Raw genomic sequence first — 115,343 nt, 5'->3', positions numbered from 1 at the left:
CTACGAGATAATCCATAACTACCTGGTCAAAGTCGTCGCCGCCAAGACGGTTGTCGCCGCTTGTAGCTTTTACTTCGAAGAAGCCGTCGCCCAGCTCAAGGATGGATACGTCGAACGTACCGCCGCCAAGGTCATAGACAAGGATCGTCTGGTCTTCGGATTTCTCCAGACCGTAAGCAAGCGCCGCTGCGGTTGGCTCGTTGACGATACGCAGAACTTCCAGACCGGCAATTTTGCCCGCATCCTTGGTAGCTTGACGCTGGCTGTCGTTGAAATACGCAGGAACCGTGATAACCGCTTGGGTCACCGGTTGTCCCAGATAAGCTTCAGCATCGGATTTCAGCTTTTGCAGAATCATGGCAGAGATCTCTTGTGCCGAGTAGTCTTTGCCGTCAATGCTTTCTTTGTGGTTCGTGCCCATGTGGCGCTTAATTGAAGCGATGGTGCGGTCAGGGTTCGTAATCGCCTGGCGTTTGGCAGTTTCGCCTACAATTCGTTCGCCGTCCTTCTTGAAGCCGACAACCGATGGGGTTGTGCGTGCGCCTTCCGGATTCGGAATAACGACAGCTTCGCCGCCTTCCATTACGGCAACGCAAGAGTTGGTGGTTCCTAAGTCAATACCGATAACTTTACTCACTGTAAGTGCCCCCTCAACATGATATGGAGCTATGGCTCCAGTTGGATTTTGGATTAAGTATTTGTTCGCTTTCCTCTAACATCCGGCATATATAGACAGGACTACATGCTTACTTTGACCATGGCGGGACGAAGCACCTTATCCTTCAGGAGATAGCCCTTCTGGACCTCTTCCGTCACGATGCCTTCCTCGTGCTCCTCGCTCTCCACCTGCATGATGGCCTGATGATATTCAGGGTTGAAAGGCTGTCCTACTGTTTCCATAGCTGCAAGTCCTTCAGACTTCAATACCCCTTCCAGCTGTTGGAAAATCATACTCACGCCTTTGTTAAATGCTTCGAATTCCGGAGTAGCCGGAGCTGTGGCAATGGCACGTTCGAAGTTGTCGAGCACCGGAAGCAGTTCACCTACAAGCTTGGAGGTGGCATACTGCGCCAGTTCCTCTTTTTCCTTCTGGGTGCGGCGGCGGAAGTTGTCAAAATCAGCCTGTACACGCAGCGCCCGCCCTTGATATTCATCTGCCAGCTCCTGCAGGCGTTTGGCCTCTTCACCTTTGCCTGAAGCCTCCCCGATGGCCTCTTCTGAAGCTGCTGCACCATCCTCGCGGACTGCTTCAGCCTCATCGGCCGCCTGATTCTCATGTATTGCCTGATCTTTAATTTCATTGGAATCCTGAATCTCTTCCTCTTTCAAGTTGTCTTCACCTCCTTAATATCCGTCACGAAAACATTTACGCTCTGTTCACTTATACCAGTGTGCCAGCATCGCTGTCAAATCCCGGGACAGAATCCCCAGTATGCCCATTACGCGTGCATATTCCATCCGGGTCGGACCCAGGATGCCGATGCTTCCAAGCGCCTTGCCGTCCAGCGAATATGTGGCTGTAATCAGACTGCAGTTGGCAAAAGCCTCATGCTTATTCTCCATGCCGATACGCACCTGCATGCCGGTTCCTCCGGATGCGGGAGCAAGCATTTTGAGCAAAGTCGGTGTTTCTTCCAGCAAATCGAGAATATCCTTCACCTTGTCGACGTCCTTGAACTCCGGCTGGGTAAGCATATTGGTCGCTCCGCTGAGATAGATGCGCTGTTCATGGTCGCTCTCCAGTGCTGTATCCAGCACCTTCATTAACTCTTCGTAGTGGGCGATATGGCGCTGCATCTCCTCCCCAAGCTCGGAATAGAGCTGGCTCTTCAGCTTGTAGAGCGGTACATTCACCAGCTTGCTGTTCAGCAGATTAACCACTTTCTCCATCTCGGACAGAGAAATCTCCGGCGGAATACTCACCGTCTTATTCTCTACCTGGCCGGTACTGGTAACAATAATCGCCACAGCGGTTCTGTCATCCAGCGGCAGCAGCTGGAAATGGCGCAATGAAGTATGAAAAACCTCCGGCCCCAAAAGGATGGAAGTGTAATTCGTCATATTGGAAAGAATCATCGCCGCATGCTGGATAACCTGCTCCGTTGCATTAAGCTTCTCGGCAAAAAAGGCACGGATCGTGTCCAATTCAGCCGATTCAGCGGAATTCCACGGGACCAGGTGATCTACATAGTAGCGGTAGCCCTTATGGGAAGGAATTCGGCCTGCTGAAGTATGCGGCTGTTCCAGATAGCCCAAATCCTCCAAGTCGGCCATTTCGTTGCGGATCGTTGCAGGACTGTAGCCCACATCTCCCCGTTTGGAAATGCTTCGCGAACCAACCGGCTCGGCAGAAGTAATGTAATCATCTACGATGGCATTCAATATCATTTTCTGGCGTTCGGTTAACATGCAAATTTCCCTCCTGTCGGCTGCGGCTTCCCATTTCGTTAGCACTCTGGTTAGATGAGTGCTAACCGCTAATACAAAAATACCAAACTGACCTTGACATTGTCAAGTCAGTTCAGTATCTTGGCTGCGCCCATTTCAGCCTAACCGGGCTTCCCGTGTTGTACGGCAGACCAGCCTCATTACTTTGCGGTGCAGAAAAGGAAAAAGGGTGAATACAATATCCATCGTACGGCGCAGCGGCATCGGATTGACAAGCGCTTTATTCTTCTCTATTCCTTTAAAAGCAAGACCGGCAAAATGTTCAGGAGTCATCAGCTTTTGCTTTTTTACCTGGGCAAGGACCTTCTTCTTATCCATATGCACCGCCTCGCCGCTGTCAAAAATCGGAGTGTCGACAAACGCCGGACACAAGCAGCTAACGTTAACCCCATAGGCCTCAGCCTCATAATGCAGAGAGGTCGTCAGCCCCACCACCGCATGCTTCGCGGCCGAATAAGCACCGCTGCCCGGAGCCGGTCCCAGTCCCGCCGCAGATGCTGTATTCGCTATACTGCCGAAACCTTGCTCCTTCATTAAAGGATAAGCTGCCTGCACACCATGGATTACTCCCCACAGATTGACATCCAGAATCCTTTGCCAGTCCTGCTGCGTCATATCGCCGATCTCGCCGTACATCGCAATCCCCGCATTGTTGAACATATAATCCAAACGCCCAAAATCCCGGTACACGCTATTGACCAGTTCCCCCACTGCCGAACCATCCGCGACATTCACCTGAACAAAGCGGCACGCTCCGCCCAAGCCCTCAAGCTCAGCCACCGTCTTCTCCCCTTCCTCTGCATTCAGATCAGCAATGACAATGTACACCCTTCTTTTAAGGAGTTCCTTGCACAAAGCCTTGCCAATTCCCGAAGCGCCTCCGGTAACAATTCCAACCCGCTGAATCTGAGCCATTCATTATCTCCCCTATTCTTATGTAAGGTGGTAAATCTTCGTATCACATTGGAACAAAATAGTACGTTCGTTCTAATCAAGTCAGGCAGAAGGGAATCGGCTTCTCTTTACCCTTTCCTGCAAATCCCATGCACAAAAATAGTCACACTGCGCTGAAACAGCGCCTCCAGCGGCTCATTCTCCATTGTATACAGATATTGACACAGCCCGCCCAGTAAAGTTCCGAACAAGAACCCTGTGGACTCCAGTTCTTCTTCTCTAAGATCGAATTCTCCGGTTTCCATTCCCTGCTTGAAAATTTCATAATATGCCTGCATGGGTGTTGAAGCCAGCCCTCTCAGCTTTGTCACTGTCTCCGGTGAAGTGGCCGGATTGCTGCCCAACTCCTGGCCGGCCTGCAGCAGCGGCGTTTTGTAGTTGTTGTGAACGAAGGAAGCCATGGCATGCAGCTTCTCCACAGCCGTGCCATAATTGACGGATACTGCCTCCCAGCGCTCTTTCCAGGAACGCATCGTTTCCAGTGCCAGATAGACAAAAAGCTTCTCTTTATTCTCAAAATGATAATAAATGTGCCCTTTGCTGCAGCCGGATTCCCTGGAAATATCAGCGATTGAGGTTCCGGCAAAACCCTTTTGCGCAAAAAGCCGTGCCGCCTTATCTGCGATGAGTGACCTTGTTTCTTCACTGTCATAATGCCTTTTATTCATAGCCGTACCATCCTTGATGGAATTGAACGAACGTCCTAATTAATAGGATACAGCGGCGTTACATTTTTTTCAAGATAAATCCATATTTCCGGATGGATAACGCAACCAATCCCGCGCGTCTTCGTCTGTTCTTTTAGGGGGGATGTACAATGAAGTCACCAAGACAATGGTTCTTGGCTGCATTCAGTCTGATGATAACCGCGCTTATGCTGTCTGGCTGCATGCCTGGTGGGGTGGCGGGCGGGATGCCGGAGAAAGCAGGTCCATATAAGTGCTATTACGGGGACGTTGATTATGCCTCTGTCCTCCGGTGGAACGGCATTACCTATATGGACAATAGCGATGGAGACATCAGCGGGTTGAAAGCAGGGGATAAGATCGGCAAAATCCGCTACCGCAAAGCAGACCATACTTGTCCGCGTGATCCCATGCTGGATGGAGACGCCACGTTGCTGGAAGTGGGTACGCAGCTCTACGAGGTGAAGGGCTACAAAACAGCAGCCCGGCTGATGGCAGGGGACAGGCTGTATGAGGCTACCGACAATCCCTCTGCCCAAACCATTAACGATCTGCTTGATATTGAAGGCAAAATCAAAACAGTACGTTTTGTCAGCGGTATGGACGGGAGTCCTCTGAAGGATTTTACACCGGAAGCTTCTGCCGTATTCATCCGGGAATATCCCAAGCTGAAATATGTTCCATTTAACCAGTTGGCCAAGGAAACCAAACAGTGGGTCGGAGATAAATACTGGCTGGAAATCGAAATGAACGACGGTTCGAGCCGAAGAGTGGTCTACAATGCGATGTTTGCAGCTTTTCATCCTTCCGGCTATGCCACACCTGAGCTGGCCCGGCTGGTGGAAGCGCAGCGCAAGCTGATTTATAGAAAGTAACTCATTATTTCCTAATCAACAAGCAGAAACGGTGAATCCGGCTGATTTCCACCAATTTGGGTGAATCCGCTGAATTCGCGTATACTTGCCCCCAACTTTAATCACATCTTACCTGCAAGAAAGGAAATCATCCCTTCATACTCAACCAAAAAACCACTCTTACGTACAGAGCTTACGCCCTGCTGAAAAGTGGTTGCTGTATTTACTATAAAATAATCCCGCAGGCCTGATGCCCGCTCCGGTTCTTAATCCAGCTTCTTCAGCACGGCGATCTCATCGCAGGCATGCTGTTTCTTACAGTTCACGCAATCAGTCCAGACCTTCTCAGGGAAAATCTCCTTCTCCACGACGGTAAAGCCGTTTCTAAGGAAGAAATCCACTGCATAGGTCAATGCCATGATCTTGGGAATCTTCTGGCGTCTGGCCTCTTCCGTCAACTGCTCCAGAATCATCGAGCCTACGCCTTTGCCTTTGCCCTCATCATGCAATCCAATGGAACGCACCTCTACGAGATCAGCGCCCAATCGGAACAGCGATCCGCAGCCGATGAATTTGCCGTCCAATTCCGCAATCACGAACTGGTCGATCTGGCGGGTCAGTGCTTGCCTGGAACGGGGAAGCATAATACCGCGCTGGGCGTACTCCTCTATCATTAAATACAGCGGCTCCACATCCTCCACTGTAGCATTTCTGCATATCACTTTATGATCTCCCGATGGAGCTGGCTGGCGGATCTCATCCGTTTTGACAAGCACTTTGATTCACCCCTTGTTGTTAATATGAATAAATATACAACACGGTGAATTACAATTCAAGGGGTATTTTAAAATTAAACTTCCGTCAAAACTCCGACAAATTCCCCGAACACATCATTCCCGAACAGGATGCCTTGCTTGCTTAGACGGTAGGTATCCCCATCCTGCTCAATCAGGCCGGCGGCCAGCATTTTCTTCAGCGATCCCGCAAAAATATCCAGCAAAGACTTCCCGAACTGCGCCCGGAACGCCTGATCCGACACACCCTCGCGCATCCGCAGCCCGACCATCATGAAGTCCTCCATCGCCTCCTGTTCGGTTATCTGGAAGGTGTCCAGACGCGGCAGCCCGCTGTGCGAAGCTTCGATATACGGGTTAACCCCCTTAATATTCATATGACGCTGCCGCTTCACATAGCCATGCGCCCCCGCGCCGAGGCCGTAATAATCCTCATTGCGCCAGTACGTAATATTGTGACGGCTCTCCATCCCCGGCTTGGCAAAATTGCTGATCTCGTATTGCCCATAGCCCGCAGCCTCCATCGTGGACATCAGCAGGAGATACATTTCGAGTTCATCCTCTTCACTCGGCAGCGGGAGCTTGTTCTTGTTGAACAGGGTGTGGAACAGCGTATTTTCCTCAACCTTAAGGCTATAGATGGAATAGTGCGGCAGATTAAGCTCCAGCGCTTTGCCGATGCTCTCTCTCAGCATATCTACGGTCTGGTTCGGCAGACCGAACATCAGATCCACCGACAGATTATGCAGACCGACACTGCGCGCGTTCTCCAGGCTGCGGTAGACATCATCCACGTTATGGATGCGTCCGATGCCGCTCAGCAGCTCATTCTGGAATGCCTGCACGCCGAAGCTGACCCGGTTGACGCCGCCCTCCTTCATAACTGCGAGCTTATCCTTATCTGTGGTGCCGGGATTGGCCTCCATAGAGAACTCTATATTCTCATCCCACTGAGGGAAATGTGTTCGGACCGATTTCAGAAAATAGGCCATTTCATCCGGCTTAAGCACCGTAGGTGTTCCCCCGCCGACAAAAATCGTCTTGATCACACCAGGCGGTGTGTGCTTCACCGTCAATTCCATCTCCCGGTCCAGCGCACGCAAGTAATCCATGACAGGCTGGTCCTTGAGGACGTAGGAGTTGAAATCACAATAGAAGCATTTATTCGTGCAGAAAGGAATATGAATGTATACGGCCTCAGGGGGACGGCCATTAATAGGGTTTGTCATAGCTGTCTCCTTTGTTCTATAGAAATTGAACTTTAGATTTACATATTGGGTTGGGCCATTTAGTTAGCCAGAAAAGGGAAGCCGTGAGGCTTCCCTTCAGTAGTCCTTGCCCTATCCACATTGTTCAGCAAAAAAGAAACTTGCCTCGCGGCTATTCATCAATCTTAAGCACCGCCATGAAGGCTTCCTGCGGCACCTCAACGCTGCCGACCTGCTTCATGCGCTTCTTGCCTTCCTTCTGCTTCTCCAGCAGCTTCCGCTTACGTGAGATATCGCCGCCGTAGCATTTGGCCAGCACGTTCTTGCGCATCGCCTTCACCGTCTCGCGGGCAACGACCTTGGTGCCGACAGAAGCCTGGATCGGCACCTCGAACATTTGCCGCGGAATGATTCCGCGCAGCTTCTCGCAGATAATGCGGCCGCGGTTATAGGCGCGGTCACGGTGGACGATGAAGGACAATGCATCGACCTGTTCTCCGTTCAGGAGAATGTCCATCTTCACCAGATTGGACTGGCGGTAGCCGGATATTTCATAGTCAAAGGATGCATAGCCCTTCGTTCCCGATTTCAACTGGTCAAAAAAGTCATACACGATTTCCGACAGCGGGATCTGATAAGTGATCGTTACCCGGTTGGAATCGAGATACTCCATATTGACGAATTCGCCGCGTTTGTTCTGGCACAGCTCCATTACAGTACCCACGTAGTCGTTCGGGACAATAATCCCGGCTTTGACGTATGGCTCTTCCACATAATCAATGGTTCCGATCTCCGGATAGTGTGACGGATTGTCAATCTGGAGCGTTTCGCCATTGGTCAGCTTGATGCGGTAAATAACGCTTGGTGCGGTAGTGATCAGCGGCAGATTGAATTCACGTTCAATACGCTCCTGAATGATCTCCATGTGCAGCAGTCCCAGAAAGCCGCAGCGGAAGCCAAAACCCAGCGCGCTTGAGCTTTCAGGTTCAAAGCTGAGCGAAGCATCGTTCAGCTGCAGCTTCTCCAGCGCTTCGCGCAGATCGTTGTAATCTGAGGTTTCGATCGGATACAGCCCGCAGTACACCATCGGGTTAATCTTGCGGTAGCCCGGCAGCGGCTCCGGTGTCGGATTCTTGGCATCCGTTACCGTATCCCCAACCCGTGTGTCGCCGACATGCTTGATGCCGGCGACGATGAAGCCGACATCACCGATGTTCAGCTCATCCACGATGCTCATGCGCGGCATAAATGCGCCCACCTCAATAACTTCAAATACCTTATCAGTAGCCATCATCTTAATCTTCGAACCGGCACGGATCTTGCCGTCTATGACGCGGACATAGACAATAACCCCTTTGTAAGGATCATAGTGGGAGTCAAAAATCAGCGCCTTCAGCGGAGCATCGGAGGTGCCGGCAGGTGCCGGAACCTGCTTGACCACCTGTTCCAGAATCTCCTTAATTCCGATGCCTGCTTTGGCAGAAGCCAGCACAGCTTCGCTGGCATCCAGTCCGATCACATCCTCAATCTCCTGCTTCACCCGCTCGGGATCGGCGCTCGGCAGATCAATTTTGTTGATCACCGGAAGAATTTCCAGATTGTTATCCAAGGCCAGATATACGTTAGCCAGTGTCTGCGCTTCGATCCCCTGTGCCGCATCCACTACGAGCAGTGCGCCTTCACAGGCGGCAAGGCTGCGGGAAACCTCATAGGTAAAATCGACGTGCCCCGGTGTATCAATCAGGTTCAGCAAGTACTCCTGACCGTCGTCAGCACGATAAGTCAGGCGCACAGCCTGAAGCTTGATGGTGATGCCGCGTTCGCGCTCCAGGTCCATCTGGTCAAGCACCTGCTCTTGCATTTCGCGCGAAGTAAGCGCACCAGTGTATTCCAAAATGCGGTCGGCCAGTGTCGATTTGCCATGGTCTATATGTGCAATAATCGAGAAATTGCGGATTTGTTGTTGTCTTTTCTGAACGTCAGTCATTCCTTACCCCCACAGACAGCCTAATGTTAATCCACTTATTATAACAGTACGCGCTTCACCCATCAATCCCGCCGGCCCCGGACACTCAAAGAAAAGGTACGGAGCACAGAAAAAAAGCGGACTTGCCGCCTCCAGGGGAGACGAAGCCGCCAACTGTTTTCCGATAATCACGCATACTGACCGACAATCTTCGATAAAATGAGCTATATCATGGACTGCATTACGCGGCCCAACCTGCACAGAATGGTGGGCAGCTTATTCTGCAGCCGAGTCGAACAGCGAAACCACCCAGCGGATACTCTTCTGCGAGGCCTCTTGCAGCAGCCCTGCTGTTTTGTCAGCCAGCTTGTCCACTGTTGGCTTTTGCTCATCGGGGATAAGAATCTGCTCCGGGCTCATCCTGCTGTAGTCGGGAACCTCCTGCTGCGGCAAATCCCCGCCCTTAGAAGGTCCCGCAGTGGCTTGCGGCTGCACAGGGACTACTGTATATGCGCCAGTTACAGGATCTACAGACACGGGAACATATACATAAGCCTGCCCGCTTTGTGCCGTACCGGCCGGGAGGCCGGTGCGGGTACCTGCCGCTTTCCCGGTTGGCGCGGTTTGGGCTGTCCCGGTTGTACCGCCCCAGTCCGGCAAAACGGTAGAAGCCCTGGAGCTTCCGCTGCCACTGCCGCCGAACTGCATGCCTATCAATATGCCGATGCCGGCCCACAAGCCGATCATAACCAGATTTTTACCGAACCGCGACATTTCATACTCCTCCTTACCTTTGTACGATCAGTTACTTTGCTTCACAGTGTCTGCACTAGAATCAGGCGCAGCCGCTTTTTCCGCATCATGGCTGTTCCAGTAGACATCCGCAATGGCATCGGCCAGGATATCCGCTGTCCGTTTTAGCTCATCCTCTGAATTGTCGATCCCTCCCACTTCAATTAATACACTGTTAGGGGAAAGAGTCTGGTTGTATTCTCCGTTGTTGCCGTTGCCGGAAGATTTCCCCCAAATGCCGCGGGAAACACCGGGATAGCTTTTTTCCAGAAGCTGATGGATTTTATTGGCGAACGCCTCATTCTTCTTCCAATTTTTATTCGCATGGCCGAGGATAAAATACACCTGGGCGTAACTTTTTCCGTTAATGACGGCTGTAGTTTTGCCATGCCGCTGTGAATCACGGTGAATATCAATCATTTCAGTCATTTCCTGATTGGCGCTCATCGCTGCCTTGACAGTCATGCGCGAATATTTATAGGAAAAGTTCCAATTATAATCCGGCACTGTCGTCGCGTAATCCTGTTGCGCATGCACCGTACCAATTCCGCGCTGCTCCAGTCTTTTGGCAATATATGAGCCTACCAGCATTACATTTTTGGAAGGAACAGCTGAACTTGGGTTGTCACTCTCTACGCCCAGCAGCGGGTTATAGGCCTCCCGGGGGTGGGAATGATAGATTAAAATCCGTTTGACCGAAGCATCCTGGCCGCTGCTGCCGGGTGTAGCTGAACTGCCGTTACCGCTTGTCGGCCCTGGTGCTTCAGTAGGCTCAGGCTGCAGATCAGTCTCTTCTCCGCCAGGCTCGTCCACACCATCGCCATGTGCAGGTTCCGTCCCGTCCCCGGTACCATGGGCTTCTGAATCTCCGGCGGCCAGTTCATCCGTTCCGGGATGGTAGTCCGCAGGAGCATCTTTAGCACCGCCCGACCCCAGCCGGAGCAGAAAAGGATCATCTGCGGCCAGCCCCGGAACCTCGCGGGAGAGCAGGCTCTTCGGGTCCCCAGGGTCCACACTGGTCAGCATCCGGAAGACGAAGGACGTTACGTTTGAGCCTGAAAATGCGGACGGCTCTTCACTTTTCGGCAGATGCGGAACCTCCATCCCCAGCAGCTCCATAAAAAACCCGCTTGATAAAGAAGCCGCCAAACCTTTCATTGAGGGAATGGGCGAAGAGTTCAGCTTCTGTCCGGCCAATCCGCCGGCTCCAAGCAGCATAAAAAATACAAGTGAACCTCCGGCCAGCAGCAGCATCGTTCTCCCCAGCGACAGAACATCCAGCAGCTTGCTCCGCAGCCGGCCGATATTCCATAGCTGAAACCATTTTCTGTTCATTATTGTTATGTCCTCCTCCAGCCCTCTGTAATCTCTTATACTCCCAATCTATGAGCGGAGGAGGAATGCTAGAACCTGAAATGAGAGAACTATAAAAAGAACCGGGCTCTCTCTATCTCTCTATGTGATGGCGTGTGTTGTCTAACACTTAATAGAAGCAACTAACAAAAACAACCTCAGAAAGCAGGAGAAAGCAGAGCCATTTCATAGAAGCTGATTCAGGTACTTTGCGGGGAACCCCAATATATACTTTCTGAAATGTAAAAAAAGCCTGCCTCAACCTGCGGATATGCAGACTGGAGCAGACGGATTGAAACGGCGGACTGTGGCGGGAGGGACAGCTGACTAGGTTAGGCAAACCGGGCGGGCACGGCTGAACCGGAAGGTTGGTCAGTGGGTATACGCCCCTACATTGCCGGGATCAACAGCCTCATGCAGTGCAGCGTTCAATCCGCTGGCTACGATGTTGGCGATTTCTTCAATAAACTCATCAATTTCCTTTGGTGTCACAATGAGGTCATGTCCAAGCGGCTCAAGCACCTCTTTGACCAGAGACAGCCGTTCTTGCTCAGAGATGTCGTCCAGCATGCCCATAATTTCTTTGGTTTGAGTGGCCCCGGCTCCAGCCTGCCCAAAATGCCTGCTCATCATCTCCAGCACATTGTTCACAATGGTTGAAGCATAGCAGACGGTAGGAACGCCGATAGCGATGCAGGGGATACCCAGTATCTCCTTAGTCAGCCCCCGGCGTTTATTGCCAATTCCTGATCCGGGATGGATGCCGATGTCGGCGATTTGAATCGTCGTATTGATCCGCTCCAGTGAGCGGGATGCCAGCGCATCTATGGCGATAATCGCATCCGGCTTGGTCCGGTCGATGATCCCCTGAACCACTTCACTGGATTCAATACCGGTGAGACCCAGCACGCCCGGAGCAATCGCGCTTACATTGCGGTAACCCGGGGAGACCTGATCGGGAACCAACTCATAGAACTGGCGGGTAATCAGCGAATTCTCCACAACAAGCGGTCCCAGTGAATCGGGAGTCACGTTCCAGTTACCTAGACCAACAATCAGAACAGAAGAGTTGCGGTCAATGCCGATTCTGTCCATGAAATGCTCAAATTCACGGGCAAACACCACGGACACCTTCTGCTGCAGTCCGGTATCACCGCCGCGCAGTCCGGGAACCTCCAGGGTTACGTAATTTCCGATGGCACGCCCAATGGCCTGAGATCCCGCATTATTAGCCACGGCAAGGCGGGTAACCTTGATGCCATCCGCCTCTTCCACCTCTTCGTTCACACCGGGAATCGGCGTTTTTTGCGGTCCCTGGGCCATTTCCTTTGCTTCCAGCGCCAAATCTGTGCGTACCGAATACAGCTGAAGATCCAGTTCCATTATAAGTTCAGCCTCCTTTTGCATATTGGTGATAGTGTGCGGGAGAAAGCCATGGTTTATACAGCCGGAAAGGTTAAATTTCAAAGCTTTAGTCTTGCATTTTGTGAGAGGTCATGCTAAACTATTTTAAGTTGTGAATCATTTGATGATTTCGAATGTCTTTCAGGAGGTGAATGCAATGCCAAATATCAAATCCGCGGTAAAACGCGTCAAGACGACCGAAAAACGCCGTGCACTGAACGCTTCCCAGAAATCCGCGCTTCGTACAGCTGTGAAAACTGCTGATGTAGCTCTGACTGGTACAGAAGTGGAAACTGCTCAAGCTGCTTTCCAAGCTGCTTCCAAAAAGCTGGACAAGGCTGTAACCAAAGGCCTGGTTCATAAAAATGCGGCTGCCCGCAAAAAATCCCGCTTGGCGAAGAAATTGAACGCTCTTAAGGCTCAAGCCTAAGCCAAGGGCGACATTAATAATGCGCACTTTAAGAACCTGACCGCTATGCTGCATACGGTTAGGTTTTTTTGTGCGCATTTTTCTTTACTATACCCAACAAACCAGCCGCCAGAACTCAACAACGGCATTTCTGCCGTTCTTTGGCTGCAAACCAGCCTGTGGCGCTCCAACAACAGCAATTCTGCCGTTGTTTCGCTGCAACCGTCCTTCGGACAATTCAAACCAAAATGCCAGCCCACAGCGCATTTTGGCGCTGCGGACAGGCTACTTGCTGTTGCTGCTAGGCTCCCAAACGCAGCATGAACATCTCCAGGCCCAGCACCTTGTCGATGGCGCCGGTCTTCATCTGGTAATCCAGATCGGCCAGGAAGCTGAGGATCTGCCTCAGGCGCTGGCTCTCGAACTTGCGGGCCTGTTCACCCGCCAGCTTGACGGCATACGGATGCAGCCCCAGCTGGGAAGCGATCTGGCCTTGCGAGTAGCTCTGGGCAGATAAATCCTTAACCTGCAAAATAATCCGGAACTGCCTGGCAATCAGCGCGGCAATCTTGATCGGCTCTTCCCGCTGCTTCAGCAGCTCATAGAGCGTATTGAGCGCCTTGTCGAGGCGCAGATTAGCGATATCCTCCACCAGTGTGAATACATTCTGTTCCGTCCCGCGGTGCACCAGACTCTCTATGGCTGCGGCATCCACTATTCCGCCCTTGCCGGCGAACAGGCACAGTTTGTCCATCTCTGCCGACAGCCCCTGCAGCCCTGTTCCCGCATTCGCTACAAGAACCGCAGCGGCTCCCGGTGCCGGCTCGCAGCCCCGGTCACGCACGCCCTTTTCGACCCAGCGCAGCAGCTCTTCTGCTCCCAGCGGATTGAATGCGAGCACCGTTCCTGCGGTTTTGACCGTCTTAACAATTTTTTTGCGTTCATCCAGCTTGTCATTGTTGACCATGAAGACGATCACGCTGAACTCCGCCGGATGCTGCATATAATCGCTGAGAACCTCCACACGGTGTTCTATCTTGGCATTGTCCTTTCCTGCAGTGAACAGAGAAGCATCGCGCACCAGCAGCAGCTTCCGCTCCACCATGAACGGCACAGTCTCCGCTTCCTCCACAACCGCCTGAACCGGCGTTTCAGAAAGATCAAAGGGAATGACAGCAAAATCCCGGTCCTCTTTGGCAATCAGGTGCTCCTCCAGAAAGGCTGCAAATTCATTCATCCGGAACTTCTCGCTCCCGTACAGCACATAGAGTGGCGAAATTTTCCCTTGTCTGATGTCTTTGGCCGCCGCTTTGGCATCCATCCCGCCACTTCCTTTTCTTTTCAAGTCTCTGATTATTGTAACAAAAAGCGTGAAGCATACAAAGTCTTATATCTGCGCAAAAACGGAGCAACTTCGGCAGCCATGGCCTAAGTTGCTCCGTTTCCGCGGCGCATCTATATAAACGACGGAAGGAAAAGCCCTAGAAACTTTCCGACCGGCGGTCATACCGATGGTTCTCACGATCCCTGTATCTCCTGTCCTCTTACCATAGCATATTCCAAGGCCATAGAAAAAGTTCCACTCTGCGATTATTTTGCAGACGGTGCCGGGTCTGGTGTGGCCGCAGGTGCTGTAGTTTCAGTAGGAGAAACCGTCTGCGAAGCAGAAGGAACCTCGGTCGCAGCCGAATCCGGCACAGTGTAGGTCTTCGTAATTTCACTGCCGTTTTGGGTCGTCACATAGGTGAACTCACGGCTGTCCTCCGACCACTCACCGGAGACCCATTCCCCCTCCAGGGGGAGGGAGGTCAGCGCCTTCCTGTCGTCTCTGGAAGCACCCGCTGGTACTGAATAGATTACAAGCTGCTGTCCCGCAAGCTCGGCGTCAAACCGTCCATCCGGCGATGTTGATGGTGAAGCCGCAACCATTGCGGGCATCATGTTCATAATCCCCAATTCTGATGGGGAAGGCTGGGTATCCTTGCCGGATTCCGAATCACCGGCCTCCATTTTGCCCTTCTTGGGCGCGCTGTCCTGTGCATCGGTATCTCCGTTGGTATCAGGACTGCTAATTACATAATTCCGCGCCGCAGGTGTTGTTGCAGCAGGTGTTGCAGCAGCCTTGTCAGGCTTTTGCGTCTGTCCCTTCAAGGCGTCCGGTTTCTTGGTTGTATCAGGCGCCACAGCCGGAGCATCCTCAGTCGGTGCCGTTGATGGAGCGACCATATCCTCAGCCCCGCCGGAAGAATTATTGCCGCTGGCTGAAAACATGTTGTCCTGCGCTGGGTTATCCTGACCTGCGGAGCCTGTCGCACCATCCGCACTGCCCTCCTGCCCCGCCTCCTGGGAAGGTTCAGTGGACGCTATACTTTTTTGCAAAGAAGAGCTTGTATCTGCACTCTGATTGAGCGCCTGGTCGACATCCGCCGCCGGCATACTCTCAGGCATGTTAAAAATAGCAATCAGCAGGATAATTGCCGCCGCTACTGCGCCAATGCCTGTCCGTGCCGCCAATGAAGAGCCCTTGGAGATTTTGCCATGGCTGCTTTTGCGAGAGAGCGGAACGACATTGGATTCATCGGTGCCCGTCATGACCGGCTCCTGAACGCCGCGGTCCAGCTCATCGAGCCGTGGCATGATCGAGTCAACCAGACTGAAAGGGGGCTTCACGTCCGGCAACTGCTCCAGCTGCCGGGAGAGCGTGCTCAGACGGTCATAGACATCCGCGCACGAAGGACAATTGTCGATATGACGGAACATTTCAATCATTTCTTCTTGGCTCAAATCATGATCCAGATAGCGGTGCATCCATTCCATCACCTCCGCGCATTTCATCCTGATACACCACCTTTCTGATACTCTTGAAGTCTATTCTGCAGTTGCTGCCTAGCCCGGAACAAGTACGATTTCACCGTGTTCAGAGGCAGATCCAGCGAGTCTGCAATTTCGTTGTAAGAAAAATCCTGCAAATACCGCAGAACGATTACTGTCCGGTGATGCTCCGGAAGCTGGTCAATCGCCTCACGTATATCCTCCGCCAGGTAACCGGACAACACTTCACGTTCCACATCATGTTTATCCGGAAACACCATTTCATGTTCATCAATAGAAACTGTAGGTTTTGTTCTTCTGAACTTGTCAATGCATATGTTGGTCACAATCCGCTGTACCCATGTTTTGAACTGGGCTTTTTCCTCATAGGATCCGATTTTGGTATACACGCGGATAAGCGCCTCCTGTGAAGCATCCAAAGCATCCTGTTCATTATGAAGAATGTAGAAGGCCGTCTTATATACATGTCCTTCAATTTCTCGCAATAGGGTGATTAGAGCGTCGCGATCGCCCGCTTGAGCGGCTCTGATGAGTCCCTGCTCCACCACGAAGGTTCCCCCTCTCTATGCAATCTTACTGACGCGCAAGACTGCGAAATTGTTGCAAGCCTGTAATCATTATTTTTGTTAATCCATAATCCTTACTAAGCATACAGGGGAAGCTCGAATCATTCAAATACTCTTTTAGTGAAGATTGTTACAATAATGAAATCAGAAAACACGCAAAACAGCCGATTGCACCTTTTTTAGGTGAAAACCGGCTGTTATGTAAGCAATCGCTTTGAATTTTTTTACAGCTAAGCTGGATTTTAAGCGCCTTGAATTTCCTTGAACTTCGCCACATATTTGGCAGCCAGTTCAGTGATCTGGTCGTAGCGTCCTTCCTTGGCCGGAGCGGTCAGATTGCCGCCGATGCCTACAGCGATACAGCCGTTAGCGATCCATTTCTCCATATTGTTCAGATCCACACCGCCGGTAGGCATAATATTCACATGCGGCATCGGCCCTTTGACGGCCTTCACATAATCCGGCCCGAAGGCGCTGCCCGGGAACAGCTTCAGCACATCCACGCCCAGCTTCAGTGCTTCTTTCATTTCATTTAATGTCATGCAGCCCGGCATATAAGGGATACCGTAGAGATTGCACATTTTAGCGGTTTCTTCTTCAAAAGAAGGGCTGACTACAAATTCCGAACCGGCCAGAATGGCGATTCTTGCGGTAAGCGGATCAAGCACTGTACCTGCGCCGATTACCGCACGGCTTCCGTATTCGGCTACAAGGCGTTTGATCGCCACGTCGGCTTCCGGAGTTGTAAAGGTAACTTCAATGTTGTTCAGTCCGCCTTCAATGCAGGCAGCGGACATTTTGACAGCATCATCAGCATTGTCGGCACGGATTACAGCTACTACACCAACGGATGTTATGTTCTGCAATACTTTTATTTTCTTCATCACAAACTCCCTTTCTTGGTCAATCCCCGAAATAAGAATATTTATTTAGATAAACTATTTTATCTATTTTACTAACCACAAGCCAAAACCTTCTAAGAAAATAGTAATAATAATGTCCCCCGGCGTCAATATATATTTATGTAAACCGGCCGTAAAGTCTTCACAAAAACAAAAATATCCTTGTAAAATAAGACTTTTACCCTTTCCAGCGATTTCATAACGTTAATTTATTTCACTGAAATGAGGGATGTCTTATTGTAGAAAACCGATTTATGTGATAATTTCAAGTTACTAATCATAATTCATTTATACAGGGGTTGCATGTTTACCCTGAGGAGGAACTATTCATGAGCAAACAGCTGGATGCAGTTACGTTCGGGGAACCGATGGCGATGTTTTATGCCAATGAGGCGGGCCCGCTGCACGAGGTGACTTCTTTTTCCAAAGCTCTGGCCGGGGCGGAGAGCAATGTGGCAACCGGATTATCCCGCCTGGGGCACAAGACCGGATATGTAACCAAGCTTGGCGAAGATAACTTCGGCCAATTTATCGTCGATGCGCTGAACAAAGAACAGATTAACACCGACAGCATCACTTATACCAAGGAATTCCCAACCGGTATGCTGATTAAATCCAAGGTGCTTACCGGAGATCCCAAGGTTGAATATTTCCGCAAAAATTCTGCTGCCTCCAAGCTGAGCTTGGCCGATTTCGATGAGTCCTATTTCGCTTCCGCCGGGCATCTGCATGTGACCAGTATTTCTGCTGCACTGTCCAAGACCTGCCATGAATTCTCCCTGCATGCTATGGAATTTATGAAGAAGAGCGGCAAAACCGTCTCTCTCGATCCGAATCTGCGCCCGGTACTCTGGCCGGATACAGAAACCATGGTGAACACCATCAACGATCTGGCAACACGCTGCGACTGGTTCCTGCCGGGCCTCAGCGAAGGCAAAACCCTTACCGGCCTGGATACTCCTGAAGAAATTGCCGGCTATTATCTGGAACGCGGGGTATCCCTGGTGGTTATCAAGCTTGGACCTGAAGGCGCTTATTACAAAACCTCCTCCGGGGAGGAAGGGTATGTCGACGGATTCAAGGTGGAGACTGTAGTCGATACTGTAGGAGCTGGAGACGGATTCGCAGTCGGCGTAATCAGCGCGATGCTGGAGAAGCTAACTGTAGCGGAAGCCGTGAAACGCGGCAACGCCATCGGCGCACTCGCCGTGATGTCCCCTGGGGATATGGATGGACTGCCTGACCGGGATGGCCTGGAAAAGTTTATGAGGGCCAGCGTGTAGGCAAACGCAAACCTTTCCTCCCTCATAGTTTGTGTGCGCAGATAAAAGCCCTTCACAGTCTTAGTCAGGCTGTAAAGGGCTTTTTTGCTATAGTGAACACTGTGAACCTTTGAAAAAACCGATCTACTTGGTCCCCGGCGGAGCCTGGACGGATTGTCCCTGCTGCAGCGCAGGCGGAAACCGGTAGGTAATCGGCACAGCAGATTCCTGAGCCTCAATCAAGGAGAGCATGATTTTGGCAGCTTGCATCCCCATCTCATAGGCAGGCTGACGGATCGTTGTGATCGCCGGATTGTAGATCCGGGCAAACTCTGCATCATCAATCCCGATCACGGACAACTGGCCGGGAATCGTTATGGAATGGCGGTTCGCATATTTAAGGATTTCCCCCAGCACCAGATCATTAGCTGCAAGCAGCGCCGTCGGCGGCTGCGGCAGGCTCAGCAGCTCGTCCAGCGCGGAAGCAATCGCCTCTCTGGGCACACTTTGCACGTACCGGTCATTCATTGCGAGGCCTGCTTCCTCCATAGCCTTTTTGTAGCCGCTCATCCGCTCCTTGCGGGGGGTAATCGCATGTTCGCCGAGGGGCAGCGACAAAATAGCAATCGCTTCATGACCCTTCCCCGTCAGCTCTTTGATGGCCGTTTTGACGGCCATTTCGTTATCGAGCAGCAGACTCTGGGTAGTGATTCCCTCCACCAGCCGGTCCATAAAGACAAGGGGATACTCCGCTTCGACCAGACGGGTATAAGGAGACGGATTATCCCCTGTCGGAAAAATAATCAGCCCGTCCACCTGGCGGGCTACAAGCGCCTCCACATGGGTGTTCTCCTTGTCCGCATTCTCGTCGCTATTGCAGATAATCACCTGTATGCCATGGCGCTGCAGCTCATTCTCAATCGCCCGGATGCACTGGATCGACAGCGAATAATCGATATTCGCCACGATAATACCAACCATATGCGTGCGGTTCTGCTTGAGGCTGCGTGCGAGACCGTTCGGCTGATAATTCAACTCTTCAATGACCTCAGCGATACGGTTTTTGGTCGCTTCACTCATATATTTGAACCGTTTATTCAGAAATTGCGAGACTGTGCTTTTTGACACTCCCGCCTTTTGGGCGACATCTTCAATCGTCAGCTTCTTCATATTTCCCGCTCCACTCTATATAGAAAACACCGGCTTTCCCAAACCGCTCGGCAAAAGCGAATACGCAGAAAAGCCATACTTTCTGAACTCATCAAAAAGTATAGCTTTTTTTTAGTAAATTATCTAGTAATCATTATTAAAAGTTGCAGATGGGGCTATTGATTAGACATTGCAGACGGATCTATCTTCTCACCGTATTCATCGTACCACCAGTCGTAGAACCATTGCCGGCCGGTTAACATATTAATCTCCACCGAACGCTGCTCCCCCTTTACTTCATAATGTGCCACGAAATAATCCGCTTTCGTATCTGTACTGATTTCGCCGTAATGAGTCTTAACAGGCCGTTCGTTCTTCACCGTAGTAATGTCCCCAGTGAGTACCTGAAAATTGCCTGTTGCAATATCATACAGCTTATTTTGCTGCGTATATCCGCCTTTTCCATCCTCAGTATAATCAACAAGGAGTAATTCCTCCCTGTCCTGGTCAATAGCCATGAAGGATTTGTACAAACCATAAGCTGAGTCAACCGTCAGGAGCTCTCTGGGAACAACTACTTCTCCCACTGCAGCCTTTCTTAGATCAATTGCGGCAAGCTTGGCTGGGTTAGCCCCCCGCCCCACTCCCAACGTATAAGCGTTGTGGGAAAACAGAAGATAATCTCCGGCCCCATAGATGTATCCTAAATCAAAATAGGTCTGTGCCCCTCCTGCATACAGAGGGAATGTATATATTCTTTTGGCCGAATTGGCCGACAACTCGGAATGGCCCTTAGGGGTCAAATACAGTGTGTAGGGTTCTGTATTGTGCGTATATTTCGGTTTGAGGTAATCCACCCTTGGCGGAGGCGGTGACCATACGATGCCTACGGATGTTTCTACAGCAAAAGCACGCTCCTTGCTTCTGTCCAGCGGCAGAGGCATGTAGTACTTCAACCCGTCAATCTCAAACTCAGCAGAGCCAACGGGCGGGTTATACGTCTGTGAAGACGCCGTAGGCTGAACCGCCGCTCCAGTAGTAGTGCTCCAGAGCGAAGGAAGCTTCCCGGCGTAGTCCCCTTTGCCCCACTCACCCAGAGGCCATATCAGAACACCGAACAGCAGGAGAGCGGCCAGGCAGGTGAGGCCGAGGCTTTTGCCGGAACGGAATTTAGACTTAGACGCCCCATTGCTGTCCGCAGCTGCTTCGATCCGGGCCATCAGCTCTGAAGTAAATCCATCCTCCGCAAAAGGACTTCGGCCAGCTTTGGCATACCATTCCTTTTCTCCGGTCATTATCAGGTTCTCTTCCTCTTTATGTCCTGTTGTCATAGGTCTTCCTCCTTCATCGCTGTTCTTACCTTGGCCCTGGCCCGGGCCAGCCGGGATTTGACTGTCCCCTGTGCAACGCCGAGCAGGGCAGACATCTCTGCTACAGACAGCTCCTGCCGGATATCCAGCACCAGCACCTCCCGGTGCTTATCCGGCAGCGCCATGATAATCTCCCAGATGCGGCTGACATACTGGTTGCCGATCGCTTCCTTTTCTGCGGAAGGTGCTAATCCGGGCCCTTGCCGGTCGCCAAGCGGAGTGAATCTGCGCCAAAAGCTGTTCCGCCTGAAGCTGAATGCCGTATTGCGTGTAATTGTCAGCAGCCAGGTTTTTAACGTAGATTGACCGCGGTATTTGCTGATTCCCTTGTAAGCCTTCAGGAACACCTCCTGGCTGATATCATTCGCCTGCTCCCGGCTGCGGGTCAGAAAAAAAGCATAATGCCACACATCGGACCCGTAAGTCTCCATCATCTCCCGCAGCGTCATGACCGGCGCATAGGCCACGGCATAGGGCAGTTCTTTGCTCTGCATCTCTCTCACCTCTCAACCAATAAGACTCTTCAGGCTGCAAATGGTTCCCTCGAATTTCAGAGAAAATCCACGAAATTCCTGCGCTGTGGCGTTTGTTCAGGGCGCTCCCGGAGGAATCGGCCAACCGGTCAACGAACGGGGAAGCACCTTATCCGCTTGCCAGGGGCAGTTAATGTCCTTCGCCCGTGCCGTTGCCCATGATCCGGCCATCTTCGTTCTCGACGAAGCTTCGTGAATAAAGGAATGTTCTCCACATAGAAGGTCAACTTCTGTTTCGGAATACGCATATTTTTCAGGCCTGAAGGGATGAATAAAGGCGATGAATACAGCAGTATGGACTCAGAAGCTGGGCCTAGGCAATTTCATTGAACATATGAGGAGGATAAACATATGGAGCAGCCCCCACAAGAGGTTTTTGGTAATTGGCAGCATGCTTATGAAGAAGATGCCCATGGCATTGCGGTCTATCGCCCAACCGCCAATAATTCTGGCTCGTCCCAAGAGCGTGAAAGATTAGAGATCCATCAGGACGGAACCTTCTCCAGAATAATTCCCGGCCGGAGTGAAGTTCCAGATGTTATAAAGGGCGAATGGGAGCAAAAAAAGGATAAGCTGATCCATGTCTCCTATGAATCTCCCGGCCTAGCGCCGCAACAGCTGGAAATCATAGAAAGCAAACCGGATATTCTCAAGGTGCGCAAACTCTGAGCTGTACCCGGGCACAAATAATAACGAATATAAACCAGTAATTCACAAATCCGGGTCCCCCTCTAGCGAGCAGAAGGGGATTCTTTGCAATTCAGGCACACTAACTCTCCTTTGCCCGTGCCATCAACCAAAATCCACTGCTGCTATATATATTGCCTGGCTATGTCATTCTGCAGCTCTCGTTCCCGGCTCCAGCTTATGACGTACCGCGATCCCTTCCCGCCGGACTTCCATCTGAATTTCCCCTTGCAGATCGGTCCGGTACACAGCAGTGCTGCTGTCAGCCAGGCGCCTAAGCACATCGCCATTCGGATGCCCATACAGATTATTGACGCCTGCGGAAATTACGGCTGCGCCGGGGCTCCAGAATCCCAGCCATTCTGCCCCCGTTGCGGTTTTGCTGCCGTGATGGGCCACTTTCAGTACATCAATTGGACCACCTTTTATAGCTCCAGCCTTCTTGCCGTCCAGCAGGATTGCATCCTCCGCCGCCTTGTCCATATCCCCTGTAAAAAGAAAGCTCCGGCCGTTCATCTTCAGCCGGAAGGCCACCGACTTGTGGTTCTGGTCCTCCACCTCCGGGAGCTTGGCCTCCCCTGCCTTGCGCGGGTCCGGCCACAGGAACATCAGCTCCGTCATATCATCCGGAGCAAGCGCCTGTCCCTGCTGCACCGGATACAGCCGGACATCTGCCGCAAGTGCTGTGTTCATCAGCTTGCTGTATGTGCCTCCCTTAGCGAGTGTTCCATTGAACAGCAGCGCCGACACAGGCATCCCCTCCAGGACTGCCTGAAGTCCCCCGGCATGGTCCTGGTCCCCATGGGTCAGGATGATGGCGTCCAGGCGGTGTATGCCCCGCTGCTTCAATACCGGCAGCAGGGTCTTAGCTCCGACCTCAAACGGACTGCGGCGGACGCGCCACGCTTCCTTGTGGCCAAAGCTGACTGTGCCGCCGCCATCAACCAGAATATGGGCTCCGCCGGGGGTGGTAATCAGAATACTGTCACCCTGCCCCACATCCAGGTAGCTGATGGCTCCGGCACCTCCAAGCTGCTCCGAGTGATACCCCCTGTACAGCAGCAGTGCTAATCCAACTGCACATAAGAGAACTGACGGCCCGCTCCAGCGCATGGACTCCGGCATTTGCAAGGGATTAGGCTTCAGGTTTCCTCCGGCTCCACTCCATACCCCAGCTGCCCGGACGCTTCTCCCTCTGCTGTCTTGAGGATCCAGCTCCGTCAACGGTTTGGTCTCATCCTCCATGACCTGCGGGGCCAGCCGGGCCTCGATACGCCGCTTCATGGCATAGAGTAGTCCATAGAGCAGGCCATAATAGCTGCAGATCCACAGCAAGGAGGGTGAACTCCAGATCAGCACACCGCCCGAAAACCCGTTCATCCACCCCACCGCGCTAAATGTAGCATCATTCAGAAGTTCCGCAGCATGTGCAAGCACACCTGCAGCAGTCTGCCAGAAGCGGCCAAGCAGCAGTGCAGCCGTCCCGAGCGGCAGTACCAGAAAGGTAATAAAAGGAACAAACAGCAAATTGGCGGCAAAGGAGAGCAGAGAAAACTGGTTGAAATAATAGAGGGTCAGTGGAAAAGACACAAGCTGCGCCACCAGTGTGACTGAAGCCGTACTGCTCAGCCAGCGGGGCAGCCTGCACAGCAGCGGATTCACCAGGGGAACATACACCATAAGTCCTGCCGTCACCAGAAAAGACAGCTGGAAGCTTACGCTGAGCAGCAGATACGGATTCCAGAGCAGCATCATCAGCGCTGCGGCCGCGAGAATGTTCATTCCATCCTTCAGCATGCCAAGCCGCGCAGCGAGCAGGGCAATCATACTCATAATTCCTGCCCGCACAATGGACGGTCCGGCACCGGACAGCAGCACATAGACAGGTATCAATACTATCGTCACGGTTAGTGCTGTTTCTCTGGTGAGGCGGAAGCGTTTGAGCAGAAATAAAATCACGCCGACATACACCGCCACATGCATCCCGGAGATCGCCAGAATATGCGTCAGCCCCAGCTGTGAGAACTGCTTGAACGTTTCTTCATCCAGATCGTCCTGCAAGCCAAGGACAAGACCCTTCATGTACCCCGCATGCGGCTCATGAAATAGACCGTCCATCTCGGCTCCTAGCGCGGTTCGCACCGCATCATTCCAGCGCAGAATGCTGGAGGGACCCCAGGAATCCGGCGGAACAGCCTGTACGCTTGCCGTCCCCTCCCCCTTGAGCAGCCAGTGAATTCTCTGCGTCAGCAGATATGCACGGTAATCAAACCCGCCGAAGTTCCGAGCTTCCCCCGGCTGCTTCAGTTCACCCTGTACGGCCACCCGGTCTCCCCTCTTCCATCCGCCGGCATCAGCGATTTCCGACTCAACCTGGAGCGTGATTTGTACAGCGATGAGTTCTCCCGCAACTTCTTCCCGGCCCAGCTCCATTAGCTGATCTTTCGGCCCATCGGCTTGCGTGCCCGCATCTTGCCGCTGCCTCTCTCCTTGTTTCCGGGTATCTCCCAGCTTCCCGGCAGCGCCCTGCTTGTTATCCTCCGTGCCAGTTGCAGGCATTGCCGAATCCGCACCTTTCCCGGCACTTCCCCGCTTGTTCTCCTCTGCGCCAGTTGCAGGCATTGCTGAACCTGTACCTGTTCCGCCCAGCCCCATCCGCGACAGCTTCACAGTAAAATCCACCCGGTCCCCATCCCGTTCCACAGGAGAGACAATTTCCCCTTCTGCAGTTACATAAGTTTCGTTCAGCTCTGCCATGGATTGCCCAAATGCCAGCGGGAGCAGGCTGACATTTCTTCCTTCGTTCCATTCCCAGTACAGGGTGGCAGCAACGAGTGACAGCCCCAGCACAACTGAGATTTTCCAGCCGCTTCTCCCGCGGACAGCACAGATTGCAAGCAGCAGCAGACAACCCGCTGTATAAAGCAGCAGCTTATATCCGGAGAACAGACAGCCTGCAGCACTCCCGATGATCCAGCACACCGTAAAGCTTAACAGCGGCCTTTTTTTCATATATGTATAACCCTCCTTACTATTTTTGAGCCAGATGAGTTGAACTGGTGAATGAAAGCTTGGGGAACACAATGAAGCTCATAAGGAACCATAGCTAGGTGGAAAAAGTAAATCTAATTCGCTGAAACCCTAGCTGCAGAAGGTTTTAGTTGGATTTTGTACACCTCACTCATGCCAAATCATCCCATACAGCCGCTTTTAGCCGAATTAGTGGTACTTTTTCCCACATAAGCTATTCCATAAGCCGAATGAACTGAATTAGTGATACTTCTTCCCACTAAGATTGATCGTTCTGTTCAATCTATGTAGCTGCAGCAAGCTGCACAGCACTCCGCTACCACTGATTCCGCCGATCTTACACAGATTCTTATAGGGCGAAGTGCGAATACAGCAAAAAGAACCCCTGCATACGCAAAAATCGCGTGCACAGAGGTTCTTCCCCTGAAGCTTGAAGCTTATTCGATCAGCTAACATCGCCTGCTTGCTATTCCGATACGGTGATCATCGTTTCCTTCGGTGGTTCATAGTTCTCCAACTGACGGAAAATAATGCCTTTGGAGGCCAGCATGGCCTCTACTTTCTCCATGTCCTTGCGGTAAGGACGCAGATAGACGATCTCGACAATCCCGCTGTTGGCCAGCATATTGGCGCAGGTCCAGCAGGGTTCATCGGTGACATAGACGGTGCTGCCCTCCCGGTCGCTCCGGTCCGTGAACAGCAGCAGGTTCTGCTCGGCGTGAATGGTGCGGATGCAGCGCTGCTTCTTCACCATCGTCTCCACACCGTTAACGACTTCGCGTTCATACTGCTCCGAAACCATGCATCCCGCCTCGGAACAATCCGGCACCCCCATAGGTGCGCCATTATACGCTGTGCCCAGAAGCTTTTTGCCCTGTACGAGGACCGCGCCAACATGGCGGCGGGGGCAGCGCGAGCGTGTGGAGACCATGCAGGCAATATCCATGAAATAAGTATCCCAATTCTTACGGTAGGCTACAGTCATCAGCAATCTCCACTTTCTCTTCAATAGTTGTTCATTATTGTAGCATATTGCAGCAAGCTTTCACTAGGACATCCGATACGAAAAAAACCGGCGCTAAACCTGCTTATGATGCTGATCCATTAGCATTCTCACAAATGGATAGCTACCCTCCGGGTGCTGGTCCGTCCAGCTTAAAAACTCACCAGCGGCTCCAGCTTCTCCAGCATCTTCGGCCCGATCCCCTTCACCTCACCCAAATCCGACAAGCTGCGAAAAGCCCCCTTGCTGCTGCGGTAATCTATAATGGCCTGCGCCTTCTTCCCGCCAATGCCCGGGAGATTCATCAGCGCCGCAGCATCCGCTGTGTTGACGTTGATTCTGCCTTCTGCAGAAGCCTGGCTAGTGGAAGCTGTACTACCAGAAGCTGTGCTGCCAGAAGCTGTGCTGCCAGAAGCTGTGCTACTGGAAGCTGCGTTACTGGAAGCTGTGCTACTCGAGACGGTAGCAGTAGCGTCTCTGGCCTCCGCAGTGGACTGTGCGGTATTGCCTGCTGCGGTTGCCACCGCTTCGCCACCCCAGGCGGCCCCAGCAGCGTTTCCGTTCACAGTCCCGCCCGCAGACCCTGCCTCTGCTGGTCCGGAGGATCCTTTCAAATCAGCTCCTGCCTCCCCCGCGCCAACTGCAGCTCCCTTGTCCACGGCAGCTTCTTTCGGCTTCAATGCCTCCTCTCCTTTAACCCCGGCGGTTACTGCTGTATTCGGCTTGTCCGCCACCCCCAGCGCCTGTGCCATACTGACGTTCAACGACTCCCAGCCAGCAATTCCGTTATTCTCTTCCCGGTCGGCTGCCCAGATCAACCCGCCGCCAAGCAGGGCAGCAGCCATCATAGATGCTATCCTTCTTACATTCATGAACCTGTCCTCCTATAACATACTGGAATTTTATACAAACTTATGATTGAAACCTGTCATTTGTCCAAGACCCCGGTGCATACATTTAACGAAGAGTATTCCTGCAAGGCTACAGCCATACCAGAAAGGAGGGTACCCTAGATGAAGGTGGGATTTATCGGAACAGGCAGCATGGGCAGTCTGCTCATTGACGCCTTTCTGTCTTCGGGTGCACTTGAGCCACGTGATGTGCTGGCCAGCAACCGCAGTCCGAACAGGCTTCTACAGCTTCAACAGCGCCATCCTGGCATCTCCATCGGCAGCAACCGGGAGACTGCACACGGAAGCGATATTGTCTTCATCTGTGTAAAACCGCTGGAATTTAAGCCGCTTACGGATGAAATCGCCTCTTCCTTACGCAGCGAGCAGATTGTCGTTTCTATCACCAGCCCAGTAATGCTCTACCATCTGGAATCCGCTCTGCCATCCAAAATAGCCAAAGTCATCCCCAGTATCACCCACCGTGTGAAAAGCGGGACATCGCTTTGCATATTCGGCAGCAGGCTTAATAAAAAAGACAGGCTCTTGCTGCAAAGGCTGCTGTCTTTCATAGGTGTTCCACTGGAAATTGAGGAGGCACATACCCGGATTGCCTCTGATTTCTCCAGCTGCGGTCCCGCATTTATCAGTTTTTTTCTTGAGCGGTGGATTGAAGCCGCAGTAGAAGCTACGGGCATTGATCAAGAGCTGATCACCAGGCTGGCCGGTGAAATGCTGCTGGGCACAGGCAAACTGCTGACCCAAGGAGAATTGACGCCCCAGGAGCTTCAGGAGCGTGTCGCCGTCCGCGGCGGCATTACAGCGGAAGCGCTGGGCCACCTCCGTACCAGTCTGGAGGGGGTTTTTGAACGTCTGATCCTCACCACACATGACAAATATGATGAGGATGTCGAGAAGCTAAACGCATTATTCGGCCGTCATGACATCGTTCAGACTCCGCTGGACCGCTAAAATCCCCTTAAAAAAAGGAGGAGGATGAAGTAAAACGCCCTAAACCAAGAAAGCCCGCAGCACGGATGACTCCGTTGCTGCGGGCAAAAATGCGTTCTTCGCTTAACCCACTACAATATTGACCAGCTTGCCGGGAACCGCAATGATTTTGCGTACGGTTTTGCCCTCGACGGCTGCCTTCACATTCGGAAGCGACAGCGCATGGTTCTGCATATCTTCCTGACCCATATCCTGCGGAATCAGCGCGCGCTGTACAATTTTACCATTCACCTGAACGACGATTTCCACTTCGGCATCCACTGTCCAGGCTTCATCATAAGCCGGCCAAGCCACATAACTGATACTGCCTTCGTGACCCAGCAGCTGCCACAGCTCCTCCGCAATATGCGGTGCGAGCGGCGACAGCATCTGCACGAAATGCTCTGCCGCTTCGGTGGACAAGGTCTCCTGCTTATAAGCATCATTGATGAAGATCATCAGCTGGCTGATCGCCGTATTGAAGCGCAGCTGCTCGAAGTCCTCAGTAACCTTCTTGAGCGTCTTGTGCCAGGTCCGTTTGAACTCGTCGGTGCCGCCGCCTGGGGTAATCTTCGCGCTGATGCTGCCGTCCTCATTCACGAACAGGCGCCATACGCGGGAGAGGAAGCGGTGGATGCCTTCTACACCTTTTTCATTCCATGGCTTCGTTGCTTCCAATGGCCCCATGAACATCTCATAGACACGCAGCGTATCCGCGCCATAAGCTTCCACAATCTCGTCCGGGTTAATGACATTGCCACGGGATTTACTCATTTTCTCATTGTTATTGCCCAGGATCATGCCCTGGTTCACCAGCTTGTGGAACGGTTCCTTTGTATCCACTACACCGATATCATACAGCACCTTGTGCCAAAAACGGGCATAGAGCAAATGCAATACCGCATGCTCCGCTCCGCCGATGTACAGGTCAACAGGCAGCCATTCCTTTTGCAGCTCCGGCGAACACAGCTCCTTGTCGTTCCGGGGATCAATATAACGCAGGTAATACCAGCAGCTGCCGGCCCATTGCGGCATTGTGTTCGTCTCGCGGCGGGCTTTCATGCCGGTCTCCGGATCAATCGTTTCAACCCACTCCGTCACATTAGCCAGCGGGGATTCTCCCGTGCCTGAAGGCCGGATCGAATCTACTTCCGGCAGCAGCAGCGGGAGCTGATCTACAGGGACCGTCTTCATCGTGCCGTCTTCCAGGTGCAGAATCGGAATCGGCTCGCCCCAGTAGCGCTGGCGGCTGAACAGCCAGTCGCGCAGGCGGTAGGTTACTTTCCCTTTGCCGCTGCCCTTTTCTTCGAGCCAGGCGATCATCTTCGCAATGGCTTCTTTGTTGTCCAGACCATTCAGGAAGCCGGAATTCACATGCGGGCCGTCGCCGCTGTAAGCTTCCTCCTCAACATTGCCGCCCTGCACCACTTCAAGAATATTCAGGCCAAACTGCTTGGCGAATTCCCAGTCGCGGGAGTCATGTCCCGGCACCGCCATAATGGCTCCCGTTCCATAACCGGCAAGTACATAATCCGCGATCCAGATCGGCACCTGAGCGCCGTTCACCGGATTAACCGCGTAGGCACCTGTGAAGACACCGGATTTCTCCTTCGCCAGATCCGTACGCTCAAGGTCACTTTTACGTGAAGCCTTATCGCGGTATTCTGCCACGGCAGCCTTCTGCTCTTCAGTAGTGATGAGATCTACCAGCTTATGCTCGGGTGCCAGCACACAGTAGCTTGCGCCGAACAAGGTGTCTGGGCGGGTGGTGAATACCTCCAGGCTGGCATCATGGCCTTCAATCGCGAAAATCACTTCAGCACCGGTCGATTTGCCGATCCAGTTGCGCTGCATATCCTTGATGCTTTCTTCCCAGTCCAGCTCTTCCAGATCCTCCAGCAGGCGTTCCGCGTATTCTGTAATTTTCAGAATCCACTGGCGCATGGGTCTGCGGACCACGGGATGGCCGCCGCGCTCGCTTTTGCCGTCGATAACCTCTTCATTCGCCAGCACCGTCCCCAGGGCTTCACACCAGTTGACCGACACTTCTGCCACATAGGCCAGTCCGCGGTTATACAGCTGAATAAAAATCCACTGTGTCCATTTGTAGTACTCCGGATCGGTTGTGCTGATCTCGCGGTCCCAGTCATAGGAGAAGCCCAGCGATTTGATCTGGCGGCGGAAATTATCGATGTTCTTAAAAGTAATCTCGCGCGGGTGCTGCCCGGTATCCATCGCATACTGCTCAGCCGGAAGTCCGAAGGCATCCCAGCCCATCGGGTGCAGTACGTTGTAGCCGCGCATCCGCTTGTAGCGGGAGACGATATCCGTCGCCGTGTAGCCCTCCGGGTGTCCTACATGCAGCCCTGCACCCGATGGATACGGGAACATATCCAGTGCGTAGAATTTCGGTTTGCCTGCATCTTCACCTGTCTTAAAAGTCTTGTTCTCGTCCCAGAACTTCTGCCATTTAGGCTCGATGGTTTGGGCGCGGTAGCCTTGGGCTGTGTTTGTTGTGTTGTTATCACTCATCTTATGCTCCTCCTTGGAGTGTTGCTTACTTAGTTAAAACTGCTTTTCTCAAAAGAATTCAGGGTATTAGCTGCACTACAAAAAAGTTTTGGGCTTCCGCCCGCTGTTATACTCGGATTTCTGATTTTACACTAGGCGGTTGAAATCCGAGTATAAAGGCGGCCACTGACGTTGCTCCAGCTCCAAAATTTTTCTCCGTTCCGTTTCCCCTATACCTTTTAATATCCATCCGTTTTGCCTGCCGGGCAGCAAAGTCCAAGAATCAGCTCAGGACTCGCTGTTCCGCTGGGTGATGTCTGCCTTCGATCTTCTCAGGCAGACTTGTTGTTTACCGGGGCATAGCCCAACTCCGCAAAAAAACCTCCCATCCCTAGCGTATAATCGCTAGGGACGAGAGGTTTGAATTCCCGTGGTACCACCCTAGTTAGCGGCTGGATATGCTTTACCTGCCACTCACTTTGACACCCTGTAACGGGGGTGAGACGACGACGGTTCACGCACTGGCTTCCACCGTTTGCTTGCGGGGCCTGCGGCTCGCGCCGTTACTCGGAGGTGAGTTCATTCTTCTCCGTTAACCGGCTCGCACCTTGCGCCGGCTCTCTGCAATAACGGTCTCACGAATTAATACTCCTCTTCAACGCACTATTATTAAATCAGTAATATTCACCACATTATATACAAAAGAAGCATGCGCAGTCAATGCTTTCCCCTTCACAGACGGCAGCAGAGCAGAGAAATCTATGCCAATTTCACCGGGTTGGCTTTAATCTTACACCGGCTTTCGCTTAATATAATAAGCCATGATGTGCTGAATTACGACTTTTCCGGCAGCAAAAACCGGCACAGCAAGGATCAGCCCAATCATTCCGGCTACCTCTCCACCCACCAGCAGCGCAAAAATAATCAGCAGCGGATGCAGATGCAGCCTGCGGCCCACTACCTGCGGCGAAATGACATTGCTCTCCAGCATCTGGCACAGGGTGTTTACGACGGCAACCAGCAGCACCAGGCGCAGCGATAGGGTGGTAGCCATCACAATCGCGGGTGCCGCCCCCAGAAACGGTCCCATATACGGAACGATATTGAACACCGCCACCACACAGGCGAACAGCAGCGCATAGGGCATACCGATAATCGCATAGCCGATGTAGGCCAGCACCCCGATGATGATGCAGACCAGAAACTGTCCGCGGATATAGTTGCCCAGTGCGTCATCGATATCCCTCAGCATCTTGACAATCGATTTCCGGCGCGAGCGCGGCAGACAGGAGACCACGGTCCGTTCGAAGACATCAAAATCCTTCAAAATATAGAACACCAGAAAAGGCACGATAAAGGCGTCAAACAACACACCTATTGTTGAGCCAATGTTATCAAGAAAATGGGAGATCCCTCCGGCCAGGCGGTTTTCCAACTGAAAAAACCAATTGGTCATGCCCATCTCGACTCCGGGTGGAATCAGCCTGGTATTCATTTTTCGCATCAGGCCCTGAGCATGCAGCGTCATCTCCGGCAAATGCTCGTTCAATTCTTCAAGCTGCTCGATGAACATTGGAATCAGATTGATGACAATAACTGCCAATGAGGTCAGGAATACCGCATAGATCAGCAGCACGGCCACACTCCGCGGCATTTTGCGTCCGGCAAGCATACTGACCACCGGGTTGAGCACATACGAAATAATCATAGCGGCCAGAAACGGCGCAAGGATGGCTTTTAGAAATTGGAATACTCCCTGCAGCATTGGACGAAGCAGCCATACAAAATATAAAATGATCAGGGCGAGCAGGACGCCGATCATCCAGCGGAACCATTTACTGTGGGACCATTGCTCCATGAGTGTACACTCCCTAGCGGTAATTCTGGACTGGCTTCGTAGATAAGTATATGTATGCCAGCAGCAAAATAACCGTGTTTTGGATACCCTCATATTTTTCCACGCAAAAAACGCCCAAAGTTCTCCGGCAACGTGCTGCTGCAAAGAACTTAGGGCGCATTAGGCAATATGTAATTCTGTTCCTGAGCAGTGGTCACTGACCTCAGGAAGATGCATGGATCTGCGGATAATCCTGGGCAATTTCTTCCCCGGAGAACAGATCGTCAAGCGAGCTGAGTGTACCGTCTTCTTCCACCTGATACACCGACATTTTCTCGCCGTTGACTGTCAGTTCGATGAAGCAGCCCCAGCAATAGAACTGGTGTGAACCAATCTTGCCGATATCCTTGGAGTTGCAGTTTGGACACTTCATATAATACATTCCACCTATCCGTTAACAATATTAATGGCTTTTTGAAGCCGTTCTTCGCTCATCGCGGGAACCAGCACCGAATTCTCCCCAATGGACATTCCTTCAGAACAAGGCAGCCATTTGCGGCCTTCGATCAAATCAGTTACTAACCCGTCACTGATTTCCAGCGCTACTATTGTGTTTCCCAACTTCTGGTCAAAATAAACATCGGACACCCGGCCAAGAATCGTTCCGGATGCCGTGAGCACCTGAAGATCCTTCAATTTCTTTTTTCCCAGAAGAAATGTATAGGGTATATGGTCAGTGTCGGCCTTTACAATCGACTCTTTACTGCGGATCATGACAGCATCCTCGCCATAAGCGACAATATCTTCCCATGCCACAACTTTCACATGACTGGAGAAAAAAGCTTTGCTTTCCAGTTCAATACCCGTAATATTCCAATTTGAATCCAGTAATATGTCGACAATTTTGCCGATTTCGTTACCTTCTTCAACCTCGTATACAGCCAAGCCGATCATCTCTTGAAGTTTCATGGCTGTTAATGTCCCCTCACTTTGAGTGTACTTACGGTTTCCCACACAGTTGAAGAACACTCAAACCCAAAAACGGCAACAAGGCTGCAAAACAGCCTAGTCTTACTTACGCAGCCGTTTCAGGATGGTTTCAACTTTTTGGGCCACGTACTCCATTTCTTCATTAGTATTACCCAAACCTGTGCTGAAACGAATCGCGGAATTCAAAAGTTCATCCGGAAGCTTCATCGCCTGAAGCACATGCGAGATTTCCAGGGAGCCTGAAGTACAGGCCGAACCGCTCGCGGCTGCTATCCCCTCCATATCCAGATTCATCAACAGCACATCGGTGCTTACTCCAGGAAAGCTCAAATTTAGGATCCCCGGCAAAAAATGCTGCTTGTCCCCGTTGATGACGTAGCTCTCAGGGCCGATCCGGCGGTCCAATTCCTGCAGCAGCACTGTCCTCAGCGTTAAGGCCTTCTCCCGCCGCTGCTCCAGACCCGTGACCGCAAGCTCTACGGCCTTGGCAAATCCGGCAGCACCCGCAAGGCTTTCGGTCCCTGCCCGTCTGCCGCGCTCCTGCAGTCCGCCATGCTGTCTTGGCTGCAAAGGAGCGCCGCGCCGGACGTAGAGACCGCCGATCCCTTGGGGGCCGTTGATTTTGTGGGCGGTGAAGCTCATATAATCCACTGGAAGCCCCTGAAGAGTAATCGGCAGCAGGCCAAGCACCTGTACAGCATCGACATGGAACAAGATGCCGCGCTCTCTGGCTAATCTGCCAATCTCTTCTATAGGTTCTACAGTTCCTACCTCATTATTCGCGAACATCACACTGATCAGCACCGTGTCTTCCCGCAGCGCCGCTTCCACATCGGCAGCAGATACACGCCCTTCCGTATTGACCGGCAGATAAGTAACCGAAAAGCCCTGCTTCTCCAGCGCTGCGCAGGTGTGCAGGACCGCATGATGCTCTACAGCCGTCGTAATGATATGTTTCCCTTTATAGGCTGAAGCTGCCGCCGCACCAAAAAGGGCGAGATTATCGCTTTCGGTGCCGCCGCTGGTGAACACCCATTCATCTGGCGCACAGCCTAAAAAGCCCGCAATAGTGTCGCGCGCGCTATTGATAATCTTTTTGGCAGAACGCCCGTATGTATGCACACTGGACGCATTGCCAAACTGCTCAAGCAGCATATTGTACATGACCTTCGCCACCTCCGGATGCACCGGGGTTGAGGCGGCGTGGTCCAAATAGATCGGTTTCATGACGATGGTTCTCCGCTTCTTCTTTATTCAGGATTTTCATACAGGACTACTCGATTATAACGCTGAAGCTGTTCTTTTACCACCTGTCAATAAACACAATATTGTAACAAGTAGACATGGGCTGCCGGGAGCGATATCCAAAAAAACTGTTGCGAACATACGCCTATCCTGAAGCAGCCCTTCGGTGCGAATCCGGTGGCCTATTTATCCGTGGCTGCCAGTTGCCCCAATCTGGTTGGGAGCTGTTCCTCAGAAATAACCTCAATGCCATTTCGTCTAAGCAGCGCGGAGGTCACACCCTGACCCGGAATTTTCTGCCCGGCAAATGTGCCATTGTAGATCATGGAGCTCCCGCAGGAAGGGCTGTTTTCTTTGAGGACTACGATCGTCGCTCCTGCGTTCCGTACCTGCTCCAGCGCTTTATAGGCACCTTGGATATACATTTCGGAGACATCGTTACCCAGCCGGTCCATCACCCTCGCAGTTCCGTCAAGCACGGCTCCCCCATCACCGCCAACAATTTCCGCCGGCTCTCTCGGAGTGGAGAACCCGCCAAGAAGCTCGGGGCACACCGCTATCGCCCGGTTATTATCCAGCAGCTCGTGAATGGTTTCATCCAAACAATCCGTACTGTTGTATCTTACTTTCATACCTGCCAGGCAGGAGCTTACGATGATCATGGAATTTCTCTCCTTCGCATTTATTCCATAACTTCATTTATAATAGAACAATATAACCTTCAGAGACACAAGGGGGTACTGCAAAATGTGCGGAAGATATACCATTACCGTGAGCATGGAAGAATTGATGCTGTGGTATTTGATTGAGGACACCACGATTGTCCATTATGCGCCAAAATACAACGCGGCCCCGATGCAGTCTATCCCGGCGGTCATTCATGACGGCAAACAGAACAGGCTCGGTGAGCTGCGCTGGGGGCTTGTGCCCTCCTGGGCCAAAGAGGACAAAATCGGCAGCAAAATGATCAATGCACGCAGTGAATCGCTTCAGGACAAGCCTGCCTTCAGAAACCTGATCAGCACGCGCCGCTGCATCATCCCTGCTGACGGATTCTATGAATGGAAACAGCAGAACGGAAGGAAGCAGCCGATGCGGATTACGCTGAAGAGCGGGGAGCTTTTTTCCATGGCCGGCCTGTACGACATATGGATGGATGCCAGCGGCAGCAAGCTCAGCACCTGCACCATTATCACCACCGGGGCCAACAGTCTGATGGCGGATATCCATGACCGGATGCCGGTGATTCTCAGCCGCGAAGCGGAGTCGGAGTGGCTTGACCGCAATAATCGTCAGGTTCCGGACCTGATGAAGCTGCTGCGGCCCTATGCCGCAGAGCAAATGCGCGCGTATCCCGTGTCGGCGGCTGTAGGCAATGTACGCAATCACTATAAGGAATTAGTTGACGAGGCGGAAGAAAGCGCAGGCTAGAAAGTGGACATTTTTAATAATCAATGGTTTCTTACCTGTATGGACAAATGAACAAGCGTAGCAATGTGTCATGCATATATTAACCTAAGTCCAATAAAGGGGAGCTGAAGAAAATGTCATTTTGTCCAAATTGTCCGACCCAAACTGTTGTTGACCCGCCTGAAAAAGTTTATGAAAACTACTACCATCCTCAGATTGTTCAAGTGATTCACCCGGTTGAGATCATAAGACAACATCATTGTGTGCCAGTTCCTCAACACTGCTATGAGTACACTGTTAAAGATGTAATGTGTCATGTGTCAGGAATTAAAAAACGTAAAAGAAGAAAATAGTCGCTGCTTATTGCTTCCTTCATGAGCCTTCGTTAATTCGGAGGCTTTTTCTTTAATCCCAAAATCTTTGAAATATAGGCATATGCCGTGACCCCTATAGGTTAAAGTCCATAGACTGTTGTCGAGATATCATTTGAGGAGGCAATCCATGGATACAAACTATCAACAACTCGCCTGGAACTGTATGAATAAGTATGTTGGCATAACTACTACGGACGGTCAGAATTATGATGGGTTCATTGCTCATGTTGACCAGGATTACGTTACGCTGGCTGTACCCTCGAACGAAATGATTGGTCAAATGAACGGAATGCCCGCCAATGCATCTACTTACAGACAATTTGGTTACTATCCGGGTTTCTACCCACGCCGCCGCTTTTATCCAAGACGTATACCCTTTGGGGCCCTTGCCGCTTTGTATTTGCTTCCATTTTTCATTTGATGAGGGAGGGGCTACGAGAAACAAGGTTAAGCCGCACGGGAATTTGGATTGAGACTGAACCTAAGTGGAAAAAGTAAAACTAATCAGCTGAAATCCTGGCTACAGCAGGTTTTAGTGGGATTTTGTACACCTAATTCAAGCAACTTCCTCCCATTGGCTGCTTTCAGCCGAATTAGTGGTACTTTTTCCCACATAGGATGTTCCATAAGCTAAATGAGCTCGATTAGCGGACCTTTTTCCCACTAACGATGAATGCCCTCTTCATGGATTGACAGATCTGCAGGTGTATGGTTTAAAACAAACTCAAAATCAGCCCCGGGAATCATGTTGTGACTCTCCGGGGCTGGCTTTGAATGGGCTATCAATAACTAAACGAACCGTTGCGGGTAAATTGCGGGTAACGCTTTGTGAAAAAGCTTAATATTCCCTTGAACAGTGCGGGTTTTCTGATATCCGTTAAATATAGAACATATAATTATCCGCATGACTCTCTTCCTTAAAGTTGATCAGGTCGGATAAGGTGGTGGAATCCAGGACATCGGCGATGCTGTCGCGGATGCGCAGCCAGAGGTCGCGCTTCGCCGGGTCGTCCTCTTCGGTGAAATCCACAGGCGAAATCGGTCCTTCCAGCACGCGGATGATGTCTCCGGCGGTGATTGTACCGGCTTCACGCGACAAAATATAGCCGCCGTAGGCTCCGCGGATACTCTTCACCAGTCCTGCGTTGCGCAGCGGGGCGATCAGCTGCTCCAGGTAATGCTCGGACAGCCCGTTTTTCTCGGCAATACTCTTAAGGGATGTGGGACCTTCGCCAAATTTCAGGGCAAGCTCCATCATAATGGTTAATCCATAACGTCCTTTTGTTGATATCTTCAAAGGTGCACCTCTTTCGGTTTAGTTGCTGGTATCGCTGGCTTGACATGAGAAATGTCATATCAACGTATTCCGATGTTTGCTCTCAGCTTATGTTATCATATCCTGGGGTACATTTGGAGCGCAAACTGTAACTTTTTGCAAGAATGTTCGCCTGTGGTGGACAAATTGTCAAATTTTCCGCCTGATCCGGTACAATTTGCTGCTGCTATATGCAGTGAGGGGTAGACAGGTATGTTATAATACACAATGAGCCGGGTGTTCTGCAAGGATACCGGTATTTTTTGCATAGAAAATGGTGATTTCGATGACAAAGGCAAATCAGGATACACGTGTCGTTGTCGGCATGTCGGGAGGGGTCGATTCCTCCGTTACAGCGCTGCTGCTTAAGCAGCAAGGTTATGACGTCATCGGCATCTTCATGAAGAACTGGGACGATACTGACGAGTTCGGCGTGTGCACAGCCGAGACCGACGCCGAGGATGTCCGCCGCGTATGCGAGCAGATAGATATTCCTTACTATACCGTTAATTTCGAGAAGGAATACTTTGATAAAGTCTTTTCCTATTTCCTCGATGAATATAAGGCCGGACGGACGCCCAATCCGGATGTGATGTGCAACCGCGAGATCAAGTTCGGGGAATTCCTGAATAAGGCGCTCCAGCTTGGCGCAGATTATGTTGCCACCGGCCACTATGCAAGGGTCATTGAAGAAGACGGCGTTTTCAAGCTGCTGCGCGGGGTGGACAGCAATAAGGATCAGACCTATTTCCTCAATGCGCTGAACCAGTACCAGCTCTCCAAGGCCATGTTCCCGATCGGGCATCTGCCGAAGCCTGAAGTGCGCCGGATCGCTGAAGAGGCCGGACTGTATACCGCCAAGAAAAAGGACAGCACCGGCGTCTGCTTCATCGGTGAGCGCAACTTCCGGGAATTCCTGAGCCAGTACCTGCCGGCACAATCCGGTGACATGGTGGATATCGCCACCGGCGAAGTCAAAGGACGGCATGAGGGCCTCATGTACTATACGCTGGGCCAGCGCCAGGGCCTTGGCATCGGCGGCTCCGGCACCGGTGAGCCTTGGTTCGTGGCCGAGAAGGATCTGAACCGCAACATTCTCTATGTGGTTCAAGGGGACAAGCATCCAAGTCTGTACTCCACCAGTCTGACCGCCTCGGGCGTGAACTGGATCGAAGAAGGCCTGCTTGGGTCTGCCCCGCTGAAATGCACCGCAAAATTCCGCTACCGCCAGCCGGATCAGGGCGTAACCTTGACTGCGCAGGAAGACGGAATGGTGCATGTAGCCTTTGATGTGCCGCAAAAGGCGATTACCCCAGGCCAGGCCGTTGTATTCTATCTGGGCGAACAATGCCTGGGCGGCGGAACTATCGAGGCTGCCGAGAAAGTTGTCCCGCTGCCGCAGCTGTAAATTTCATTTTACAGCAGCTTACGATAGGAAATAAACCAAAGAACCTTCAGACCCACAGGAGCAGTGGAGTTGAAGGTTCTTTTTTACCTTCTTGCTTGAAGATGTAAGGCCTCCTAGGTCAAGCCTGTATCAGACTTCCCGCTAAATTAAGGCTGAAGTCCCCATACCAACACACCATTCAAATACAAAGGCACCCGGCTCCAGTCGGTGTAGGCGGTTTTGGCAGGATCGTAAGAATAATCTCCTGTCTCATTGTAATTGCTCCAGTCCGTTTTGTTGATGCGCAGCTGGATCTCCCCGGTGTTCGCACCTGGTGCCAGGCTGCCGGCGGCCGGGCTGAATGAAATTTCCGCGTAATAATCCGCTCCTGCGGCAGCGGGAACGAGCTTCACGAAGCTGCCCAGCACATTGCCGCTGCCCAGTGTGGCATAATCCACATTGAACTGCTGCGCCTTGTCCCCGTCAACGGTGTAATAATAACGGAGCTTGAGCTTGCTGAGTTCTACCGCTGTGGTTCCATTATTAACTATCCGCAGTTGTGGGCGCAGCTGGGAGTCGCCGGGATTTGTATCTGTTGTGCGGTATTGAACCACTAAATCACCCACAGCCGGTGTCGGCACCGCTGTTGGCTTGGCAGAGACTTCCGGTGAATCCGGGCTGGTCCCTGCTTGGTTGGCGGCACTTACGACATAATAGTAGGTCGTGTCATTGACCACATTGGTATCGCTGTAGGTCGCCTGCGTGACATTCCCTAATGCAGTGTATGGCCCGCCGCTGGTTGTTGCCCGTTTAACTGTATAGCTGTCTGCACCTTTTACCTTGTTCCAGCTTAGCGCAACGGCCTTATCTCCGCCAGCGGCGGATGGTTTGGAAGGCGCTTTTGGGGCAGCGGGTTCTTCGGTGCGGGTGTTGATCAGGCGGTCATATTCAGCATATGCCGTTGCCATATCCACCTGCGACCAGAAACGGTGGTACGTAAATTCAGGTGCTCCCTTGTCCCAGGTTTGGGTGGCTTGGTTATAAGAGCTGTTGTATTTTCCTTGCAGATAACTCCACTTCGGATCATTTTTGATCGCCGGGAGCACATCGGTATAGCTTGCGTAAACTCCGTTGCCGCCTTTTGCCGGATCTGAAGGCACCGTCGCGCTGCCCGGGATGGCATTTCCTTGACCGAAGGTGCCGGTCCAGCCTGCCGGGAAATACACTTCTTTGGTGAAGTAGCGGGAATAATCCGCACGTTTCTCTACTGTGGTGATACCCACCCCGTCATTATAGCCCCATGCCGTATCCAGCAGTGATTTCGCCAGCTGCGAGGCCGTTCCGCCAAGCGCAGTATAGCTGCCGTGCTCTGCCTTGTTCCCTGCGGCAAAAAACGTGAGCGCTTTAATATAGCTGCCCAGCACGCCTGTATCCTGGCCCGGATTCTTGGTAACAGCCTTCAGCTTGCTGTTGCCGCTGTACGAACTGAAGCCGGTCCACGTATTAGGCTGTCCCTGCCACTCCACGTTGCCTGGAATCCAGAACTCGCCGGGTGCGGATACCGTTGCCACCTCAGGATCATCTCCGCCCAGAATCCGTTCTCCTTGCTTGTTCAGATAATAGCCTTCGGCGTCCGCAAGCGGACGGCTGCCGGCAAAGGCATAATCGGTGGACCAGTCCATCCAGTTCTCGATCACACGTTTGGCCATTTGGAAATTAGCCGAGGTGGTGTCCCCGCCCGAGGCCAGAATGTAATACAGCTCAGCTACCCGTTCCACACTCCATGCCTGCATGCCGAACCAATTGTTGGACGGCGGGTCATTGTAGACAGGAGCTTCATCGTAGGCCATGCCATAAAACGTGCTTGTACCGGCTGGATAAGCGCTGTATGACCCGTTATAGCTGTTCGTGGCTCCGCCTGCTATAGCGCCTTCGGAGGACTGCAGCCAGTTGTAGAATTCCAGCTGGCGGGTTAAGGATTTACTCCAATCCTGTCCTGCTGTTGCGGAAGCCGGAACCAGACCGCCGGCCGGATCAGAAAGAGCGTAGGCTGCGACTACGTTCTGGTAGCCTTGATGCGCATGGCTGGCGCCAATTCTCCAGGCCCAGTTCCCGCTTGCGCCGAGTCCGCCGCCCCATGCAGTATACCAGGCCATCAGATAATGGCTGGCATCCTTACCCGTTCCGGCTTCCGGTGTGCCGTCTGCGGCACTGCCGATCTTTTGAAAATATTTGTCATACATGCCGTACCGCAGATAATCGCCCATTTTCTTGGCTTTGTTCAGATATACAGTATTGTTATAGCCAAGCTCTTTGGCCCAGTACATAGCTTGTACAGCACGCGCGTCAGCATCAGTAGCATTCGTATATCTCCACTGTGCCGCAGGGGCATTGCTTTCTTTGGTGAACAGGCTCATGAAGCCTTCATTGGTTTTGCCGAATGATTTGTCATCCTGTGAAGGATGCGGTACAGCCTCCCAGACAGATTCCTGGGTGCCCCGCTGGAAAGTATTCACATAAGCAGCCGTATGCGCGGGATTCAGCAGGTTTCCGAAACCGTACCAGTTGTCGACGTCCACCAGCCAGTGCATCAGATAGGTCTGATTGTTGCCGTAAGCGGACTTCAGCTCGGCATCCAGCGGGTCTTTTCCGGGACTGTATTTGCCGTTCAGCGGGCTTGGATACTGATCCGGCTGTCCGAACTCGGAGGCGCAGGTCGCCGGACTGTTCGGGTTGTAATAGCTCATTGTCGGCTGCTCCTGCACACCATCCCCTTCATTCACCGGGATAATGTACTTCTCCATGTTGTCCCAGGCGGACTCCAGCTTGCTCCAGTCTCCCGTATGATAGCCATACAGCACTTCCAGCCACATCCAATAGCTGTATGCCTCCGAGGTAGTCATATGTCCATAATTAGGCGCTTCACTGAGCAGGGTCTCCACCGAATGATACGGAATGCCTTCAGCCGAGAAATACCCGTTCGCCGGGTCTTTCAGCTGGCTGTACATTTGCAGAAACCTTGTCTGTTCGACTGAAGCGGCCTGTGCCGTTGCGGGTCTGAAATTAAAGATACCGGTTATAAGGGTGAGCGTCAGGACTGCAGCCATGGCTAAGGAAATAGGTTTTTTGATTGAACTTAGCTTCTTCATTTCGGCATGCTTCCTCTCTGGAATAAATTATGGTTCCAAGCCCCAAACCAATATTCCCTCACGGTGAAGGGTGACTTTGTCCCAATCTGCGAAGGCCTGCTGAGTTCCGCTGTAGGAATAGTCATTGCTCTCATTGTAAGACGTCCAATCTGTCTTGTTGATGCGCACCTGGATTTCTCCCGTATCCGCGCCCGGAGCAAGATTTCCGGCACCTGGGGTAAAAGAAATCTCCACATAAGCATCCGCCAGTGCGGCCGGTGCAGCCAGCTTCACAAAGCTTCCGCTCAGATTCCCGCTGCCAAGGACCGCGTAGTCGCAATGGAATTCCTGCGGCTTGTCTCCGTCCACGGTGTAATAGTAACGGAGCTTCAATCCGCTGAGCGCTACCGCTTCTTTTCCCGTATTCACAATCCGGAACTGGCTGCGGATCTGCGCGTCGCCGGGGCTTGGATCATTGGTGCGGTACTGCACACGCAAATCTCCTTTGGCAGGTGGCGAAGTCTCACGCGGCCGGGCAGCAGCCTGCGCAGAAGCGGTACTTTCCCCCACACTGTTGGAAGCGGTTACAACATAATAATAGTCCACTCCGTTCACCAGCCCGCTGTCGCTATAGGTCGTTCCTGTTACCGTCCCAATGACGGTATAAGGTCCCCCGCTTACCAGCGAGCGTTTGATCGTATAGTTTGCCGCACCGCTGACAGCATTCCAGGTCAAGGAAACGCTGGCATTCCCGGCGGTTGCCTGCAGTCCGGACGGATGGCCCGGCACCTGGGGTTCACCAGGATTGCCGCCGGAAGGGAGCTCCCCATACACCTTGACGCCTGCATCGAACACCGGAATGTACGGATTCTTCACAGGAGAGGATGCACCGGAAGCCACGCCCTTGAAGGAGAAATCATTCGTGTTATCCCAGAACGCTGTGTTCAGCGGAGCACTGATCCGGAATTGAATCTCCTTACGGTAGGCGGATTGCCCGCCGGGATAAATTGGTGTCCCGGTAAAGTCAATTTTCGTGTAATAAATATGGTTGGCTTCGTCAAAGGGAAGCAGCTGCGAGACGGTTCCGCCCTGATTATAGCCTCCCGCCTTGACCGATATATCCTCCGGCCCGTACCCGGCGGCGACAGCTTCACTAAGGTTCACGTAGTAATTAAAGGACATCTGGCTGCTGGAACGTGCCGGCCAGCCCGAGCGGTTATTGAGCAATGCGCGGACCTCCACGAAATTGCTGCCGCTCGCATTCACCGAAGTCTCGGTGAACATCTCATCCTCACGCGTTTCAGCCGGAGGAAAATTCTCCAGCGGCTGCTGGCCCTGCCCGTGCAAGAGCATCATTTTGGCCAAAGCACCTGTAAAGGCTGAGTTATAATCGGTTGCAACCTCGTTGGAGACATAATCGTTGATCGTATCCGTATAGGTGTCGGTCTTGGAAGGTCCTCCGACCAGCGCACCATACAGAATATGGCGGTGGTTGGCAGGGGTTGTCTGGCTGTCGCTCCAGGAACCATGTGAGGTCCGGTGATGCGGATGCTGCGGCGCATTGCTTCCGAAGCCGATAACATAACTGCTGCTCCGCGGATTATCCCCCAGCATATACGTGATCTGCCGTTCGGCAAATGTCCGGGCTGTATTCTGCTTCACCGGGTCGCTTACCCAGTCTGCATAGACAAAAGCCAGAAAGGCCTGATTGGCTGCATAGCGCAGTGCCCCCCACTGGTCCAAATGCGCAAGTCCCCCGGGAGTATAGGCAACCCTGTCGGTTGTCCCGTTCACTCCGGTGGTCCAAAACTGCATATTCCGTTCAGTGGATTGAATAAATTTGGGATCGCCTGTGATGCGCGACAGCAGCAGTTGGGCACCGTAATGCTTGTCATCCCAGGATTGTGTCCATTGATAGCCCCATTGCCCGGACTGATTGGTGCCCCACGAATTGCTGGCGGCTACGGCTTTGTCCAGATAAGTCTGGTCGCCGGTCGCCATATACAGCCAGATTCCGCCCCAGCTTAATTCGTCGGCATAGCCGCTCCATGATTTGTAATACTGCGCCGCATCCGTGATACTCTCGGAGTATACCCCCCGGTACGTATCGGCAAAATTATATAATTGCTTGGCATGGAGCAGCAGCTTGTCCGCATATGCGGCATCCGAATCCCTGAAAATGATTGCCGCCGATGCCAGCGCAGCAGCCGTTTCCGCCGCCAGATCAGAACCGGGATGAGACGCGTCAATTTTGTACGAAGGGCGGGCCATCGGCATAACCTCTGCGGCTCCCCACCAGTTGTGATCGGCTGTTCCGCCTCCAACCTGTCCCCAAAGCTCATTGGGAGCAGTATGCGCTTTCATAAAATAGTCTGTGGCCCAGCGTATATTATCCAGAATCTCATCCAGCTGCCCTGATTGCACATAACCATCCTTATACTCATACACCGACCAAGCCAGCATCGTCGCCGTGTATGCCATAGGTAACCCAAATTTGACGTGGTCTCCCGCATCATACCAGCCCCCGGTCAGATCATGGCCGACATCCGCACCATCCTGCAGCCCGGAATCGCCCCTCCATTCCACTCGGTTGTTATCCGGCAGATTGCCGGATCGTTGGGCTTCATAGAAATAGATAGATTTCTGCAGTGCCTCTGCATAATTGTATCCGCTTCCCTCCGCTTTGCTGACTGATGGGTGAAATGCTGCTCCTGAGATCATTGTGCACGTTAACATTAGTGATAAAGATAAAATAAGACCTTGCTTCCGTTTCCTTGGATTCATACAAGCCCAGCTCCCTTCTCCTTCTGGTCTTCCTGCTTCCATTCCAGCTCCGTCGACTTCATCAGCACCGATAACCTCCCCAGGTTCCAGGTTTGGACATCTTATGCCGCCTAATCCATCCTCCACCTCCCATAGGATGTCAGGAAAGGCTCATCCCATCTACACATATACCATATACAGGGAAATAATTCTATATATTTACATCATAAATATATGAGATACAGGTCTTTTTGTAAAATAATTTCCATTTTGATCACATATATAGCTCCATCTGTCTCTCACTCCACAAAAAAACCGTCCTTCTGCGGGAGGCCTACTGCCTCATTTTGCAAAAGAACGGTTCTCTTCAAAATGTTTTGTTGTTTTTTGAGTGCTACTGTCCACGCCGCAGACCCTGATTATGGCGGATTTTAGCCTCATTCCCCTGCTCGGTAGCCTGATAGAAAACCCTCCGGCTAATCGCCTTCGGCAAATATTCCTGCTTCACATAATGGCCGGGAAAGTTATGGGGATACTGGTATCCCTCATGGCCAAGCGCCGCCGAGCCTTTGTAGTGTGTATCGCGCAGATGCAGCGGCACCTCGGCTGATTTCAGCTCCTCAATACTGTCCATCGCCCTGGAAATCGCCATAACCACGGCGTTCGACTTCGGACTCTCGACCGCGAACAGGATCGCCTGGGCGATGTTCAGCTTGGCCTCCGGCCAGCCATTGTTGCGGTAGGCCTCCAGTGCGCTGACCGCCTGCACCATCGCCTGCGGATTGGCCAGGCCGATATCTTCGCTGCTGGCCGCAATCAGGCGGCGGATGAAGGTCATCGGGTCCATGCCGAGCTTCTCTACGGCATAGAGAAACCAGAACAGGGCGGCATCGCTGGAGCCGCGGATGCTTTTGTGAAAAGCCGACAGAACGTCATACTGGGTCGACTCGTCGGCTTTGACAATCGGGCGGCGGATCGACTCTTCCGCCACTGCAAGCGTAATATGCACGCTGCCGTCAGGCTCCGGCGCTGTGGTCATCGCCGCCAGCTCCAAGGCGTTCAGCGCCCGCCGGATATCGCCGTTCGCCATATCCGCTATGTGCTGCAGTGCTTCCTCATCGGCCTGCAGCTGCATGAATCCGAGCCCCCGCTTCTCATCGGCAAGTGCTCTCCGCATCGCAACCAGGCTGTGTTCACTGGTCAGCGATTCCAGCTGAAACAGCGTGGAGCGGCTCATAAGCGCCCCGTTCACATAATGGAACGGATTCTCGGTGGTCGCGCCGATAAAAATAATCGTGCCCTTCTCCACAGCAGGCAGCAGCGCATCCTGGCGGGAGCTGTTGAAACGGTGCACTTCGTCCAGGAACAGAATCGTCTTCGAGCCGTACAGCGATTTATTGCTTTGGGCCCGCTCAATCACCTCACGCACATCCTTGACCGAGGCTTCCACTGCATTCAGCCGCACAAACTCGCCCTGCGTGTGATGGGAAATGATGTGGGCCAAGGTCGTTTTTCCGCAGCCGGGAGGGCCATAGAGCAGGATGGAGGACACCTGGTCGGCTTCAATCGCGCGGCGCAGCAGCTTGCCTGGACCGATAATATGCTCCTGGCCGATATATTCATCGAGATTCTCCGGCCGCATCCGGTCTGCCAGCAGACGTCCGCCCGCCGTATCCTCACCGAAAGAAAATAAATCCATGATTCCACTTCCTTGCTGTAATCTTGTAATCTAAACCAAACATTACTGCTCTCTATCATACCACACAGCGGCAGCAATCAAGAGACGCATAAAAAAGAGCATGACCTCGCCCTCCCGGCGGGTGCCATGCTCTTTGTTCAAAGTTTAGACTAGCGGTTCATCGCCAGCCGCATTTTTGAGATGATTTTGCGGATGCTTTCCTCAGATAAATGGTATCTCTTCTGCAGCTCGTTCACCGAGCAGCCGCTGCTGTGACTGCAGAAAATCTCCTCGTTGCGGTTGGCAATCTCTTGCCGGGTGCCGCTGTTTTCGCCCCATTTTACCCGTTGCTCTGTTTTCTTAGGGATGTAGAGCAGCTCACCCTGAATGTATCCCTGTAGCTCTTCGAGCAGGCCCGGGGGGAGCACATCCTTCCCATTTACATAACTCACGTAACGTTTCCTCCTTCAACAGGTGTGTTCCCTTAAGTCCGGTCATTGCGCTGTTCATCAGCAACATGTCACCTGCCTCCTTTCTTCTCCTCAAATTTGGTAAAACCGTAATTTCATTATATAAAAACCTGTGGTTAGCGTCTACATTCAAAGTAATTCACGGCAGCGGCCCCCTTCAGTCCAGCAACCAGCTCCGTGTCTGTGTCCATAAATGATAAGGAGGCCTCGCGGCCTCCTCATATGCAGGCTCCCGTACTAGACGGAAACCACCTCGTATTCTGAAATCATTGCAATCAGCCTCCTTCCAGAAGTAATCTTGCCCGGCCGGACACTTATTATTAAGCCATAGGCCAGCCACAGTTACAAGTTCAAGAATAGTTATAATCGTTTTCCACCACTGCACAAAAGAATATTTTGACGAAACTATAAAAAATAAGTCGATAAATGTCGAAATAAATAATAATTTATCTATTTATTTTGAGATATGGGGGAAATTACTATGCCAGCTGTCCGGAGTGCCCTAGCACGTTTTTTTCACATCAAGAAACTCAGAACTGAGTTGATGCTGTTCATTATTACCGCCATTGTGCTTCCTTCTCTTGCCTTGGCTGTCATCTCCTCGGAAACCTCCAAAACAGAGCTGCGCTCCAAAATGGAAGACACCACAAACTCCAGCATCCATATCCTCGATAAAACGCTGACCCAGCTGATTCAGCTGGAAAGTGCAAGTGTCAATGAGCTGGCTGACCAAATCTCCGCAGAAGACGTCACAAGCGGTTCCGCCCGGGTCCGCAAGCTGATTGACAAATTCAAAGCAGAGCATCCCGAAATTGACATTGTTGCCCTGGGCAACAGTGACGGCAAATTTATGCTGTCCCCCACATCCGATCCGAAGGATTATGATCCCAGGGTACGGGACTGGTACATCGACGCACTAAAAGCTCCTGAGTCCGCATCTGTGATTGACCCGATTTTTTCCAAAGTGGCGGGATCTTTTATTCTGCCGATCTCGCGGGCCCTTTCGGACGGCAAGGGTGCCGTTACCATCAGTCTCAGCATGAACGGCCTGATGGAGCTGGCCAAGACGGTAAGTCTCGGTTCGAGCGGCTACGTATATATCCTGGACAGCACGAACAAGGTAATTTATCATCCTTCGATGGAGGTTGCCACGCCCGTTACCGGAGCTTTGCTGGAGGCCCTGAGTGCTGCCCCCATGGGCAAGGTTTCCTATAAAGACAATAAGGCCGGTTCGCAAATGGACGGCTACTATGTGACTAATGAACTGTCCGGCTTCAAAGTGGTCGGAGTCCTGCCCGCAGACGAATACACCAAAGCGGTGTACCCTATTCTGTACAAATCGGCAATTGTACTGGCGGTTGCCTTAATTCTGGCAATTGCCGTTACCTTCTTCATTATCCGCCGGATCACTGCACCGCTGGAAGCGCTGAACCGTTCGGCCAAGCGGGTAAGTGAGGGCCAGCTGGATGAGTCTGTTACGACCCGCCGCAAGGATGAGATCGGCGAGCTTGCCGGAAATTATAACGCCATGGTCCAATCACTCCGCACCATGGTGCAGGATGTCGCCGAGACGTCCGGGCATCTGGCGGCAGCCAGTGAGCAGCTTACCGCCAGCACCGGAGAGAACAGCAAGGCTGTGGAATATGTCACCGAGCTGATAGAAGAGTCAACGCGGGGTGTAGAGACCCAGGCCTACGCATCCGCCGAAGTGGCTACAACGATGGATGAAATGTCCGAGGCGATCCACAAAATCGCCTCAGCCTCCCAGGCCATTGTCAGCGCTGCCCTGCTGACAGAGAAGGATGTCAACAACGGCAGTGCCAAGGTGCAGCATGTCGGGAACCAAATGCAGACGATCCAACGCTCGGTGAAGCAGTCCGGCAGCCTGATCGCCGAGCTGAACGGGCTTAGCGCCAAGGTTGCGGAGACCAGCACGGCCATTGCGTCCATCGCCAAGCAGACTAATCTGCTGTCGCTGAATGCGGGAATTGAAGCCGCACGGGCCGGGGAGCATGGCAGGGGATTTGCCGTTGTGGCCGGAGAAGTGCGCAAGCTGTCCGAGGCTTCCAAGGTGAGCGCGGGACAAATCCAGGAAACCATTTCCGAGATGGTCAGCCTGATCGCGAGCGTCTACGATGTGATGAGGCATCAAGTGACGGCAGATGTGGAGCAGGGGTTGGCTCTGGCACTCGAAGCCGGTGAGGCCTTCACCCAGATTGAGCAGTCTACCCGCCACGTAGGGGAGCAGATCCATGAGGTCTCGGCGATTACCGAGCAAATGTCGGCCAGCTCCGCTGAGGTAGCCGCCTCGGTACAGGAAATGGCCAACATTGCCAAGGCGGCCTTGGATTCCTTCCAGAGCGTTACGGCGGCAACGGAAGAGCAGCTTGCCTCCATGGAGGAGATCACCTCCTCTTCCGAAGCGCTGTCCGCGATGGCTTCCGATATGCAGCAGCAGGTGGAACGCTTCCAGTTCACGGCACAGCACGAAGGCCAGTAATCAGCTTCATACAGAACAAAACGGCTGCGCCGTCCTTGACTGGATAAGGTAGCCGTTTTGGGATTTCCGTTTAGCGTTGCCTGGAGAACCCTTTATGAATCCTTCGGCAATTCCAAGTGGAAAAAGGGGATCTAATTTGCTCGTGCACCATATCCGCCCAGGTTAAGTGGAAAAAGGGTAACTAATTGCTCGTGCACCCTCTGTTCCCGGATGGCTAAGTGGAAAAAAGATAACTAATTCAGCTCATTTCACTCCTGACGAAGGAATATAGCCCAATTAAGTTCCCTTTTTCCACTTAAACCTCACATTTGTTGATTTCAGGGAGAAATAAGTTCCTTTTTTTCAACTAGCATTGCTCATTTGCTTCTTCGCAGCGCTAGTTGGAAAAAAGGCTATCGCATCCGATTAATTTCTACCATTTGGGTGAATTCACTGAATTTTCGTCCACTTATCCACAAGAAAGGGAAATCATAATTTCCTAAATAATAAAAATAGACCGCCCTCCATAACCGGGGCGGTCTTTGTTTTGGATAAAGAGCATATTCGGTTAATGAGGAAGCTTACTCCGGCCAGCCCTGCACGGTCCCTTCTCCATTCTGCAAATATGGGGGAAGACCTTCTCCGTGCAGCATCCACAGCTCGTGGAGGGCCCGGGTACAGCCTACATACATCAGCTTCGCATCCCACGCTGCGCCGCCGTAATGGTCAGAATCGGCATCGGCGAGGATTACGGCGTCGAACTCCAGCCCCTTGGACAGATAAACCGGAAGCACGGATAGCCCTCCCCGGTATTCAGTCATGCTGCCGTCAATCAGATGAATATCTTCGAACCGTCCAGCAAGCTCTGTATACAGCTCAGCGGCTTCCCGCAGGCTGCGGGTTAATACGGCCACTGTGCGATATTCCCGGCCCGACAGCGACGCGAGCGCTGTTCTAACGGCCTGAATCCGGCTGTCCCCGCCTGCAGCCGGCTCCGGGAGCGGCTGCCCGTAAGAAATCAGCCGAACGGGATTGCCGCTGCGGAAGACAGGTACGGCGAGCAGGCTGCTGCCGACTCCGGCAGACAGAATGCCGTTGGCGAATTCAATGATCTCCATCGTTGAGCGGTAGCTTCGCGTCAGCGCGTGGTAAGCCGTGTGCTCCGGGGCGAACAGGGTCTGCATTTCTTCCCAGGCATGTACCCCTTTATAGGCATGAATCCCCTGGGACAGATCGCCCAGGATAGTAAAGGAATGCCCTTTTACATACAGGTCCAGCACAGCAATCTGAAAAGGCGAGAAATCCTGGGCTTCATCAATCACGATATGATCAAAGCGGCTGCCGCCTTCATTGCCGTTCAGCAAATAATGAATATAGAGCAGCGGAGGCAGATCCTCTTCATGCAGGATGCCTTTTTTGAGGTCCTTGACTGTCGATGTCAACACTCCCTGCGGAATCCGCTCGGGGGCCTCTACCGGCCAATCCTCAGGTACCTTTACCGCGCGGAAAATTTGCTTGTAGATCGTCAGCGGATCATATTTCGGCCATTTGGCGCTGTAGGCCTTCTCGCGTGCCGCGCTTTTCTTCTTGCGGTCCTTCATTGCCGCAGCCGACGGGCTTTTCTTCAGCTCCATTTCGATCCAGCGGTGAATCCGCGCCATCACCCGCTCCTTGCGCTTGGCAGGCGGATACGGGGCGTATTCCTCATTATGCCAGCGCAGAATCATGGAGCGGCGCAGTACCGAGCCTTCCCATGGACTGAAATCACCTTCCGGCACTGCCCCGTTCTCCAGCAGGCCTATGGCCGATTCTATAATTCCCATCAGGGCAGTCGATCCCTTGAACCGGCCCGGCGTTTCTTCGGTGATCTCCGGCATGCCGCCTTCTCTTTCGAACCAATGGCTCATAGTTTCTGCAGCATTCTGCTCCGGCAGCACAACCCCAAGCACATCCGCAGCCCAGTCGGGGAAGGTGCTTTGGGCAATATTGCCGACGCCAAGCTCGGGCAGCACGTCCGAAATATAATCGAGGAACATCCGGTTCGGTGCGAAAATAATCATTTTCTCCGCCGACACCTGCTCCTTGTACTGATACAGCAGGAAGGCCAGACGATGCAGCGCGACCGTAGTTTTCCCGCTGCCTGCCACGCCCTGGATAATGAGAGCGGTGTTCTTCGCCGCCCGGATAATCTTGTCCTGCTCCTCCTGAATCGTCGAGACGATGTCACGAAGACGGTTGTCCTTGTTCTCTCCCAGCCGGTAAACGAGAAATTCATCGGATACAGCAGGCCCGTCACTGTCGCGGTTATAAGTATCTGCCACCCTCTCCAGGATCTGCTTTCGGATCACCACGTTGCGCTTCAAAAAGACCAGCCCTTCGATCAGCCCCTCCGGGGCTTCGTAGGAGGCCGGCTCCGTGCCGCCGGTAAACGAATAGAACAGGCTCGCGACCGGTGCCCGCCAGTCAATGACCAGCGGACGGTCACTTACCTGTTCCCGGTCTACACCGATTTTACCGATATAGAGCGCCTTGCGCCCATCCTCATCCTTGCCCTGAAAATCAAGCCGTCCAAAGTAAGGCTCCTGCCGCAGCTTGGCAAGATCTTTGCGCCGCTGTTCCCTTGAAGCCTCCAGTGCCTGCTCCGTATAATCGTGCCCTGTGTACACCGGAATGCCGCGCAGTCTCTCAAGAACCGTATCAATCTCCATAAGCGCGCTGTTCAGCCTGTCTTCTTCCTCTTGATAGGCACTTTGAAAGTTGTCCTCCAATTTCAGTTACCTCCTAAAAGTTATGCGGGTATACGCCTGCTGTTGCCAGACGCCCCCTGATTTGCCTCGTGCAAGACTGGCTTCAGTCACACAAAAAGGATATTTATCATATCACAACAGATTCTGGAATACCATACCTTTTCAGCCCACGCAGAAGCAGCTTCGATTTCTTCGGGAGATCATTGCGGGCGGAATGCCTATCCCATCAGAGCATGCAGCACAAAGTTGGCTATGAACAGTCCGGCAATGCCATACAATGCGGGCGGAACCTCCTTGCCTTTGCCCATGGCCAGTTTGACAATCGGATAGGTAATGAAGCCAAATGCCATACCGTCCACGATGCTGTAGGTGAACGGGATCATCACCATGATCAGGAATGCCGGAAACAGCTCGGTCAAATCGCTGAGGTCCATCTCACGCACGCTCTGCACCATCAGGCCGCCGATGACAATCAGAATCGGCGCGATGGCGCTGTCCGGCACGTAGGCCAGCAGCGGAATGAACAGGAACGTGGCCCCGAACAGCAGGCCGGTGACAAGCGAGGTTAGGCCGGAGCGCCCGCCTGCGGCGATTCCGGCTGTGGATTCGGCAGCCGCGACTACGGGGCTGCTGCCGAACAGTCCGGCAGCGATATTGGCTATGGACAGCGCCCGCAGGCTGCTTTTGAAGCGTTCCGGACGGCCTGCCATCAGCGTCTGGGACGAGATCAGACCGATATTTTCAAAAACCACAATCAACAGCAGCAGAAATACGGCAATCCAGAAGACCAGGCTGATGCCTCTGCCCCAATCCATGCCGGCAAACACATCGCTGTAACCCGCGAATACATGCCCGGAATCCGTCTTCTCCGGTGCATGCGCCGCACCCAGCAGGTAGGCCATCCCTGTGCCCGCCAGCATACTGATCAGCAACCCTCCGCGTGTGCCGCGGATGAACAGCACCAGCGCCAGAATCAAAGTCACACAGGAGGTAATGACTGCGGGATCACTGAAATGGCCGATGGCGACGAAGGTCGTCCGGTGGGCAATGACAATCCCGCTTTTTTGCAGTCCGATAAATGTCAGAAACAGGCCGATTCCGACCGTAATCGCATGCTGCAGATTATGCGGTATCGCGTCGCTCAAAATCCGGTACAGCGAGGTGAACGCCACAATGGCGAAGAGCACCCCTGTTACGACTACTACGGCAAGGGCTTCGCGCCAGTCCAGCTTCATGGAATGCACAAGCGTATACGTGAAAAAAGCATTAATCCCCATGCCCGGCACCACCACAATCGGTGTTTTGCCGCCAAAAGCCATCAGCAGACACCCGGCCACTGCCGTCAGCAGCGTTGCCACCATTCCGGCCCGCAGCGGCATCCCCGCATCATGCAGAATCGCAGCATTGACCATCACTATATATACAGAAGCAAAATAGGACAGGATGCCTGCCGAGAGCTCCCGTTTCCAGTTGTCGCCAGGCTCCAGGCCTACACGATTTCGCCATACTTTCGAATTCATATAAAAACCTCCACTGATAGTGAAATCACGGGTAAGACACTCTGTTCTCTATAAGCCGCACTAAAAGGGCGTAAACCGCCGGCTGGCGGCTGTACGCCCTTTGTTCATTTATATTTCCTGCTTATCTGATTCGTTTCATTTATTCGCTGAGTCCGCAGCCTCCAGGAGGTCGCGTACGGCAACGCTGACCATAATAAGTCCTACTACAGGCGGTACAAATGAATTACTGGCCGGCGGTTGCTTGGCCTTGCGTCTGTCCGGAGCATTGGCAGGGACAATCTGTTCTGTAACATCCTCACGCGGCTTAACCGGCTCTTCGGTGGAGAAGACCACCTTTACACCTTTCTTGATACCTTCCTTGCGCAGTCTCTGGCGGATAACACGGGCAATCGGGTCCATACTGGTCTTGGAAATGTCTGCGACCTGAAAGCGGGTAGGGTCCATTTTGTTAGCCGCACCCATGCTTGAGATCATCGGGATTCTCCGGGCCAGACACTCCTTGATGATATGAACTTTGTAGATGATAGTATCTGAAGCATCGATTACGTAATCCAGCTTGTACTTGAACAGCTCCTCGTACGTTTCCTCCGTATAGAACATGTTCAGCGCAATCGCTTCGCATTCCGGATTTATCAGCTTGATGCGCTCCACCATCAGATCTGTTTTGTTCTGGCCGATAGTGGTGGTCAGCGCATGAATCTGGCGGTTGATATTGGTGATATCCACCGAGTCCTTGTCAATCAGGATAATGCGGCCGATTCCGGTACGGGCCAGAGCTTCCACCGCCATGGCGCCCACACCGCCGATCCCGAGCACTGCTACGGTGCTGTTCTTCATTATCTCCAGACCTTCCGGTCCGATCGCCAGCTCCGTACGCGAGAACTGATGCAGCATGATATACAGCCTCCTAAAATTTATTTCTTTTCTTTTTCCGGCTTAGGCGCCAGCTTGATGTGCAGCTGCTCCAGCTGTATTGCATCGACCGGTGCCGGAGCGTCCATCAGCAGGTCGGTTGCACTTGCTGTTTTTGGGAAGGCGATTGCTTCCCGCAGGTTCGTGCGGCCGGCAAGCAGCATAATCAGGCGGTCAAAACCAAACGCGATTCCGCCATGCGGCGGAGTGCCGTATTCAAAGGCATCCAGCAGATACCCGAACTTCTCGTAGGCCACTTCCGTTGTGAACCCAAGCGCATCGAACATTTTTTCCTGTATTTCGCGTTTATATATACGCTGGGAACCGCCGCCCACCTCATAGCCGTTAAGCACAATATCATAGGCTTGTGCGCGGATGGCTCCAGGATCAGTGTCGAACAGGTGAAGGTCTTCGTCCATTGGACGGGTGAACGGATGATGTTCCGCCACATAACGTTTCTGGTCTTCGTCATAGCCGAGCAGCGGGAATTCGGTTACCCAGGCGAATTTGAAGACACTGTCATCGATCAAGCCGAGCTGGCGGCCGATCTTAAGGCGCAGCGCCCCAAGCACATCTGCCACTACCTTCTTAGTGTCAGCGGAGAAAAGCAAGAGGTCGCCTTCTTCGGCCCCGGTACGCTCCTTCACAGCCGCAATCTCTTCCTCAGTAAAGAATTTGACGATTGGACCTTTAAATTCTCCGTCTTTCACTTGAATCCAGGCCAGGCCTTTCGCACCGTAGCGTGCAGCGTAAGGTCCCAGGTCATCGATTTCCTTGCGGGTCCATGTGCCGCAGCCTTTGGCGTTCAGGCATTTCACCTCTCCGCCTTTCTCAATGACGGAGGCGAAGACCTTCACACCGCTGGAGGCCACGATGTCGTTCATTTCCACCAGTTCCAGACCAAAGCGCAGGTCCGGTTTATCCGAGCCGTATTTGCCCATGGCTTCGGCATAGGTCAGCCGCTGGAAGGGAACGGCCACATCGACACCAACGGTTTCCTTCAGCAGGCGCTGCATGAGGGTTTCCATCATAGACAGCAGTTCGTCCTGCGGCATGAACGAGGTCTCGATATCGAACTGGGTGAATTCCGGCTGGCGGTCAGCACGCAGGTCCTCGTCGCGGAAGCAGCGGGCCATCTGGTAATAACGCTCAATGCCGCCGACCATCAGCAGCTGCTTGTAAATCTGCGGCGACTGTGGGAGTCCGAAGAATTCACCTTCATGCACACGGCTTGGCACCAGATAATCGCGTGCGCCTTCCGGGGAGCTTTTGGTCAGGATTGGAGTTTCAATTTCGATAAAGCCTTCACTGTCCAGGAAGTCGCGGAATATCTTGGCCGCTTTGGAACGGAGCAGCATCGTCTTGTACATTTCAGGCCGGCGCAAGTCGAGGTAACGGTATTTCATACGCAGGGATTCATCGACTTCTACACCATCTTCAATGAAGAACGGAGGCGTCTTAGCTGCATTCAGCACTTCGATTTCTGTAATCTGCACTTCAATCTCACCGGTAGGCAGATTGCGGTTAATGGTTTCTTCGTCCCTTTTTACAACTTTCCCCGTAACGGACAACACATATTCACTGCGCACCTTGTCAGCAATCTGCAGGGCTTCACCGGAATAGTCCGGGTTGAACACGATTTGCACAATTCCGGTACGGTCGCGCAGGTCGATAAACAGCACGCCTCCCAGGTCGCGGCGGGTCTGGACCCACCCGTTCAGCGTTACCGTCTCGCCAATATGGCCCAGCGTCAATTGTCCACAGTTATGACTTCTACTCATAATTTATCCTACCCCTTTTTGGTTAAAATACATATTTTCTCATAAAAATTCTAATCCAGCGACGCGGCCAGGTCTTCCAGCTTTACAGTCCGCTGTTCGCCAGTTGCCATGGATTTCAGAGCAATCACGCCGCTGTTCAGTTCATCTTCACCCAGAATTGCCGTGTACCGTGCATTCATCCGGTCCGCCGATTTCATCTGTGCCTTCATCTTGCGGCCGAGGTAATCGCGTTCCGCAGCGTAGCCCAGACTGCGCAGCGTGAACAGCTGCTTCGTAATCTCCTTATCTGCAGCTTCACCAAGGGCAACAAAATACACATCCAACGGCTTGGCCGCCTCCAGCTCTACACCTTGATTCTCCAGAATCAGCAGAATCCGCTCCAGACCAATTCCGAAACCGATGCCCGGCTGATCGGGTCCGCCGATTTCTTCGACCAGTCCGTTGTACCGGCCGCCGCCGCCAACCGTGTCGATAGAGCCGATGCCTGCCGCTTTATATTCAAACGCTGTATGCGTGTAATAATCTAGTCCGCGTACAAGACGGGGGTTAATACTGTATTCTACACCCATGACATCCAAGTGGGCCTTGACCTGCTCAAAATGGGTGGTGCATTCCTCATCCAGACTGTCCAGAATGGACGGCGCACCGCCAAATTTGTCCTGATCCACCTTGCAGTCCAGCACACGCAGCGGATTGCGTTCCATTCTGCGCTGGCAGTCGCTGCACAAGGTATCTCTCATCGGCCGCAGAAAATTCAGCAGTTTCTCCCGGTAAGCTGCGCGGCTCGGCGCATTCCCTACGGAATTCAGCTCCACCTTGACATCCTTAAGACCCAGATCCTTGTAGAACTGATATCCCATCGATACCACTTCCGCATCAATGGCCGGATCTACCGCTCCAAAAGCTTCAATCCCGAACTGATGGAACTGGCGGTATCTTCCCGCCTGCGGGCGTTCATACCGGAACATCGGTCCGATATAATACAGCTTGCTGACATCGGGTTCACCATAAAGCTTGTTCTGAACGTAGGCGCGTACTACACCTGCTGTCCCTTCGGGACGAAGCGCCAAATCGCGGTCACCCTTGTCCTTGAAGGTATACATTTCGCCTTCCACGATATCTGTTGTTTCCCCAACGCCGCGTTCGAAGAGTCCTGTGTGCTCGAACATCGGTGTGCGGATCTCACGGTAGTTGAAACGCCGGCAGAGATCTCTCGCCTTGCTCTCCACGACCAGCCATTTCTCCACTGCACCCGGCAGCACATCCTGCGTGCCCGTAGGTTTCTCGAATCTTTCCTTTGCCACAGCCTATCCCTCCTGAAAATAACAAAAAATCCCTCGTCCCTGTTTATAACAAACAGGGACGAGGGATTATCATAACCAATAATTCACCCGTGGTACCACCCACATTCCGGATTCAGGCATACTGCCCTAAACCCGCTCTAAGCGGTTAACGCCCGCCTACGCGCTCCGGCTACTGACTGCGGCAATCCTGCGACTGCCTGCTTTCGCCGTGCGTTCTCGGGGAAGTCATTCATCCGTTCATTAACAGAATCCTTACAGCCTGGCAGAAACGGTTCACGCATCCTACTGGATGTGCAGCCGGTTCTGTGGGATTCCTCTCTGGGGTCATGGGTTACGGATTACTTGGTCCCGTCATCAAAACACTATAACATATCGTATACTGTTAGATTCTACTGAACCACTGCGCTAAAGTCAAGGCATGAAAATAAAATACAGCCGCAAACTTCATTCTCAAGCTGCCATTCAAAAAAAATGACCTGCAGCCGATTGCTGCAGGTCCATCATCATATATTATAAAAAAGGGGGTCATGCTTCTATTATAAACAGGCTATATTAAGGAATCATGTATGAATTATTACGGTTGCATTACAGAAAAGAAAGCGTTTTATTTCTTGGGACATTCCCCGGTTTGCTGCCCACAAATCACTTTACACTACAACCTTATTCTCTGTCCAGAAATTTAGTACAATTTTTAATATTTATAGTTGAAAAAGCTCCAAGAAAACCCTTCCAGGTTTACTTGGAGCTTAATTTTGATAGCCTCATTCATTATGCTTCAAAAATCTCCACAAAAGCCTGTTTGCCGCGCAGAACCTCAACAACTTCATTGCGCTTCGCTTCAGGGACTCTAAGGTCCATGACGTAATTTACATCGCTTAAATCCCTGTCATCCACATCCGTGGCACTGCGTACATCTCCGGCATGGCTCGTGTCGGTATTGTCGCCAAGATCATTGTCTACCCCGATGCCCGGTACAATGGCTGCGCCGGAAACTGTGCCTGTCGCACCTGCAACGCCATAAGCTCCACCCGTCATGGCTGAGTTGTTGTAAGGAACAAACGGCAGCAGAATATTACGGCTCCGGTGGTCGCCTTTATCTAAAGGATCTGTTAATTCGGATACTTCAATGCCTTCCACACCGTAAGGAATCAAAGCCGTCTTCGCACCTTCCGCTTCACTTTCGGTCCTGAAATACGCCTGAATTCTTGTAGTCATGGTCGTTCCCTCCTTATGAATGGTTAGATCATTGAATCCCTAAATTTCATGTATTACAACACCTGGAGCAGCCCGCGCACGAATGCGGGTGCTGTTCTAGCTACATTCTGTCTTCGTCATTCTATTACCCGCAATCACAGGCTTTCTAACGGCTGAAGAACAACTCCGGTATTATTTACAGGAAGCCGCCATCCCCGGGGTCTCAAGTGCGCGGCAGAAAGCTGCGGCTGTTCCCTTTTAACACTTGAAGCTCTTTATAGTCTTCGACATCCTTCGCCGCCGTCACCGCTTCGGAACAGCAGCCAACATTATATGCCGGAATGCTGCTCCAGCTCCGCGCTTTCACTGATTGTCTCATGCCCAGACTCCCTGCTATTCGTAAATACCCGCTCCCCATAGTTTACCCACCCCGTGGTGGCCCTATCCGCACAAATGCGGAGAAGGGGACCTTAACTTTCTGATCTCAGCTTATCTGAACGCAAAAAAAGTGCCTCTGCCGATCCCTCGCGGAACCTCGCATGACACTCTTGATCGCAAATATGATCTATAGATTGGTTAAGTCCGTGCTGAAGGCTGCGGGGATTAGCCACGGCTGTCCAGCAGTAGCGTTACCGGCCCCCAGTTGGTCAGGGACACATCCATCATCGCACCAAAAACACCGGTCTCCACCTGAAGCCCGCCGGCCCGCAATTCCTGATTAAAGTAATCGTACAGCCGCTCTGCCTCAGCCGGGGCTGCCGCAGCCATAAAGTTCGGCCGCCGTCCTTTGCGGCAGTCTCCATACAGCGTAAACTGTGACACGGATAATATCGCGCCTCCTGTATCGGTGACGCTAAAATTCATCTTGCCGGCTTCATCCTCAAAAATGCGGAGTCCGGCAATTTTATCAGCCAAATACTTGGCGTCCTGCTCTGTATCCTCATGGGTAACACCGACCAGCAGCATCAATCCTTTGCCAATCGCTCCCGTCACTGTATCCTCTACGCTTACCTTGGCTTCCTTGCAGCGCTGCACTACTACTCTCATTGCTTCTTTCAGCTCCTTGCCCTATTGCATAATGCGGTTAACGGTATATACATCCTTAACCCGCTTCACCCGATCGACCACAGATTGCAGATGATCGGTGTTGCGGATCAGAATCGTCATATGAATCATCGCCATTTTGTTCTTGTCGCTTCGTCCGGTGACAGCCGATATATTCGTCTTGCTCTCCGACACTGCCTGCAGCACCTCATTGAGCAGCCCGTTGCGGTCATGGCCGGTAATCTCAATGTCCACGCTGTAGTTAGCCTCCATGCTGCCTTCCCATTCCACTTCGATCACCCGTGCCGACTCCTCTCCATCACCATCTGTAGGAATATTCGGACAATCTTCACGATGGACAGAAACGCCGCGGCCGCGGGTCACATAGCCGACAATATCGTCGCCGGGCACCGGATTACAACATCGGGCAAAGCGGACAAGCAGATTATCGATGCCTTTTACACGGACCCCGTTGGTCGGCTGATTGCGCTTCTCCCCGCTGGACTTGATTTCCTTCATTTCGGTGGTAAGCTCCAGATGCCCTGCCGCTTCTTCCTGCTCTTTGCGCAGCTTCTCTGTAAGCTTGGATGCAATTTGCGCGGCGGTAATTCCGCCAAAGCCCACGGCCGAGAGCATATCTTCTACATCATTGAAAGCAAATTTCTTGGCCGCTTCCGACAATTTATCCTCTGTCAGCCAATCCGAAACCTCCACGTTCTGACGCTTCAGCTCACGTTCGATCGCTTCCCGGCCTTTTTCAACATTCTCCTCACGCTTCTCCTTCTTGAACCACTGCTTGATCTTGCTGCGGGCATGGGAAGATTGGGCAATCTTCAGCCAGTCCCGGCTTGGACCATAAGAGTTCTTCGAGGTCAGAATCTCCACAATATCCCCAGTCTTCAGCTTATGATCGAGCGGCACGATCCGCCCGTTCACCTTGGAACCGATCGTCCGGTTCCCTACCTCTGTATGAATCCGGAAGGCAAAATCAAGCGGTACAGAACCAGCCGGAAGCTCCACAACCTCGCCTTTGGGCGTAAAAACAAACACGAGATCGGAGAAAAAATCCATCTTCAGCGACTCTACAAATTCCTCGGCATCCTTGGCTTCATGCTGCAGCTCCAGAATCTCGCGGAAAAACGGCATCCGGTTCTCCGGATTGACGTTATTGCTGCTGCCTTCCTTGTAAGCCCAGTGAGCCGCAATCCCGAACTCGGCAGTCCGGTGCATCTCCCACGTGCGGATCTGCACTTCTGTAGGCTCTCCGCCCGGACCCACCACAGTGGTGTGCAGCGACTGGTACATGTTCGCTTTGGGCATGGCAATATAATCCTTGAAACGGCCAGGCATTGGCTTCCAAAGAGTATGAATAATCCCGAGTGTGGCATAACAATCCTTAATATTGTCGACGATAATGCGGATGGCAAGCAGATCATAAATTTCATTGAACTGCTTGTTCTTGGTGTTCATCTTGTTATAGACACTGTAAATATGCTTCGGACGCCCGGACAGATCCCCTTCGATCCCCATTTCGTCCAATTTGGCACGGATGCGGCCGATCACGCTGTCGATGAACTGTTCCCGTTCCGCCCGCTTCTTGTGGACCAGGTTGGCAATGCGGTAATACTGCTGCGGGTTCAAATAACGGAGGGCAATATCCTCCATCTCCCATTTGATTGCCGAAATCCCCAGCCGGTCTGCAATGGGACAAAAAATCTCCAGCGTTTCATAAGAAATACGGCGCTGGCTTTCTTCGGACTGATATTTAAGGGTACGCATATTGTGCAAGCGGTCCGCCAGCTTAATCACAATCACCCGGATATCCTGAGCCATAGCGATGAACATTTTGCGGTAGTTCTCGTTCTGCTGCTCTTCCTTGGAGCGGAAGCGAATGCGTTCCAGCTTGGTTAGACCGTCCACCAGCATCGCGCAGGTATCGCCAAATTTCTCGCGAATCTGCTCTAGGGAGACGGTGGTATCCTCTACGACATCATGCAGCAGCGCTGCAATAATGGAGATGACGTCCATTTGCATATTGACGACAATATCTGCGACCGCGAGCGGGTGCAGGATGTATGGCTCCCCCGATTTCCGAACCTGCCCGTGATGAGCCTGATCGGCAAATTCATAAGCTTCCCGGATGCGGAGAAGATCTTTTTCTTTTATATAGGCGCCGGCCTTTTCGGTTAATTGCTCTATGCCCATTCTCGTCGTATCCGTTTCCTTTCTATAATAAAATGAACCCGCAAGCATTGCAGAATTTGCAGGTTCCATATGTCCAAATCTGCGCTAGCGCATTTAAAGTTGTCTATAATTATGACGCTTGCGATGGATTACGTCAACACTTGCCATAGCATGGCACCGGGGTAAACGAATGTGTCAAGAATAGACAATTTCGTGGCACTTGAAAAATGTTGTTGTAAAAAGACGCCGTTCTATTTAATCTAGTAAAGGCGGTTTTTTGGAACCTCACCTAAAATAGAGACGAAAGAGAAGTGAACACCATTGCAACGCGAAATTCAAGTTAACGAAAAACTCCCCTGGGGCCCGGGCTTTCTGCTGAGTCTTCAGCATTTGTTCGCCATGTTCGGCAGCACGGTGCTTGTCCCTAACCTGTTCGGAGTAGACCCCGGTATGATTCTGCTGATGAACGGTATCGGCACACTGCTCTATATCCTGATCTGCCGCGGCAAAATTCCCGCATATCTCGGTTCAAGCTTTGCCTTTATCTCTCCGGTGCTCAGCGTGCTGGAAAAGCATCAGGGTGATCATCAGCATGGATATTCGCTTGCTCTGGGTGCTTTTATTGTAACTGGCGTGATCTTCATCCTTGTCGCATTGATTGTCCGTTATGCCGGAACCGGCTGGATTGATGTGGTTTTTCCACCGGCGGTTATGGGCGCTATCGTAGCGACCATCGGACTGGAGCTGGTGCCGGTTGCAGCCCGCATGTCGGGGCTGATCGCTCCTGAAGGCGCAACCGACTGGACGCCGGACGGCAAAGCGATCACCCTCTCCATGGTAACACTGGGCGTAACTGTTATTGGTGCAGTTCTCTTCCGCGGCTTTCCCAAAATCATTCATATCCTCATCGGTATCGTAACCGGTTATGTTCTGGCTTATATTATGCAGGTGGTGAATACAGATGCGATCTCCAGCGCGCATTTCTTTTCACACCCCACAATTATAACCCCTTCCTTCGACTGGCAAGTTATCTTCACCATTATTCCGGTATCGCTTGTAGTCATTGTTGAACACATCGGCCACTTGCTCGTTACGAGCAACATTGTCGGCAAAGACCTGACCAAAGATCCGGGACTGGACCGCTCGCTTATGGGCAATGGGATTTCCACCATTCTGTCCGGATTCTTCGGTTCTACACCCAATACCACTTATGGTGAAAATATCGGCGTTATGGCGCTGACCAAAGTATATTCGGTTTATGTAATCGGCGGTGCAGCAGTAATTGCGATCCTGCTCTCGTTCTCGGGAACCTTTTCCTCGATCATAGCCAATATTCCCCAGCCCGTTATGGGCGGTGTATCGCTCCTGCTGTTCGGTGTAATCGCCGCATCCGGTCTGCGCATCTTTGTCGAGCAAAAGGTTGATTTCTCCAAAGCGACCAACATGATCCTGGCTACTTTGGTTCTGGTGGTGGGCATCAGCGGGATCTCGCTCACCATTTACGGTGTCCAGCTTAAAGGTATGGCGCTCGCGACCATTGTCGGAATGGTTCTGTCCCTGCTCTTCAAATTAATCGAGGTTCTCGGCTTGTCCAACGAGCAGGACAGTGAGAAATCTGCACATTAACCATAAATATTTCAACAGGCTAATTTGATTTATAAGCTCCAATACAAAAAAGCGGACAGTTGTCAACAATCGACAGCTGTCCGCTTTTTATTTCCCGGGAAAAGGTACCCCGGTCGGCTTAGTCTTCGTAAGTAAGGAGCGAATGAACCTCGATACCGGAAAGCTTGTTCCGGCCGGCAAGCTGGCTCAATTCGATCAGGAAGGCCGCTCCGACCACTTTGCCGCCAAGCTGTTCCACCAGGCTGACCGAAGTAGCGATGGTGCCTCCCGTTGCCAGCAAATCATCGGCAATAAGTACGTTCTGTCCAGGCTTGACCGCATCCGTGTGGACAGCCAGTGTGTCCTTGCCGTATTCCAAATCATAACCTACCTCAATCGTATCATACGGCAGCTTGCCGCTTTTGCGGATCGGCACGAAGCCGACGCCCAGCGCATAAGCCAGGGGTGCGCCTACCACAAATCCGCGGGCCTCAGGTCCAGCAATCACATCGATCTGCAGATGCGCTACCAGAGCCTTCAGCTCATCAATCGCGCGGCGGTAAGCTTCGCCATCCTTCAGCAAAGTCGTAATATCTTTGAAGCTGATGCCCGGCTGCGGGAAATCCGGAATCACACGAATGTTGTCTTTAAAATCCATATTGTCATCTCCTAAAAGTTTGTGAGCGTTACCTCACTGAATTGGCTTCGAACAAACTCGCTTCGGAAGCGTACACTTAGTATTGTTAGCATAGCTTCTCAGCATCATCTTCGTACAAAACTAGCTTCGTAAGCTTATGCTTAGTTTGTGAGCGTTACCTCACTGAATTGGCTTCGAACAAACTTGCTTCGTATGCATATGCATTTATCCCACCCGGGATACATCCAGGCGGCGGGATAACATCCACTCCTGCAGCTCACTGCGGCTGCTCTCCATGAAATACTGCTCCATTTCCGCAGTCTTGCCCAGCCTCACAAAATGCTGTGAAGCTGTAAGGCTTTTAGCAGAGGGCTGAGGAATAAATGTAATCGTCCCCCGGCTGCGAGCTATAAATTCAAGTTCCTCGAACACGTCGAGCATTCTGGCCAGCATCCGCATCCCCATGGAAGACTGCCGGGTAAGCCGCAGCAGCAGCTCATGCTCAGGAACCGGAGCCGCTGCTAGAGCAGCTATTGATTTATAGAGCACTTTGAAATGGTCCCGTGTCGGCATCTGCAGCCGGTCGCGGCCATCCCGGATCGAATGCAGCAGGGCAATGTTATCCGCCTGCGGGAACGCAGCAAACAGCGCATCAAGCTGCTCCGGCGTTTCGGGCATATCGAGCAGACAGAGCAAAGATATCTGTGCATCTTCTGAATCCGCCGGTTGTTGCCGGACCGGGGATATTCCAGCGTCTTCATCATATACCCAAAGGGACATGCCTTGGAGAGCGCCCATAGGGGATGTACGGCTGTTCTGGAAAACCGCCGCTGTTCTGAGCGGCTTGACACCGCTATAGGGCTTGAGCAGCTCATGAAGCTGTGCGGCTTGCTTCACCGCATCCGCCGCGCCGCGCAGATCAAAGAGCTGCGGGTTCGGCACGGCCAAATCCTGCAGCATGAGCTGCGGCTTCCGCGAGCCGTTCCATTCATTGACCGACAGCTCTGCCAGAATATCAATCAGCGTTCCGCCCGGAAGCAGTTCAGCAAGCCCACCTTTGCCGAAGGCAACTACTTCAATCGTATGGCTGTCTTGTTGGAGGACAAGCTTCAAATGCTTGCCGTCCTGCCCCATTTTGCGGGTTTCTTTGACAGCTGCGCCACGGACAATGAATTTCGGTACCGGATTAGCCATTCCGAATGGAGCCAGCCTATCCAGTTCCAGCGCAGCCTGCAGCGACAAATCGGCTATGGCCGCCTCTTCGTCAGCCTCCGTCATTGGGAGAAAATGCTCCGGCGTCAATACCTTAGCGGCGTAGTCATTTAATGCCGCTGCAAACTGTTCCAGCATATCCTGATGCAGGCTCATGCCGGCAGCAGCCGGGTGGCCGCCGAAATGATCCATTAAATCTGCGCATGAGGATAATGCCTCATAGATATCCAGCCCCGGAATGGAACGGGCCGACCCTTTGCACATGCCTGTCTCCGGGTGAATATCCAGAATAATCACCGGCCGGTAATAACGCTCCAGCAGCTTCGAGGCTACGATACCTACTACCCCGACATTCCAGCCCTGATCGGCAAGCACAATGATATCCGGCAGCTTGTCCTGCTGAATCTGCAGCTCCAGCATGGCGGTAGCTTCAGTTACAATTCTATCGACGACCATCTGGCGTTCTTTGTTCAGCAAATCCAGCTCTCCGGCAAGCTCTTCAGCCTCATCTCGATTCTCTGTAGTCAGCAGAGTAACAGCCCGTCCGGCATGATCCAGACGGCCGCTGGCATTGATGCGCGGTGCCATGCCAAAAGCGATATTCACCGCACTTACGGTCTCCATCGTGATTCCGCTCACCCCAAGCAGGGCCCGGATACCAGGGAAGGGGGAGTTCCTCATGCTTGAGAGGCCTTTGCGCACAATACTCCGGTTCTCGTCCAGGAGCGGCATCAAGTCAGCAACCGTGCCAATGGCAGCGATTTCGTTCCACTCCAGCGGCACCTCATCCCCAAGCAGCGCCTGGGCCAGCTTGTATGCCACTCCGACTCCAGCCAATCCCTTGAACGGGTAAGGACAATCCAGCTGCTTGGGATTGATCAAGGCATACGCTTCAGGCAGAAGTTCCGGCGGTTCATGGTGATCTGTCACGATCACGTCCATCCCCAGCTCGCTTGCATAAGCAATCTGATGATACGCACTGATTCCGGTATCTACAGTGATGACAAGCGAAACGCCTTGCTGCTTCGCCCAATCCAGAGCATGGTTATGCAGCCCGTAGCCTTCATTTGACCGGTGTGGAATATAAATATCAAAAGAAGCGCCCAGGTAGCGCAGCAAATAGATCATCAGCGCAGTACTGGACACTCCGTCCGCATCATAATCGCCATATACCAGGATATGTTCTTCCTCCTGCAGCGCCTTTCTGATTCGGGGAACCGCTTCCGCCATCCCTTTAAGCAGGAAGGGGTCATGCCCTTCCTCGTCTCCGCCCTCCATGAACAGAAGCGCCTTGTCAGGTGTGTTCATGCCTCTCTTGACAAGCAGCGAAGACAAGAGCGGAGAAACCGAAAGGCTCTGGGCCAAATCCCGGACTTCTTCAGGATCGGCCTCCGGAGATTGCCATCTTGTTTTTGAATGGAGCAATTGTTTTCACCTTTCTCTCCCTAACGGGCTACTGAAGCAGCGTGGGGATTTCATTATCTACAAGCTCATGGTTGCTTTTGTAAGGATAACCCGGATCATACGGCACAACATCCATATGAACCTCACCTACATGGACAAAACGGTGCTGCAGAAGCTTTCTGGCACATTCAGCAATATCCTGGGCCTCCAAAATTGTGATGCGCGGATTCACACTGATTTTGACCTGCAGATTTACATAACGTCCTTGCTCCAGCGCCTGCAAATATTCCACCCGGATTACACCGTGTACACGCTGTACCGTTTCAATGAAACCTGCAGCCTCCTCGGAAGGAAGCTCCTGAAGCTTCTTGCCATATACAGAGGTTCCAATAAGCGAATAGCCTTTGCGGATAATGAGACATCCGGCCAACAGCGCTGCAATGGGGTCCATGTACAGAAGCGGATGCAAGTTGAACGACCCTCCGGCCATGGCCAGTGATATCCCGATAAATACAGTGATAGAAGTATATAGACTGAAGCGGTGGTTATCTGCATATGCGGCATGACTGCCATCGCCCAATTTTTTGAAATAACGGTACTGGTACTGAAAAACTGCCTCTTTCACAACAATAGAGATGAGAACGGTGACAAGCGCTGCCTGCCCTGGTGCTGACAGATGTCCTCTGGTCAGATCCCGAATTGCCGAGAAGGCAATTTGCAGTCCTCCCATCAAAATCAGCACGGAAAAAAGTATGGCAATAATCGGTCCCTTGTTATTCTGGGGGTTGCTTGGTTTTACCCTATTCTTCTTCTCTGTTTCCCTGCGCCAAGGAAGGGGAAGAATCTCTGCCAGCTTGGCAGCTGCATCCGATCCCGAATATAACGCATCGCCCATTAATGCCTTACTGTCTGAAAGATAACCAAAGGTTCCTTTGGCTGCAGCCAGTGCAAGATCACCGGCAACACCCGTCCAGACCATTTTATCACTTTGCGGTGATTGTTTGTCATTCATTACGAGGCCCTCCTTACCACTAGCAAGTATCTCATGATGACCGCTCCGCCTGACATTCCGCTCCAAAGATTTCGAAAAGCCGCGTCGTCTTTGACGCGGCTTTTCGGGTGTGACGGCTTTAGGCTTTAGCCGGATTGCTCTTCACGGTCTGCTTCTGGCGTTTCTTCAGCAGCAGCCAGAGCGGACTTGCGATAAAGATCGATGAGTAGGCTCCGAAGAGCAAACCGATAACCATAGCAAGCGAGAACATTTTGATCGATTCTCCACCCATGACAAGCAGGAAGAACGCGGCGATAAATACCGTAAACGCTGTGTACAGAGAGCGCATAAGCGTCTGGGCCACACTTTTGTTGACCAGTGCCTTAAGATCCTCATAGGTCTTCTGCTTGCCGAAACGCAGATTCTCGCGGATCCGGTCAAAGATAACGATGGTATCGTTGATGGAATAACCGATGATCGTCAGCACCGCGACAATGAAGGTCAGGTCAACCTCCAGGCGGAAGATCGAAAAGACGGCTACCACGATAAAAGCATCATGCACAAGGGCCACAATCGCGGCCAAGGCAAACCGCCATTCAAAGCGGATACTTACATAAATGATAATCCCGAGACAAGAGATTAGAACCGAATAGATGGCATTGCGTGCCAGCTCTTTGGCCATTTCCGTATCGACGGTGTTGATCTCGAAGGAAGCTTTGTCATCCAGCTTGGTTACCGCAGCTTTCAAAGCCTCATCCTGATTACTATCAAGCACTTCATCATAACGGATGTTCACCCGGTTCTCACCTAAGGTAATGTCCGGCTCATGGGAAATGCCCAGATCCTTCAGAGCCGGCTTAAGCTGCTCCAGCGTGATGTTCTTCGACAGCGAGACGTCCACATTGGAGCCTGCTTTGAAATCAACGCTGTAATTCAGACCCATGGTTGCCAGAAAGATCAGGCCGGCTACCGTAATGGCAATGGAGAAAATATAGAAAAATTTGCTCAGATGTACAAAATCAAGCTCTTTCTTAAAGCGCACGGATGTCACTCTCCTTTACCCCAAATTGCTTCGGCTTTTTCAGAGCGCCGGCTTTGACCAGCACGGTAAGCAGCCAATGGGCAAAATAAAGGTTCGTCACGATACTAAGCACAATTTCCACGATCAGGATCAGGGCAAAGCCCTTAACCGCGCCCGTACCAAAAGCGAACATTACGGCCGCTACGATAATGGTAGTTACATTCGCGTCCATAACTGTACGGAAAGAGGTTTTGTTCCCTGCTTTGACAGAAGACAAAATACTCTTGCCGTTGCGCATTTCTTCCCTTATCCGTTCATTGGTAATGATATTGGCATCGACCGCCATCCCTATACCGAGAATAAATGCGGCAATACCGGGGAGAGTCAAGGTGAAGTCGGCAACGACGAATACCGCAATCAGCAGCCAGGTATGAAGGATCAGCGCGAAGCTGGCCAGAAGACCCGGCAACCGGTACATGCCGATCATGAATATCAGAATAATTAATGAGCCTACAAGTCCTGCTTTGATAGTCTGGTCAAGGGACTGTTTACCCAGTGTTGCGCCTACGCTTTGGGAATATTTCTCTGTCAGCTTCAGCGGCAAAGCACCAAGGTTAATGGTATCAGCCAGTTCACGTGCTCCATCTATAGTATAATTACCAGAGATTGAAGCAGTGCCGTCTGTCAATACCGCTCTAACGATTGGTGGATTACCTAACAGCTGATCATCGAGATAGATAGCCATTTCTTTACCAAGCAACCGCTTGGTAATTTCCGCAAATTTCTTTTTATCTTTGATCTTGATGCTGATCTCAGGCTGATTCAAATTGTTGCGTTGAACCTCCGCCGCTCCCTCAACAAAGTCACTTCCTACAAGCTCAATCTTGCTGAAGGTACCTTGCGGATCCCCCTCAGCGGCACTGCGGAAGGTCAAAACTGCGGGTTCTTTCATCTTCTTGCGGACTTCGGCCTCATCGGTAACGCCCGCAATCTTCAGACGGATGCGGTCCGTTCCTTCTGTAGTGACCTCAGGCTCGCTTGTTCCGAGTGCGTTCGCCCGTTTTTCCAGGCTCTCTGCAGTCTTCTGCAGCGAAGCACGGGATAATTCTGCTCCCGCCTCCATTGGCTCGGCGTGATACAGAATCTCGAAGCCGCCCTTCAGATCAAGCCCTAGACGGACCTTGTCCAGCAGCCCGGGAGTAGTAAATGCCATGACCCCGGTTAATACGAGCACGGTAATAATAAAGCTCAACATTCTCTTCATGCTCTTGCTAGTTCCCCTTTCATTACTCAATATTCCTATTATAGCTACGTGCGAAATCACCGTCAATTCAAGCAGAAAGGACGTTACGGTTCTCACACAAAGAAACGGCCGGCTCTGCTCATGCGGCATGCCATCCGTTTTTCATAGGAAATGCTGAATGCTCTTCTCTTACTTTAACGCTTCCTGAACCTGTTTGCAAAAGTAAATCGTTCCTTTTTATACGTTCAAACCGCGATAAGCGGCAATAGTCAAATAGTTCATATAACTATTGGCCTTGAGTGAATAGATATCATTCACCAGCTTATGCAGGGCGGGTCTGCCTTCCTTGTCATAGTTGCGGCTGACGCAGTCCCAGATATCCTTGCCTGTTACATATTCATAGCCGAGGAGCCGAAATTCCTCCGCTTTGCTGCGGCACATGGCTTCGATTTCATCACTAAGCTGTTCATAACTCCATTCTTCCGATTCCACGTGTTGACACCTCCAAAGATACCTCGCTTATGCATGTTCACAAATAGTATTCGACCAGACTTCCCTAGTTTCCTTCTTCCGGCTGAAAAGTTGTCACCGATAAAGCTTGTCATGGAAAAGCCTATCATCCGCATATCAATGTAAGAGAGACTACTTGTGGGAAGAAGGAGTGCCCTTTGAGGAAACAGAGCTTTATTCAAGGAACCTTGATACTGCTGGCCGCAGGCATCATTAACCGGATGCTCGGCTTTATTCCGCGAATTATTTTACCGCGTGTGATCGGCGCCGAGGGTGTAGGCCTGTATCAGCTCGGTTATCCGTTTTTCATTGTGCTGATTACGATCATCACCGGGGGGATTCCGCTGGCCATTGCCAAAATGGTCGCTGAAGCCGAAGGAGAAGGACGCCCAGAGGAATCCCGGCGGATTCTGCACAGCGGACTGGCCCTTAGTCTCGGACTTGGTGTTTTTTTCACGCTGCTCGCATTATCCGGCGCTTCCTGGGTCTCCAATGTGATTCTGACCGACAGCCGGGTCTATTACACCTTCGTCAGCATGACACCGATGATTGCTATTGTTGCCGTTTCTGCGATCTACAGGGGGTATTTTCAGGGCAGACAGAACATGATTCCTTCGGCGCTGTCCTCAGTCCTGGAATCGGTTATCCGGATTGTTTTTATGCTATGGTTCTCCTGGCTTCTGCTTCCCAGAGGGGTTGCTTATGCGGCAGCAGGAGCCATGCTGGGTGTAACGGTTGGAGAGATTGCCGGCATGCTGGCGCTCTTGTGGCAATATTATTTTATCGTAAAAAGGGACAAGAAAGCAGAATTATCTCCCATAGCAACCACACCAGTCCCTGTGCCGGAACCCCCCGTAAAAACGGCCTCTCCCGCCAAAAATCATTCCATATTCAAGCGGCTGATCCGAATTTCTGTGCCTGTCACTGCCGGACGGCTGGTGGGTTCTTTCTCTTATCTGCTGGAATCCATTATCACGGCCCGCAGTCTTGCCCTCGCCGGTATTGCTACGGCAGCTGCTACCGCACAGTATGGGTCACTGCAGGGGATGGTAATTCCTTTGCTGCTGCTGCCGGGGGTGCTCAGCTCTTCGCTTGCGGTATCGCTCGTGCCTTCCCTGTCGGAAGCTTCGGCGCGCCGTGATCTGCCCACAATTCACAAAAGAATGCATCAGGCGCTGCGCCTGGCCATGGTAACCGGTGCCCCGTTTGCTGCGGTTATGTACATTTTTGCCGTACCGCTCTGTACGCTGATGTACGGCAATGCCGACACCGCCCCGATGCTGCGGATGATGGCCCCTTTTGCATTGTTTTTATATGTCCAAGCACCGCTGCAGGCTGCCTTGCAGGCCATGGAGCGTCCAGGTAGGGCACTGGTCAACACGCTGATTGGAGCGGTCGTCAAAATCGCGCTTATTCTCCTGCTGGCCTCACAGCCCCAGTATGGAATCTACGGTGCGATTATCGCGATTATCATCAACAGTATTCTGGTAACTCTGCTTCATGGGTTCAGCTTGGTCCGGCTGATCTCATTGTCACTCAGGCTCGCTGATCCGCTCAAAACACTTGCCGCGATGATTATTATGGCTGCCGGGATGTCTTATATCTATACCTCTGTGCCAATCGCCACTGCGCAGTGGGCCCAATTCTTGTTCGCTGCCGGCAGCGGGATGGCGCTCTATTTCGGAATCTGTCTGTTATCAGGCCTAATCTCCATTCGTGATCTGGACCGGGTGCCTTTTATCAAAAAATGGCGCTGAAGCTTCAACGCATATCCAGACGGTCTACATAAATTTCTCCCTTATGGTTAATGGAGCAGAGAAACACATCCCTGAAATCCGAGACGCCTTTTTGGCGAATCTGGGTTCTCAGCCAGAATCGCGTCTTGCCGATCATCTCCAGATTGTGGTCCTGAACCTTACCGTCCATGATAAGCGGAATCGGCAGGCCCTCATATCTGATTTTATGGCTCGGAAGCTTAACGCTGCCTGCGCTGTTCTCTTCGGAAGGCTTGGTCTTCTCTCTGACTTCGGCGGTTGAACTGCTGTTGCCGCTCTGATTGCTGGAGGATATTCCCTTGTTCTTTTCAATAACTGTAAGCTGGCCGCTGGTTTCTAAGATTGCAAACTCCACATCGGCGGGACTGTCGATATTTTGTCCGCGAAGCTGAAGCAGCAGATCATCAATATTATACCGCTGCTTGCGCATTTCCCCGCGATGCAGCTTGCCATTGGAGATCAGAATGCTGGGTTTGCCGTCGATCAGGAGCCGCAGCTTTCTGCTCTTCAGGCTGAACTGGGCCACCAGGACCTGAATCAGCACCAATGTTGCCATTGGCACCAACCCATCATAAATCGGCCGTTCAATATCTTCTATGGAAAATATGGCAATCTCGGCAATCATGATGGAGATCGTCAAATCAAATACCGAGAGCTTGCCGATTTCCCGTTTGCCCATAATCCGCATGCACAGGAAAATGAAGATATACATCAGCACAGTCATCAAGATACGGCCGGAAATATGCTGGAACATATTTTCTTCGCTCTCCTTCCATTGGTCACCCGCCGCCATCGTGCCGGGCAAAATAATGTACCCCTATTCTGGCCCCTCAACCAAGGGAACATTCGGAAGCGGGCTTATTAATTAATGGTAAAAGGGCTTTAAGCCCTTTTCGTGTACTATTGGGGCAAGCCCCCCCATACAATAGTTAGTAATCATTCCTTGTGTACAATAACGCTCAAAAAACTTTTAGGAGGTCATACCATGTATTTAATCCGGCGTCTATTCTCGTGGAGAATATCGAGTCCAGTGTTATCAGGTTTATGCCGCGCTTTTCTGTGGATGCTGCTGGGGGCGATGGTTCTCTCCCTTTTACTCTGGGGAAGCGGACTGGAAGAACAGGACCTTACTATGTACACTTATATTGTACATGGTATTGCTGCCGCCTTCGGCGGATTGACTGCAGGGCGGAGAGCCCCCGGCAAAGGCTGGTATCATGGGGGAATTACGGGAGCGTTCTACGGCATTATTGTCCTGCTGATTGGTTTTCTGGCGCTGGACAGTGCTCCTGCAGGCATCGATTGCTTGTGGATTCTGGCAGCCGCGGGCATCGCAGCATTCGGTGGGATATTCGGGGTTAATTTACATAAATCCTAAAATTTCAATATAATCGAAACCTGCTCTTGAAAATATGGTAAACTGGATTCATCTGACTTTACATGCGGGATCAAGGAGGCTTCGATTGTTTTGCTTTACCAATCTATGAACTATGTAGTGCTGTACACCGTTGTAATTGTAACTGTATTGATGTGGCTCGGTGCCCGTCGCAATCCTCTGCTGGCTTTTGTGGAGATCGGAAAGGAACTTGTCCGCTCATATAAATTTCTGCTGCTCGTAGCAGGAATGTTCGGTGTGCTGGCCGTGAATAAATACGAACTGCAAATTGAGAAGAAGCTTCATATTACTTCCGATTACACGTCTTTTGTTTTTGGGCTTGAAGGTCATTTTGTCAGGGACCTGCAGCATTTGTTCTTTGCTCCCTGGCTGACGCCAATCATTGTATTCTTCTACATTTTTATGCTTCAAGCCGTGCTGGCTGCTTCTCTGGGTGTCTACCTGCTGGATAAGAACCGTGTCATGCTCTACGCAACCTGCTATGCGATTATCATCAACTATGCCATTGCCATTCCGTTTTATTTGTATTTCCCGGTGAATGAAGTATGGTCCTATGTACCGGCAGGCGTCCGGTTTACCATGCTGGATGTCTTCCCGAGATTTGAGCAGGAGTACAGGCCGCTCTCAGGTCTGGACAATTGCTTCCCGAGCCTTCACACCGCAATCTCTGTAACCACCGCCCTGCTCGCCTTCCGCTCCGGCAACCGCCGCTGGATGGCGATCACCACTGTGTCCGCAGTCATTATAGTGTTCGGCATCTTCTATCTCGGCATTCACTGGCTGACTGACATGCTTGGCGGCACCCTGCTGGCCGTGCTGTCAACCACAGTTGCCGTTCAACTCGCCAAACTGACTCTGCGCAGTGGCGAAGGGCAGCTGGCCCTTCGCAGCCGTGCAACCGATACACACTGATTACTCCTACACAAAAGGCCGGGAGCCCCTAACAGAGGGTTCCCGGCCTTTCCTTCAACAAGCTGCCACGCTTTAACTCGTTAATATTTTCTGTAAGGATTTATAAGTTCTTCTAACGTCTTTGCTTAATGTCTTGTGATTTGCATATATCGAAACATCCATAATTTCCTCTTGTTGATTATAATCATAAACAAAATGTTTTTTAGTCGAATCATTTCTTTCCGACAGATTAATTGTAATATCAAACGGGTAATCTCCAAAGTCGTTTGAATCAGAGGCTTCACTTGCAAAAATAATTACATCACATTTGTATTTTTGGTGAATGAATCCGAAAAACGCTGAGCAGCCGATCCCTTCAGGCAGGTATTCGAAACCGTCAAAGATATCGGAGGAATGATCTGATATCATGACCGGGTAGAATTTATCCTTATGGAAAAAATGATTTAGTGCAATTGAGAATTCCTTCCTTAAGTAACCGATAATTAATATTACAGGAACAGGAGGATCGATTGTATTCATTGTTTTCAGCAGCCCATGGATATAAGTTCCATAGAATTCACTGCTCCATATCCTAACTTTTTGTTCGTTCAAGTTCTCGGGTGAGAGCATTCTTATTTCATGAACACCCTCTTTTACGGGTGATATGCTGTATTCCTTTTTTTTCATCATACAATCTGGATTTATAATTAAGTAGGGGTTATAGCTGCTTTTATTTGAAATGGAATGAGTATACAGTTCTTTTTTGATATCTTCTAAAGTAAAAAAAGGGTTCTCAGTGAGGATCCCGTGTACTCTGCCGGTTATAAAAGGAGCAGCAAAACTATTGGAATTGTTCGTCTCAAAAACCTCACCTTGTTCTGATGGAATAGAATGTTTACCGCTTGTAATCACATCTACTCCATCATAAGGATAAGGATCAAACACATATGAATTGGAGTTCAGGTCATCGGAACTCTTTACTCCTATTACATTTGTTAAACTTGCCGGCAAAGTAAAGAGGCCGTTATTATTAGATGCGGCTACCATAATAACGCCCTGTTCCGCCACTTCATTTACACAATCCCGAATGGCGGCAAAATCCAAAAAAGAGGTTGACCCTAAACTGAGATTGACGATTTTGATATGGTTAGCCAGACACCAATATAATGCTGTAATCAATTGTTTAGTTGTGCCTTTGCGGTTATTTTTTTCATTTAAGATCTTAACGCTGGAAAGTCTGGCGGCGGGTGCATATTTTTTTATGATTCCTGCACATACCGTACCGTGGCTTTTTAGATGTTGATCATAATGCTTCCGATTGATTATTTTTAGATTATCTTTTATTTCTTTATTATATTTTAGAGTGCCAATATGAAACGGATATTCATTTACACCGTCATCAATGAGGCAAACATCTATTGGATTATGGGCCTTCATTCTACTACCACTACCTAGTAGTTTTATTTTTAATTTCCCTGTGAATAATTGTAGAAATTTTGGATATCGTGTTAAAATCACCTGATACAATATCCTTTTCCGGAATAGAAATGCCGAAATTTGCTTCAATTTCAAAATATAATCTAAGCAGATGCCTTGCTTTCATATTCACGTTCCGTTCAAGAAAATTCCGGTTGTATTTGTCTTGCCCCCATGAATCGGTATCTATCAGCAATCTGCTCTTTAATATCTCATTCAGCGACTCTGCGATTTCCATAGCACTGATTTCCTGGCTTACAATCCCCAAGTGTACCATCCCTTTCATAACTATGTGCTATTCCTGATATTTAAGCTCCTAGAAATTGACCGCCATTTCAGCTTCCGATAATTTGTCTACAATTAAATCGGCAATTTTCGCCGTGTCTCCTTTATCCAGAACATTAAATACAGGGACTGAAGTTATAACACTACATTCCTCAATGCTCTTTTGCATAAAATCTTGATTAAGCGTTAATGTGTTTACAGAACTTGGCTTAGAGTTAGTCATTTCGACCCAATCAATTTGCCTGTTGGTTATATTCAAGGCATCAATATCCAAGCCGAATTTATATTTGATAGAATTCATAATTCCATCCAAATATTCTGCTGTATATTTCTCGTGAAACAGGCTTACTACTACAGCATCGGGAACAACCGCCTGAAAAATCTCATAGGCTGTAATTCCAAAGTCATTGGTGATTTTGTTGTTATAACGCATAAAGCCGCCTGGTACAGCTACGATAATTAGGTCCGGCTCCTCAGTGGATTCAATCTGTTTGATGTACCGGTTATAGCACAAGATTTTATCTGACTCACTTATTAATTCTTTCATAAACCCTGGAAACGAATGAAACCCCAAAAATTCACAATAGGATCTGGAACCAACCACACTCACTTTATAACCCATGCTTTCAAAAGCGGATTTTAAATCCAATTGCAACTGAAACTTATGAGTGTTCTCAGCTATGCCAACGACTGCAAGGATCGGGGTAGTACAATCCATAATTTCTTTTTGTCCAAACGCCAGAGCATTTAAGAAATCTGCAGTATCCAGATTATTGTCTCCATAATTTATAAAATAGCTGCCCTTCTTCCCGCACTTTTCCTGTACTTCTTCTACTTTTTCATTCAATGGAACAAGGGTAATAATGTTTTTCCCTGCTTCAATTGCACTCAAGATTTTGGGGTAGATATTCTTTTCCAGCGTATATGAATTGTCCGCTTCAGCAAATATTACAGTATCAATTTCGCTCAAAATCTCTTCAAATTCCTGACTCACAGTAATGCCAAGGAATCCGCCTCCATCAGCATAGCTGGCATCCTTGCCGCATAACCCCCATCCGGGCAAAGAGGAAAGCTGGATATTGCTGTAATGGTCAACAAAACCTTTGTCTCTTAACAAGGGAGTAAAATGGGAGTCGTAAGGGTAGATTAATACACTTTCTTTATTCAACATACTTCCCTCCAAATCATTATCCTGTAATCTTCTGAACCATTTCTTTCTTCAATCCGCATTCTTTTAGGGTGCATACGTCCTTCATCATTTCATCAAAATTGTAGCGGACATCCTGGCAGGCCTTTAGTTTTGCTTCCTTGCTCAGTTGATTTCCATCATCGGACAATGAAGCACACACTCTGCAGTTCCGGAAAGCGTAGCACTCCTTACAGTTTTCTTCCGTAAGTTGTCCTACATTTAATAATTTCTCTATTTTGTCAAAAAAGAACCCCTCTTCAATATTGCCGATTCTCATAATATCCGATGTCTCACTAACCCTTTCACATGGATAAAAATGGGCATCCGTACTCATAAATAACCGGATTTGTCCCGGTACACAAGGTCCCGAATGGTGATCCTGTTTGGCTAATGGGGCAATATTCCGGTGCGAATTGCTGATATACTCAAAATGCTCCCGATAGGCGGCTCTGATTAATTGTGAATTGTTCGCCTTGGAAACCTTGCCCAGTACAAACAACAAATATTTGAATTTGCTGTATTCCCATTCCCCTACAAAATTTTCGCTGAATTGAATGCGGTCATTCCGGTAATTATTGGATACAAAACTTCCGATCACCGCTGATTCATTGAAGAATTCTTCTTCACTGGCGACAAATTCATCTAAACAATTAAATTGCGCTGTTGGGTCCATAACCATAGAAAAGGAGAGATTTTTTTTGATGTCCGGGTACTTTTCTACAATTCTTTTGATGTTATCATAAACAGCATTAAAAGTTCCGCAACCGTTTGAGGCAAACGTGCGGTGCTTATCATGAATTTCTTGAGGCCCATCCATACTAACGGTAATTCTCAAATTGTAGCCCAGCAATCTCTTCACATTAGCTTCATTGAGCAGGCTGCCGTTCGTGGTCAAACTAAAAGAAACGTTTTTCCCTTCGGCCGCTTTTATCGCATAGTCCATGCACTGAATAATCAGGTTCATCTCCAGCAACGGCTCGCCGCCATAAAAACTGATATCGATGTCCTTGGCATCCTTAGAGTGCTCGATCAGAAAATCTATTCCTTTTTGGGCAGTGGCAAAATCCATTCGTTTATTGCTATGTACCCGATTTACATAAGACCCCGAATACACACAATAATTGCATCTGAAATTACAATTTTGAGTCACTTGGAGAATTATTTTTTTTAAATTATAGCCTAAAAGCTCATCAAGCATTCTTCCATTGCTATGCTTTATTTCTTCCACGCGATTGTTAGACAGATATCCTTGATCCCTTAATTTTTGGATAACCGGATGCCCGCTTGAACGTATCTCTTCAGGATCATTGATAATTTGATAAATTTCCTCATCGACATTGATAATTTTATTTTTATTCACATCAAAAAAATAATACTTATCCATATTTTCGAACGAATATATCAACGGATTTTCTTTGGTCAACAATGGACTGTCTCCTTTACCGTTTTGTAGTCATGCTTCTGCACAAGGAATAAAAAGACTAGGGCTCTGATGACAGGTAGCTTTGTCTTTAGAACCCTAGCATTTTTCGGTTAACCTCTCACTTGAGCGGTTGCAGTCGGAGTGTAGTTTTGCGATCCGCTATCTGCGCTAGTATTGCTAACATGCAAGAAATCAGGACCCCAGCAGCTGCAAGTGGCGCAATAACATGCACAAGAAAGATGACAATCTGCGTATGCCTCAACAGTATGCATTTGCGAAAAATTCTTTTTAATTAATTTTCTCATTTCATTTCGCCTCCCTTCGTATGTAGTAGATTAAAATATATAAATTCCAGAGTGGCGGGCACTCCGAAAAGTATATCAACTAATTAATTCTCTGCATTCCAGTTCGCTTTCATATAACTTTTTATATGTAAAATTGTCATTTAGAAGATTCCAATGGCTTCCTTGGCCTACCAGTTTGCCGGCATCAATAACTAGAATTTCATCTGAATCAATAATGCTTGAGAGCCTATGGGCAATCACGACAACAGTGTGGTCATGAGACATTGAACTTATTAATTCCTTGACCATTTGCTGGGTTTCATTATCCAGTGATGAGGTGGCTTCATCGAATAATATAATTTTGGATTTTTTCAGCATCGCTCTTGCGATGGCTATCCGTTGTTTTTGGCCGCCTGACAGATTCGCGCCATTCTCTTCTATCACTGTTTTATATCCATGAGGAAGACTCATGATGTAATCATGAATTTTTATTTTTTTGCAAATAGTTATCATTTCTTCTTCTGTTGCCTTTTCATTGGCTATCAACATATTTTCAGCAAAAGTTGCATTAAATAAGTATGGAGTCTGGTGTACGATCGATATATGGGTGCGCAGTGTTTCTTCATTAAAATGTTTGATATCCATTCCATCAATCAAAATAGCACCTGTATCAGCCTCATAAAAATGCAGCAGCAAATTAAAAATTGTAGTTTTCCCGCCCCCGCTGCTCCCTACTATTGCAGTTGTATTATTCTTTGCGATTGTAAAGCTCAAGTTGTCAACAACCCGCAAGTCGTCCCCGTAACCGAACGAAATATTACAAAACTTAATTTCCCCTTCAATGTGCTGCTTGTCCAAATCCCCAAACTTTTCCTTCTTGTAACCAAACTCATCCAGCAGATTAAAAATTCTTTCAAGCGAAGTCAGCGCCTTCTGGATGTTGCTGCTGATTTGGGTAATGTTCATTAATGAACCGGTCAGCTGGCTGGAGTAAGAGGTAAACGCAATAAAGTATTCAATGTTCAGCTGTCCTTTATATATTAGGAATCCTGCTATAGCCATAACACAAAGTTGTGAGAGAAATGAAGTGAACTGCGATAATGACCGGGCCACAGTACTGATAATATTAATATTTATATTTTTTTCTTTAAGCAGGATGGCCAGATCCAGAAATTGATTAATTTTTATCTTCTTGATGCCCAAACTCTTGATCTCTCTGATCCCGGTTATGGACTGCTGGAGATTACTGAAATAGCTATCGTTTAACTTAGCCAGCTCTTCACTTTGCTTCCTTATTTTTTTCCCGGAGAAGGTAAAAATAAGGAATGTAACCGGAAAGCTTATTACAATCACCAAAGATAGTGGAATACTAATTTGAAACACAACAATACATATGATGGCTACTCGAAGAATATCGATTGCAGTATTAATCAATTGGTTTGTAAGGATGCTCGCTACAGTTGCAGTATCTCCCTGTAAACGGGATATAAATTCGCCCACCTTCATTTGGTCGAAAGCCTTTACGGGAAGTTCAATGATCTTTTGGAACATATCTCTTTTCAAGTCATAAATAATATTTTCGCTTAATGAGGAAAATAAATAGGATTGAAAGAAACTTAAAATGGTTACAAAAAGCTCTGTTACAAACAGGTACATTAGCATTACACTCAGCTTTTCAAATTCCTTAGAGAACAATAAAGCTATGACCTTACCTAATATTAATGGCTCAATAATTTGCAGAATCAGACAAAACACAATACAAAAAAAGGTAGTAATTACACGCAATTTGTAAGGAAAGAGATACATCAAACATCTTTTTAACAAACCAATATCCTTTTTATCAACTATCGATTTCATAAGTCGTACCTCTGATGGTAAAATTTAATTAATATATTATTTATTTCATAATTTCACACTTTGTAATAACTTTCACTTGCAAAGCCAATTCTACATCTTTCGATATAAATTGTAAACATATTTTTACTTTATTTCAATTTTTAGTATATTTATTTATGAAAACTAAACTATAATTGTTGAACATTTAAATATATACCTCATTTATCCAATTAATTAATATACTACTGTAAATTTATTTTTGCAAATATGTAAAATATCGGATTATAAAAGCAGCAAAACAGCATATTTTACTTATAAAAAAATAGGCCAACCAGAAGTCACTGGCTGACCTAATAACATGAAAAAAAGCGCCGTCCCTCTTGCAGGAAACGACGCTTTTTATGTAAGGCTGTACTAAAGGCTACTCTTTGTCTTCTACTTCCACAACCGAATGGCTGATGGAACCCCGGTCAAAGGTCAGCTTGGTCACATCATTTACCCGCAGGACTACGATGTCATCGGAAATTTCCATGATCGTCCCGTGAAGGCCTCCAATGGTTACGACCTTATCGCCTTTTTTCAGAGCTTTCAGCATTGCGTTGCGCGTTTTGGTCTTCTTCTGCTGCGGACGGATGAGCAGAAAGTAGAACACCACAAACATCAGTACAAACGGGCCTACAAGACCCAGGATGCTTCCGCCGCTCCCTGCTGTTGCTGCATATTGAAACTGTAACATAATTCTCCCCCCTTTCAAAAGACAATGAAACACTGCCCATTACCTAAAATCCTTTTAGATTATCGTATAATCCATATTGTGCAAAAAACTCATCGCGAAAATCAAGCAGCCGATCTTCCCTGATAGCTTCACGTACTTTACGCATCAAATCCAGCAGGAAATGCAAATTATGGTATGTCGTTAACCGCAGGCCGAAGGTTTCATCGGCTTTGATCAGATGGCGCAAATAAGCACGGGAATAATTCCGGCAGGTATAGCAGTTGCATTCCGGATCAAGCGGCCCGAAGTCGCGTGCATACTGCGCGTTGCGGACTACAAGCCTTCCCTGACTGGTCATCGTTGTCCCATTGCGGGCAATACGTGTAGGCAGAACACAGTCGAACATGTCCACTCCACGGATTGATCCTTCCAGCAGCGCATCCGGTGAACCCACGCCCATTAAATAACGCGGTTTCCCTTGCGGCAGCAGCGGAACCGTATAATCCAGCACTTCATACATAAGCTGCTTGGACTCTCCGACGCTGAGCCCCCCAATAGCATACCCCGGGAAATCCATGGAAGTCAAATCAGCCGCACTCTGGCGCCGCAAATCCTCATACATGCCCCCCTGAACGATAGCGAACAGTCCCTGGTCTTCGGGACGGGCATGGCTTTTGAGACATCTTTCGGCCCAGCGTGTAGTGCGTTCCAGTGACTTTTTGACGTAATCATATTCTGCCGGATACGGCGGGCATTCATCAAAAGCCATCATGATATCAGAGCCCAGCGCATTCTGGACCTCCATCGCCACCTCCGGCGAGAGGAACTTCTTATCTCCATTCAAGTGGGAACGGAAATGCACGCCTTCTTCGGTAATTTTGCGCATATCACTTAGCGAGAAAACCTGAAAACCGCCGCTGTCTGTTAAGATGGGCCGGTCCCAGTTCATAAATTTGTGCAGGCCGCCGGCTTCGCGGATAATATCATGGCCCGGACGGAGAAACAGATGGTATGTATTGCTCAAAATAATATGCGCATCCATCTGCTTCAATTCTTCGGGACTCATTGTTTTGACAGTGGCGAGTGTGCCTACAGGCATAAAAGCAGGCGTCTCAATTACACCATGCGGGGTATGCACCCGGCCGAGCCGCGCACCGGATTGCTTGCAGGTCTTGATGTGTTCATAAGTTATTGCTGCCATATATTTAACCCTTCCTCTTGCTTAATAAATAAACATTGCATCACCGAAGCTGAAAAAGCGGTAGTGCTGCTGAATCGCGGCTTCATAGGCGGCCAGAATATTCTCCCGTCCGGCCAAGGCGCTCACCAGCATCACCAATGTAGACTTGGGCAGATGAAAGTTGGTAATCAGTGCGTTAACAACGGTAAATTCATACCCGGGATAGATAAAAATATCCGTCCAGCCGCTGCATTCTTGAATCGGGCCGCCTTCAGCCTGTCTGCCGACTGTTTCCAGTGTCCGGCAGGACGTTGTGCCCACAGCTATGATTCTTCCTCCCCGGGCTCTGGCTGCATTAAGCACATCTGCTGTCTCCCGGGACAAGACATAATACTCGGCATGCATTACATGCTCTTCTACCTTCTCTACCGACATGGGACGGAAGGTTCCCAGTCCGACATGAAGCGTAATATAGGCAATCGTTACACCTTTTGCCTTGATCTGCTCCAGCAGCTCCCGGGTGAAATGCAGACCTGCGGTCGGCGCGGCCGCCGAGCCTTCATGCTTGGCATAGACCGTCTGGTAACGCTCACGGTCATCCAGCGTCTCCTTGATATACGGCGGAAGCGGCATGCTTCCCAGCCTGTCCAGAATTTCCTGGAATATTCCTGTATAGATGAAGCGGAGCGTCCGTCCGCCCATGTCAGCCTCGTCTTCAATCACTGCCCGGAGTTCCTCGCTGAAGATAATCACAGCTCCGGTCTTCAGCTTCTTGCCGGGCTTCACCAGCGCTTCCCAGCGGTCTTCGCCCAGACTTTTCAGCAGCAGGACCTCCGCCTTCGCACCGGTGTCTTCCTTGACGCCGAAGAGCCGGGCGGGAATTACCCGTGTATCATTCAGAACCAGCGTATCTCCCGGCTGAAATTGCTCCAGTATATCCGTAAAATGCCGATGCTCCAGTTGGCCATTCTCCTTGTTCACGAGCAGCAGCCGCGATGCACTGCGGTCGGACAGCGGAGTCTGGGCGATGAGCTCCTCCGGCAAATGGAAGTCATAATCGTCTACATTCATGGTCAGTCTTCATTCCTTAACTATAGTAACGTTATTAAAATAGTGTTGCAATATTTGCTTGTAATCATACCCTTTGTCGGCCATGCCCTTCACGCCCCATTGGGACATGCCAAGCCCATGGCCGTTCCCCCAGCCCATAAAATAGAATCCGGGGCTGGCCGTGACTACTCTGGACGAAGCATCTGCGCCCATAACTACGGTACCGCTGCCATTAGCAGTCACTTTGCCCGACGCAGAGAGAACTCCAGCACTCTGGGAGCTGTTAACCGTTGACGTAGAGCCGTCAGCGCCTAATACAGTATAACTGCCGGCAGGTACAATATCAAACAAGGTACTCGGCAATCCGCCGAACGCCGAACGGAACAGATCAGGATATTTCACCTGCAGAATCTCCCCGTTGGCTTTTACTTGTGTCACTCTTCCCGAAGGCCCGCGCTGCGAAACCTGCAGACTGCTGATGGAAGAGGGCAGCGAACTGCTGACCTTGCCTGACAGGCTTTTGAGCAGCTCCGCTGAAGAGTAGGGTCCTCTAACCCAGCTGTAGCTTCCGTTCTCATAGAACTGATCCAGAACTACAGCATTTTCGCCGGGGTTCAGCTTGCCAAGCGGACTTGCACTGCTCTCAACGACAGGCAGCGGGCGGATATTCACATCTTTGGTGCTCGCAGTTGCTATTGCCAGGCCTGCCGCTGTCTTGCCGCCGGTCAGTTTGATATTGTCCTCCCGGGCATAACCCGAGACGCCGCGGTCCAGCAGCAAGTAATACCATTTCTTTGATGCTGCTGCAGCGGAGTCTTCAGCACTGGCAACACTGACAAAGGTAGCGCCTCCGTTGCCCCATACCTCCGAAGGGTCGGCGGTCACACCGCCGCTGTTGGAGGAGAACACTGCCTCCACGACCTTGCCGCCGCTCAGCAGCACCTCGCCGGCGGTAGCATCTACTGCCTTGGTAATCGTCGGTGCTTCAGCACCAATACCGTAGTACACCTGGCTGAGTGTGGTATCCACCACATTCGCCACATCAAAACGGTTGCCCTGTGACAGCGCATAGCTGCGCGCCGCTACGGCCTGGGCCTTAAGCGCTTCTTCGGGCCAGCCCGATGAAACTTCTCCGCCGACTACCGCATACAAGTACTGCTCCAGCGGAACTTCGTTAATGACAGCGAGTGATCCCGCAAGTCCGCTGAGTTCCAGATTGCCGCGGTAAATGCGCTTGGAACGCTCAGCCAGTTGAATCCCGGCGGAATTACCGGAGACTATGAACTTGGCTCCTGTACCGGACACCTGGTAATGAAATGCCTGGCTCTCGCTGTTCCAGTCCAGCCCCGCATCTGTACGGATCATCATCCCCGGTGCCGCAGCCGCTCCGGCGGAGACGGCAAGCTGCGGAAGCGCAGCCGTAACTGCAGTCCGCAGCGCGGCAAGATCACTGTCACTTGCCGCTTCTCCGACCCACACTTCTATTTGCGCGCTGCCGGCTGGCCCGCCCGTCAGCGTCTTCCAGGCATCAAAGCCAGCCGCAGTAATTGTGCTGACCACAGCATCCGCTTCTTCCTGGGTAGCAAAGGAGCCAGCAGACAGATGTTTGCTTCCAGCCAAGGCAGGAGTCTGCCCTTCAGCAAGGGACAGGCCTGCTTTGCTTACCCGGTTCAGCCCTTCCCTGGCAGCACTTTCACTGGTGTACGGGCCTGTGTACAGCTGATAGACGTTCGCACCATTGCGTGAAGCCACAAATAACATCGGCTTATCGGAGGTCGATTGAAGCTTCTTGGCGGCTTCTGCGGCCGCCTGCCATGTAGGGCTGTCCATCACCTTGACCTTGTATCCGTCGAGGCTGATGCGGATTTTGTTATTGGGCGGAATGGGCAGCAGCTGCGCACTGCCGGACATCAGGCTGAAGCCCATCGTCGAGCTCAGCGTCACGAAAGGGACGGTAGATTTATATTTGCTGCCAATATCGGCATACAGCGCAACCCGGATGGCTGTGTTCGGATCGGCATGGCTGTCAGCGGCAGGAAGCAGCAGGCCCCCTGCCATCAGGACACCTGCAAGCAAGCCCATTCCTGACTTTTTCCATCTGGCAAGATTCATCTTGATGCCTCCTAATCATAGAGATGATAGCAAAACAAGGATTATTGCGGCTGCGGAGGAAGCGGAAGGCCCAAATGCTGGTAAGCGGCAGGAGTCACAACTCTCCCCCGCGGCGTACGCTGCAGAAATCCAATCTGCAGCAGGTAAGGCTCATACACATCCTCAATGGTTTGGCTCTCTTCTCCGATTGTTGCAGCTATGGTATCCAGCCCCACAGGCCCGCCGCGGAAGGAACTGATCATGGAATGAAGCATCTTATGATCGATGCTGTCCAGTCCGCGCGGGTCCACCTGAAGCATCTTCAGCGATTCTCCGGCAATCTCCGGTGTAATGATCCCGTCGCCGCGCACCTGCGCGAAATCGCGGACCCGCTTCAGCAGGCGGTTGGCAATCCGCGGAGTTCCCCGCGACCGCAAAGCGATCTCTTCGGCAGCATCGCCCAGAATCTCAATACCGAGCAGTTCGGCATTGCGGGAAACGATGAAGCTCAGCTCGTCGATCGTATAATACTCCAGCCGGCTGACCACTCCGAAGCGGTCACGCAGCGGCGCAGACAACAGCCCGGCGCGGGTAGTGGCGCCGATTAGCGTAAAGGGCGGCAGGTCCAGGCGCACCGAGCGGGCGCTCGGCCCCTTGCCGATCATAATATCCAGCGCGAAATCCTCCATCGCCGGATACATCACCTCTTCCACCGTCCGGTGCAGCCGGTGAATCTCGTCAATGAACAGCACATCGCCCTGCTGCAGATTGGTCAGCAGCGCGGCCAGATCGCCGGGCCGCTCAATGGCAGGTCCGGATGTTGTCCTGAGGTTCACACCAAGCTCATTGGCGATAATATTCGCGAGTGTTGTTTTACCGAGACCGGGAGGCCCGTACAGCAGCACATGGTCCAGCGCTTCACTGCGCATCTTGGCAGCTTCTATATATATTTTCAGATTCTCTTTAACCTGGTTCTGTCCGATATACTCTCCCAGATAACGGGGGCGCAGACTTAATTCCACCGCCTGCTCGTCCATCATCAGATTAGCCGAAATTATCCGGTCATCCATTTATCCATCACTCCGTTCTGTCAAGCAGCCTATTTGGCTGTATAGAGCAGCCCCAGCGCCTTCTTCATCAGCACATCAACCGGTCCTGAATCGGCGCCTTCCTTCTTCATGGTCAGCCATACCCGGTCCAGCTCGGCTTCGGTATATCCAAGCGCCTTCAGCCCGTCCCGCGCTTCCTCCCACGGCATTGCATCCTCAGCCGCCTGGGCTTCAGCCGCTGCAGCGAACAATCCAGTCTGCATGGACACCGCGCTCAGGCCGTCCAGCTTGTCCCGCAGATCCAGAATCATCCGCTGGGCCGTCTTCTTGCCGATCCCCGGAAGCTTGGTCAGAAAGGTGATATTCTCCTGGTAAATCGCCGAGATCAGCTGATCCGGTGTTCCACCGGTCAGAATCCCCAGGGCTACGCGCGGGCCAATGCCGGATACTTCAATCAGCTTGCGGAACAGCTTCTGCTCTTCTCTTGTCGGGAACCCGAAGAGCAGGGTAGCATCCTCGCGTGTCTGGTAATGAATGTAGATCATTACCGGCCCCTCCAGCTTGGCAAAAGCATACGGATTCGGGCAGAACACCCGGTATCCTATGCCCTGGACATCCACCACCACATATTCCGGCTCCAGATGGACAACCGGCCCTCTTAAGTAATCTATCATTTTCGCAATACCTCATTTAATTTGGAATTAAGACTCACCGAATGGGCGTGGCATACCGCCACTGCCAGCGCATCCGCCACATCATCAGGCTTCGGTACAGCCGCCAGCTTCAGCAGCAGCTTGACCATTTCCTGCACCTGCTTCTTCTCGGCCTTGCCATAGCCTACCACAGCCTGCTTCACCATCATCGGAGTATATTCCGCGACGGGAAGCCCGCGCTGGACAGCAGCCAGGATCAGCACACCTCTTGCTTGCGCCACCGGCAGGGCCGTGGTCACATTGCGGCTGAAAAACAGCTTCTCCACCGCGACCGCATCAGGCTGGTATTTATCAATAAGCTGCACCATACCCTCGTATACATGCAGCAGACGTTCCTCCTCCGGCGTGTGCGCCTCCGTCTGGATGCACCCGTACTGAACCGGCGTTAATTTGTTTCCTACCTTATCCACGAAGCCGAAGCCGACAATCGCCAGCCCCGGGTCAATGCCCAGGATGCGCAAATCCGATCTCTCCTCTTAAGCAGGCAGGATATTCCTGCTGTTTCATCCATTTCTCCGCCGTGAAGCGAACATATGTATTCCTTCTAACCATTATAGCAAAAAACCTTCTGCCGGGAGAATAAAAGTTTGCCGCCGCCCGGGAAAAGAAGGTTAATTCCGGGTTCCACTCCCGGCTTGCGGACAGAGATTCCGCTAATCCGCAAGCGAAAAAAGCTGGAGTGTCCGGGCACGCCCTATTACAGCACAAAAAAGCCGCCCCAGCTGTATTTCAGCTTAGAAGCGGCCTTCTTACCCTATCTGTTATTCTTCGCTTTGCATCACCTGTTCCGACGAGTCCCGCGCATAGTCGCTGAAGGTGGACAGCACGCTGTTGTACTCTTCTACATCCTGCACACGGATGCCTTCATGCAGCTGCTCTAAGATATCATCCGGCAGCGAAGACTTCATCGAGCCCATGTCCATTTGAAAAAAGGTTTTCAGCACCTTCTCTTGCGCCGGCGGACCCTTGAACAGGGTCAGATTGCCGTGCTCGTCCACGCCGATAAAGGCGTCCTTCTTAATCAGCGGCGATAAATCGTTGACCATACGCTCCAACCACAGATCCCCGTCCGCGCTGATCCAGCCGTTCCAGTCGGGATGTGCAGCAATGACCTGCCTAAGCTGGACGGGGGACTTGTCTCCGGGAAGGGTTACGATCTCCTCACCGGAAATATAGGTTGTCTTCAAGTGAACCGTCCGGCTGACCGGTTCCTGGCTGAGGGTTTCCAGCAGCTGCTTACGATCCAGGGCTGAAGTCCCATCCTTCCCGTCTTCTTCAGCCTGGCTGTACACAGCCGCTGCAGCCGGCACGCTTCCGCCTGGATCAGCGGATGAGGCCTGTTCCTGCAGCCCGCTAAGATGCTCAGGCACAGTCCATGCCGTATTACTCAGCAAGCCGCTGAGCTCTTCCGGGACCTGCATGCCGCGCCAGGCAAGCAGCGTCAAGACAATACAGGCCGCTCCTACCCAGGGGGCTTTTTTCCAACGTCTCCAACGCCGCCACAATTGTTTCTTTAAGCGAAAAGCATTCACGTTGATCCCTTCATTCTGCTTTTTTCCTATTGTGACCTGCAAAGGGAGCAATTATGCGCTTAGCCCCGAAAATTTGAAGCATCGACCCGGTTTTTAATGAGTCAGCAACGGATTTTCAATCGCACCGAGGAACAGCCATACTCCGGTCTGCCGGTCTTCAATCACAAAAAGAAAATCTGGAAAAAGTTTCAAATGACTGCCTATGCTCCAGCCCGTGCCGGTGCTTGGCCCCCAAAATATAAAAAATACATTCATACTTATCTTTCTAAGCCATCATTTGCTATACTTTATATTAGTGAAAAAAGTTAAAAACTAAAATAAAGGGGTAATCCTTGATGATCATTCAGCCAAAAACACGCGGCTTCATTTGCACAACCGCCCATCCGGAAGGGTGCGCCAGACAAATACAGGAACAAATTGATTTCGTAAAAGCTCAAAAGAAGCTCACCGGACCTGTGAATGTGCTTGTTATCGGTGCTTCCACCGGATACGGGCTGGCTTCACGGATTGCTGCCGCTTTCGGCGCAGGAGCGAATACCATCGGTGTCTTTTTCGACAAAGCCGCTGAAGGCGTCCGTACCGCTTCGGCAGGCTGGTACAACTCGGCCGCATTCGAGCAGGCCGCTGCACAGCAGGGCCTCAAATCTCACAGCATTGTTGGAGATGCCTTCTCCGATGCCATCAAAACCAAAACGATTGACCTGATCAAAGCCGAATACGGCACCGTGGATCTTGTGGTTTACAGCGTTGCTTCCCCGCGCCGTACCCATCCGGTAACGGGAGAAACGTTCTCCTCCGTGATTAAGCCGGTAGGCTCCGCCTATACGAATAAAACAATGAACTTCCATACCGGAGAGGTATCCACAGTCACCATTGAACCGGCAACGGAGGATGAGGTCCGCCAGACGATCGCCGTTATGGGCGGGGAAGACTGGGCTATGTGGATTGACCAGCTGCAGGAGGCCGGTGTGCTGGCGGACGGGGCAACCACCGTAGCCTACTCCTATGTTGGACCGAAGATCACCCACCCGATCTACCGGGATGGAACGATTGGACTGGCCAAAAACGACTTGGAGCAGACCGCCATCGCACTGAATGAGAAGCTGAGTGCCAAGGGTGGACGCGCTTTTGTCTCAGTCAACAAAGCATTAGTTACACAGTCCAGTTCCGCGATTCCGGTGGTTCCACTGTACATTTCCGCTCTGTATAAAGTGATGAAGGAAAAGGAACTGCACGAAAACTGCATTCAGCAAATGTACCGCTTGTTCTCGGATCATTTATATAACGGCGGTGAAGCAGCCGCGGACGGCAGCCACCTGATCCGTATCGACGATTGGGAAATGCGCGAGGATGTGCAGATCGAAGTCATGAGACGCTGGAACGAGCTCGAAACTGACAATGTTCCTGAGCTTGCCGATCTGGAAGGCTACCGTGAAGATTTCTTCCACCTCTTCGGCTTCCAGACCGAAGGCGTGGATTATGAAGCCGATACCGATCCTGCGGTAGAGATTCCTAATCAGGTGTAACTAGCTAAAGGGGGTGCCCCAAAAGCCGAAATTGCGGCATGGGCACCCCCTCATTTTTTGGGCAGGATGGGCTTGAGCACTTGATGTGGACGCTCCGCGGACGGACCGTTGCTTCAGGATGAATATCCTCCCTTATGATCCGGCCAGCGCCGATCTGATCTGTCTGATATAGAACAAGCGGACAATGAAGAAGTAAATGACCTGGATGAAGAAGAACAGTCCAAGCACCAGCAGGGATTCCCTGAACATGGAATACTGGAACATGTGTGACAACGCTGTAAGAGCCACGGCTCCGTGCACAAGCGCGACAACGATAGGGGCGAAGAAGAGCAGGCCGATCTGACGGTTCAATATTTTGCCAAGCTCTTTGTCACTCAGCCCCAGCTTGGAAATGGCCTTGAACTTTTGTTTATCCTCATCCAGATCGCTGTACAGCCGGAAATAGAGAAAGCTGCCGGCGGAGACAAAAAATACGATCCCGATAAAGAACCCCATGAACATCAATGGCCCAAAGTTATCATTAATCTTGGAGGTCTGATACTCCAGCGCATAGAAATTATAGTGCTCATCATAGGGAAGCTCATTTGTCAGTTTTCCGCCCACCATCTGTACTCCCTGCTGTCCAATCGCCCCGTGCCAGGCGTAATAGCGGCTCACTTTCAGCGGCTGTGCAAGCCGGCCAATCCACTCATCGGAGACGACGTAGTAACCGCTGAAAGCCCGTACCGCCGGAGAAACGACGGCCTGATCCGCCTCGATGACCATCCCTGGCTGCAGCTTCACCGGCTGGTGGAGCATCTCCTCCCCCTTGCGCGACAGCCCGAAATCTACAATAGCGGCTTTCCCTGCGGCAAGCTGGATGGGCTTGAGCCCCATTAACTCTGCTACGTTGTTATATTCCGATTGCTTCACCAGAACGACTGTCTGGCTGCCATCCGCAGCCTTATAATAGTTAAGCTCCAAACCCGTTTTTTCGGCGGCAATCCCCGCTTTGCTTAGGCTCTGGTCAATAAGCTGTATATGGGTCCGTGCCTGGCTGTCCCCATCCGCAGACATATAGGTGAAAAGATAGGGATTTTTTTGCGTAAGCGATCCGTTCAGCATGGACTGAAACCCGTATAATGCCCCTATAGCGCTGAAGGAAACGGTAGAGATGATGGCGACCAGAAAAAAAGAACGCGCATTGTCCTTCATCCGGTAGGAAAGGTCAGAGAGCAGCAGCATATTGGTTCTACGCCAGAAAAAACGCTCCCGTCCCTTCAGCTTGCGGATCAGATATACGCTGAGCTGTGTGAACAGCAGAAAGGTACCGATCGTGACCATAATGACAACAGGCGCGAGCAGCATCACTACTTCCAACCCGCTGGCCCGAAGAGAAAGAAAGTAGCTGGTCCCCAGCAGTAATACCACCAGCAAGGACAGCAGAAGCGAAGCCTTCGGCTCCTGTTTGGGCTGACGATCCGCTTTGATGAGCGTGATCAGCTTGCCGCTGCGCAGCACCGCCGAAATAAACAAGGAGATCAGGACGAAGAGCAGCATGAACGAAATCAGTGTCAGCAAGACCGCTTTGAATGGAAAATAGAATAGCAGCGGCTCTTTAAGCGCAAGCGCATTTGTCCCCGCAAGCAGAATCCCCTTCGCGAATACAATCCCGAGACCGATGCCGCCGGCGGTGGCGCTTAACCCGATCAGCATATTCTCCATAAAAATCATCCGCCGCAGCTGCCGGGTAGTCATTCCGTGCATCATCATCAGCCCGAACTCCCTTTTCCGCGACTGCAGAAATGCACTCATGGAATAGAGTACGAAGAAGAAGGAGAACACATAGATGATCCACTTGGAGACCGAAAGCGCAATAACCGCACTCGATTGTAAGTTCTCCGCGCTAAGCACCGGATGATAGGCAAAAATAGCAAAGGTAAAGAAGACCATCACCGTAAACATGCTGCTGAGGAAATAGGCGGTATACAGCCTTTTGTTCCGGGTGACGTTACGGAATGCGAACTGGCGGAACGTCATTGCTGTATCCCCCTAACAGCGATAGTGTATCGATAATCTTCTGAAAAAAACTCTGGCGGTTGTTCCCGCTGTGGATCTCTGTATAGAATCTTCCATCCTTAATGAACACCACACGGTGACAATAGCTGGCCGCTACAGCATCATGTGTAACGAGCATCATCGTTGTTGACTGCTCCCGGTTGATCGCTTCCAGCAGATCCATCACATCCTTGGCTGCTTTGGAATCCAGATTGCCGGTAGGCTCATCCGCAAGCAGCAGCTTCGGGGAATGGATCATAGCTCTGGCGATCGCTGTCCGCTGGGCTTGTCCCCCGGAAATTTCATAGGTGCGTTTTTTCATAATGGCGCTGATCCCCAGCTTCCCGGCAATCTCCTGCGCCTTCTGCTTCATTTCATTCACCTGGGTTCCATCCAGCGTCAGCGGCAGGACAATATTCTCCTCCACAGTCAAGGTATTCAGCAGATTGAAATCCTGAAAGACAAATCCCAGCTCCCGCCGGCGAAACACCGCCAATTCGTTTTTATCAAGCTTGCCGGTGTCCTTGCCATCGATCATAATGCTTCCGGTAGTCGGGCCATCAACCGTGGCAATCATATTCAGAAGGGTGGTTTTACCGCTGCCGGACGGCCCCATAATGCCCACGAATTCACCGGCGTCAATGGTTAGATCAATATCGGTCAAAGCCCGGTAAGCCACGTTCCCTTCATATATTTTACTGACCTGCCTTACCTCTAGCATATGGCTATACGCCCCTCTCTTTGTATGCACAGTATTGGTTCTGTAACCAATATACCGGAGACGGCAGCACATCAACCATCGATTTAGGTTTCACTTTTATTACACGCTTGTAAGCAAAGGATTCGCCGCCAAAATAATCCGCATCACCGTTCCTTCACCAACCGCCGATTCCAGCTCAAGCCGGTGCCCGAGACGGTCTGCGGACTCCTTCGTCAAATACAGTCCCATTCCCGTAGACTCCCGCAGTCCGCGCCCGTTGTCGCCGGTGAAAAAGGGGTCGAATACCCGTTTCAGATCAGACTTCTGAATGCCAATCCCCTGATCCTTAACCTCAATGACTGCATCCAATCCCCTGATATAGCAGGAGACCGTAATCTTCTGGCCTTCCCCCGTATTTTTTGCTGCTGAATATTTGATGGCATTGTTTATAATTTGCGACAGCATAAAGAACAGCCATTTCTCATCGGTCTGGGCGGTAATTCCGGGAGAGGCAGCCTTCACCTCGGGAAAGATATGATTGCGGATAAAGAGCCGTTTGTGATCATGGACAACCTCGCTCACGAGCTTCGGCAGGACGACAGGTTTGATGTGAAAATCCTTTTCAAAAGCCCGCAGCCTGGCCATATACAGAACGGTATGCAGACCGCTGCGCATACGTTCCAGCTCCTCCCGGATGCTGGCAAACTCGGGCTCGTCCATATTCTGTACAGTCAGCTCAATCACCGACAGCGGTGTTTTCATCTGATGCACCCATTGGTCAATAAAGGTTAAGTGCTGCTCCTGCTGCAGCTTCACCGCAGTCAGCTGCTGCTGATAGTGGCGGTATTGTGTATGCAGCAACTGCTCCAGCGCTTTGGAAACGGGGTTATTCTCAATCTTCTGAAAAGATTCGTCCAGCGTATCAAGCGGTCTGCTGAGGCGAAGATAATAGCGGCGTCTGCTAATATATTGATATACCAGGTAGCAGCTGAGAAAGAAGAACCCAATAAAGACGGAGTAGAGCGCGGTCGGAAGATTGCGGTACCCGTCAAACCAGTAAATAGAGAACATTGCGCCAAATTGCACCAGCTGAACGGCCAACAACAACGCATGCTCCCGGATAAACAGCTTCATGGCTCAGCCCTCTGCCCAGCTGATGTTCAGCCGGTATCCCGAACCTCTGACGGTAAGCACGGCATCTTCAATCCCAAGCTCCTGAAATTTCTTCCGGACCCGTGCGATGTTCACATTAAGCGTGTTCTCATCCACAAAAGCCTGCGGGTCCCACAGCTTCTCCAGCAGGGCTTCCCGGCTGGCCACTCTCGGATAACGCTCCATAAGACTCTCTATAAGATCTGATTCCTTTCTGGTGAGGGTCACGACCGCCTGCCCATACTGCAATTCAAGCCTTTCAGGATACAGGATCAGGCCTTCCTTCTCCAGCATCAGCTCCTCACGCTTGGCCGCATACTCCCCGTAAGCCCGGCGGAGGTGACTGTGGATTTTTGCGAGCACAATCCCTGAATGGAACGGCTTGGTGATGTAATCATCCCCCCCGTTTTCCAGCGCCATGATCTGGTCCATCTCACCGTCCCGCGCGGAAATGAACAGTACAGGGCAAGTAGAGACATTACGGATTTGCCGGCACCAGTAATAACCGTCATAACTGGGCAGATTCACATCAAGCAGAACCAGCTCCGGTCTTACCCGTTCAAATTCCTGCAGCACCTGATGGAAATCCTCGACCTTTACCACATCATACCCGTACTTTGTAATCGCTGACAGCAGGAGGTCCGCAATCTTCGGATCATCTTCCACAATCATGATTCTGAACATATTCACGCGCTCCTTGTCTCATTCATTTGTGTAAATATATAACAAACTATAGCATATGTAAGCTTACCGGCCATAAAAAACTCCTGTCAAGATAAGAAGAGCCGACCGCAATGGGTCGGCTCTTCTTTTATATTTTCACTGTAAAGGTCTTAATACCCTAACCTCTTCTTCACTGAGCCCAGAAGCTTCAGAAATGACAGAAATCTCAACACCTAAAGCAAGAAGCTTCCTTGCCATTTCAGCTTGCCCCTCTTTCCGGGCGCCCTCAATCATTGAGGCTTCATCATGCAAATACTTTTGCCGTAATTCATATTGTCTACGTGCTTCAAGGTCTTGGCTCAAGAACTCCAATGTATCCATAGCTTTCTTTAATACGGGTTCATTCATCGTCAGCACCCCCCATTTGGATTGATCTGCGCCTTTGAGGAACAGCAGCCAGTTCACAAGCCCACCTTTTTCAATGGAGACAGCTTGCTCATCCAGCTTAGGCAATTCTAGAAAATGAACTTCGATATCATCAATAAGTGAAATACCAGTGTTATCTTCGCGTAGATGAAACACATTATGGTACAGGTCATTTGGCAAAAAAGCATAGTTCAGAATGTTTATGGTCACGCATCTCTTTAATTGATTATAAGGCTGTCCCTCCTGTAATTGACCGGAGTATTGTTTACTCCAGTAGAAGAGAGTCCTTTTCTCAGTGTTGTATTTATTAAACAACTGCATTTCAACATTGATAATTTCGCCTTCTGTCGTTCTAGCTCTAATATCAAGAATGGATTGCTTGTCGCGCGGAGCGTCTTTGTCGGTGTATGGGTTCAAGAGAATAATCTCGCTCAACGGCAGCTTCCCGGCTTCTGTAAACGTTCGGTTCAAAAAGGCCAGCAGCACATCTCGATTCTCTTCACTTCCAAAAATGCGTTTGAACAGAAAATCATTCTGTGGGTTAAGCAATTCCATGAATGTTCAACTCCGTTTCAATTTCATTATATCATTATCTACATTTGATTCGTAATTCAAAATTAAATCCTGCAAGCCCTTAGAAAGATGCTTTCGGCATACAGCCAGAAGGGCATGATAGCTATCCATAAAATCAAGCTGCTGCAGAATGGCTAAATAGCTGCATAATTTCGACGTGTTCTGACTTTGCTTCAGGCAGATTACAGTGATTTCATATAATACTAAGGTCACAATCTTGTCATAAAGCAGATTGGTTTTATCCGCCAAAGGCAGAGCCTTTGTAAGAAAAAACAGGCTTTTCTCATAATTCCGCTCCGCCAGACAAATATTGGAGATGTTCTGGAGCAAATGCTGCTGGATGGTTCTGCTCTCGGCAAAGGAGTGGTATTTATTAAATTCCTGCACAGCCCTCAGTCCAAAAAAAATGGCATCGTCACTGTTCAGGGTGAACAAAAAATTGTTAAGCAGCTTGAATTCATACAAATACCAGGTATCTACCCCTAGCAGATAGGGCTTAATGTAATTGGCAATCTCGCTCAGTTGTCTGATCTGGTCCTCATGACCATACTGAATCAACAGTCCCTGTCCGAGCAAATACAGATGGTAATAAGCTTCCGTCCGCGTAGTCTTATACAACCTATGGCATTCATAGCTGACGTCCCTGACCTTCTCGAATTCGTAACGGTTCCCCGCTTCAACTAAGGCCAGGTGGAGTGTCCGTTTGACCGGCTGGGCATAGTCATGATGCAAGAACAACAGCTCCTCCAGCGACATTTCCAGCTTATCCAGAATCAGAACCAGCTTGTCATAACCGGGATAGTACTTTCCTCCTTCAAAACGAGACAGATTGGAGCGGCTCATGATGCCCTCTGCCAGATCTGACTGATTCATCCCTCTGGATTTACGAATCCGCTTAATGGTCTCCCCCAGCACCATTCCCATTTCACTTCACTCCCGCAAATGTGAGTATACAGCACAAATTCTCTGCCTATTTTTCATTGTATGCTACATTCGAGCCAATGAAAAATACATAGCAGAAAGAAGGACGGGTATGAACAATGAGGCAAACCGGAAACTGAACAGCAAAGTATGGAATATCCTGATTGGAACTCTTTTCACCAGAACGGCACTCTTTATGAGCACTCCTTTTCTAGCTATATTCCTGACGACTCAAAAGGACATTTCGCTCCTCCACACCGGCTACATTCTCAGTATTAATCCGCTCATCAATGTGTTGTTCGGCAGTTTTGGCGGAAGGCTGGCTGATAAGTTCTCCTTGAAAAAAATAATAGGCGGAATCCCGCTTGTCTGGGGTTCCGCCTTCATCCTGTTTTATTTTGCCGGCAGCTTCTGGCATTTCCTTCTGCTTAGCGGCCTTAACGGTTTATGCTATTCCATCTTTGAGCCTGCCAGCAAAAAAGTGCTGTCTGCCCAAACCACTCCAGACAACCGGCTGCTGGTATTCAATCTGAGGTATTCCGCGATTAATCTCGGAGCTTTTATCGGCCCCCTCCTAAGCTTGCTGTTCAATATGAAACTGACGCTGTTTCCCTACGTGATCCTAGGCATCCTGTACATTCTATATGGGGTATCGACCCGGTTTTTCTTCCGGGACACGCCAGCCGGAGCTCCGGCTTCGCCGCCCGCACCGCTCCGCCGCCAGCGAGCCTTCTCGGTAATCTGCAAAGATCATGTTTTCCTTCTGCTGCTGGCCGGCATGAGCTTCTCTTTCTTCGGTTATTCACAGCTGAATGCAACCGTCTCGCAGTATCTGGCTAACACCGGTTCTTTAACGAATGGTGTTCAACTGTACTCCACCCTTCTATCCGCCAATGCCCTGATCATTCTCGTTGCCCAATTTGTGCTGCTGCGCTGGATCTCCAGATGGAACCCCTTTACCGTAGTTCTGGTCAGCAATTTGCTGATCGGCCTAAGCTTTTTACCTTTTATTTTGCCGCCTGCTTTGCTGCCGCTCCTTGCATTTATTGTCCTCTTCAGCGTGGGAGAGCTGCTGATCGGAGCACGCTTCGACGCCTTGGTGGATGAGCTGGCCACAGCAGAGGTCAAAGGCTTATATTTCGGCTGCTCGGAATTGATCAAGGCGGGGACCATCGCCGGTCCATTAGCAGGAACCCGCCTGCTGGGCCATTTCGGAGTACAGGCCGGATTCCCCGTCTTTGCCCTGTTATGTGCCATCACGGTCACCGGTGCAGGGCTGATTGGCATAGCCAAGTCTAAGCACGGCAGCATTATTCATGCGCAGCAGCCTCAGGAAGAATATCCCGCTTGATATGAGGATCGTAGTTGGCGACAATCAGAATGTCCATATGCCTTGCGGTACGCAGCAGTTTTTTGATGATCGTGCCTTCCCATAGCCGTTTCCATGCCGGGCGGTCACATTGGCCGATAATAAGCTGGGTGGCATGGTGTTCGTCAGCTTTCGCCTGAATGACCTCTGCAAGCCTCGATGAAGGCCCTGACGAGGAGATCATTTCGAATTTTCCGCCCAGCCGAAGAGTCAGGTTTTCAATGCTTGCCTTCATTTTCTGCTCGTCCTCAGTCAGTTCTTTCGCTGAATGTACATAGGCAACAATCCAATCCGCCTTCAACCGGAAAGCCGTCCTGAATCCCCTGCGGATTAGTTTCCCGGCACTGTGACTAAGCTTCACACAGACAAAAATAACCTCCTGCTTATTCCAGGGTCCGCGCAGAGAGCTGACACGTTCCCATGCCTCCAGCCGTTCATCTACATCATCGGCAATTTCCCGGAGTGACAGCTCTCTCAAGGCAATCAGGTTCCCGATTTTAAAAAAGTTGTCCAGCGCCTGATCGATTTTTTCCCGGGCATAAATCTTCCCTTCCTTCATGCGGGCTTGCAGCGCCTGTGGTGCCACATCGATAAGCTCCACTTCGTCCGCCAGGCGGAGAATGGAATCCGGAACCGTTTCCCTCACACGAACCCCGGTGATTTGGGCCACCGCATCATTCAAGCTTTCCAGATGCTGCACGTTGACCGTTGAAATGACCGAAATGCCCGCGTTCAGAATTTCCATTACATCTTCATAGCGTTTTTTATACTTACTGCCGGGAACGTTAGTGTGAGCCAGCTCATCCACCAGCACCAATTCAGGGTTACGCCTCAGGATGGCCCCGGTATCCATTTCCTCCAGTACAGTTTCTGAGTATTTGATTTTTGCCCGTTCGATAAGCGGCAGTTCAGCGACCTGCTGACCCGTTTCCTGGCGGCCATGGGTTTCCAGAAGACCGATTACAACATCTACTCCCTTCTTGAGCAGATGATTGCCTTCCCGCAGCATGGTATAGGTTTTGCCAACTCCGGGTGCCGCGCCAATAAAGACCTTGAACCGCCCCCTCCTGATCCGCCCGATTTTTTCGTCCACTTCGCGTGAGCTTAACCGGTGATACAGCGGGTTATCGGCGGGGACGGCCAGTTTTGCGGGCAAAATCCGCTCTCCTTGATGCTCCGCCCGGTCCGCAACCATGAAGATATCCATATTCCTGGACTTCCGGAGAATATCATTGACAACAGAGCCTTGCCAGAACTCCTGCCACCTCGACTGCCGGGAATGGCCCAGCATAATCCGGGTAACATTATGTTCAAGCGCATACTGGATCAGCCGCTCCGGCAGTCTTCTCCGGGAATGGAAAGGCAGTTCTTCGAACTCCGCCCCGACCTTCTGGACAAGCTTTAGGAGCGACTCCTTAAAAGCTGCCTGCTCTTTCGTCAGCGGACGTTTTTGGTTCGTAAAGGTAATGATCATGAGTTCACCATTCAGCCGTTTCGCTACCTGCTGGCCGCGCCGGACATATATAGAACCGTTCCAGTGATATTGGGTGGAGACCAGAATGCGTTCCGCCGCGCCGGACGGACCGAGCATCCCCATTTGCTCACGATGCTTCTCCAGCGAGTCATTTACCCCTTCCGCCACCAGCCGCAGAGCCAGCTCGCGCAGCACACCAAGCGTTCCCCGCTGAAACAGGGCGGCGGTTTTACTGTTGCGTACATGCCCTTCCGAGACACGCTGGAGCAGCGTTTCAGGTGTTACATCAATCAGGCGGATTTCATCTGCAAGCTCCAGTGTATGCGCAGAGACGGTCTCCTCCACCTCAATCCCCATGTATTTCTGGGCCAGTTCCCTTACGCCTTCCAGCTCATATACGTTTACCGTAGTCATTACACTGATTCCGTGACTGAGCAGGAAGTGGATATCTTCCAGTCTGGTCTTATGCTCCGCACCTGGACGGTTCCGGTGCGCCAGACCATCCACCAGAACCACCTCCGGATTCCTCAGGATCAGTGCCTCCATATTCAGATCCTTTTTTTCCGTGTCGTCATGAACCCAATGAATACTCGGGATCCGTTCCAGCTCCCCGATTTGTTCAATCGTTTCCGGGCGCTGGAGCGTGGATACCGCACAGATGACGACATCGATTCCCTGCTGCTGAAGCGCCGTCCCTTCCCGCAGCATATGATAGGTTTTGCCCGACCCGCTTACTGCACCAATAAAAATTTTTAACCGTCCACGATGCAGCTTGGAGATGGATAACAGGATTTCCTCCGGACTTTTCCGCTTGAAGTTTTCCACCTTGTCCATTCCTCACGTTCCGATTTATTTTCCGTTCACCGTCTTCTGCACATCGATATTGAGAAGAAGCACATTGACAACCCGCTCTCCCAGGACTCCAAGTTCTCTGTCTTGGGTATGCTTTGCTACCAATTCCTTCAATTGTTCTTCCGGTATGCCGGTGCTTTTGCTGATGCGCGGGATTTGAACCTGCGCCGCCTCCACACTGATGTGCGGATCTAATCCGGAGCCGGAATTGGTGATCAGATCCACGGGCAATTCAGACACGGGAATCCCGGGGTTCTCCGACTTCCAAGCCTCTACTGACGCCTTCGTGCGTTCAAGCATATCCGGGTTGGACGGCGCATAGTTCGGCGTACCTGAGGAAACCGCGTTATATTCAATACTGGAGATCCGGCCATGGAAGTAACCCGGGGACGTGAAATTCTGTCCAATCCATTTGGAGCCAATGATTTCATGTTTATCATTATAGATCAAGCTTCCATCCGCCTTATCCGGCATGACTGCCTGAGCGATTCCCGTCACAACCAGCTGATACGCCAGAACGATAATCATGAGTGCGACAGTTGTTCTTATTGAAACAGCGATAGTCTTCATACCGCATTCATCCTCTCTATACCCAGAATTGGACAACCAAGTCTATCAGCTTAATGCCGGCAAACGGGACAATCACACCGCCTAAGCCATAAATGATCAGGTTGCGGCTTAGAAGCTGTGACGAGCTCATCGGCTTATAAGCCACCCCTCTCATCGCCAGCGGAATCAGCAGCGGAATAATCACTGCGTTAAAGATCAAGGCCGAAAGGATGGCTGACAGAGGGGAATGCAGTCTCATCACATTCAAGACTTCCATTTCAGGAATTGCCACCATGAACATCGCAGGGATAATCGCAAAATATTTGGCGATATCATTCGCAATACTGAATGTAGTTAATGCTCCGCGGGTCATCAGCAGCTGCTTGCCGATAGAGACCACTTCAATAATTTTGGAAGGATCGGAGTCAAGGTCCACCATGTTGGCGGCCTCTTTGGCAGCAACCGTTCCGCTGTTCATGGCAATTCCCACATCGGCCTGGGCCAAGGCAGGGGCATCATTGGTACCGTCGCCGGTCATGGCTACCAGCTTGCCTTCCGCTTGTTCGCGGCGGATAACGGCAATTTTATCTTCCGGTTTGCTTTCGGCAATGAAATCATCCACTCCAGCCTCAGCGGCTATCGTCGCAGCTGTCAGCGGATTGTCCCCCGTACACATAATTGTCTTGATTCCCATCTTCCGCATCTGCTCGAACCGTTCCCGCATCCCTGGCTTTACAGTATCCTTCAGGTAAATGAGGCCGTATATCGTCTGATCGACCGCTACGGCAAGCGGTGTTCCCCCCGCTGACGCAATAGCGTTGCTGTTTGCCTGCAAATCATCCGGGATCATCCCGCCCTGCCCGGCGACCCATTGTTTTACCGCATCTACCGCCCCCTTGCGGATATGGCGTCCATCCGGCAGGTCAATGCCGCTCATGCGGGTCTCAGCCTTGAACTCTACAAATTCCGCACCTTCTGCAATGGACTCCTGAAAGGACAGATTCTGATTCTTCAGCAGCTCCAGCACAGACCGCCCCTCAGGCGTCTCATCGCGGACCGAACTTAAGGCTGCCCAAGCCGCCACATCCTGCCGGGAGTGCTTGCCTACCGGGATAAATTCACTGGCCATGCGGTTCCCGTAAGTGATGGTTCCTGTTTTATCGAGAATGATCGTGTTGATATCCCCGGATGCTTCCACCGCTTTACCAGACATGGCCAACACGTTGAACTGAGTGACCCGGTCCATTCCCGCAATACCGATAGCCGACAGCAGCCCTCCAATGGTAGTGGGAATCAGACAGACCAGCAGGGCAATCAGCACCGGAACCTCCAGGCGGATATCCAGATAATCGGCAAAGAATGGCAGCGTAATGACTACAATCAGGAAGATAATCGTCAGGCTGACCAGCACGGTATTAAGAGCAATCTCGTTTGGCGTTTTCTGACGTTTGGCCCCTTCCACCAGAGAAATCATCCGGTCCAGAAAAGACTCTCCGGGATCACTGGTAATACGGACCTTAATCCGGTCGCTGATGACCTTGGTTCCTCCGGTTACAGAACTGAAGTCACCGCCAGCCTCTTTGATCACTGGAGCAGATTCGCCCGTAATCGCTGATTCATCGACCGAGGCCAGGCCCTCAATGACTTCCCCGTCACCCGGAATCATTTCTCCCTGGGCCACAATAACCACATCGCCTTTACGCAGTTCCGTGGAAGGCACTTGCTTGACCGAGCTCCCGCTCACCTTGTTGGCAGTGATTTCTTTTTTGGATTTTTTAAGCGAATCCGCCTGCGCCTTGCCCCGGCCTTCCGCCAGTGCTTCCGCAAAGTTGGCAAAGAGTACTGTGAACAGCAAGATGAACGCTACCGCAAGATTAAAGCCCGTGGATACATCCCCGCCAAATGCACTAGGCACAAATACTAGAAATAAGGTAATGATGAAGCCGATCTCCACCACAAACATGATCGGATTGCGCAGCATAATGCGCGGGTCCAGCTTAATAAACGCCTGCTTGGCAGCCTGCATGACGATATCTTTATTGATTGCACTTTTCTTTGTACTCATTTTTCTTCCTCCATCCATAGCCTCTAAGGTTTCAGCGTCAAGAATTCAGCAATCGGTCCCAGTGCAAGCGCCGGAAAGAATGTTAATGCCCCGACAATCAGTACCGTACCCAGAAAAACAGTACCAAACAGTGCCTTGTCCGTACGGAATGTCCCTGAGGTTTCAGGTACAGTTTTCTTGGCTGCCAGTGAACCTGCTACAGCCAGCATTGCAATGATGGAGAAATACCGGCCAAGGAACATCACAATTCCGGTGGAGATATTCCAGAACGGCGTTGCATCCCCAAGCCCTTCAAAGCCGGAGCCATTATTGGCAGCAGCGGAAGTGAATTCATAGAGCGCCTGTGTCAGCCCGTGAAAACCGGGATTCGAAAGGGTATCGGACTGGGTGAGCAGCGCCAGGGCCGTGGGCAGCAGAATAAGTATCGGATTGATAATCAGCGTGACTGCAATCAGCTTCATTTCCTTGCCTTCTATTTTTTTACCAAGAAACTCCGGTGTTCGCCCCACCATCAGACCCGATAGAAACACGGCAATCATCGTATACATTAGCACATTGACAAATCCCACTCCGACACCGCCAAATACTGTATTCAGCATCATATTGCCGATCGTAATCAATCCGCCTATAGGCGTTAGCGTATCATGCATCGTATTGACTGCTCCTGTCTCTGATGCTGTCGTAACGACCGAGTACAGGGCAGACTGGGCAACGCCGAACCTGACCTCCTTCCCTTCCATGGAGCCTTGCTGATGCTGAATACCCAGAGCGTTAACGGCCGGGTTTCCGGCATTTTCACTGGCCAGTGAAATCCCCAGGAAGACTATGAACATCATGGCCATCGATACGAACAGCACCCGTCCCTGTTTTTTATTGCCGACCATTTTCCCGTAGGTAAAAGGAAGCCCCGTACCTAGCAGCAGCATGAGCAGAATTTGCAGCAGGTTGCTGATTGCATCCGGATTTTCAAAAGGATGGGCAGAATTGACACCAAAGAATCCGCCGCCGTTGTTGCCAAGCTCCTTAATGGACAGGAAAGAGGCTACAGGACCGCGCGCGATCTCTTGTGTCATCCCTTCCAGCGTATGGCCCAGAGCAGTAGGCTCCAGCGTCTGCGGCACACCGAGAGCCACAAAAACAAGCGCCAGGACAAAGCAGATCGGCAGCAGAATCCGGGTGATCGCCCGGACCATATCCACGAAGAAGTTCCCCAGCGGCTTCCCGGTCAACCCACGGATAATGGCGATTCCCACAGCAAGCCCGGTAGCGGGGGAGGTAAACATCATAAATACGATAGCCAGCATTTGCGACAGATAGGATAGTCCGCTTTCGCCGCTGTAATGCTGAAGATTCGTATTCGCCATAAAGCTGATTACCGTATTAAAAGCGAGTGTTGGCTCCATCGAAGCGATCCCGCTTGGATTTAGCGGCAGCACTCCCTGAAATCTGAAAATCAGATAGACCAGCAGCATCATTACTGCATTGCTGAGGACCGCAGCCAGAGCATATTGCTTCCAGCTATAATTCTCTTTCCGTATGCCGCCAATCGCATAGACCGGCTTCTCCAGCCAGCCGAACCAGCGGTCTAGCCCTGTTCTCTCATAATTGAAGACTTGAGCCATGTACAGTCCCGCAGGACGGGCAAGCAGCAAGGAGAGCAATAAGGTTATAGCAATTGCGATATAAGAAATCATGGTCACTTAAATCCCTCCTGAAATCGTTACTAGAATTTTTCCGGATTAATCAACGCGTAAGTTAAGTACACAAAGAGAGCTGCTACGATTATTCCCAATACCCACATCATCCTTGGTCACTCCCTTTATCGATGGTTCTGGAAGCCCATTGCCCCAGCCCGACCATGAGCAGGGTGAGAATGATTAGTGCGGCAATCATATAAATATCAAGCATGTTTATAGACCTCCTTCTATTTAACGTAGTATCTGTCTTCGCCCAGCACCTGGTTCACAGCCTTGAGGAAAGCCGCATAACCTCCATCCCCATCCTGCCTGGAGGCCAGCGCCAGTTGCATCGTCTGCCCGACTTGCCTGTCGTCCAGCTCATAGCTGCTAGACAGGATTTCTCTAATCTCGGCCTCGGGCGCTCCCTGGGCGAACTTTAGGGCCGCTTTATAAATGTCTTTATTTTCATAGCAGCCTTGCATTCCCGCCTTCCGCATGTCGGCAACATCGTATATTTTTTTTATCGAATACAGCACTACCAGCAGAATTGAGATCAGCCCCGTGTTTCTTAACAATCCTTCCATCCCCCACCACCTCTTTCCTGATCAGCCGGTCCGACTTTTGCTTTAGCTTCCGAGATTCAGAGTAACATTTCCGCCATAAGTTTAGGGTTAGGGTTTTCTTGGAGGTATTAAGATCATCTAAAGATTCAGATTGTAAGCGCAGCACAAAAAAACCATGCCCTCAAAGAGCATGGTTGATCAAGCAAGTTACATTTAAATCGGTCAGCTATCGTCGCCCACTTGAAGCATCCGGTAGCCAATTCCGATATGTGTCTGAATATATTTGAACTGCGCGGGTGTTTTTTCGATTTTTTTCCGCAAGGTTGCCATAAATACCCGCAGGGAAGGAACATCCACCGTAGGACTGCCCCAGATTTCATGCAGGATATAATTATGGGTCAGCACCTTGCCCACATTTTTGGCCAGCAGGCACAGAAGCTTGTATTCACTTGGCGTCAGATGGATTTCTTCTTCACCGATCCATACGCATCCGGCGGCATAATCAATCTTCAGGTTTCCATTGACGAAGCTGGATGCATCCTTGAGAAGCTTATCACTGTCATACCGGATCCTCCGCAGACTGACCCGCAGCCTGGCCAGCAGCTCCTCCACACTGAAGGGCTTGGTTAAATAATCATCCGCCCCCGCATCCAGCGCCTCTATTTTGTCCCGGTCTTCGCTGCGTGCACTGACCACAATAATCGGCAGATTCGACCATGTGCGGATCTTTTTGATGATATCCACACCATCCATATCCGGCAATCCCAAGTCGAGGATCATCAGCTCCGGCTGATTGGATACGGCTTCTAATATGGAGGCCTCGCCTGTCTCAGCCGTATGATATTTATACCCTTGGGTCTCCAGCGTGGTTGTAATCAGCTTGCGGATGGGCTTGTCGTCCTCGACAACAAGAATTAAAGGCTTATTCATGAATATTGACCTCCTCGGCCTGCAGGGTGAAATAAAATACCGTTCCTTTGGGGACATTGTCCTTCACACCTATAGCCCCTCCATGGGCATTCACAATGGACTTGCACAAAGATAGCCCCAGACCCAGGCCACGGCGGCCATCCCCGCGAATATTATCCACCGTATAAAACATCTCAAACAGCCTGGCCTTGGCTTCCTCAGAAATACCCGGACCATCATCGGAGACTTCCACAATGACCCTATGTCCATCCTGTTTGGCCGAAACCGTAATGCGGGAACCCTGTTGGGTATACTTTATGGCGTTATCCACAATATTGATCAGAACCTGCACAATCAGCCGGGAATCCATCCGGGCCATAAGCAGCTCATCATCGAGTTCCGTGTGAATCACATGCTTCTCACTGTTGCGGTTCACGTGAAGGAGCGCTTCGGAGATAACCTCCTCCATTAATTCTGCCTGAAAATTAAGATTCAGTGTGCCATTCTCAATCCGGCTGATCGACAATAAATTTTCCACCAAATGAATCAGCCAGATGGAGTCATCATAAATATCCGTGTACAGCCCTTTTTTCTGTTCCTCGCTAAGGACCCCGGAGTTCCCCACCAGAATTCCTGCATTCCCCGAGATGCTGGTAAGGGGGGTCCGCAGATCATGAGAGATCGAGCGGAGCAGATTGGCACGCAGATGCTCCTGTTGAATTTGCATGGAAATTTCTTTTTGTTTTTCGTTCAGTTTTTCTTTTTCCAGCGCAAGTGCACATTCTCCCAGCATAGCAATCATCAGGCCCTTCTCAAAAACCTCTAACGGCTCTTCCTGCTCCATCACAATAGCGGCCACTGCAAAGACCGTATCGCCTCCGCGCACAGCATGGTACAGGCAATTCGCACCAAAGAAGGTATCCGTGGTCGCTCCCGCCCGCTTGTTGTTCTTAAGCACCCATTCCGCAACCGCACGTTCATTGCTGCCTGTGTACGTAAGCGGATCAACGTCAGAGCCTTCCTTTGGAAAAATCAGCGGCGCGGCCAATGCCCCTTCCTGAACCGAATAAAAAATGACCGTCCTGTCCAGCAGCTTTACCATCTGATGGGCCATTTCATCAATGATTGCCGGGGAATCCTTCGCCTGCTGCAGCTTCCGGCTGGTTTCCAGAAGAACCTCCGTCCGGTAGGCTTTTTGTGCAGATTGACGGGCCTGCTCGCTTACCCGCATAGTCAGTGTACTGGTTATGAACGAGGCCGTCAGCATTACGAGAAAAGTAACCGGATACCCTGCATCATATGCATTCAGAGAATAGTAAGGCTCGGTAAAAAAGTAATTGAACACAAGCACACTCATCACCGACGAAACGGCACTGTACACCCTTCCCTTGGTTACAATTGCGCTTAACAGAACCCCCAGAATATATACAGTAATAATATTGGATTCCAGAAACCCCAGATAGCGAAACCAGATGCCGATCAATGTGCAAACCACTAAAATAGCAATCGTCTTGTTAGTGTCTGCCAGCGACAGCTTGGGATATCTCACGTATAAAGGTAATCTTTTGTAAAAAGAAGGGTGTGTATAGGGAATAATATAGATTTCAATATTTGGAAGCAGAGTGGTGAGCTTATCCACAAGATTAGATTTAGCATACCCTCTCTTTTTAAAAGGAGAGCGGCCGAGGACGATTTTTGATACCCGGCTTGTTTTGACATATTCCGCGATCTGTCCCGGGACATCCTCTCCATACACCGTGGCGATATTTGCCCCCATTTGCTCAGCCAGTCTTAGATTATCCCTCAGCTCGGTTTTGTTTTTTTGGGTTAATTTTTGGGTTTGCGGTGTTTCTACAAACAGTGCCGTAAACTGCCCATGGAAGGCTTCAGCCATTCTCGCAGCCGTCCTGATTACTTTCTTATTGGAAGCAGCCGAGGATAGGCACACCAAAATATGATCCTTGGTATCATATTCATTTTTCTTCGCCTGTTCACTAATTTGTACGGCGATCCGGTTTAACTGGCTTGCCGTATTGCGCAGGGCAATTTCGCGCAGCGCAGTCAGCTTCTCCTTGGTGAACAGCTGCGCGAATTCCTCATCAGCATGTTCACGATGAATTTTCCCTTTATTTAAACGGTCTATCAAGTCAATAGGTTCAATATCAACCAATTCCACCTGATCCGCACTGTCGAATACGCTATCCGGAATGCGTTCCTGAACAGTCATACCCGTAATAGAATAGACAATGTCCGTCAGGCTCTCAATCTGCTGAACATTAATCGTCGTATAGACATGAATTCCCGCGCGGAGAAGCTCCTCCACATCCTGATATCTTTTTTTGTGACGGCACCCAGCCGTGTTCGCATGAGCCAAATCGTCCAACAAAATAAGCTCAGGGCTGCGCTGGAGTGCCCGGTCCAGGTCAAATTCCGCAACGATTGAATCTTCATAGGGCATTGTCATTGGAGGTATAAGCTCCAAGCCTTCCAGCATAGCCAGGGTATCCGGCCGGCCGTGGGTTTCTATATACCCGCCTACCACATCCGTCCCCTCTTTTTGCTCCTCATGGGCCGCATTCAGCATTGCACAGGTTTTTCCTACGCCCGGCGCATACCCAATAAAAATCTTCAGCCTTCCTCTTCGTTGTCCTGTCTTCATGCCTGTCAACTGTTCAAGTATGGAACCGTCACCGGTCTGATTAATCTCCATCCCCTGCCCGCTTTCTGCTTATCACTTTGGTTGTACACGCCTTCATCTACTTAGTATAGCATGTGCAAAATCAGCATCGTATTATGACTTTGACTCCCGCATTAAGATTGCATTAAGATCGCATATGTACACACCTGACGATACCGCAGAAATTTTAATAGTCCAACACATCAAATTCTTTGTCTTTAAAGTAATACTTCCGGTCCTCCTCCGTAATTTCACGGACAACCTTGCACGGGCTGCCTACGGCTATAACATTATCGGGAATATCTTTGGTCACCACGCTGCCTGCGCCGATCACAACATTGTTTCCGACAGTCACGCCCGGATTGACGATAACATTGCCGCCGATCCACACATTATCGCCAATTGTAACGGCAATTCCATACTCGTACCCTGAATTTCTGGAAACCGGATGTATGGGATGACCGGCCGTATAAATCGATACATTCGGAGCAAACATCACATTATCGCCAATGACCACCTTGCCGACATCAAGAATCGTACAGTTATAATTGGCATAAAAGTTTTTACCCACCGAAATATTCGCACCGTAATCGCAACGGAAGGGTGACTCAATGTGTACATTCACACCCGCTTTGCCAAGGATCTCGCAGATTAATTCATTCCTCCTCCCGGCTTCATCGGGGCGAAGCAGATTATACTCATGAACTTTAAGCTTATTTTCCATCCTTTCTTCACTTAATCCATCCAACCAAGCTTTATAAGGGAGTCCAGCAAGCATTCTTTCTTTTTGATTCATTTTTGTTCCTGCCTTTCCTCATCCATGATGAGCTGTATTTATTATTCACTGGTTCCATTCAGTACGTAAAATTCCCCATAAATGTTTGCCCGTTCAGATCATAATCTATCTCCGTTTCTCTACCAGTTGGTAGGAATAAGCCAGGCTTTCAAGCGTCATTGTTATCAAACCATGCATATAGTCCTCATCCGGATGCTCTAACAGGATAAGCTGCGGCATATGCATCTCCGGTATATTTTTTAGACACTCCTGACGGATTAAATCTATATCTGCGGCCTGCATCAGGCTCCCTGTCAAAGCAATCGTTTCCGGATTCATCACCGCGATCAAACTGGTTACAGCATGGGCAGACAAAGAAGGAAAAGTGTTCCGGTCATGCAATTGCTGAAACTGCTCTTCTCGGGACATACCATAAGGCAAAAAAGCGATCTCTCCTGCAAAGCGGGTACTGCCTCTATGAATATGCCCGTTCACCATCAAGCCTGCTCCAGGGAAACTGCCTTCGATAAATGTCACCACAGCAACTGATTTCTCTTCATCGTACTCTTGTTTGTGGTAAAAACCATAAGCGGTCAAGTTCATGTCATTCTCCAAAATGACCTCGATTTCATATTTCTCACGAATTAACTTCTCTAACTCAACATTAATCAATTCCTGAATATCACCGGTATTCATGACCCCTTGATTCACAGCCCCCGGAACACCAATCCCGATAGCTTGAATCTCCGGATAATGCGAGATAAGCTTACTAATTAGCTGATCGATTGTGGCGACATCCATCGGCATATGTTCCTCGTGTCCTTCCTCTACCGCCTCTCCGGCAAGATTGGCTACCATAAATTGCAGGGAGTGCGCGTTCAATCCAGCCTTGACAATAATGCAGGCAATATAAGAAAAATTCATATTATACTGGTAGACCTTCGCTGGCCGGCCTCCGTTAGATTCTTCAGCTTCAAGTTCCAGCAATTCACCTGTTGCAGAGAGCTCATTAAGTATGCTCCCAGAGGTCGCTATGCTCAGGCCTGTAGCCCGTGCCACCGTAGACTTTGTAGCCTGCTTCATTGTTTTGAGGGTCTGCCGGACTAATTCCTGATTCATTTTTTTGACTCGTATTGTATTATTGGTGATGGGATTCATTAGTAGGCTACCTCACCTTCTCTAGTTTTTAAACGACTTATAATAAGTATTAACATATATGATTTATTCTCTTCTGTCTATCTAAAAATATAAAAAAGTCCATCAGGAATCACCCGATGAACTTAATGGAAGGCAATATGGATCTCATTCCCAGCAACATTCAATTGTTCGTTACCGAAATGAACCTGCGAATTGAAATAGGCTGAATCACCATTCCTATAGTTCAAGAACTACTGCATCTACGTAAACTTTAGTATTGTTCCCTTGTGCTACGGCTTTTGCAGTGTACCACTGATTCGCGGCAGCTGTGAAAGCGGTGCTGGATACCAGGGGCATGGTTCCATTTACCGATTTGTAAAGCTCAAGCTTTTGAGCCATTGCGTTGATTCTGTACATATAGTAATTATTAGCACCCTTTACCGGGAAAACAATCCCTTCATTAGCATTCGTTACAGTAAGTGATCCGGATGTGCAGCATCCTAGCTACAAAGGTCGATTGGCTCAGCCTTTGGTTGGATTTTCACCAACTAGATAATGTATGCCTCCGGGCACACCATTTTTAAAATCCTTCCACAAAGCAGGCCTTTGCATGGACCTGATTCAGGTACTTTGCGGGAACCCCAATATACTTTGTGGTACCTAAAAAAGGCTTCTGAAATTGTGGTTCACACAATTTCAGAAGCCTTTAACTAATACCGGCGAGAGGACTCGAACCTCCACGGTTTCCCACTCGATTTTGAGTCGAGCGCGTCTGCCATTCCGCCACGCCGGCAAAATTTGATGTTGGAATAAAGATGGCGCGCCCTGAGAGATTCGAACTCCCGACCTTTTGATTCGTAGTCAAACGCTCTATCCAGCTGAGCTAAGGGCGCAAATTATGGAGCGGACGACGGGAATCGAACCCGCGACCCTCGCCTTGGCAAGGCGATGCTCTACCGCTGAGCCACGTCCGCACACGGTATGTAAAGCAGTTGATATTCATGTTGTAACGGTGAAGTAAATTTTGATGGCGGAACCGACGGGATACTCTTCACTTCGTTACGAGATTGCGATGTAATCCTAACGAAGCGGATGCTCCAACGAACCCTATAATGGATTCTCATCCCTGAAGCAAATTTTGATGGCGGAACCGACGGGATTCGAACCCGCGATCTCCTGCGTGACAGGCAGGCATGTTAGGCCAACTACACCACGGTTCCAAATTAAGTACTATGGGGTCCCCGGAAAGTAATCGGAATACGCTACATAGCATATCTTCACTTTTTAGGGATAAATTGCGGGGGCAGGATTTGAACCTGCGGCCTTCGGGTTATGAGCCCGACGAGCTACCGGGCTGCTCCACCCCGCGTCAGTTGTTAATATTGAATTGGAGCCTCATGGTGGAGGCTGAGGGGTTCGAACCCCCGACCCTCTGCTTGTAAGGCAGATGCTCTCCCAGCTGAGCTAAGCCTCCATGAAAGAAGCAACTTAATTATCATACCATAGTTACTTAGCAAAAACAAGTCAAAAAAATCAATTCAAAAAAATAATAATCCGTATGGGATACTCCCCACTCGGTTGAAGCCTAAGCGAACTCTATGGATTCTCATCCCAAAATTCAAAGATGTAATTGGTGACCCGTATGGGATTCGAACCCATGTTACCTCCGTGAAAGGGAGGTGTCTTAACCCCTTGACCAACGGGCCATAATACAAAGCTACCATTTGACAACAAAAAATATTATATCAAACAAAGAGAGATATAGCAATAGCCTCTAAAGAAAAAGTTGGGAGATCTTTTTCATCTGTTAATCAAACGAATGTGCTGATATTTCACTTTTAAGTGCTGAATAAATCTTCTCACCCTACCCTGTGCAGCAGGCAGCAGCGAAATCTGAAGTTTGGCAGCTATGGCTTCTGCCACCTGTTCAATGCTCATATTATCTGTAACCAGTTGCTCTGCAAATATAGGATGCTGATGCCCTTTAAGGCATCTGTCGATCTGTTTGGCAGCCCATGAGTGTTGTCCCTCTCCACGGCTTCTCAGCCTGGAAAGGAGCTGCTCCCGCGAAACACATAAGGTGAAATGATGAACCTGGATCCCGTCGTCATTCAGTCGTCCTGCGATCTCCCTAAAGTAATCAGGCTCGACTATCGTCATTGGAACAATAATGATCCCCTCAAATCCGGAGGCAATATATCGTAACATGGAATAATTAAATTCACGCCACTGAGGGTAATTTTGAAAATCATTTTTCTTCAGCGTTAGAGGAATATTCTTCTGTATGTAATAACCGGCATTTTCCGGGTCGAACACAAAGGATTGCGGGATTCTGCGATTTAGCTCAAAGGCCGTTTGAGTCTTTCCCGAACCAAAAGCTCCATTTATCCAGAGAATCATGGCATCGCCTCCTGAAGATTATCCGTCTACATACTCTCTATTCCAAAAAAAACAAAATAGCCCCCTCGCCCTTCTGGTCAACATAGCTGCATGGGATTTCAGTTGATGTTGCTGGAGGTCCCTCCATGAACCCCAAAGCGGCTCCAAGTGGAAAAAGGTTAACTAAATTACGCGAACCCCCGCGTGCTCTGCAGCTTAAGTGGAAAAATGTCAATTAATTTTAGCTCATTTCGCCCCTGGCATAGTAATATTGCCCAATTAAGTTTCCTTTCTCCACTTATTTCCCGCGATTGTTGATTATTCGGAGAAATAAGTTCCCTTTTTCCAACTAGTGCTTGCAAGGAAGCAGTTGAGCAAGCACCAGTTAGAAAAAGAAATCTCATCTGACGATTTCCATCACTCCAGACAAATTCCACTTCTTTATAGAATATCATGATTTCCATAAAACAAAAAAAGCCACTGTCGATTGCTCAACAATGGCTTCATGTGCTTGGCGGCGTCCTACTCTCCCAGGACCCTTCGGTCCAAGTACCATCGGCGCTGGAGGGCTTAACGGTCGTGTTCGGGATGGGTACGCGTGGAACCCCTCCGCTATCGCCACCAAACGTGATTTTTGCGCTGGTTTCACTTCCGCAGAATCGCTTCAGCAAAATATCAGTCCCTATAAAGGACATGCAGCTTAAAATCGTTCAGGGTCTTGCTCCCTGAAAACTGAATCCGAAACGAAAATGGCGTTTTACTTTTGGATAAGCCCTCGACCGATTAGTATTGGTCAGCTCCACACGTTGCCGTGCTTCCACCTCCAACCTATCTACCTCGTCGTCTTCAAGGGGTCTTACATGCTGGGAAATCTCATCTTGAGGGGGGCTTCACGCTTAGATGCTTTCAGCGCTTATCCCGTCCGTACGTAGCTACCCAGCCATGCTCCTGGCGGAACAACTGGTGCACCAGCGGTACGTCCATCCCGGTCCTCTCGTACTAAGGACAGCTCCTCTCAAATTTCCTACGCCCACGACAGATAGGGACCGAACTG

The 115,343-nt window shown here is 50.8% G+C and carries 96 protein-coding genes, 7 tRNA genes, 2 rRNA genes and 1 other annotated feature (1 of these 106 running past the window's edge); of the genes, 16 read left to right on the top strand and 89 right to left on the bottom strand.

Features of this window, described 5'->3' with window-relative positions; genetic code table 11:
• The 5 genes from dnaK to BLQ82_RS23650 form a co-directional block, all read right to left on the bottom strand.
• On the bottom strand, positions 1–637 hold the start of the coding sequence (gene dnaK, locus BLQ82_RS23670; RefSeq protein WP_062522120.1) for a molecular chaperone DnaK. The gene continues 1,208 nt to the left of window position 1, outside the view; 637 of the gene's 1,845 nt are visible here — the first part of the coding sequence; its start codon is at positions 635–637; its stop codon lies off the left edge, out of view.
• 101 nt (positions 638–738) lie between these two features.
• Complete coding sequence (grpE, locus tag BLQ82_RS23665; protein WP_062522118.1) at positions 739–1,329, bottom strand: nucleotide exchange factor GrpE; 591 nt, start codon at positions 1,327–1,329, stop codon at positions 739–741.
• A 48-nt stretch (positions 1,330–1,377) separates the two neighbouring features.
• Positions 1,378–2,409: a heat-inducible transcriptional repressor HrcA gene (hrcA, locus tag BLQ82_RS23660; protein ID WP_062522116.1), complete on the bottom strand. Its 1,032-nt coding sequence runs from the start codon at positions 2,407–2,409 to the stop codon at positions 1,378–1,380.
• Positions 2,410–2,544: 135 nt separating this feature from the next.
• Positions 2,545–3,363, bottom strand: coding sequence for an SDR family NAD(P)-dependent oxidoreductase (locus tag BLQ82_RS23655; protein WP_062522114.1), 819 nt, complete (start codon positions 3,361–3,363; stop codon positions 2,545–2,547).
• 107 nt (positions 3,364–3,470) lie between these two features.
• Complete coding sequence (locus BLQ82_RS23650; RefSeq protein WP_062522112.1) at positions 3,471–4,070, bottom strand: TetR/AcrR family transcriptional regulator; 600 nt, start codon at positions 4,068–4,070, stop codon at positions 3,471–3,473.
• 149 nt (positions 4,071–4,219) lie between these two features.
• Between BLQ82_RS23650 and BLQ82_RS23645 the strand changes: the two genes are divergently transcribed.
• On the top strand, positions 4,220–4,963 hold the full coding sequence (locus BLQ82_RS23645) for a hypothetical protein (protein WP_062522110.1): 744 nt from the start codon (positions 4,220–4,222) through the stop codon (positions 4,961–4,963).
• A gap of 245 nt (positions 4,964–5,208) precedes the next feature.
• Here the strand turns inward: BLQ82_RS23645 and BLQ82_RS23640 are convergent, their stop codons facing one another.
• The 6 genes from BLQ82_RS23640 to gpr form a co-directional block, all read right to left on the bottom strand.
• On the bottom strand, positions 5,209–5,718 hold the full coding sequence (locus BLQ82_RS23640) for an N-acetyltransferase (protein ID WP_143013532.1): 510 nt from the start codon (positions 5,716–5,718) through the stop codon (positions 5,209–5,211).
• A 74-nt stretch (positions 5,719–5,792) separates the two neighbouring features.
• On the bottom strand, positions 5,793–6,965 hold the full coding sequence (gene hemW, locus BLQ82_RS23635; RefSeq protein WP_062522107.1) for a radical SAM family heme chaperone HemW: 1,173 nt from the start codon (positions 6,963–6,965) through the stop codon (positions 5,793–5,795).
• A 151-nt stretch (positions 6,966–7,116) separates the two neighbouring features.
• Positions 7,117–8,931 (bottom strand): translation elongation factor 4, encoded by a 1,815-nt coding sequence (gene lepA / locus BLQ82_RS23630; RefSeq protein WP_062522106.1) that lies wholly within the window; start codon positions 8,929–8,931, stop codon positions 7,117–7,119.
• Positions 8,932–9,186: 255 nt separating this feature from the next.
• Positions 9,187–9,684: a hypothetical protein gene (locus BLQ82_RS23625; protein ID WP_062522104.1), complete on the bottom strand. Its 498-nt coding sequence runs from the start codon at positions 9,682–9,684 to the stop codon at positions 9,187–9,189.
• Positions 9,685–9,711: 27 nt separating this feature from the next.
• On the bottom strand, positions 9,712–11,037 hold the full coding sequence (locus BLQ82_RS23620) for a stage II sporulation protein P (protein WP_062522102.1): 1,326 nt from the start codon (positions 11,035–11,037) through the stop codon (positions 9,712–9,714).
• A gap of 390 nt (positions 11,038–11,427) precedes the next feature.
• Positions 11,428–12,438: a GPR endopeptidase gene (gene gpr, locus BLQ82_RS23615; protein WP_062522100.1), complete on the bottom strand. Its 1,011-nt coding sequence runs from the start codon at positions 12,436–12,438 to the stop codon at positions 11,428–11,430.
• Positions 12,439–12,616: 178 nt separating this feature from the next.
• Between gpr and rpsT the strand changes: the two genes are divergently transcribed.
• Positions 12,617–12,889, top strand: coding sequence for a 30S ribosomal protein S20 (gene rpsT / locus BLQ82_RS23610; protein WP_020428112.1), 273 nt, complete (start codon positions 12,617–12,619; stop codon positions 12,887–12,889).
• 280 nt (positions 12,890–13,169) lie between these two features.
• Here the strand turns inward: rpsT and holA are convergent, their stop codons facing one another.
• From holA to BLQ82_RS23590, 4 genes are all read right to left on the bottom strand, one after another.
• Entirely contained in the window at positions 13,170–14,189 is a 1,020-nt protein-coding gene (gene holA / locus BLQ82_RS23605) for a DNA polymerase III subunit delta (RefSeq protein WP_062522099.1), read from the bottom strand.
• A 269-nt stretch (positions 14,190–14,458) separates the two neighbouring features.
• Entirely contained in the window at positions 14,459–15,703 is a 1,245-nt protein-coding gene (locus BLQ82_RS23600; RefSeq protein ID WP_062522097.1) for a zf-HC2 domain-containing protein, read from the bottom strand.
• The gene (locus tag BLQ82_RS23595; protein WP_025707659.1) at positions 15,700–16,248 is read right to left on the bottom strand and encodes an RNA polymerase sigma factor; all 549 of its coding nucleotides are present in this window, start codon (positions 16,246–16,248) and stop codon (positions 15,700–15,702) included. Before BLQ82_RS23595 ends, BLQ82_RS23600 begins: the two co-directional genes overlap by 4 nt.
• Positions 16,249–16,508: 260 nt before the next feature.
• A complete protein-coding gene (locus BLQ82_RS23590; RefSeq protein WP_062522095.1) occupies positions 16,509–17,150 on the bottom strand; it encodes a bifunctional 2-keto-4-hydroxyglutarate aldolase/2-keto-3-deoxy-6-phosphogluconate aldolase in 642 nt (213 codons plus the stop codon).
• 347 nt (positions 17,151–17,497) lie between these two features.
• Between BLQ82_RS23590 and BLQ82_RS23585 the strand changes: the two genes are divergently transcribed.
• Positions 17,498–18,451, top strand: coding sequence for a sugar kinase (locus tag BLQ82_RS23585; RefSeq protein WP_062522093.1), 954 nt, complete (start codon positions 17,498–17,500; stop codon positions 18,449–18,451).
• Positions 18,452–18,574: 123 nt separating this feature from the next.
• Here the strand turns inward: BLQ82_RS23585 and BLQ82_RS23580 are convergent, their stop codons facing one another.
• From BLQ82_RS23580 to BLQ82_RS23570, 3 genes are all read right to left on the bottom strand, one after another.
• Positions 18,575–19,600, bottom strand: coding sequence for a LacI family DNA-binding transcriptional regulator (locus tag BLQ82_RS23580; RefSeq protein ID WP_062522091.1), 1,026 nt, complete (start codon positions 19,598–19,600; stop codon positions 18,575–18,577).
• A 155-nt stretch (positions 19,601–19,755) separates the two neighbouring features.
• Positions 19,756–20,910: a hypothetical protein gene (locus BLQ82_RS23575; RefSeq protein ID WP_062522089.1), complete on the bottom strand. Its 1,155-nt coding sequence runs from the start codon at positions 20,908–20,910 to the stop codon at positions 19,756–19,758.
• Complete coding sequence (locus BLQ82_RS23570) at positions 20,907–21,443, bottom strand: RNA polymerase sigma factor (protein ID WP_062522087.1); 537 nt, start codon at positions 21,441–21,443, stop codon at positions 20,907–20,909. Before BLQ82_RS23570 ends, BLQ82_RS23575 begins: the two co-directional genes overlap by 4 nt.
• A gap of 85 nt (positions 21,444–21,528) precedes the next feature.
• Here BLQ82_RS23570 and BLQ82_RS23565 point away from each other — a divergent pair, with 85 nt between their 5' ends.
• Together BLQ82_RS23565 and BLQ82_RS23560 are read left to right on the top strand one after the other, a co-directional pair.
• Positions 21,529–21,678, top strand: coding sequence for a P-loop NTPase family protein (locus tag BLQ82_RS23565; RefSeq protein ID WP_163704250.1), 150 nt, complete (start codon positions 21,529–21,531; stop codon positions 21,676–21,678).
• A 155-nt stretch (positions 21,679–21,833) separates the two neighbouring features.
• On the top strand, positions 21,834–22,151 hold the full coding sequence (locus tag BLQ82_RS23560; protein ID WP_062522085.1) for a hypothetical protein: 318 nt from the start codon (positions 21,834–21,836) through the stop codon (positions 22,149–22,151).
• Between the two features lie 165 nt (positions 22,152–22,316).
• Here BLQ82_RS23560 and BLQ82_RS23555 read toward each other — a convergent pair whose 3' ends face one another.
• From BLQ82_RS23555 to BLQ82_RS23545, 3 genes are all read right to left on the bottom strand, one after another.
• Entirely contained in the window at positions 22,317–25,181 is a 2,865-nt protein-coding gene (locus tag BLQ82_RS23555; protein WP_062522083.1) for a ComEC/Rec2 family competence protein, read from the bottom strand.
• 484 nt (positions 25,182–25,665) lie between these two features.
• Positions 25,666–26,184: a deoxycytidylate deaminase gene (locus BLQ82_RS23550; RefSeq protein WP_062522081.1), complete on the bottom strand. Its 519-nt coding sequence runs from the start codon at positions 26,182–26,184 to the stop codon at positions 25,666–25,668.
• 170 nt (positions 26,185–26,354) lie between these two features.
• Entirely contained in the window at positions 26,355–27,074 is a 720-nt protein-coding gene (locus BLQ82_RS23545) for a ComEA family DNA-binding protein (RefSeq protein WP_074648557.1), read from the bottom strand.
• Positions 27,075–27,215: 141 nt separating this feature from the next.
• On the opposite strand from BLQ82_RS23545, the gene comER reads away from it, so the two are divergent.
• Positions 27,216–28,064, top strand: a complete 849-nt coding sequence (gene comER, locus BLQ82_RS23540; RefSeq protein WP_062522077.1) for a late competence protein ComER — start codon at positions 27,216–27,218, stop codon at positions 28,062–28,064.
• Between the two features lie 102 nt (positions 28,065–28,166).
• Here the strand turns inward: comER and leuS are convergent, their stop codons facing one another.
• From leuS to BLQ82_RS23510, 6 genes are all read right to left on the bottom strand, one after another.
• Positions 28,167–30,614 (bottom strand): leucine--tRNA ligase, encoded by a 2,448-nt coding sequence (leuS, locus tag BLQ82_RS23535; RefSeq protein ID WP_062522075.1) that lies wholly within the window; start codon positions 30,612–30,614, stop codon positions 28,167–28,169.
• Positions 30,615–30,997: 383 nt separating this feature from the next.
• Positions 30,998–31,261 (bottom strand) — a binding site (T-box leader).
• A 122-nt stretch (positions 31,262–31,383) separates the two neighbouring features.
• Positions 31,384–32,451 (bottom strand): AI-2E family transporter, encoded by a 1,068-nt coding sequence (locus BLQ82_RS23530; RefSeq protein ID WP_062522073.1) that lies wholly within the window; start codon positions 32,449–32,451, stop codon positions 31,384–31,386.
• 202 nt (positions 32,452–32,653) lie between these two features.
• Positions 32,654–32,863, bottom strand: a complete 210-nt coding sequence (locus BLQ82_RS23525; RefSeq protein ID WP_020428077.1) for a hypothetical protein — start codon at positions 32,861–32,863, stop codon at positions 32,654–32,656.
• Positions 32,864–32,877: 14 nt separating this feature from the next.
• Positions 32,878–33,399, bottom strand: coding sequence for a PRC-barrel domain-containing protein (locus BLQ82_RS23520; protein WP_020428076.1), 522 nt, complete (start codon positions 33,397–33,399; stop codon positions 32,878–32,880).
• Positions 33,400–33,501: 102 nt separating this feature from the next.
• Positions 33,502–34,647: a cysteine desulfurase family protein gene (locus BLQ82_RS23515; protein WP_062522071.1), complete on the bottom strand. Its 1,146-nt coding sequence runs from the start codon at positions 34,645–34,647 to the stop codon at positions 33,502–33,504.
• A 200-nt stretch (positions 34,648–34,847) separates the two neighbouring features.
• Complete coding sequence (locus BLQ82_RS23510) at positions 34,848–35,327, bottom strand: 2-thiouracil desulfurase family protein (protein WP_062522069.1); 480 nt, start codon at positions 35,325–35,327, stop codon at positions 34,848–34,850.
• Between the two features lie 85 nt (positions 35,328–35,412).
• Here BLQ82_RS23510 and BLQ82_RS23505 point away from each other — a divergent pair, with 85 nt between their 5' ends.
• Both BLQ82_RS23505 and BLQ82_RS23495 read left to right on the top strand, forming a co-directional pair.
• The gene (locus BLQ82_RS23505) at positions 35,413–36,096 is read left to right on the top strand and encodes an SOS response-associated peptidase (protein WP_062522067.1); all 684 of its coding nucleotides are present in this window, start codon (positions 35,413–35,415) and stop codon (positions 36,094–36,096) included.
• Positions 36,097–36,576: 480 nt separating this feature from the next.
• The gene (locus tag BLQ82_RS23495; RefSeq protein ID WP_062522066.1) at positions 36,577–36,870 is read left to right on the top strand and encodes a hypothetical protein; all 294 of its coding nucleotides are present in this window, start codon (positions 36,577–36,579) and stop codon (positions 36,868–36,870) included.
• A gap of 456 nt (positions 36,871–37,326) precedes the next feature.
• On the opposite strand, the gene cymR is transcribed toward BLQ82_RS23495, so the two are convergent.
• Complete coding sequence (gene cymR, locus BLQ82_RS23490; RefSeq protein WP_020427770.1) at positions 37,327–37,746, bottom strand: cysteine metabolism transcriptional regulator CymR; 420 nt, start codon at positions 37,744–37,746, stop codon at positions 37,327–37,329.
• Between the two features lie 304 nt (positions 37,747–38,050).
• Here cymR and mnmA point away from each other — a divergent pair, with 304 nt between their 5' ends.
• Positions 38,051–39,172 carry a tRNA 2-thiouridine(34) synthase MnmA gene (gene mnmA / locus BLQ82_RS23485; protein ID WP_167529884.1) on the top strand — a complete coding sequence of 374 codons (1,122 nt, stop codon included), beginning with the start codon at positions 38,051–38,053 and terminating at the stop codon, positions 39,170–39,172.
• Between the two features lie 146 nt (positions 39,173–39,318).
• On the opposite strand, the gene BLQ82_RS23480 is transcribed toward mnmA, so the two are convergent.
• The 4 genes from BLQ82_RS23480 to BLQ82_RS23465 all read right to left on the bottom strand — a co-directional run bounded on the left by BLQ82_RS23480 (position 39,319) and on the right by BLQ82_RS23465 (position 47,172).
• Entirely contained in the window at positions 39,319–42,300 is a 2,982-nt protein-coding gene (locus BLQ82_RS23480; RefSeq protein WP_082722602.1) for a glycoside hydrolase family 48 protein, read from the bottom strand.
• A 27-nt stretch (positions 42,301–42,327) separates the two neighbouring features.
• Entirely contained in the window at positions 42,328–45,063 is a 2,736-nt protein-coding gene (locus BLQ82_RS23475) for a glycoside hydrolase family 9 protein (RefSeq protein WP_074648567.1), read from the bottom strand.
• A 373-nt stretch (positions 45,064–45,436) separates the two neighbouring features.
• Positions 45,437–46,741 (bottom strand): replication-associated recombination protein A, encoded by a 1,305-nt coding sequence (locus BLQ82_RS23470; protein WP_062522064.1) that lies wholly within the window; start codon positions 46,739–46,741, stop codon positions 45,437–45,439.
• 149 nt (positions 46,742–46,890) lie between these two features.
• Positions 46,891–47,172, bottom strand: coding sequence for a CD3324 family protein (locus tag BLQ82_RS23465; RefSeq protein WP_062522062.1), 282 nt, complete (start codon positions 47,170–47,172; stop codon positions 46,891–46,893).
• 499 nt (positions 47,173–47,671) lie between these two features.
• Here BLQ82_RS23465 and BLQ82_RS23460 point away from each other — a divergent pair, with 499 nt between their 5' ends.
• On the top strand, positions 47,672–49,690 hold the full coding sequence (locus tag BLQ82_RS23460; RefSeq protein WP_062522060.1) for a methyl-accepting chemotaxis protein: 2,019 nt from the start codon (positions 47,672–47,674) through the stop codon (positions 49,688–49,690).
• A gap of 560 nt (positions 49,691–50,250) precedes the next feature.
• Here BLQ82_RS23460 and BLQ82_RS23455 read toward each other — a convergent pair.
• From BLQ82_RS23455 to BLQ82_RS23420, 9 genes are all read right to left on the bottom strand, one after another.
• Positions 50,251–52,437 (bottom strand): HelD family protein, encoded by a 2,187-nt coding sequence (locus BLQ82_RS23455; protein ID WP_062522058.1) that lies wholly within the window; start codon positions 52,435–52,437, stop codon positions 50,251–50,253.
• A gap of 197 nt (positions 52,438–52,634) precedes the next feature.
• A complete protein-coding gene (locus BLQ82_RS23450) occupies positions 52,635–53,936 on the bottom strand; it encodes an NCS2 family permease (protein WP_062522056.1) in 1,302 nt (433 codons plus the stop codon).
• Between the two features lie 135 nt (positions 53,937–54,071).
• The gene (locus BLQ82_RS23445; RefSeq protein ID WP_062522054.1) at positions 54,072–54,830 is read right to left on the bottom strand and encodes a tRNA threonylcarbamoyladenosine dehydratase; all 759 of its coding nucleotides are present in this window, start codon (positions 54,828–54,830) and stop codon (positions 54,072–54,074) included.
• Positions 54,831–54,850: 20 nt separating this feature from the next.
• Positions 54,851–56,629 carry an aspartate--tRNA ligase gene (aspS, locus tag BLQ82_RS23440; protein ID WP_062522052.1) on the bottom strand — a complete coding sequence of 593 codons (1,779 nt, stop codon included), beginning with the start codon at positions 56,627–56,629 and terminating at the stop codon, positions 54,851–54,853.
• Positions 56,630–56,679: 50 nt separating this feature from the next.
• Positions 56,680–57,933 (bottom strand): histidine--tRNA ligase, encoded by a 1,254-nt coding sequence (hisS, locus tag BLQ82_RS23435; RefSeq protein WP_062522050.1) that lies wholly within the window; start codon positions 57,931–57,933, stop codon positions 56,680–56,682.
• Between the two features lie 768 nt (positions 57,934–58,701).
• The gene (locus BLQ82_RS23430) at positions 58,702–59,148 is read right to left on the bottom strand and encodes a hypothetical protein (RefSeq protein ID WP_062522048.1); all 447 of its coding nucleotides are present in this window, start codon (positions 59,146–59,148) and stop codon (positions 58,702–58,704) included.
• Positions 59,149–59,350: 202 nt separating this feature from the next.
• Positions 59,351–59,506, bottom strand: a complete 156-nt coding sequence (locus BLQ82_RS32160; RefSeq protein ID WP_157243781.1) for a hypothetical protein — start codon at positions 59,504–59,506, stop codon at positions 59,351–59,353.
• Between the two features lie 224 nt (positions 59,507–59,730).
• Positions 59,731–60,174, bottom strand: coding sequence for a D-aminoacyl-tRNA deacylase (dtd, locus tag BLQ82_RS23425; RefSeq protein WP_062522046.1), 444 nt, complete (start codon positions 60,172–60,174; stop codon positions 59,731–59,733).
• Positions 60,175–60,195: 21 nt separating this feature from the next.
• A complete protein-coding gene (locus tag BLQ82_RS23420) occupies positions 60,196–62,376 on the bottom strand; it encodes a RelA/SpoT family protein (protein ID WP_062522151.1) in 2,181 nt (726 codons plus the stop codon).
• Positions 62,377–62,676: 300 nt separating this feature from the next.
• Here BLQ82_RS23420 and uraA point away from each other — a divergent pair, with 300 nt between their 5' ends.
• Entirely contained in the window at positions 62,677–63,981 is a 1,305-nt protein-coding gene (uraA, locus tag BLQ82_RS23415; RefSeq protein ID WP_062522044.1) for a uracil permease, read from the top strand.
• A 118-nt stretch (positions 63,982–64,099) separates the two neighbouring features.
• Here uraA and BLQ82_RS23410 read toward each other — a convergent pair whose 3' ends face one another.
• From BLQ82_RS23410 to BLQ82_RS23385, 6 genes are all read right to left on the bottom strand, one after another.
• On the bottom strand, positions 64,100–64,618 hold the full coding sequence (locus BLQ82_RS23410; RefSeq protein WP_062522042.1) for an adenine phosphoribosyltransferase: 519 nt from the start codon (positions 64,616–64,618) through the stop codon (positions 64,100–64,102).
• 204 nt (positions 64,619–64,822) lie between these two features.
• Positions 64,823–67,234, bottom strand: a complete 2,412-nt coding sequence (recJ, locus tag BLQ82_RS23405; RefSeq protein ID WP_074648553.1) for a single-stranded-DNA-specific exonuclease RecJ — start codon at positions 67,232–67,234, stop codon at positions 64,823–64,825.
• Between the two features lie 28 nt (positions 67,235–67,262).
• Positions 67,263–68,225, bottom strand: coding sequence for a cation diffusion facilitator family transporter (locus tag BLQ82_RS23400; protein ID WP_062522038.1), 963 nt, complete (start codon positions 68,223–68,225; stop codon positions 67,263–67,265).
• Between the two features lie 118 nt (positions 68,226–68,343).
• Positions 68,344–69,246 (bottom strand): protein translocase subunit SecF, encoded by a 903-nt coding sequence (gene secF / locus BLQ82_RS23395; RefSeq protein WP_062522036.1) that lies wholly within the window; start codon positions 69,244–69,246, stop codon positions 68,344–68,346.
• Positions 69,236–70,489 carry a protein translocase subunit SecD gene (gene secD, locus BLQ82_RS23390; protein WP_062522034.1) on the bottom strand — a complete coding sequence of 418 codons (1,254 nt, stop codon included), beginning with the start codon at positions 70,487–70,489 and terminating at the stop codon, positions 69,236–69,238. Before secD ends, secF begins: the two co-directional genes overlap by 11 nt.
• Positions 70,490–70,705: 216 nt before the next feature.
• Positions 70,706–70,960 (bottom strand): post-transcriptional regulator, encoded by a 255-nt coding sequence (locus BLQ82_RS23385; protein ID WP_039835880.1) that lies wholly within the window; start codon positions 70,958–70,960, stop codon positions 70,706–70,708.
• A gap of 176 nt (positions 70,961–71,136) precedes the next feature.
• On the opposite strand from BLQ82_RS23385, the gene spoVB reads away from it, so the two are divergent.
• On the top strand, positions 71,137–72,735 hold the full coding sequence (spoVB, locus tag BLQ82_RS23380) for a stage V sporulation protein B (protein WP_062522033.1): 1,599 nt from the start codon (positions 71,137–71,139) through the stop codon (positions 72,733–72,735).
• Between the two features lie 4 nt (positions 72,736–72,739).
• Here spoVB and BLQ82_RS23375 read toward each other — a convergent pair whose 3' ends face one another.
• On the bottom strand, positions 72,740–73,507 hold the full coding sequence (locus tag BLQ82_RS23375) for a YetF domain-containing protein (RefSeq protein ID WP_062522148.1): 768 nt from the start codon (positions 73,505–73,507) through the stop codon (positions 72,740–72,742).
• A 231-nt stretch (positions 73,508–73,738) separates the two neighbouring features.
• Here BLQ82_RS23375 and BLQ82_RS23370 point away from each other — a divergent pair, with 231 nt between their 5' ends.
• Both BLQ82_RS23370 and BLQ82_RS23365 read left to right on the top strand, forming a co-directional pair.
• Entirely contained in the window at positions 73,739–74,131 is a 393-nt protein-coding gene (locus tag BLQ82_RS23370) for a TIGR04086 family membrane protein (RefSeq protein ID WP_062522031.1), read from the top strand.
• Between the two features lie 90 nt (positions 74,132–74,221).
• A complete protein-coding gene (locus BLQ82_RS23365; RefSeq protein WP_244280962.1) occupies positions 74,222–75,061 on the top strand; it encodes a phosphatase PAP2 family protein in 840 nt (279 codons plus the stop codon).
• A gap of 72 nt (positions 75,062–75,133) precedes the next feature.
• Here BLQ82_RS23365 and BLQ82_RS23360 read toward each other — a convergent pair whose 3' ends face one another.
• The 15 genes from BLQ82_RS23360 to BLQ82_RS32155 form a co-directional block, all read right to left on the bottom strand.
• A complete protein-coding gene (locus BLQ82_RS23360; RefSeq protein ID WP_062522027.1) occupies positions 75,134–76,477 on the bottom strand; it encodes a S8 family serine peptidase in 1,344 nt (447 codons plus the stop codon).
• A gap of 10 nt (positions 76,478–76,487) precedes the next feature.
• Positions 76,488–76,802 (bottom strand): peptide maturation system acyl carrier-related protein, encoded by a 315-nt coding sequence (locus tag BLQ82_RS23355; RefSeq protein WP_062522025.1) that lies wholly within the window; start codon positions 76,800–76,802, stop codon positions 76,488–76,490.
• A 30-nt stretch (positions 76,803–76,832) separates the two neighbouring features.
• Positions 76,833–77,972, bottom strand: coding sequence for a TIGR04066 family peptide maturation system protein (locus tag BLQ82_RS23350; RefSeq protein ID WP_062522023.1), 1,140 nt, complete (start codon positions 77,970–77,972; stop codon positions 76,833–76,835).
• A gap of 16 nt (positions 77,973–77,988) precedes the next feature.
• A complete protein-coding gene (gene ccpM, locus BLQ82_RS23345; RefSeq protein ID WP_062522021.1) occupies positions 77,989–79,416 on the bottom strand; it encodes a Cys-rich peptide radical SAM maturase CcpM in 1,428 nt (475 codons plus the stop codon).
• 107 nt (positions 79,417–79,523) lie between these two features.
• Positions 79,524–79,718 (bottom strand): CLI_3235 family bacteriocin precursor, encoded by a 195-nt coding sequence (locus tag BLQ82_RS33255; RefSeq protein ID WP_074648552.1) that lies wholly within the window; start codon positions 79,716–79,718, stop codon positions 79,524–79,526.
• Between the two features lie 75 nt (positions 79,719–79,793).
• Positions 79,794–81,554, bottom strand: coding sequence for an ABC transporter ATP-binding protein (locus BLQ82_RS23335; protein WP_074648550.1), 1,761 nt, complete (start codon positions 81,552–81,554; stop codon positions 79,794–79,796).
• Positions 81,555–81,954: 400 nt separating this feature from the next.
• Positions 81,955–82,269: a preprotein translocase subunit YajC gene (yajC, locus tag BLQ82_RS23330; RefSeq protein WP_062519109.1), complete on the bottom strand. Its 315-nt coding sequence runs from the start codon at positions 82,267–82,269 to the stop codon at positions 81,955–81,957.
• A gap of 43 nt (positions 82,270–82,312) precedes the next feature.
• Positions 82,313–83,449, bottom strand: coding sequence for a tRNA guanosine(34) transglycosylase Tgt (gene tgt / locus BLQ82_RS23325; RefSeq protein WP_062519108.1), 1,137 nt, complete (start codon positions 83,447–83,449; stop codon positions 82,313–82,315).
• A 21-nt stretch (positions 83,450–83,470) separates the two neighbouring features.
• Positions 83,471–84,499: a tRNA preQ1(34) S-adenosylmethionine ribosyltransferase-isomerase QueA gene (gene queA / locus BLQ82_RS23320; RefSeq protein WP_062519106.1), complete on the bottom strand. Its 1,029-nt coding sequence runs from the start codon at positions 84,497–84,499 to the stop codon at positions 83,471–83,473.
• A gap of 9 nt (positions 84,500–84,508) precedes the next feature.
• Complete coding sequence (locus BLQ82_RS23315) at positions 84,509–86,590, bottom strand: SpoIID/LytB domain-containing protein (protein WP_062519104.1); 2,082 nt, start codon at positions 86,588–86,590, stop codon at positions 84,509–84,511.
• Between the two features lie 41 nt (positions 86,591–86,631).
• A complete protein-coding gene (gene ruvB, locus BLQ82_RS23310; RefSeq protein WP_020426618.1) occupies positions 86,632–87,639 on the bottom strand; it encodes a Holliday junction branch migration DNA helicase RuvB in 1,008 nt (335 codons plus the stop codon).
• 29 nt (positions 87,640–87,668) lie between these two features.
• Positions 87,669–88,292, bottom strand: coding sequence for a Holliday junction branch migration protein RuvA (gene ruvA / locus BLQ82_RS23305; protein ID WP_062519103.1), 624 nt, complete (start codon positions 88,290–88,292; stop codon positions 87,669–87,671).
• A complete protein-coding gene (ruvC, locus tag BLQ82_RS23300; RefSeq protein WP_020426620.1) occupies positions 88,289–88,792 on the bottom strand; it encodes a crossover junction endodeoxyribonuclease RuvC in 504 nt (167 codons plus the stop codon). Before ruvC ends, ruvA begins: the two co-directional genes overlap by 4 nt.
• Before the next feature lie 300 nt (positions 88,793–89,092).
• Positions 89,093–89,776 (bottom strand): BofC C-terminal domain-containing protein, encoded by a 684-nt coding sequence (locus BLQ82_RS23295; RefSeq protein WP_062519101.1) that lies wholly within the window; start codon positions 89,774–89,776, stop codon positions 89,093–89,095.
• Between the two features lie 180 nt (positions 89,777–89,956).
• On the bottom strand, positions 89,957–90,118 hold the full coding sequence (locus BLQ82_RS32155) for a hypothetical protein (RefSeq protein WP_157243732.1): 162 nt from the start codon (positions 90,116–90,118) through the stop codon (positions 89,957–89,959).
• An 80-nt stretch (positions 90,119–90,198) separates the two neighbouring features.
• Here BLQ82_RS32155 and fabV point away from each other — a divergent pair, with 80 nt between their 5' ends.
• Positions 90,199–91,389, top strand: a complete 1,191-nt coding sequence (fabV, locus tag BLQ82_RS23290) for an enoyl-ACP reductase FabV (RefSeq protein WP_074648548.1) — start codon at positions 90,199–90,201, stop codon at positions 91,387–91,389.
• A 132-nt stretch (positions 91,390–91,521) separates the two neighbouring features.
• On the opposite strand, the gene BLQ82_RS23285 is transcribed toward fabV, so the two are convergent.
• The 6 genes from BLQ82_RS23285 to BLQ82_RS23260 all read right to left on the bottom strand — a co-directional run bounded on the left by BLQ82_RS23285 (position 91,522) and on the right by BLQ82_RS23260 (position 97,864).
• Positions 91,522–93,408, bottom strand: a complete 1,887-nt coding sequence (locus BLQ82_RS23285; protein ID WP_062519097.1) for an FtsX-like permease family protein — start codon at positions 93,406–93,408, stop codon at positions 91,522–91,524.
• Positions 93,380–94,147, bottom strand: coding sequence for an ABC transporter ATP-binding protein (locus BLQ82_RS23280; protein WP_062519095.1), 768 nt, complete (start codon positions 94,145–94,147; stop codon positions 93,380–93,382). The genes BLQ82_RS23285 and BLQ82_RS23280 overlap by 29 nt, the downstream gene beginning before the upstream one ends.
• 99 nt (positions 94,148–94,246) lie before the next feature.
• A complete protein-coding gene (locus BLQ82_RS23275) occupies positions 94,247–95,260 on the bottom strand; it encodes a sensor histidine kinase (protein ID WP_062519093.1) in 1,014 nt (337 codons plus the stop codon).
• Between the two features lie 3 nt (positions 95,261–95,263).
• Positions 95,264–95,962, bottom strand: a complete 699-nt coding sequence (locus BLQ82_RS23270) for a response regulator transcription factor (RefSeq protein WP_060860774.1) — start codon at positions 95,960–95,962, stop codon at positions 95,264–95,266.
• A gap of 135 nt (positions 95,963–96,097) precedes the next feature.
• Positions 96,098–96,922, bottom strand: a complete 825-nt coding sequence (locus tag BLQ82_RS23265) for an Rpn family recombination-promoting nuclease/putative transposase (protein ID WP_062519091.1) — start codon at positions 96,920–96,922, stop codon at positions 96,098–96,100.
• A 6-nt stretch (positions 96,923–96,928) separates the two neighbouring features.
• Positions 96,929–97,864, bottom strand: a complete 936-nt coding sequence (locus BLQ82_RS23260; protein WP_062519089.1) for a helix-turn-helix domain-containing protein — start codon at positions 97,862–97,864, stop codon at positions 96,929–96,931.
• 109 nt (positions 97,865–97,973) lie between these two features.
• On the opposite strand from BLQ82_RS23260, the gene BLQ82_RS23255 reads away from it, so the two are divergent.
• Positions 97,974–99,212, top strand: coding sequence for an MFS transporter (locus BLQ82_RS23255; protein ID WP_062519087.1), 1,239 nt, complete (start codon positions 97,974–97,976; stop codon positions 99,210–99,212).
• Here the strand turns inward: BLQ82_RS23255 and BLQ82_RS23250 are convergent.
• The 20 genes from BLQ82_RS23250 to BLQ82_RS23150 form a co-directional block, all read right to left on the bottom strand.
• The gene (locus BLQ82_RS23250) at positions 99,172–101,529 is read right to left on the bottom strand and encodes a histidine kinase (protein WP_062519113.1); all 2,358 of its coding nucleotides are present in this window, start codon (positions 101,527–101,529) and stop codon (positions 99,172–99,174) included. The two genes, BLQ82_RS23255 and BLQ82_RS23250, sit on opposite strands and share 41 nt — an antisense overlap.
• Positions 101,530–101,553: 24 nt before the next feature.
• The gene (gene kdpC / locus BLQ82_RS23245) at positions 101,554–102,126 is read right to left on the bottom strand and encodes a potassium-transporting ATPase subunit KdpC (RefSeq protein ID WP_062519085.1); all 573 of its coding nucleotides are present in this window, start codon (positions 102,124–102,126) and stop codon (positions 101,554–101,556) included.
• Positions 102,127–102,142: 16 nt separating this feature from the next.
• The gene (kdpB, locus tag BLQ82_RS23240; protein WP_062519083.1) at positions 102,143–104,170 is read right to left on the bottom strand and encodes a potassium-transporting ATPase subunit KdpB; all 2,028 of its coding nucleotides are present in this window, start codon (positions 104,168–104,170) and stop codon (positions 102,143–102,145) included.
• 23 nt (positions 104,171–104,193) lie between these two features.
• The gene (kdpA, locus tag BLQ82_RS23235; protein ID WP_062519111.1) at positions 104,194–105,861 is read right to left on the bottom strand and encodes a potassium-transporting ATPase subunit KdpA; all 1,668 of its coding nucleotides are present in this window, start codon (positions 105,859–105,861) and stop codon (positions 104,194–104,196) included.
• A 32-nt stretch (positions 105,862–105,893) separates the two neighbouring features.
• Positions 105,894–105,971 carry a K(+)-transporting ATPase subunit F gene (gene kdpF / locus BLQ82_RS33250; protein WP_353953961.1) on the bottom strand — a complete coding sequence of 26 codons (78 nt, stop codon included), beginning with the start codon at positions 105,969–105,971 and terminating at the stop codon, positions 105,894–105,896.
• Between the two features lie 123 nt (positions 105,972–106,094).
• Entirely contained in the window at positions 106,095–106,433 is a 339-nt protein-coding gene (locus BLQ82_RS23225; protein WP_062519080.1) for a hypothetical protein, read from the bottom strand.
• Positions 106,434–106,634: 201 nt separating this feature from the next.
• Complete coding sequence (locus BLQ82_RS23220) at positions 106,635–107,342, bottom strand: response regulator (RefSeq protein WP_062519077.1); 708 nt, start codon at positions 107,340–107,342, stop codon at positions 106,635–106,637.
• Positions 107,335–110,031 (bottom strand): sensor histidine kinase, encoded by a 2,697-nt coding sequence (locus BLQ82_RS23215; protein WP_062519075.1) that lies wholly within the window; start codon positions 110,029–110,031, stop codon positions 107,335–107,337. The genes BLQ82_RS23220 and BLQ82_RS23215 overlap by 8 nt, the downstream gene beginning before the upstream one ends.
• 154 nt (positions 110,032–110,185) lie before the next feature.
• Complete coding sequence (locus BLQ82_RS23210; protein WP_062519073.1) at positions 110,186–110,794, bottom strand: sugar O-acetyltransferase; 609 nt, start codon at positions 110,792–110,794, stop codon at positions 110,186–110,188.
• 105 nt (positions 110,795–110,899) lie between these two features.
• A complete protein-coding gene (locus tag BLQ82_RS23205; protein WP_062519070.1) occupies positions 110,900–111,931 on the bottom strand; it encodes an ROK family protein in 1,032 nt (343 codons plus the stop codon).
• 693 nt (positions 111,932–112,624) lie between these two features.
• Positions 112,625–112,703 (bottom strand) — tRNA-Leu (locus BLQ82_RS23195).
• 23 nt (positions 112,704–112,726) lie between these two features.
• Positions 112,727–112,803, bottom strand: a tRNA-Arg gene (locus tag BLQ82_RS23190).
• Positions 112,804–112,809: 6 nt separating this feature from the next.
• Positions 112,810–112,884, bottom strand: a tRNA-Gly gene (locus tag BLQ82_RS23185).
• Positions 112,885–113,052: 168 nt separating this feature from the next.
• Positions 113,053–113,130, bottom strand: a tRNA-Asp gene (locus tag BLQ82_RS23180).
• A 75-nt stretch (positions 113,131–113,205) separates the two neighbouring features.
• Positions 113,206–113,279, bottom strand: a tRNA-Met gene (locus BLQ82_RS23175).
• A gap of 29 nt (positions 113,280–113,308) precedes the next feature.
• Positions 113,309–113,384 (bottom strand) — tRNA-Val (locus tag BLQ82_RS23170).
• Positions 113,385–113,541: 157 nt separating this feature from the next.
• Positions 113,542–113,616: transfer RNA gene (locus BLQ82_RS23165), tRNA-Glu, on the bottom strand.
• A gap of 94 nt (positions 113,617–113,710) precedes the next feature.
• Positions 113,711–114,310, bottom strand: coding sequence for an AAA family ATPase (locus BLQ82_RS23160; RefSeq protein ID WP_062519066.1), 600 nt, complete (start codon positions 114,308–114,310; stop codon positions 113,711–113,713).
• Positions 114,311–114,798: 488 nt separating this feature from the next.
• A 5S ribosomal RNA gene (gene rrf, locus BLQ82_RS23155) occupies positions 114,799–114,915 on the bottom strand.
• 137 nt (positions 114,916–115,052) lie between these two features.
• Positions 115,053–115,343, bottom strand: a 23S ribosomal RNA gene (locus tag BLQ82_RS23150); the annotation flags it as partial.

Origin of the sequence: Paenibacillus jilunlii (assembly GCF_900102965.1) — a bacterium.
In the GTDB taxonomy this organism is placed as follows: Bacteria; Bacillota; Bacilli; order Paenibacillales; family Paenibacillaceae; genus Paenibacillus_AQ; species Paenibacillus_AQ jilunlii.
This window is presented reverse-complemented; position numbering and strand designations above follow the sequence as displayed.

What these genes read in the sequence shown, in the direction of transcription:
- BLQ82_RS32155 (WP_157243732.1), bottom strand. Translation starts at nt 90,118, where the DNA reads ATGAATGTATTTTTTATATTTTGGGGGCCAAGCACCGGCACGGGCTGG.
- BLQ82_RS23255 (WP_062519087.1), top strand. Translation starts at nt 97,974, where the DNA reads ATGAACAATGAGGCAAACCGGAAACTGAACAGCAAAGTATGGAATATC.
- queA (WP_062519106.1), bottom strand. Translation starts at nt 84,499, where the DNA reads ATGAATGTAGACGATTATGACTTCCATTTGCCGGAGGAGCTCATCGCC.
- BLQ82_RS23545 (WP_074648557.1), bottom strand. Translation starts at nt 27,074, where the DNA reads ATGAATGTAAGAAGGATAGCATCTATGATGGCTGCTGCCCTGCTTGGC.
- rpsT (WP_020428112.1), top strand. Translation starts at nt 12,617, where the DNA reads ATGCCAAATATCAAATCCGCGGTAAAACGCGTCAAGACGACCGAAAAA.
- BLQ82_RS23225 (WP_062519080.1), bottom strand. Translation starts at nt 106,433, where the DNA reads ATGGAAGGATTGTTAAGAAACACGGGGCTGATCTCAATTCTGCTGGTA.
- BLQ82_RS23515 (WP_062522071.1), bottom strand. Translation starts at nt 34,647, where the DNA reads ATGAAACCGATCTATTTGGACCACGCCGCCTCAACCCCGGTGCATCCG.
- BLQ82_RS23570 (WP_062522087.1), bottom strand. Translation starts at nt 21,443, where the DNA reads ATGCAGAGCAAAGAACTGCCCTATGCCGTGGCCTATGCGCCGGTCATG.
- BLQ82_RS23375 (WP_062522148.1), bottom strand. Translation starts at nt 73,507, where the DNA reads ATGTTCCAGCATATTTCCGGCCGTATCTTGATGACTGTGCTGATGTAT.
- BLQ82_RS23350 (WP_062522023.1), bottom strand. Translation starts at nt 77,972, where the DNA reads ATGTTGAATAAAGAAAGTGTATTAATCTACCCTTACGACTCCCATTTT.
- BLQ82_RS23550 (WP_062522081.1), bottom strand. Translation starts at nt 26,184, where the DNA reads ATGACTGTAGCCTACCGTAAGAATTGGGATACTTATTTCATGGATATT.
- fabV (WP_074648548.1), top strand. Translation starts at nt 90,199, where the DNA reads ATGATCATTCAGCCAAAAACACGCGGCTTCATTTGCACAACCGCCCAT.
- BLQ82_RS23260 (WP_062519089.1), bottom strand. Translation starts at nt 97,864, where the DNA reads ATGGGAATGGTGCTGGGGGAGACCATTAAGCGGATTCGTAAATCCAGA.
- BLQ82_RS23510 (WP_062522069.1), bottom strand. Translation starts at nt 35,327, where the DNA reads ATGATCATCGTAAGCTCCTGCCTGGCAGGTATGAAAGTAAGATACAAC.
- leuS (WP_062522075.1), bottom strand. Translation starts at nt 30,614, where the DNA reads ATGAGTGATAACAACACAACAAACACAGCCCAAGGCTACCGCGCCCAA.
- secD (WP_062522034.1), bottom strand. Translation starts at nt 70,489, where the DNA reads ATGAAGAGAATGTTGAGCTTTATTATTACCGTGCTCGTATTAACCGGG.
- BLQ82_RS23210 (WP_062519073.1), bottom strand. Translation starts at nt 110,794, where the DNA reads ATGAATCAAAAAGAAAGAATGCTTGCTGGACTCCCTTATAAAGCTTGG.
- BLQ82_RS23620 (WP_062522102.1), bottom strand. Translation starts at nt 11,037, where the DNA reads ATGAACAGAAAATGGTTTCAGCTATGGAATATCGGCCGGCTGCGGAGC.
- BLQ82_RS23575 (WP_062522089.1), bottom strand. Translation starts at nt 20,910, where the DNA reads ATGACAACAGGACATAAAGAGGAAGAGAACCTGATAATGACCGGAGAA.
- BLQ82_RS23600 (WP_062522097.1), bottom strand. Translation starts at nt 15,703, where the DNA reads ATGAAATGCGCGGAGGTGATGGAATGGATGCACCGCTATCTGGATCAT.
- hrcA (WP_062522116.1), bottom strand. Translation starts at nt 2,409, where the DNA reads ATGTTAACCGAACGCCAGAAAATGATATTGAATGCCATCGTAGATGAT.
- BLQ82_RS23520 (WP_020428076.1), bottom strand. Translation starts at nt 33,399, where the DNA reads ATGAAACTTCAAGAGATGATCGGCTTGGCTGTATACGAGGTTGAAGAA.
- BLQ82_RS23270 (WP_060860774.1), bottom strand. Translation starts at nt 95,962, where the DNA reads ATGTTCAGAATCATGATTGTGGAAGATGATCCGAAGATTGCGGACCTC.
- BLQ82_RS23555 (WP_062522083.1), bottom strand. Translation starts at nt 25,181, where the DNA reads ATGAAAAAAAGGCCGCTGTTAAGCTTTACGGTGTGCTGGATCATCGGG.
- BLQ82_RS23505 (WP_062522067.1), top strand. Translation starts at nt 35,413, where the DNA reads ATGTGCGGAAGATATACCATTACCGTGAGCATGGAAGAATTGATGCTG.
- BLQ82_RS23650 (WP_062522112.1), bottom strand. Translation starts at nt 4,070, where the DNA reads ATGAATAAAAGGCATTATGACAGTGAAGAAACAAGGTCACTCATCGCA.
- gpr (WP_062522100.1), bottom strand. Translation starts at nt 12,438, where the DNA reads ATGGAACTGGATCTTCAGCTGTATTCGGTACGCACAGATTTGGCGCTG.
- BLQ82_RS23460 (WP_062522060.1), top strand. Translation starts at nt 47,672, where the DNA reads ATGCCAGCTGTCCGGAGTGCCCTAGCACGTTTTTTTCACATCAAGAAA.
- BLQ82_RS23475 (WP_074648567.1), bottom strand. Translation starts at nt 45,063, where the DNA reads ATGAATCCAAGGAAACGGAAGCAAGGTCTTATTTTATCTTTATCACTA.
- BLQ82_RS23525 (WP_020428077.1), bottom strand. Translation starts at nt 32,863, where the DNA reads ATGAAGTGTCCAAACTGCAACTCCAAGGATATCGGCAAGATTGGTTCA.
- BLQ82_RS23265 (WP_062519091.1), bottom strand. Translation starts at nt 96,922, where the DNA reads ATGGAATTGCTTAACCCACAGAATGATTTTCTGTTCAAACGCATTTTT.
- holA (WP_062522099.1), bottom strand. Translation starts at nt 14,189, where the DNA reads ATGGATGCCAAAGCGGCGGCCAAAGACATCAGACAAGGGAAAATTTCG.
- BLQ82_RS23315 (WP_062519104.1), bottom strand. Translation starts at nt 86,590, where the DNA reads ATGAATCTTGCCAGATGGAAAAAGTCAGGAATGGGCTTGCTTGCAGGT.
- tgt (WP_062519108.1), bottom strand. Translation starts at nt 83,449, where the DNA reads ATGGCAGCAATAACTTATGAACACATCAAGACCTGCAAGCAATCCGGT.
- BLQ82_RS23370 (WP_062522031.1), top strand. Translation starts at nt 73,739, where the DNA reads ATGTATTTAATCCGGCGTCTATTCTCGTGGAGAATATCGAGTCCAGTG.
- BLQ82_RS23445 (WP_062522054.1), bottom strand. Translation starts at nt 54,830, where the DNA reads ATGCTGCATCAGTTCTCGCGTACGGAGCTGGCGATCGGACCGGAAGGT.
- BLQ82_RS23335 (WP_074648550.1), bottom strand. Translation starts at nt 81,554, where the DNA reads ATGAAATCGATAGTTGATAAAAAGGATATTGGTTTGTTAAAAAGATGT.
- BLQ82_RS23655 (WP_062522114.1), bottom strand. Translation starts at nt 3,363, where the DNA reads ATGGCTCAGATTCAGCGGGTTGGAATTGTTACCGGAGGCGCTTCGGGA.
- aspS (WP_062522052.1), bottom strand. Translation starts at nt 56,629, where the DNA reads ATGAGTAGAAGTCATAACTGTGGACAATTGACGCTGGGCCATATTGGC.
- BLQ82_RS23495 (WP_062522066.1), top strand. Translation starts at nt 36,577, where the DNA reads ATGGATACAAACTATCAACAACTCGCCTGGAACTGTATGAATAAGTAT.
- BLQ82_RS23220 (WP_062519077.1), bottom strand. Translation starts at nt 107,342, where the DNA reads ATGAATAAGCCTTTAATTCTTGTTGTCGAGGACGACAAGCCCATCCGC.
- BLQ82_RS23410 (WP_062522042.1), bottom strand. Translation starts at nt 64,618, where the DNA reads ATGGATTTTAAAGACAACATTCGTGTGATTCCGGATTTCCCGCAGCCG.
- hemW (WP_062522107.1), bottom strand. Translation starts at nt 6,965, where the DNA reads ATGACAAACCCTATTAATGGCCGTCCCCCTGAGGCCGTATACATTCAT.
- BLQ82_RS32160 (WP_157243781.1), bottom strand. Translation starts at nt 59,506, where the DNA reads ATGAGACAATCAGTGAAAGCGCGGAGCTGGAGCAGCATTCCGGCATAT.
- mnmA (WP_167529884.1), top strand. Translation starts at nt 38,051, where the DNA reads ATGACAAAGGCAAATCAGGATACACGTGTCGTTGTCGGCATGTCGGGA.
- BLQ82_RS23400 (WP_062522038.1), bottom strand. Translation starts at nt 68,225, where the DNA reads ATGAATGACAAACAATCACCGCAAAGTGATAAAATGGTCTGGACGGGT.
- BLQ82_RS23645 (WP_062522110.1), top strand. Translation starts at nt 4,220, where the DNA reads ATGAAGTCACCAAGACAATGGTTCTTGGCTGCATTCAGTCTGATGATA.
- BLQ82_RS23480 (WP_082722602.1), bottom strand. Translation starts at nt 42,300, where the DNA reads ATGAAGAAGCTAAGTTCAATCAAAAAACCTATTTCCTTAGCCATGGCT.
- BLQ82_RS23625 (WP_062522104.1), bottom strand. Translation starts at nt 9,684, where the DNA reads ATGTCGCGGTTCGGTAAAAATCTGGTTATGATCGGCTTGTGGGCCGGC.
- BLQ82_RS23275 (WP_062519093.1), bottom strand. Translation starts at nt 95,260, where the DNA reads ATGAAGCTGTTTATCCGGGAGCATGCGTTGTTGTTGGCCGTTCAGCTG.
- BLQ82_RS23215 (WP_062519075.1), bottom strand. Translation starts at nt 110,031, where the DNA reads ATGGAGATTAATCAGACCGGTGACGGTTCCATACTTGAACAGTTGACA.
- dtd (WP_062522046.1), bottom strand. Translation starts at nt 60,174, where the DNA reads ATGAGAGTAGTAGTGCAGCGCTGCAAGGAAGCCAAGGTAAGCGTAGAG.
- yajC (WP_062519109.1), bottom strand. Translation starts at nt 82,269, where the DNA reads ATGTTACAGTTTCAATATGCAGCAACAGCAGGGAGCGGCGGAAGCATC.
- BLQ82_RS23590 (WP_062522095.1), bottom strand. Translation starts at nt 17,150, where the DNA reads ATGAAGAAAATAAAAGTATTGCAGAACATAACATCCGTTGGTGTAGTA.
- BLQ82_RS23285 (WP_062519097.1), bottom strand. Translation starts at nt 93,408, where the DNA reads ATGACGTTCCGCCAGTTCGCATTCCGTAACGTCACCCGGAACAAAAGG.
- BLQ82_RS23420 (WP_062522151.1), bottom strand. Translation starts at nt 62,376, where the DNA reads ATGGGCATAGAGCAATTAACCGAAAAGGCCGGCGCCTATATAAAAGAA.
- BLQ82_RS23205 (WP_062519070.1), bottom strand. Translation starts at nt 111,931, where the DNA reads ATGAATCCCATCACCAATAATACAATACGAGTCAAAAAAATGAATCAG.
- BLQ82_RS23530 (WP_062522073.1), bottom strand. Translation starts at nt 32,451, where the DNA reads ATGGAGCAATGGTCCCACAGTAAATGGTTCCGCTGGATGATCGGCGTC.
- BLQ82_RS23560 (WP_062522085.1), top strand. Translation starts at nt 21,834, where the DNA reads ATGGAGCAGCCCCCACAAGAGGTTTTTGGTAATTGGCAGCATGCTTAT.
- BLQ82_RS23580 (WP_062522091.1), bottom strand. Translation starts at nt 19,600, where the DNA reads ATGAAGAAGCTGACGATTGAAGATGTCGCCCAAAAGGCGGGAGTGTCA.
- lepA (WP_062522106.1), bottom strand. Translation starts at nt 8,931, where the DNA reads ATGACTGACGTTCAGAAAAGACAACAACAAATCCGCAATTTCTCGATT.
- ruvA (WP_062519103.1), bottom strand. Translation starts at nt 88,292, where the DNA reads ATGATAGATTACTTAAGAGGGCCGGTTGTCCATCTGGAGCCGGAATAT.
- BLQ82_RS23470 (WP_062522064.1), bottom strand. Translation starts at nt 46,741, where the DNA reads ATGGATTTATTTTCTTTCGGTGAGGATACGGCGGGCGGACGTCTGCTG.
- kdpC (WP_062519085.1), bottom strand. Translation starts at nt 102,126, where the DNA reads ATGAAGACTATCGCTGTTTCAATAAGAACAACTGTCGCACTCATGATT.
- BLQ82_RS23280 (WP_062519095.1), bottom strand. Translation starts at nt 94,147, where the DNA reads ATGCTAGAGGTAAGGCAGGTCAGTAAAATATATGAAGGGAACGTGGCT.
- BLQ82_RS23355 (WP_062522025.1), bottom strand. Translation starts at nt 76,802, where the DNA reads ATGAAAGGGATGGTACACTTGGGGATTGTAAGCCAGGAAATCAGTGCT.
- ruvB (WP_020426618.1), bottom strand. Translation starts at nt 87,639, where the DNA reads ATGGATGACCGGATAATTTCGGCTAATCTGATGATGGACGAGCAGGCG.
- kdpB (WP_062519083.1), bottom strand. Translation starts at nt 104,170, where the DNA reads ATGAGTACAAAGAAAAGTGCAATCAATAAAGATATCGTCATGCAGGCT.
- BLQ82_RS23430 (WP_062522048.1), bottom strand. Translation starts at nt 59,148, where the DNA reads ATGACTACAAGAATTCAGGCGTATTTCAGGACCGAAAGTGAAGCGGAA.
- BLQ82_RS23360 (WP_062522027.1), bottom strand. Translation starts at nt 76,477, where the DNA reads ATGAAGGCCCATAATCCAATAGATGTTTGCCTCATTGATGACGGTGTA.
- BLQ82_RS23160 (WP_062519066.1), bottom strand. Translation starts at nt 114,310, where the DNA reads ATGATTCTCTGGATAAATGGAGCTTTTGGTTCGGGAAAGACTCAAACG.
- BLQ82_RS23585 (WP_062522093.1), top strand. Translation starts at nt 17,498, where the DNA reads ATGAGCAAACAGCTGGATGCAGTTACGTTCGGGGAACCGATGGCGATG.
- kdpF (WP_353953961.1), bottom strand. Translation starts at nt 105,971, where the DNA reads ATGTGGGTATTGGGAATAATCGTAGCAGCTCTCTTTGTGTACTTAACT.
- BLQ82_RS33255 (WP_074648552.1), bottom strand. Translation starts at nt 79,718, where the DNA reads ATGAGAAAATTAATTAAAAAGAATTTTTCGCAAATGCATACTGTTGAG.
- BLQ82_RS23450 (WP_062522056.1), bottom strand. Translation starts at nt 53,936, where the DNA reads ATGAATTCGAAAGTATGGCGAAATCGTGTAGGCCTGGAGCCTGGCGAC.
- comER (WP_062522077.1), top strand. Translation starts at nt 27,216, where the DNA reads ATGAAGGTGGGATTTATCGGAACAGGCAGCATGGGCAGTCTGCTCATT.